This is a genomic window from Diplocloster agilis (assembly GCF_019042275.1).
Lineage (GTDB): Bacteria > Bacillota > Clostridia > Lachnospirales > Lachnospiraceae > Diplocloster > Diplocloster agilis.
Window position 1 is genome coordinate 230,687 of sequence record NZ_JAHQCW010000001.1, and the last position, 112,574, is coordinate 343,260.

Consider the following 112,574-nt stretch of genomic DNA (forward strand, 5'->3'; position numbering starts at 1 on the left):
TTCCGGCTTATCTCCCGTTACCTTAGGAGCGAAAGCGGGCAGACCCGACAGAAAACGTAAGATGCCCCCAGCAGGCATTTCAAAAAACTCCGTGCCGTTCAGACCGCATAATAACGGAACCGTTATGTCCTCACCCAGGATCCTGAAATCACCCTCTGGGCACAGCCGGTGGTATCTTTCCCCAAAGCTCTCGGAAAAGGTAAAACGGGCCGGATACCCCTCCTTCGTCTCACAGCATGGCAGCAGGAAGAGCCCGGCTCCATAGATGCTTTCGAAAAAAGACGGAATCCCTTCTGAAGGATTGATATGGATCAGATTCCAGACCGTGGGACGGACCGCGTAGTCCTCCATGGTGCCGGACATCTCTCTTCTCCGGTTTCTGATATCACAGGGATCCAGACGGACCTCAAAGGAAAGGGTTTGGTGTCCGGATCCCGCCGGCGGAAAAAGCGGGGCAAAAATACTTTTCTTCATCCCGTCGTCTGTGTACAAGTATTCCATGCCCGGTTGCATCTGGTCAATAAACTCCTTCAGTGATATATTCAGGGAAAAGGAAAACCGGCCGCAGTTATCCCCGTCCAAAGACAGGAAGCAGTCAAAAATCTGATATTCCCCAGGCCGGAAATCCGGACGGAAGGCAAACGCGGGCGGCTGTCCGCCTGCAGTCTCGAACCGTACCTTCTCTTCCTCCACTTTGATCTTTGCATCGTTGACCACCTGAAAAGCTAGGCCGCCGGTCAACTGGAACGTGCACGCTCCGAACACACGATTTCCGTGGATTGAGATCCCCAGCGCCGTAACCGTGGAATCCGATATGTAGTCGGGATCGGACATCCAGAATATAGCTCTCTGGACATTCTGCATTCTCTGCAGCAGCATTGCGACCTGCCCTTTTAACCTGGCTGCTTGTCTCTCATCCGGGAATCCAACTGAGTATGGGAAGAACACGAAGCTGGCATCCGAGCCAACAGTATTAGAGAATGCCTCCTTCATTGGCAATGAATCGGGAGCCTGTTTCCCCTCCGGTATTATCAAATACGCGTTTGACTGCTCTGCGGGCCTGCCGCCGGTATAAAGTCCGGGAAATATTTTATAAAATATCAACTGAACACCCCTTTTCTCTGTTTTAACTCACACTCCATAATTTGACAATACGCCATCCTACACCCATGCCAAGACGTATGGATGTTATAAAAAAGGGGCCATCCCGCTTGAAAAATTTCAAGCCTTCGGCCCCTTTTTTTAGTATGATATTGCATCCGCTGCCCAGATTCTCGCTCAACCTACCTGGACGCTTCATGTTTAATCTATCAGGATTCGACCGTGTCAAAATATGTGGTCGCAGCGATACCTCTTCTGGACAAATTGACGACCTCCCGTGACCAACCATCCATAAAATAAGCCGCTACATAACGATGTCCGCTGATACCAGTAAAATCATCCAGCGCCACATAATCTTTGCTCATGTCACTCTCGATCTGCACATAGCTAATCGGATTATCCTTATAGATATCAGTCGTGATATCCCAGATACCGATCCAGTTATTGTAGTGATCCGGACGGTAGTTGGGCAGGGTAGTATAATCGATGATGATAGATTTTGGCAGGATCGTACGAATACTCAAATTTACACTCAGATACTCATAAGTCACGCCCTGCCCCAACTTAGGAATAAAGGCACTGGCGCAGAAATTATTGACCGGCTTAACCTCCTGATAGGCGGAAACAGAATATCCTATGATATAGCTGCCCTGCGTCAGATCCAGATGAGTCATTGTGACGCTGGAATCCTCACTGTCCGTCTGGATCTTCTTCGTTTTCGACGGTGCGCTGTCCCAAGGGATCGCAGCCCCCTTCACAGCCTCCACGGCAGGCCAGATTCCCAGATAGTTACTGTTCGTAGCGGGGAGACACCCCTGCAGCAGATGAAATTTCACCAGGGCCAGGTCACCCGTAACTTCGCTTAATTCGATCGAAACGCTTTTGCTTTCCACATTTGCAACTTTTAATGTCATCTTTGGACCTCCTGTTCGCATATAGATTTTTAGTTTCAGGAGCTTGCGGATAAACCCCATAACTTTATTATAAAGCAACCTCCCAAAAATTCTGCCGGCAGTTTACAGCAAAAACATGCAGTTTACGGCATGGCTAAACCGTTACCAGTATCCGTTACCGGTTCTTTGCAGTGGGACGGTAGCTCATGATCCACCTTAATCTATATAGCAGTAGGATCTATCTGTCCGGACAGAATCTGCAGGTATTCCTGATATTTCTTTTTGACGCTGTCCCGCAATGATCGTCCCAGCGAAATCTGCATACCGTTTTTCAGTACTACGAAATTTGACTTCAGATTTTGGATGAACCTCAGGTTCACAATATAACTCCTCTGCACCCTCACGAACAGAATCGGATCCAGCATACTGCTCAGCTCCTTCATCCGCAGGTACACCTGATAGGTCCCTCCCTGGGTATGGATCACCGCGATGCGATCGAAACTCTCTATGTACATGATGTCTCTTTGCCAAAGCTTAAGCTGGGGTCCTCCCGCCAATTTTATATAAATAGTATGACCATAATCCTCAAGCAGATTTACACATCTGTTCATTGCTTTTGAAAATCCAGTGAAAGCGATTGGTTTTAACAGATAATGAACCGCACCTATATCGTAGCTTTCATAGGCATAATCCGTACTGTCCGACACAAAAACCAGCAGGCTCATGACTTGCTTATCCCGGATCTCTACTGCCAGCTCTATTCCGTTGAGATGGGATTCCGTGAAAAAAATATTCAAAAATATAATATCATAATAATTCTGCGGCTGAGCCAATAAAAATTCTTCCGGCCCGTTATATCCATCGATTATCACGCATAATCCATGCGCTGCTGCATACCGGGACAGATAGCTTCTTAGAATAACCTCATCTTTAGATACATCTTCGCATATAGCTATTTTCATAACATTATCCTCGAATTTGTTCCTTATTTGATACTTTTATTCTAATACTGAAATAAAGATCCGTCAATTTCATGTTTTGCTTCCTGCATTTACCAAACAAAAAAAGATCCAATGGACAGCACTATACCTGTCCACTGAACCTTTTATCTGTTTTAAAATTCGCAGTCTATCCTTCCCGCTTTATACCAGGAAAATAGATTATACTAACTCCAGTACAACCTCCATCGCTGCATCGCCTTTTCTCGGGCCGATTTTCACGATTCTGGTGTAGCCGCCGTTGCGGTTCTCATACTTCGGAGCGATCTCTTTGAATAATTTCTCAGTCAGATCCACATCCTTGGTGTTTTTCTTTCTGCCTGCAGCTTTTGCAGGTACTTCTTTTACGGGATAGAGAACCTTTAACATCTGTCTTCTGGCATGAAGTCTGGACGGAGCGTCTTTGGTTACAGTCTTCTCCACTTCGTCGAACAGCTGTACCTTCTTGCCATCCTGTACTTCTTTGATTCTCTTGCCGTCTTTATCCTTACGGGGAACCTTAGCGGTTACCGTAACGGTTTCGTAATTATCTTTTTCTTTTACTGCCATGGCGATCAAGCCTTCAGCCACTTTGCGGATTTCTTTTGCTTTCGCTTCCGTGGTGATGATCTTGCCGTTATTGATCAGGCTGGTCACCTGGTTTCTGATCAAAGCTTTTCTCTGGCTTGATGTTCTGCCAAGCTTTCTATATCCTGCCATTTTACGCCTTACCTCCTACTACTATTCTTCCGTATGGTTTAACTCTAAACCAAGTTCTTTTAATTTCGCCAGTACCTCTTCCAGGGATTTGCGTCCCAGGTTACGGACCTTCATCATATCCTCGGAAGTCCGGTTACACAGCTCTTCGACCGTATTGATACCGGCTCTCTTCAGACAATTGTAGGAACGAACGGATAATTCCAGTTCATCAATGTTCATTTCCAGTACTTTTTCTTTTTCATTGTCCTCTTTTTCAATCATTACCTCTGCTGTCTTCGCATTTTCGGACAAATCTATAAATAAACTCAGATGCTCACTCAGTACCTTAGCAGCCAGACTTACTGCCTCGTCCGGAGCTAATGTTCCGTTCGTATATACATCCAGCGTCAGTTTATCAAAGTCCGTTACCTGGCCGACACGGGTATTCTCTACCGCCATGTTCACACGCTCAACCGGAGTATAGATGGAGTCCACGGCGATCACACCGATGGGAAGCTCTTCATCTTTATTCTTGTCAGCGCTTACGTAACCTCTGCCTTTGGTTATGGTCAGCTCCATATACAGCTTGCTGTCCGCTCCGCCGTTCAAGGTCGCGATTACCAGATCAGGATTCATGATTTCAATATCCGGATCAACCTGGATATCCGCCGCTGTTACAACCCCTTCACCTTCGAACTCGATATAGGCCACTTTAGGCTCATTGGTATCACTGTTGTTCTTGATGGCCAGACTCTTGATGTTCATGATGACTTCCGTCACATCTTCCTTAACACCGGGGATCGTGCTGAATTCATGCAGAACACCTTCGATCTTCACCTGGCTTACTGCTGCGCCGGGCAGAGACGAAAGCATAATTCTTCTGAGGGAATTACCAAGAGTTGTTCCATATCCTCGCTCCAAAGGCTCTACGACAAATCTGCCATACTTTTTATCTTCTGAGATTTCCGTAATATCAATTTTGGGTTTATTAAAATCGAACACTACAAAGCCCCTCCTTTTGGGTTATCATTGTTCTGAGGGTGATTATATACCACAAGCCTTTAAGGATTATTTGGAATATAATTCGACGATAAGCATCTCATCTACCGGAACATCGATGGCTTCTCTGTTCGGGAGCTCCTTAACGGTACCTTTCAGATTCTCCTGATCCACATCCAGCCATTCGGGAACCAGTCTTCCGCCTGCCGCTTCCAAGATATCTTTATATCTTTGGTATCCTTTGCATTTTTCTTTGATTTCAATAACATCCCCGGCTTTGATTAAGTAGGAAGGAATGTTCACGCACTTTCCGTTCACGGTGATGTGCTTATGATCCACTACCTGTCTTGCCTCTCTTCTCGTTCTGGCAAATCCCATACGGTAGATTACGCTGTCCAGACGTCTCTCTAATAAGATCATCAGGTTTTCACCGGTCATGCCGCGCATTTTATCTGCTTTCGCATAGTAGTTACGGAAAGGTTTTTCCAATACTCCGTAAATAAATTTCGCTTTCTGTTTCTCACGAAGCTGCAAACCGTACTCACTCATTTTCCGGTTTGATCTTTTTAATTCTCTTCTGGATTTTTTATCATATCCTAAATAGATCGGATCCAGTCCAAGGGATCTGCATCTTTTCAGGACGGGTACTCTATTAACTGCCATGTCAACTACACCTCCTATTAGACTCTTCTACGTTTTGGCGGACGACATCCGTTATGAGGAACCGGAGTGCAATCCCTGATACTGGTTACTTCCAAACCACAGGCCTGAAGCGCGCGGATCGCTGCTTCTCTTCCTGATCCGGGACCCTTTACCATAACGTCTACAGTCTTAAGGCCGTGAACTAATGCTGCCTTCGTTGCAGTCTCTGCTGCCATCTGTGCTGCATAAGGAGTGGACTTTCTGGAACCGCGGAATCCTAATCCTCCCGCACTTGCCCAGGAAATTGCATTACCTTCCGTATCCGTCAAGGTTACAATTGTATTGTTAAAAGAAGACTGGATATGCGCTTGTCCGCGCTCAATGTTCTTCTTTACACGCTTTTTTGTCACTTTTTTGGTAACTTTTTTAGCCATTTTAAACTATTTTCCTTTCCTTAAATTTGTCTGTCTTTCAAGACATAAAGGTATACCCGAAGGGTGTTTCCTTAAATTTGTCTGCCTTTTAAGACAAATAATAGTTTTTATCAAGATCTACAGCAGAAGATTATTTCTTCTTATTTGCTACTGTTCTCTTCGGACCTTTTCTGGTTCTTGCGTTTGTCTTAGTCTTCTGACCGCGAACCGGGAGTCCTTTTCTATGACGGATACCACGATAGCAGCCGATTTCCTGTAATCTCTTGATATTCATGGCAATTTCACGTCTCAAATCACCTTCAACCATCTGGGTTGCATCGATGACGTCACGGATTCTACCAACTTCTTCATCCGTCAAATCCCGGACACGGGTGTCGGGGTTTACTTTCGCTTCTGCCAAAATACGGTTGGAACTCGTTCTTCCAATTCCGTAGATGTAAGTCAAGCCAATCTCTACACGTTTTTCTCTCGGTAAGTCTACACCAGCGATACGAGCCATGTGCGCATTACACCTCCATTAGTTAATCATTGCAATAATTTCCTTGTTCATGTCTGTCTTTTAAAGACATATAGGTATACTGTAAGTATTTCCTTGTTCATGTCTGTCTTTTAAAGACATATTACGTTTCAAAAGTCAATTCTGTTTTCCCTCGGTATTGAAAAACGGAATCTATTGAATTATTTAAACCAGTATGAACAACGCAGCCTCGTGGTTCATACTGCAGCCGCACGAATAAAATGGAACCTGACAAGACAAATCAGCCCTGTCTCTGTTTGTGTTTCGGATTTTCACAGATAACTCTGATACTTCCTTTTCTTTTAATAACTTTGCACTTTTCGCAAATAGGTTTTACAGATGATCTTACCTTCACGGAAAACCCTCCTTTCTTGCCATAAGGCGATTCCTTAAATTTGCCCATTTTTGCCGGACATCTCGGTATGCCCGCGGGCTTTTCTTATCTATTTTCAGGGCATAACTACAAAAGGGCCCCAAAAAACGTCCGTTTTATATTATAACATCAACCATATTATAATGCAAGACAAATCTTCCATAAATTCTCTGAATTTTATGGGTATATCTCACTGTTTTTGTCTGGTTATTTATCTCTCCAGATAATTCTGCCCTTGGATAAATCGTAGGGAGACAGTTCAATCGTTACCTTATCGCCCGGCAGAATACGGATAAAATTCATACGCAGCTTTCCGCTGATATGAGCCAGCACCTTGTGGCCGTTTTCCAATTCCACCTGAAACATAGCATTCGGCAGCTTCTCTACAACTGTTCCTTCGATCTCGATAACATCGGCTTTTGACATAGTTTAGACCTCCTTACTCACCATTGTCGCCTGATAGGCTTTCAATATATATTTGATTTCTTCGTCTATGATTTTACTTCCGTTTTCAAATTTCGTCTGCAGCTCACCGGATGCCCGCTTGATGATCTGGACATGTCTCCGGTTTTTCTTTTTGGGCCGGTCCAGCGTCCTTTTTTTACCGTCCGCCAGATATACATATTCCGGTTCTACTTTTATTATGACATATAACTGGTCTTTATCATGACCTGCCTTTGCCTTCGCCAGCATTCCCGCTTTCCAATCTTCCATAGCCAAACCTCTACTTCGAAAGAGTGAAAATTTCCGGATCCCCATCTGTGATCAGAACCGTATTTTCGTAATGGGCGGACAAAGAACCGTCATCTGTTACTACTGTCCAGTCATCGTCAAGCCAAGCCACATCATAACGGCCTGCATTGATCATAGGCTCAATAGCAAGTGTCATTCCGGGTTGCAGGAGTATTCCTCTTCTCTTCTGTCGGAAGTTTGGTATCTGAGGATCCTCGTGCATTTCCTTCCCTATGCCGTGGCCTACCAGATCCCGAACTACGCCGTAACCAAAGCTCTCGGCATAATCGGCGATCGCAGCGGATATCTCATGGAGATGATGTCCTGCTCTGGCATACTTGATTCCTTCAAAGAAACTCTGTTTTGTCACGTCAATGAGCTGTCTGGCCTCCTGGCTGATCTCCCCGACCGCATGCGTTCTCGCCGCGTCGGATTGATATCCTTTGTAAATGACTCCCGCGTCCAGGCTCACGATATCGCCTTCCTGGATGATGTGATGCTTATCGGGAATTCCATGCACCACCTCGTCATTTACGGAAACACAGATAGAAGCCGGATACCCGTTATATCCCAGAAAGGACGGGATACAACCAAAGCTTCGGATCAGCTCTTCGCCCAAGAGATCGATATCTTTTGTTGAGATACCCGGACGAACCGCTTTCTCCATTTCCTCGTGTACTTTTTCAAGTATCCTGCCAGCTTCTCTCATCAGCTCAATTTCTCTGGCAGATTTTATTGTCACAGCCATATTTTTACGCTCCCAAAACCTTTACGATGTCACCGAATACTACTGCCATATCCCTTGTTCCGTCTACCTCTACCAATATTTTCTTCTCAGTATAGTATTCAATCAGGGGCTGGGTCTGGTCGTGATACACATCCAGACGTTTCTTTACAGTTTCCGGCTTATCATCTTCTCTTAATACGAGTTCACTTCCGCACTTATCGCAGATGCCTTCTTCCTTTGGAGGAATTGTAACTACATGATATGTAGCTCCGCAGTTTAAGCAGGCTCTTCTGCCGGCCATACGATTGATGATATTTTCGTCTGCTACTTCTACGTTTACGGCGTAGTCGATTTTCTCACCGTTTGCAGATAACGCGGCATCCAATGCCTCTGCCTGAGGGATCGTTCTGGGAAATCCGTCCAGGATATAACCCTTTTTACAGTCGTCCTGCTGTACACGGTCCACGACCAGATCTACAACCAGTTCGTCAGGAACCAGAAGTCCCTGATCCATATAGGTCTTCGCTTTCTTTCCTAATTCCGTACCATTTTTGATATTCGCTCTGAAAATGTCTCCGGTGGAGATGTGGGGAATCTGATATTTCTCTGCAATCTTTTCCGCCTGTGTTCCTTTCCCGGCGCCGGGTGCTCCAAGCATAATTATTTTCATAGTGATTCCTCCTCCATTATGAAGTATTACCAATAATTACCATATTTATGCCATGTATTCAATGGCATACAGGTATACCCGCAGGGTATTACCATAGTTATGCCCTAAAAGGGCGAACCAATCAAAGTCCGCCCCTTGTCGGGTCAATCGCATTAGTCATTCAGGAAACCTTTGTAGGAGCGAACCAGCATCTGTGATTCGATTTGCTTTAATGTTTCCAGGATAACACCCACGATAATGATCAGTGAAGTTCCTCCAAAGGAAACATGAGCTCCGAATACGCCGCTGAAGATGATCGGGATAACCGATACAATGGTCAGGCCGACAGCTCCGATAAAGATAATATAGTTCAGAATTCTTGTTAAATACTCCGTAGTAGGTTTTCCGGGACGGATACCAGGTACGAATCCGCCCTGTTTTTTCATATTGTTCGCGATTTCCATCGGATTAAAAGTAATGGAAGTATAGAAGTATGCAAAGAATACGATTAATATAATGTATACCAGTAAGCCCACGGAGTAGGCCGGTTTTTGAGGATTACACCAATTTCCGGAGTTCAATACCGCCAAAATCGTACTATCCTGCCCTTTCCCGATGAATGTTGCGATAACAATCGGAAACTGCATCAGTGACGATGCGAAGATAACCGGAATAACTCCGGCCGTATTTACCCGCAGCGGGATATGTGTAGACTGGCCGCCTACCATTTTGCGCCCCTGCATCTTCTTGGCATACTGCACCGGTATTCTGCGCTCTCCATCCTGCAGCACGATAACAAATACTACTGTAAACAGGATAACTGCCAGGATAATGACTATCGCTAAGCCGGCTTTCGCAACACTTTTCCCCTGAACAAACCGCTGGAATAAAGTACCGATATCCTGAGGAAGCCGGGAAATAATGTTGATCAGCAATACGATAGAGATACCATTTCCAACACCGTTTTCCGTAATACGTTCACCAATCCACATAAGGAATGCACTACCTGCCGTCATCGTAACAACTGTCATTGCCACGCTTACGAAGTTGTAGTCCAGTAATAATCCCTGACGACCAAAGCCAACCGCCATTGCGATGGATTCGATCAGCGCAAGGGCAACCGTTACATAACGGGTGATGGCTACGATTTTCTTTCTGCCGTCCTCTTCCTTGTGCATCTCTTCCAGTTTTGGAATTGCGATGGTCAGCAACTGCATAATAATGGAAGATGTGATGTACGGGGTAATGCTAAGGGCGAAGATCGACATCGAAGTAAAAGATCCGCCGGTAAATGCATCAAAGAAATTGAAGGCATCTCCGGAATGCTGCTGGAACCACTGCTGGAAGTACAACCGGTTCACTCCCGGAATCGGGAGCTGTGAACCGATACGTACGACTACCAACATGGCAAATGTGAATAAGAGCTTATTTCTTATGTCTTTTATTCTAAATGCATTACGAAGTGTTTCGAGCAATTAGATCACCTCTGCTTTTCCACCAAGAGCTTCGATTTTAGCTGCAGCATTTGCACTGAAAGCATTTGCCTGTACGGTAAGCTTCTTAGTTAATTCTCCATTTCCAAGAATTTTAACACCATCTCTGGGGTTTTTGATTATACCTTTTTCTAACAAAGCCTCAACGGAAACTACTGCGTCATTGTCAAACACTTCAAGAGCGTCCAGATTTATTGCTACGATTTCTTTTGAATTTCTGCAGGTGAATCCTCTCTTCGGGATACGTCTGTACAAAGGCATCTGTCCGCCTTCGAATCCGGCTCTGGGAGCTCCGGAACGGGCTTTCTGACCCTTATGTCCTTTACCTGCAGTTTTACCGTTACCAGATGCATGGCCGCGGCCTCTTCTGAAGTTATCGCTGTGTTTGGATCCTTCTGCTGGTCTTAACGTCGATAAGTCCATCATTACACCTCCTTAACTGCTGTTTCTATTAGATTTCTTCTACTTTCACTAAGTGTCTCACCTGCTGGATCATACCACGAACCGCAGCATTATCCGGCATTTCCACAGTTTTGTTTAATTTGCGAAGGCCAAGGGCCTCAACTGTCTTTTTATGCTTCGGAACTGCTCCGATGGTGGATTTCACCAATGTGATTTTTAATTTCTCTGCCATTTTCTTACCTCCTAAGCCAGAATTTCTTCGACGGCTTTGCCGCGATTCTTAGCTACTTCTTCCGGAGTTTTCAACTGTCTCAAGCCTTCGATGGTAGCGATTACCACGTTCTGCTTGTTGTTGGAGCCCAGGGATTTCGTACGGATATTTTTGATGCCTGCAAGCTCCAGCACGCTACGGGCCGGGCCGCCTGCGATGATACCAGTACCATCAGGAGCTCTCTTTAACAGCACGGAAGCACTTCCGAATTTTCCAATGAAATCATGGGTAATACTGTTATTTTCATCCATTGCCACGGTGATCAGTTTCTTGGCAGCATCTTCTTTCCCTTTGCGGATCGCTTCCGGGATTTCAGTTGCTTTTCCAAGGCCTGCACCCACATGGCCATTGCCATCGCCTACTACTACTAAAGCTGTGAAGCGGAAGTTACGACCACCTTTAACAACCTTAGTTACACGCTTAATGGAAACTACTTTTTCGGTTAATTCTAACTGACTAGCGTCAACGATTGTACGTTTCATGTGTTCTTCTCCTTCCTGCCTAGAATTTTAATCCGGCTTCTCTGGCTGCATCAGCCAGTGCCTGGATCTTTCCTTGATATATGAAGCCGCCTCTGTCGAAGACTACCTCATCAATTCCCTTTTCCAGGGCTTTCTTTGCGATAACCGTACCAAGATATGCAGCCGCCTCAACGTCGTTGGTTTTCTTAAGCTCTGCTTTTACATCCTTCTGAAGGGTTGATGCAGAAACTAAAGTGTTTCCCACGGTATCGTCGATGATCTGCGCATACATATGATTGTTGCTCCGAAACACAGCCAGACGCGGACGAGCAGCTGTGCCACTGAAACGGTTGCGCATTCTTCTATGTTTATTCTGCCGAACTTCGGCTCTTGATTTCTTACTAACCATTTCTCTAACCCTCCTTTATTATTTCTTACCAGTCTTACCAACTTTACGTCTGATAACTTCGTCAGCATATTTGATACCTTTGCCCTTGTAAGGTTCCGGTCTTCTCTTATCTCTGATCTCAGCAGCGTATTGGCCAACTTTTTCTTTATCAATACCGGAGACAGTAATCTTGTTACCATCTACCTTGGATTCCAGTCCTTCCGGATCTTCCATCTCAACCGGATGAGAATATCCCAAAGAGAGGGTTAATTTCTTACCGGATTTTGCGGCACGGTAACCAACACCATTGATTTCCAGTACCTTTTCATATCCATTGGTTACACCAACAACCATGTTGTTGATTAACGTTCTGGTCAGACCATGCAGGGATTTCATCTTCTTCAGGTCGTTGGGTCTGGTAACAACTACCTGACCATCTTCCATCTTGATTTCCATCTCAGCCGGCAATACTCTCTCAAGAGTACCTTTCGGCCCTTTTACAGTCACTTTATTATTTTCTGCAATATCCACAGTTACGCCTGCGGGTACCGCGATTGGCATTCTTCCTATACGTGACATGCCCGTACCTCCTTACCATACAAACGCTAATACTTCACCACCAACCTGAAGTTTACGCGCTTCTTTATCAGTTACAACACCATTATTCGTGGAAATAATTGCGATTCCAAGTCCTCCTAAAACCTTCGGTAATTCATCTTTTCCTGCGTATACACGAAGTCCGGGTTTGGAAATCCTCTTAAGTCCGGTTATGATTTTCTCATTTTTATCTTTACCGTATTTCAGGGTAATACGGATCGTTTTAAAGCTGCCGTCTTCTACAAGATCATATTTTGCGATATATCCTTCGTTTACCAGGATATTAGCAATCGCGAGTTTCATCTTGGAAGCGGGTACATCTACGGTATCATGTTTTGCAGTATTTGCGTTACGGATTCTTGTAAGCATATCTGCAATCGGATCGCTCATTGTCATTTGGGTTTTACCTCCTTTTTTTGAAATCTGCGGGGCTAATTAGCGGGACTGATACTTCTTTGTGAGTCTTGGAACGGCGGTGGTCTCACTAGGACTTGGGGTGAGCGAGACTGCACGGATGGTAGGTGTGCAGCGAAGACTGTTACGCTCGACTAGCGCTCGATCGCAAAGGACGCGCTCTCGCTGAGTCTCGGTAACGGCGTTCTCACTAAGCTCTTCGTCACAAGCTCCTCATCGCTAAGTGTTCACAGCCTCACCAGCTAGCCTTTTTAACGCCCGGTATCTGACCTTTATAAGCTAATTCACGGAAACAGATTCTGCAAATTCCGTATTTTCTCAAATAAGCATGCGGACGGCCACAGATTCTGCAACGGTTATATTCTCTGGTAGAGAATTTTGCCGGACGCTGCTGCTTAATTTTCATTGATGTCTTAGCCATGAAATTTTCCCTCCTAATTATTTGGTAAACGGCATATTGAACTGTGTCAATAATTCACGGGCTTCTTCGTCGGTTTTCGCGGTTGTAACGAAAATGACATCCATGCCTCGTACTTTGTCAACCTTATCATATTCGATTTCCGGGAAAATCAACTGTTCTTTAATACCCAGCGCGTAGTTTCCTCTTCCGTCAAATGCGTTCGGGTTCACACCTCTGAAGTCACGCACACGGGGAAGTGCCAGGTTGATGAGGCGGTCTACGAAATCATACATTCTTTCGCCCCGAAGTGTTACTTTACATCCGATCGGCATTCCTTCTCTGATCTTGAAGTTAGCGATGGAATTTTTCGCTCTGGTGATCACAGCCTTCTGGCCGGTGATTGTTTCCATATCCTTGACAGCCGCTTCCAAAAGCTTTGCGTTTTCTTTGGCTTCACCAACACCCATGTTGATAACTACCTTGTCAAGTTTCGGTACTTCCATTACGTTTTTATATCCAAACTTTTTTGTCATCGCTTCCACGATTTCACTTTTGTAAATCTCTTTTAATCTACTCAACTTTCCGGACCTCCTTCCTTAGAATTAATCAATTACATCGCCGGTAGCTTTTGCTACACGAACTTTTTTGTCTCCATCCATTTTGTAACCGATTCTGGTTACTTTACCTTTGTGCAGGTACATAACGTTGGAAACATCGATCGGTCCTTCTTTATGCATAATACCGCCGTTCTGGTTTGCTGCGGAGGGCTTCGCATGTTTGGTTACCATGTTCACGCCTTCTACCAGGACTCTGCCGTTTTTCTGATCTACGGAAAGGACTTTTCCTTCTTTGTCTTTATCTTTACCGGCAATCACTTTTACCGTGTCGCCTTTTTTAATTTTGATCGCTGACATCTTCTTAGAACACCTCCTTATAATACTTCCGGAGCCAAGGATACGATCTTCATAAACTGTTTCTCACGAAGCTCTCTGGCTACCGGCCCAAAAATACGTGTTCCCCTGGGAGTCTTGTCATCTTTGATGATGACTGCTGCATTTTCATCAAATTTTATATAAGAGCCGTCTTTACGACGAGCGCCTTTTACGGTACGTACCACAACAGCTTTTACAACATCGCCTTTTTTAACAACACCGCCTGGCGTTGCATCTTTGACCGTAGCTGTAATGATGTCACCGATATTGGCATATCTTCTGGTGGAACCACCCATAACTCTGATACAAAGTAATTCTTTGGCACCGGTATTGTCGGCAACTTTAAGCCTTGTTTCTTGTTGTATCATGCCTTTAACCTCCTTAAAATTTAACCCGAAGAAATTATTTCACTTTTTCTACGACTTCCACAAGTCTCCATCTCTTATCTTTGGAAATGGGTCTTGTTTCCATAACTTTTACGGTATCGCCGATATTGCACACATTGTTCTCATCATGAGCTTTTAATTTATAAGTTCTCTTTACGATCTTTTTGTAAAGAGGATGTCTTACATGGTCTTCTACGGCAACAACGATGGTTTTATCCATTTTATTGCTGACAACTTTGCCCGTACGGGTTTTTCTCAGATTTCTTTCCATCTGTGTAGCTCCTCTCTATTACTCAGCAGCTTTCGCAGCTTCAGTCAGAACGGTCTGGATTCTGGCAATGTTTTTGCGAACTTCTTTGATTCTGCTTGTGTTATCCAACTGATTTGTTGCATTCTGGAACCTTAAGTTAAAAAGCTCTTTTTTCGCAGCTACTAACTCTTCCTTTAATTCCATAACAGATTTCGATTTTAATTCTTCTACAAATTTATTCGTTTTCACTGTTTATCACCGCCTTCTAAGTCTGCGCGAGAAACGACTTTACATTTCACAGGCAACTTATGGGTTGCAAGACGCAGTGCCTCTTTCGCCGTTTCCTCCGGTACACCTGAGATCTCGAACATTACACGGCCGGGTTTTACTACGGCTACCCAGTACTCTAAGGATCCTTTACCGGAACCCATACGTGTTTCAGCCGGTTTCGTGGTTACTGGTTTATCGGGGAATATTTTAATCCAAACCTGACCGCCACGCTTGATATAACGGGTCATAGCAACACGGGCTGCCTCGATCTGGTTCGATTTGATCCATCCGGGTTCCATGGCAATGATACCATACTCACCATTGCTGATTGTATTGCCCCTTAAAGCTTTCCCTTTCATGGAGCCACGGAACTGTTTCCGACGTTTTACTCTTTTCGGCATTAACATTATTTATCGCTCCCTTCCTTGTCAGCTTTCGTTGGAAGTATTTCGCCTTTGTAGATCCACACCTTAACTCCGACTTTGCCGTAGGTGGTATCTGCCTCAGCGAATCCATAATCAATATCAGCACGAAGTGTCTGCAGCGGAATCGTACCTTCGCTGTAGAACTCGGTACGGGCCATATCTGCACCACCCAAACGGCCGGATACGGAAGTTTTGATTCCAAGAGCGCCGGATTTTAAGCTTCTGCCCATGGAAGACTTCATCGCACGGCGGAAGGAAATACGGTTCACTAACTGCTGCGCAATATTCTCAGCCACTAACTGTGCATCTTTATCAGGTCTTTTCACTTCTTTGATATCTACCACTAATTTCTTGTCGGTAAATTTCTGAAGCTCTGCTTTTACTTTCTCGATTTCAGATCCGCCTTTACCGATTACTACGCCAGGTTTTGCGGTGTAGATCACGATTTTTACACGATCTGCAGTACGTTCGATTTCGATTTTGGAAATCCCGGCACTGAATAATTTATTTTTCAGGAATTTTCTGATTTTGTAATCTTCTACCAGATAATCAGCAAATTCATCTTCTGCATACCACTTAGAGTCCCAATCTTTGATGATACCGACTCTTAAGCCATGCGGATTAACTTTTTGTCCCATGATTGCCCTCCTTATCTTTCATCCAACACAATGGTAATATGACTGATTCTTTTCTCGATCCGGTAAGCTCTTCCCTGAGCTCTCGGTCTGATTCTCTTCATTGTAGGCCCTTTGTTTGCATAGCACTCTGCAATGTAAAGATTCTCCGGATTCATCCCATTATTGTTTTCTGCGTTTGCAATAGCGGATTTCAATAATTTTTCGATCACGCCGGAAGCATATCTGGGGTTATAAGCTAAAATACCAAGAGCCGCAGTCACGTCTTTCCCTCTGATGGCATCTAATACGAAGCATGCCTTCTGGACAGACATTCTGGCATAAGATAACTTTGCGGAAGGTCTGGTATCTTTGTTGGCATTTCTCTCTCTTTTTATCTGGCTTCTATGTCCTTTTGCCATGGTTTAGAATACCTCCTATCTTACTTTCGATTTCTTCTCATCTTTGCCATGTCCACGATAGGTTCTGGTGGCTACAAACTCACCCAGCTTGTGGCCAACCATGTCTTCCGTTACATATACCGGAACATGTTTTCTTCCATCATGAACTGCAATTGTATGTCCGACCATCTGCGGGAAAATCGTAGAACGGCGGGACCAGGTCTTGATGACCGATTTATCACCGGATGCGTTCATGGAGTCGATCTTTTTTAATAAACTCTCATCTGCGAACGGTCCTTTTTTTAATGAACGAGCCATAGGTTCTAACCTCCTTATTTCATAGCCTTTCCGTCTCTTCTTCTTACAATCAGCTTATTGGACTGTTTGTTCTTCTTTCTGGTCTTCAGACCCAGAGCAGGCTTGCCCCAAGGGGTGCAAGGACCGGGACGTCCAATACCAGTTTTACCTTCACCACCACCGTGCGGATGGTCGTTGGGGTTCATGACGGAACCACGTACGGTCGGGCGGATACCCATGTGACGTTTCCGTCCTGCCTTACCTACGTTGATCAGGTTGTGCTCGCCGTTTCCTACCACACCTACGGAAGCACGGCAGATGATGGGAACCATTCTCATTTCACCGGAGGGAAGACGTAAGGTTGCGTATTTTCCTTCTTTTGCCATCAGCTGTGCACTGGTTCCTGCGGAACGGACCATCTGGCCGCCGCGGCCGGGATACAGCTCGATGTTGTGTACCTGGGTACCTACCGGGATATCAGATAACGGCAGGCAGTTTCCGATTCTCACTTCGGCTTCCGGTCCGTTCATGATCTTCATGCCGTCCTTTAAGCCTTCCGGAGCCAGGATATATGCTTTCTCGCCGTCTGCGTAGCAAATCAATGCGATATTGGCGCTTCTGTTCGGATCGTACTCGATACCGATTACTTTTGCCGGGATTCCGTCTTTCTTTCTCTTGAAATCCACGATTCTGTATTTTCTTCTGGAACCGCCTCCGCGGTGTCTAACTGTGATCTTTCCCTGATTATTACGGCCGGAGTTTTTGCTCAGAGATACTACCAGGGATTTTTCCGGGGTAGTCTTTGTGATTTCGGAGAAATCAGAACCGGTCATATGTCTTCTGGAAGGTGTATATGGGTTATAGGTTTTAATACCCATTTTTTTCACTCCTTTCAAGCTTCTGGTTATTATTTGTTACTTTACTGTATGTTACGCTCGACTAGCGCTCGATCGCAAAGAACGCGCTCTCGCTGAGTCTCGGTAACGGCGTTCTCACTAGGCTCTTCGTCGCAAGCTCCTCATCGCCAAGTGTTCACAGCCTCACAGTCCTTCGAAAATTTCGATTTCTGCGCTGTCCTCGGTCAGCTTCACGATGGCCTTCTTGGTCTTTGCAGTTTTTCCGTAAGTCATTCCGCGTCTCTTGGTCTTGCCTTCCAGATTCATGGTATTGACACTGGCTACTTTTGTTCCGGAGAACATTTTTTCAACCGCTTCCTTGATCATCGATTTGTTTGCTTCCGGATGGACTAAGAATGTGTATTTCTTCTCGCTCATCGCGTTCATACTTTTTTCAGTGATAATCGGTTTTAAGATTACATCATAGTATTGAATGCTTGCCATTATGCATACACCTCCTCGATGGTTGCAACAGCTGCCTTCGTTGTGATGACTGTGTTGTATTTTAAGATGTCGTATACATTGATGGTGTTGGTAAGAACCGTCCGGACTTCCGGAATATTTCTTGCGGATAATACCACTTTCTCATCATTGTCATTCAGTACAACCAAAGCTTTGTTCACTTTTAAGTTGTTCAGAACTTCCTGGAACTTCTTCGTTTTGATCTCATCGAATTTCAGATCATCCAAAACGATGAATTTACTTTCATTTACTCTGGAAGTCAAAGCAGAACGAAGAGCCGCTCTCTTTTCCTTTTTATTCATCTTAAAGGAGTAGTCTCTCGGTACCGGTGCGAATACAACTCCGCCGCCCGTCCACTGAGGAGCTCTGATCGAACCCTGTCTTGCGTGACCGGTTCCTTTCTGTCTCCAGGGTTTCTTTCCGCCGCCGGATACTTCAGATCGGGTTTTCGCTTTTTGAGTTCCCTGACGTTTATTTGCAAGCTGGTTTACGACTGCCATGTGTACCAGGTGCTCGTTTACTTCCACACCGAATACGGCATCGTTTAATTCCATCGTACCAACTTCTTTGCCTTCCATATTATAAACAGATACGTTTGCCATCTGTAAGTTCCTCCTTTCTCAAAGCCTCTTATTTCGCCGTCTTCACGGTTTCTTTGATAATAACCAATGCTTTTCTGGGTCCGGGTACTGCGCCCTTAACCAGCAGCAGATTCTTCTCTGCGTCTGCGCGGACAACTTCCAGGTTCTGTACCGTAACTTTCTTCGCTCCCATGTGTCCGGGCATCTTCTTGCCTTTGAATACTTTACTGGGATCAGATGCGGAACCATTGGATCCGGCATGGCGATGATATTTGGAACCGTGGGTCATAGGTCCTCTGTGCTGGCCATGTCTCTTAATCGCGCCCTGGAATCCTTTTCCTTTGGAAATAGCAGTCACATCAACTTTCTCGCCGTTTTCAAAGACATCTGCTTTGATTTCCTGTGCCAGCTGATATTCGCTTGCATTTTCAAATTTGAATTCTTTTACGAATCTCTTGCAGGATACGCCTGCTTTGTCGAACTGGCCCTTCATAGGCTTGTTCACCAAATTCTCACGTTTGTCCATGAAACCGACCTGTACGGCGTCATATCCGTCGTTCTCAGTGGTTTTCACCTGAGTAACCACGCAGGGACCAGCCTGTAATACGGTTACCGGAACTAACGTGCCATCTTCGTTGAAGATCTGGGTCATTCCAACCTTTGTAGCTAAGATCGCTTTTTTCATTCTTTCCTTTACCTCCTAAATCTACAGCGGAACGCGGCCATGCTTATTTAACTGCGTTCATACTAGTTCGGGAAAACAAGTTTCCTTAACGACACGGGATCTCCGCATCGATTGCTGTTTATTTTTGTTTCATTTTGATGTCGATGTACACACCTGCAGGCATTTCCAGTCTGGACAATGCATCTACCGTCTTAGGGGTAGGTGTGATAATGTCGATCAGTCTTTTATGAGTTCTCTGCTCGAACTGCTCTCTGGAGTCTTTGTACTTGTGTACCGCTCTCAGAATGGTTACTACCTCTTTCTTCGTGGGCAGCGGCACCGGTCCGCTCACCTGAGCACCATTCTTCTTCACAGTTTCGATGATTTTTTTCGCAGATGCATCCACCAATTGATGATCATACGCTTTCAATGTGATTCTCATTACTTGACTTGCCATAAAAAAAGTCGCCTCCTTTTCGTACTTTTCATACCAGTACGACAAGCGGTGACTGTACACTCTTCCGTGTGTGTCGCGTTTGCTACATTCTTACACGGTGTGTTCTTCCCGGTCCGTTGACCGTTCAGATACTCGATCCTGCTGATCCGGATCTTATTCGGTACAGTGACTTGTCGCCAGTTTCCTAACTTGACATTCGCTCCACGGAAAACCTGCCACATTCGGGGCAGCAACCTCACGCTTCAACGCTATCAATGTCACAGCACGTTTAAGTATATAGGAAAGAACTCAGGATTGCAAGTATTTTTTTAAATTTTTTTGGTAAATTTTCGGAAACCTAAATTTTCGGAAAGTTTTCGGAATTAGTCGGAATATGAAGTACGGATCATTTACTTTTCTTAAAGCAGGCTATTTCCATGTTTCATTGAGATCTTCTATTTCCCCATTCTCCAATCAGATCTGCCGGAATATTCGTCATAGATGCAATCTCTTCTATAGATATACCAGTTCGGAGCATATTCAGAACCAGCTCTTGTTTTCCCTGTTCGATGCCCTGTTTTAACCCTTGTTCTATTCCTTGTTCTAACCCTTGTTCTATTCCTTGCTCCATCCCCTCCTCATAAGCATCCTTCATTTCCGCCTTCCGATCCATGATTGCCATCTCCCTGCGAAAAGCCCGGTAACGTTCCTCGTCATCCAGTGAGAAATCTTCAAACGCATCTACCGTTTCCTTCATATACTCATCTCCTTTGGCCAGCGCCTTCATCTCCTGAGTACGCCCAGCAGATATAAGCCTGCCCCAGCGATATACAACCGTTCCTTACTCGGTTTCAAATATCCAAGGTACCCTGTGCCCAATGCACAAGCAACATGGGTACCTTTTCGGAATTATCTGAGAAGTGAAGCTATTATTATTCGTTTTATTTGGTATTAGGATTGATCTGCCATTTTGTCCCATTCACGAATCAGGTCTACAGAAAGATTTGCCATAGATGCAATCTTTTCTATAGATATACCTGCTCGGAGCATATTCAGAACCAGCTCTTGTTTTCCTTGTTCTATTCCTTGTTCCATCCCATCCTCATAAGCATCCTTCATTTCCGCCTTACGATCCATGATTGCCATCTCTCTGCGAAAAGCCCGGTAACGTTCCTCGTCATCCAGCGAAAAATCTTCAAACGTATCTACCGTTTCCTTCATATACTCATCTCCTTTGGCCAGCGTCTTCATCTCCTGAATACTCCCGGCGGAAATAAGCCTGGCCCAGCGATATACATCGGTCTCCTTCTCCGTTTCCGAAGCCTGCTTTAATTTACTTAATTCTACCACATGAAACGCCAGCTTGTCACTATAGATACGTCCGGTCTTTATATTCGTAATCTTATGTATAGAGTAGAATTCCTTCTGATCCGGAAACAGGGTAAAGTCCAGTATCCCAATATGGATACAGGCCTTCGCGTTCCGGTAGTCCTCCCCTTTTCGCACACTGCTTACAAATAACTTACTATTATAGAAAAGTGACCGGTCCTCCCAATAATTTACATGATACATCTGCATCTCAATATGGAATAAATGGCGAGACGCCAGATAGATAAGACAGAGAATTCTGCCTGATGAATTTAATATAGCACAGCTTCATAGAAAGCACAAGGCGCCTCCTGATTGGAAAAACACATTACATCCGCTTGCTTTCAAAGGTAACTCAAAATATAATAGGTACATGCGGAGGTGGATAATGATTGAAATTTATTATATTGAGGATGACCGGAATATTGCGGCTGTAGTCCGGGATTATCTGGAACAGAAAGGGTTCGGCGTTTCTGTGTATGCAACGATAGCAAGTGCTAAGGAAGCGTTCCAAAAACGCGTGCCCGGACTTGTCCTGGTGGATTGGAATATGCCGGACGGCCAGGGGGATGCCTTCTGCCGTTTTATCCGTTCTCATTGGAATGATCTGCCCTTAATCTTTCTTACAGTCCGGGATGATTCCCGGGACGTTATATCCGGTTTTCAAAACGGCGCGGATGATTATGTGGTGAAACCTTTCGAACTGGATGTTTTGTATTCCCGTATCTGTGCACTGCTGCGCAGAGCGGGAAATGTATCGGAGCAGTATCTCTCCTGCGATTTAATTTCCCTGGATCAGAGCCGGATGATGGTGTTCTGTGAAGGGGAAGAAATCAGTCTGAGCCAGATGGAATATCAGCTTCTCTTACTTCTGTTAAAGAACAAGGGAAAAACCGTTACAAGGGACCGGCTGCTGCAGTCGGTCTGGGATATGAACGGCAGCTTTGTAAATGATAACACGCTGACTGTCACCATGAAACGTCTGCGTGAAAAGCTGAAATCCCCGTCCTGCCTGAAGACGGTACGCAGCTTTGGATATCGTATGGAGGAGAGCGAATGCATAAAGGAAAAGAACTGAGCTTAAATATCCGGTTCTGTATTTTGTCTGTACTGGCTGTCAGTTTGATTTCGGTAACCATTACGGCTTTGCTGCTGACCAGGTATTACGGGCAGAAACAATATCAGACAATCGGAAATATCTGTAACGGAATCATAGAGGCCCGGCCGGACTCCAGGCTCTTGTTGGCTGAAGTGTTAAAGGAACACAAGGAAGCTCCGGACATGGCGGCTGAGAATAATATTCTTCCGGCCTTCGGATACCAACCGGCTGATTTTTGGGATCCATCCTATATAAGCCTCTTTTCCGGTATCGGTTTTGCCGCCGGAGCTCTGTTGTTTATACTCGCTCTTTGGTACCGGCATAAAAAAGAGCTGTCCCGGATTAAGGCCCTGACCCATTATCTGGGAAAGGTTAATACCGGCGCCCAAGGGCTGCTCTTAGAAACGGCGGACGATGAGTATTCACGGCTGCAGGATGAAATCTATAAAACCGTAACCTCGCTTTATCAGACCCGTGATGAGGCGCTGAAAGCAAAGAACAATTTTGCGGATAACCTTTTTAATATTGCGCATCAATTAAAAACACCCATCACAGCCATTTCCCTTTCCAATCAGATGATGCTGGAGCATCCCTCCGGTATTTATCCGAAACAAATCAAACAGCAGCTGCACCGGCTGACCCGCTTTGAAGAGACGCTTCTGCTGCTGTCCCGCATAGACGCGGGCACGCTGGTCCTGGAACGAAAGGAAGTGGATCTGTTCACCGTTCTTACGCTGGCAGCCGATCATCTCCAGGAGCTTTTCAGGCAGGCAAAGGTTTCCATTGACATTCCGGAAATGGGAGCCGTATCGGTCATGGCGGATTTGGAATGGACCATGGAAGCGGTTATCAACCTGTTCAAAAACTGTATGGAACACACCCCGAAGTTAAAAACCGTACACGGTACTTATGAACAAAATCCTTTGTATGCACAGATTCTGATCTGGGATGAGGGACCGGGATTCGATAAGGAAGATATTCCGCATCTTTTTGAACGGTTTTACCGCGGCAAAAATGCGAAGGAAGGCGGAATCGGCATCGGCCTTCCGCTGGCCAAGGCTATCATAGAAATGCAAAACGGCGTGATCAGCGCCGGAAACACTGCCGAACATCACGCCTGTTTTGAGATTCGCATCTACAGTCACTGAGATGTCACTTTGCTTTGCTATAATGGTGGAACAAACCATAGGAATACAGGAGGTTCACCATGGAGATATTGAAATGTACAGATGTGGAAAAAGTATTTGGAAAAGGGGCCAATCAGGTAGCGGCCTTAAATGGCATCGACCTGTCTGTTGAAAAAGGGGAATTTGTAGCCATTGTCGGCGCATCCGGCTCGGGGAAATCAACCCTTCTTCATATTTTAGGCAGTGTGGATAAGCCCACAAAGGGCAGCGTGCTGGTAGACGGGGTAGATATCGGACAGCTAAACGCCGCTAATGCCGCTGTTTTCAGAAGACGGAAAGTCGGACTGGTCTATCAGTTTTATAATCTGATCCCCACTTTGACTGTGCGGAAAAATATACTTATGCCGATGCTTCTCGATAAGGCAAAGCCGGATAAGGATTACTTTGATCATATTATCCATATTCTGGGGCTGGAAGACAAATTGGAGGCTTTGCCGAACCAGCTCTCCGGCGGACAGCAGCAGCGGGTTGCGATTGCCCGCTCCCTGATCTACCGTCCGGCTATTCTGCTGGCAGATGAACCTACCGGTAACCTGGATCACAAAAACTCAAAGGAGATCGTCGATCTCCTGAAGCTGTCCAACCGGAACCTTAATCAGACGATTCTGCTCATCACCCATGATGAAAAGATCGCTTTGGAAACAGACCGCATTGTAACGATCGAAGACGGCCGGATCCTGAGTGATCAGATACGGGGGTGAGGGATATGTGGAAAGATTATTCCGTCAGTTATATAAAAAACAATCGTGCGTCCAGTATCTCGATCATGGTGGCGGCCTTAATCTCGGCTCTTTGTCTTTCTTTCCTGTGCAGCCTTTTCTTTAATCTCTGGGTGTCGGAAACCAACGGTATCATTCAGGATGAGGGAAATTGGCAGGGACGCATTACCGGAACGCTTTCAGATGCGGATATCACGGTCATACGAAGTTTTAGCAATGTAAAGAGCGTGGAATGGAATGAAGAATTGTCTGATGAAAATGCGGCGGTTGTGGATATTACGTTCCATCATATGAGGACAATCTTTCAGGACATGCCTTTGATTACGGCGGAATTAGGTCTGGAAGAATCCGCGGCGGAATATCATCTGCTGCTTTTGTCCAAATATTTTGTTCATGACCCGCAGGATAAGGAGCCTCCGCTATTGATGGCATTTTATCTGGCTGTTTTTCTTCTGGTATCTTTTTCCCTTATTTTGATCATTCATAACTCCTTTGCCGTATCCATGAACGCCAGAATACACCAGTTTGGTATTTTCTCCAGCATAGGCGCCACACCCGGACAAATCCGGATTTGTCTGATGCAGGAAGCTATGGTCCTCTGCGCGGCGCCCATTTTGCTTGGCACCTTATTCGGTATAGCGCTCAGTTATGTGATTATGCAGGCCGTCAATCAGATCGCAGTGAACATTCCCGGCGGCTTTGCGTCGGATTGGGTGTATCATCCGGCCGTATTTGCGATTACCGTCCTGTCTTCTGCGCTGACGGTTCTTTTCTCAGCATGGATTCCGGCCGGAAAATTGAGCCGGCTGACCCCGCTTGAAGCAATTCGTAACACCGGCACATTGAAACTGAAAAAGAAAAAACGCTCCCGTATTCTGTCATTCCTCTTTGGCATGGAGGGTGAACTGGCGGGGAATGCTCTGAAGGCGCAGAAAAAAGCGCAGCGCACATCTACGATATCCCTCTCCCTCTCATTTTTAAGCTTTACACTGATCCTGTGTTATTTCACCCTGGCCGGCCTCAGTACAAAATATACGTATTTCGACCGGTACCAGGATGTATGGGATGTAATGGTGACCGTTAAGGATACCGGAATCGGGGATTTTGACCAGACTCAGGATTTACAGAGCATGGAAGGGGTACGGGACTGTATCGTGTATCAAAAGGCGGAGGCGGTAACCCTCCTCCCAGATGAATGGCAGAGCGGGGAACTGACCGCATTGGGCGGTTTAGGCGCCCTTTCTGAAACCCCCAAAACACCGGAGGGAGATTACGAGGTTAAGGCTCCTATTATAATACTGGATGATGAAAGCTTTTTAAAATATTGTGAATCGGTCCATATCGCTCCCTCTTTAGATGGTTCTATTCTATTAAACCGGATCTGGGACAGTGTAAACAGCAATTTCCGTTACAAAGAATACATCCCCTTTGTAGTGGAAAACAAAGATACTATATTCCTTAAGAATACCGTGCAGAATGAAACCACAGAACTGCCTGTGCTGGCCTATACCCAGGACGTTCCCGTATTGAGGGAAGAATATGCCAACTACGCGCTGGTACAGTTCATTCCTGTGTCTATGTGGGAAAAAATATCCGGGATGACCGGCAGCGCGGAAGCTGATACTTATATCCGGGTTCTTGGAAATGAGGGGCTCGACCTGGCCGGCGCGGAAGCATTGGAAGACCGCATCACGAAGTCTGTGAGCAGGAATTACAAAATCGAAAGCGAGAACCGCATCGGGGAAAAGATCACCAATGACTACATGATCTCCGGTTATCTTCTGATCTTAGGCGGATTCTGCGTTCTGCTGGCTGTGATCGGCATCGCCAATGTATTCTCAAATACGCTGGGTTTTCTCACCCAGAGGAAACGGGAATTCGCCCAATATATGTCCGTGGGCATGACGCCCGCCGGCATCCGCAAGATGTTCTTTGTTGAGGCACTGGTCATCGCAGGCCGTCCCCTGCTGATCACATTGCCTTTAACCGTAGCTTTTGTGCAATTCGCGGCGGCAGCAAGCCATCTAAACCCGTCCGAGTTCTGGGCCGAAGCACCTATAATTCCCATTTTGATCTTTTGCCTGGCGATCTTTGTCTTCGTGGCGCTTGCTTACTATATCGGCGGGAAACGTCTGCTGCGCTGTAACCTAAGTGAAGCATTGCGCAATGACACGATCACCTGAGGTTATTTCCTGTCACAGGCAAGGGCGTTTGATCTGCCGACAAAATATCTGCAGATCAAACGCCCTATTCTATCCACAGGCATCCATATCAGGATGGCGCTGTTTCCTCTTCCCGGTCACCTATTCCTTGTTACCTATATCTTCTTCATTTCCGGCTGTCTCCTCTTCGCTGTTAAAGGCTTCCGTGAATCCGTCCAGAATCTCTTTAAAGGTATGAAGGTGCTCCTCCGGTATCCGGTCCGCCAGTTCAAACATTCTTTGGAACCACAGCCGATAGATATACTCGGAATATTCCTGATAGGCCTGTTTTCCTTTTGCGGTTACAGTCACAAAAACGTCCTTTTTATTATCCGGATTATAGCTTTTCTGCAAGTACCCTTTTTCTACCAGTTTCTTTACATTATTGGAAAAGGTGCCCCTTGTTATTCCCATTCTCGACGCGATTTCCGACATCTTCTGACTGCCGTCGGCCTCCAGAATATACTCCAGCGTTTGGATCTGCGCCGAGGATGTCTCCACATTCGTATGATCCAAATGAGACACCATTGTGTACCGCCTTGCATATACGTTAAAGAGCCTTATAAACTTTTCTACCAGCTCTCTATGTCTTCCCATCCAGTCCGTTTCCATCTTATCCTCCGTTTTGAAAGCCAACTCTGCCAGCCTTCATCCATTTCAAAAATTATAAGCGATAAGACTCAAAAAATCAAGGAAACCGGCCGAGGGCCGTTTAATTTTCATTTGTTTATTTTATTATAGAGGCCATAAACATCGTATTCGCGCTGGTCATGACCGAGTAGAACAGTCCAAATACCAAAGATCCGGTATAGATGTTGCCGGTCTCTTTAAAGTATTGGCGGGATATCAGCGTCGCCGCCGGTATCAATACCAGAAGCGGGAAAAGATTTACGATACGCATGGAATTAAATACCGTACTGCCGTTTGTAACGAGGGAGACATACTGGATGGCGATTAAGACAACCAAGCCTAAAATATTGCTGACACAGCTCAGCAGCAGTATTTTCCACTCCTTCCATCCCTCCACCCGGTTGTTACCGTTCACCGCAATGGAATTTACCAGATAGAAAACGGCAAAGGCCGTGAGATAGGCCAGGGCATATAATAGTTTATCCGGGCCGAATGTTTTCATGGCCAGTACCCAGAAACGGTAGTCTGTTCCGAAGAAATAATTTGTGATAAAAAGGATCCCGTACGCAGCGCCTACGGTCAGGCATGCAAGCAATAGCGCTTTGAAAAACCGGCGCGGTGAGATTTGAATTCCCCAGCTGCTAAGATCCGCCCCCTTTTTTCTGCCATAGATACGGTATACAAAGAACAGGACGGCCAGTATACACAGTCCGGCGGCCAGGGACCAGCCGGCCAGCTCGTTTGTATTTCCTTCACCGAATAGTTTGTTATATACCGCAGGTACAAAGGTTTCCTTACCGATCAGATGATACCCAACCGGCATCAGGATCAGGGCCGGCAATGCCGTATTCACCAATACGGTCAGCCAGAAAACGCTTTTTTGCCCCATCGTCCGCAGGGCCGGCGCGGCGGGAGCTGCCTTCGGCGACCGGATCTCCCCAAAGAAGTTGGTCGATAACAGTATTTTTGAAAACGGAAACAGGAACAAAAAGATGCCGATAAGACCTAACAGATTGAATAATTCTTTGTATAACCAAATCTGGCTGCCGCTTGCTATTTTTTCAAATCCGGACGGCACTCCGAATACGTCATAGAAAAAATCGATCATGGCCGCAGCGCTGTTCTTGGAAAAATGGTTCATCGGATGTATCTCCGTAACCTGATACATGACCCGTTTATAGCTTTCTCCCTCTATGGCGCCTTCATAAATCCGGCCGTTTTCTACCGTACCGGTTACCTGAGCCCCTACCTGATTTACAAAGGCTTTGGCATTTTCACTTTCCAGAAGCCGCGCCGGATTATTGTCCACGTCCGGCTGCCGGAAAAACCATTCATCATATTTGGCGGCAATGACACCGTAATCCACTGTGACCGGTACCGGCTCCTCCATGTTTTCCCTTTCATAAAAGGTGTAGGGCGGGTCACAGCCGACGCTCAGTACGGCGGATATCTTATTGGTTCCCTCTCCCTTTGCCTCCCGTTCGATGTAATACCGGGCTGTGTTATTGGCCTGGTCCGCACCCATGGAATGGCCGGTAACGGCTATTTTATCTTTATCTATGTAATTTAGGGATGCGTACAGCGTTTCCACCGTATCTACCATGCTGGTGTATTCACTCATATCCTCCGAATGGATCGAGGATTTTCCATGCCGGTAAGAATCCGGAGCGAATACCACAAATCCCCTTCTGGACAGTTCGATCAGATTCTGATCCTGCATCTCTTTATTATTGTAGCTTCCGTGACCGGTGATAATTAACGGCAGCGGATTTTCCCGGGTGGCCGCAACCGGTTTGTACAACCAGCCGCTGATACTGGCGCCGTCTGATCCGGGAATCTTAAGTTCCGTCACCTCCACATTCCCTCCATCTGTCTGCAATAGATGGGCGCCGGCTGAACTGACGATGCACAGCAGCAAAGCAATTACCAAAAACATACGCGTTTTCTTCATAGGGTTCCCTCCTCCTTTTTTGTTTTACCCCAATACATTTTTACATCTTTATTGTATCACGGCAAAACAAAATTTGCAATAAGATTTCCCTTTTTCTTATGCGCGTAAAAGGAGCCGCGCATGATAAAAATGCGGCAGCTCCTGTTCTTACCATCTTCTGTTTTCCTGTCAAATTCTGATAAATAATATTCCAAGAAACTTCAAACTTCTAAGAATTTCCTAAGGAATATTACTCGTAAATACGGATTAATGGCAGCAGAAGCTGGCGCATTCCGTCTGTTCGCAGTGACATGCGTTAGAACCGGCGATTCCGATGTGTCTCGCATCACAGATGCAATCCTTGTTGTAAATGCAGTCGGTTGCCTTGCACTCTACATTAATGGTCTGGGTAGGATGTTCGGTAGCGCTTAAAAAAGAATCCCCACGTTTTTCTTCAAAACTGCGGCAGCAGGTGTCTTCCGAACTTTTGGCTTCTCTTCCATCTACACAGATCTCACCACGACAGCAGCATTCTCTTTTATTATAGACACAGCTATCAACAGAACAATCTAATTGCGGCATTTTAATTTCCTCCTTTTAAATAGATTCCAGTGATATTATGTGCCTTTTCTCCTATTTTTATCCTGACTGCCAGGTAATCAAAATTAAATTGATAATCTTAAAATTCTGTTTAACTTTCCAGCAAGATAACCTATAACGGCTTATTCGCTTTCTTTTGCGGCAAAACTTGTTTTTCCGAACAAGGAAAATACCTCTAAAGTAACAGATTTTTATATTTTATCTGTCTGCTTTAGAGGTATCCTATCAATTACGGGCGCTCAGTTCTTAATACTATTCAAATATTTTTATGCGTTATCTAAAAATTAATTTTTTATTTCGGAACTGCCGTTTTCTTTGTGCGAACTTCCTCCTGAACGGTCTGAATAAATGCTTCCAGCGCCTGGGGGCCTTCGTCTCCATTAGCCCTGCTTCTTACCGCAACCGTCTTGCTGTCGGCCTCTTTTTCTCCGACTACCAGCATATAAGGTATTTTATGCGTCTGAGCCTCCCGGATCTTATAACCGATTTTCTCAGCCCGGGTATCCAGCTCCGCGCGTATGCCGGCATCTTTTAATTTTTGAAGAACTTCCGTTCCGTAGTCAATGAACTTATCCGATATCGGCAGAACCTTAACCTGAACAGGAGCAAGCCAGGTAGGGAACGCGCCGGCGAAATGTTCGATCAGGATTCCGATGAAACGTTCCACGGAACCAAAGGCTACCCGGTGTATCATGATCGGTCTGTGCCGTTCTCCATCCGCACCGATATATTCCAGGTCAAACCGCAGCGGCATTTGGAAATCCAGCTGAATCGTTCCGCACTGCCAGGTTCTGCCCAGAGAGTCTTCCAGATGGAAGTCGATCTTCGGACCATAGAAAGCGCCGTCCCCTTCATTGATTACATACGGGAGGTTCAACTCTTCCAGGGCTGCTTTCAGGGAATCCGTAGCCAGCGCCCAGTCCTCGGCGCTTCCCATGCTGTCCTCGGGCTGCGTCGACAGTTCCACATGATATTTAAATCCAAACAGGCTGTATACCTCGTCAATCAGCTGTACAACGCCTTTGATCTCATCTTTGATCTGTTCCGGCATCATGAAAATATGCGCGTCATCCTGATTAAAGCAGCGGACACGCATCAGGCCGTGAAGCGCGCCTGATTTTTCATGGCGGTGCACCAGGCCGATTTCTCCCATTCGGATCGGCAGGTCGCGGTAGGAATGAGGTTCTGATTTGTATACCAGAATACCGCCGGGGCAGTTCATAGGTTTAATGGCGAAGTCTTCCTCGTCAATCACTGTGGTATACATATTTTCCGCGTAGTGATCCCAGTGTCCGGACGTCTCCCAGAGTTTCCGGCTCAGCATGATCGGCGTGGAAATCTCTACATAGCCTGCTTTGGTGTGTATCTGCCGCCAATAATCCAGCAGAGTATTTTTTAAAACCATGCCCTTTGGCAGAAAGAACGGGAATCCCGGTCCTTCGTCCATCATGGTAAATAAGCCCAGTTCTTTTCCCAGTTTCCTGTGGTCACGTTTCTTCGCTTCCTCAATCCGGTCCAGATATTCCTGCAGATCAGCGCTCTTGGTAAAAGAAGTGCCATAGATTCTGGTCAGCATTTTATTCTTCTCACTGCCCCGCCAGTAAGCCCCTGCCAGGGAGGTCAGCTTAAACGCCTTCACCGGTTTTGTGCTCATCAGATGAGGGCCGGCGCACAAATCCACGAACTCTCCCTGCTGATAGAAGCTGATGGTCTCCCCCTCGGGCAGATCTTCGATCAGTTCAACTTTATAGGGTTCTTCCTTATCCTTCATAAACTGAATCGCTTCTTCCCTGGGGAGTGTGAACTGCTCGATCTTCAGATCCTCTTTCACAATCTTCTTCATTTCCGCTTCGATCTTCTCTAACTCTTCCGCTGTAAACGGCTCTTCCCGGTCCATGTCATAGTAAAATCCGTCCGCAATCGAAGGCCCGATCGCCAGCTTAGTACTGGGATACAATCTCTTCACCGCCTGGGCCATGATATGGGATGTCGTGTGATGGAATGCAGCGCGTCCGCCCTCATCGTTGAAGGTCAGGATGTTCAGGTTACAATCCTTATCGATTACTGTGCGCAGGTCCACTACTTCCCCGTTTACCTCTCCTGCACAGGCCATTCTGGCCAGTCCCTCACTGATATCTTTGGCAATATCGATGACAGACATGGCATTATCAAATTCTTTTTTTGATCCGTCTTTTAAAGTTACTATCATGTTAGTATCTCCCTTCTTTACGCTCCTGCATACGCTTAAGCGCATTAAAAAACCGCCTCTTTCCACACTGTACCAGCACGGAAAGGGACGGACATCTTCATTTATGATCCGCGGTTCCACCCTTCTTGTTTCTTGCAAAACCACTTCATTTGGACCGATAACGGGGTCACCGTGCCGTATTAAGGCCGCTCCGGGATGGTCTTCAGATATCTTTCCCATAAGGTGCTTCCAGCTGATTAACACCTCTCTCTGGATGGTTCTCATATCCTACTGTTCTCTTCTGCGCTTTGGCGATTATGTTCTGTGTATACAACTAGGATCATTATAAGCACCTGCCCGCTTTTTGTCAAGGGTTAAAGAACGCTAAAAGGGGACATGTCCATTCTAATTTGGGACATGTCCAAATCGTTAAAAAGTTAAAAGAGACATGTCCCAAACTGAAATGGACATGTCCCCTTTTGATTTTTAGATACTATTTGCGATTTACTATCTTCTTTCTTGTAAATATTGTAGCTATACCGAATAGCCCTGCTAAGCTTAACATCATCAGCAGGCCGATCGGAGTCTGATCCCCTGTCTGCGCAGCCGAAACCTGACTGTCGGAACTGCTGCTCTGGGAATCATTGTTATGTTTGGTATCCGGCACATCATGCTTTTCGATCGGGGTGTAGATAATCGCATAAGTGGAATACCGGTCGGAACTAAATCTAAGTGTGTCTCCGATCTGGGTTGTCTGCAATACCTCCGCAACTCCGTCGTGATAGCGAACCACGGCATAATCCTTGCCGCCCCGCATTCCTTCCGGAATCGTGATGGTAAATACAATCTCTCTCGGAACATTGCTGACCGGTAAGCTTTCCTGGCTTCCGTCCTGCCAGGTTACATTTTTGATCAGGCTGATATCGAAATAGGTGCCTACCGTTCTTTTGCCCGCTGCCTGCTGGATCTGCTGCTTTTCATCTGCGTCAGCCGTTTTGCTTGTTACTGTAACGACTAATTGAATGGATTTGCTGTTCTTCAGTTCGTCTGCGCTGACTACTAAGCCGATCAGGTCTTCGGGATTCTCCTGAAGGGAAACCTGGGTTCCCGCTGTTTTTATATCTAATTTTACCTCTAATGCGGAAGCCTTCCGGATCAACTGATCCAGTTTCCGAATCAGCTCATCTTCAACCTGACTTTGTTTTCCGCCCAGCGCATCGAAAAGTTCCTTTGCTTGTGCAATCTGGCTCTTAATGGCGCTGATCTGGTCCTCGTTTCCGGTGTTGGGATCGATCAGGGCACGGATTTCATCTTCCACAGCCTTTACCTGCGCATCCTTCTCTACATGCAGTTCCCCGGTCAGGTCTGTTTTACCGCCGTTTATGGTTACCTGCATACTGTGTTCCGGATATTTGGGGTGTGTTATGGTGACCGTTATGGTTCCGTCCGGCAGATTTTCTAAATGGTACCGGCCACTATCATCGGTCACGTCCTTATCCAAAGTCGTCCCTTTGTCGTCTTTCGCCGTGATCTGAGCGCCGCTGACGGGCTCCTTTTGATCATTCGTCAAGGTTCCGCTTATCTCAGCGCCAAGGTTTGTGTTAATGTCAGGATTCTCACCCTTTTGTCCGTTTACCTCAGTAACTTTCTCACCTTCTACTTTCAAATCGGAAGTATTGGCTTTTCCATCCTTTTCCACAGTCAGAGAATGCTCCCCGTCCGGAATATTGGGTATTTCGTAATGGCCGTTCTGGTTGGTTTTATCTTTTCCCAGCTCTGTGCCTTTGTCATCCTTTATGGTGACCTGGGCATCAACGATCGGTTTTCCGTCCTTGTCCGTAACGGTCCCTTCCACGCTGGCTCCGCCTGCCTGTATCTGAGCGTTCTTGTCTCCTTCTACCTTCTGGCCTCCTTCGGTGATATCCACCGAACCGGTCTCGGTCTTACCGTCTTTTTCGACGGTAATGTTATGGCTGCCATCCGGTACATTGGGGATCAGATAATCGCCGTTGGCGTCTGTCGTATCTTTGCCCAATTCTTTTCCGTCCTGATCCTTGATCACTACTTCGGCTCCCTCGACCGGCTTTCCGTTAACATCCGTAATTTTTCCGTCTACATCAGCTCCGCCTACCGGCAGCTGCACATCATCGGTCCCGGATACATTCTGGCCGTTTCCGGTAATCTCTACTTTGCCGGTCTCTGTTTTACCGTCTTTTTCAATGGTCACATCATGGGTTCCATCCGGTACATTGGGGATCGTGTAATCTCCGTTACTGTCTGTCGTATCTCGGCCTAATTCTTTTCCGGTTTCATCTTTTACCACGACCTCGGCGCCTTCTACCGGCTTACCGTTCACATCCGTGATGTTTCCATTTAAATCAGCTCCGCCTACCGGCAGCTGCACATCTCCGGTTCCGCTTACATCCTTGCCATTGTCCTTGATCTCTACCTTTCCGTTCTCGGTCTTTCCATCCTTTTCGATGGTGATATCATGACTTCCATCCGGTACATTGGGGATCGTATAGTCCCCGTTACTATCTGTCGTGTCCCGGCCCAGCTCGTTTCCTTCGCTGTCCTTGATCACAACTTCCGCTTCTTCTACCGGCTGCTTGTTCACATCTGTGATCGTTCCTGTTACATTGGCTCCGCCAAACGAGATCTGAATGTTGCCGCCACCGGTTACTGTCTGTCCATTTTGGCTGATTTCTACGGTTTCCGTTTCGGTTGTACCATCTTTAACCACAGTAATGGTATGGGTTCCGTCCGGTACATTGGGAATCGTGTAGCTTCCGTTTCCGTCTGTCATATCACGGCCAATTTCGTTGCCGGAGCCATCATTTAAGATTACCTCCGCTCCAACGACTGCGTTATTGTTCACATCTGTGATTTTCCCGCTTAATTCGGCCCCGCCGATCGGAAGCTGTACATCTTTCATACCGGTTACCGTATGACCATTTGCGCTGACCACTACTTCAAACTGATCCGATGTCCCATTGATCCCAATTGTGATCTCATAGGTCCCGTCAGGTACATTGGCAAATGTATAGGCTCCCTGGGCATTCGTCGAATCACGTCCAGCCTCGGTGCCTGGTTTCACTTTTAAAATCACTTCTGCGCCTGGCACTGCCTGGTTGTTCACATCCGCAACCTTTCCGGTTAAGTCCGCGCCTCCTACCGACAGCTGCATGTCAGTATCTCCGATCACACTCTGGCCATTTCCGCTGATCGTAACGTTTCCCATGCCGGTAATACCGTCTTTTTCAAATGTAATCCTATACGCTGCATCCGGGACATTGGTGATCGTGTAGATACCTTGATCGTCTGTCGTACTGCGTCCGATCTCATTTTCGAGCCTGTCTGTAATCACGACCAGCGCTCCTTTAACCGGCTGGGCATTCACATCCGTAACTTTTCCGGTTAATATGCCTCCGCCTAAGGGCAGCTGCACCGTTTTCATTCCGGTTACCGTCTGGCCGTTTCCGCTGATCCCTACTTCAAACTGATCCGCTGCACCGTTCTTCCCAACCGTGATCTCATAGGACCCATCGGCTATATTAGGGAATGTATAATCTCCCTGAGCATCGGTAGTAAAACGCCCAATCTCCAAGCCGGATTTAGCTTTTAAGATAACTTCCGCTCCCGGAACCGCCTGGTTGTTCACATCCACTACTTTTCCAGACAGGTCCGCGCCTCCGTACGGCAGCTGCACATTTCCAGTTCCGCTCACATTCTGGCCGTTTGCGCTGACCGTCACATCTGCGGTACCGGTTTTACCGTCTTTTTCTGCGGTAATAACATAGTCACCATCGGGCAGATTCGTAAGCGTATAACTGCCATTTTGATCCGTCGTAAAGCGGCCTGCTTCGACATCAGGCTTCATGCTGACGTCCACTGCTGCTCCTTCAACGGGCAGGTTATTGACATCCGTAACTTTTCCGGTTAAATCAGCCCCGCCCACCTGCAGCTGCACATCTTTCATACCGGCTGTCTGGCCGTTATTGCTGATTATTACTTCAAACGTATCCGTTATTCCATTTTTCGAAACGGTAATCTCATAGGTACCATCAGGGACATTTACGAATGTATATTTTCCCTGACCGTCTGTGGCAGAGCGTCCAACTTCAGTATCCGGAGCTGTTTTTAAAATAACATCCGCCTCCGGCACCGCCTGGCTGTTCACATCCGTAACCGTTCCGCTTAAGTCCGCACCGCCCACCGGCAGCTTAAAATTGCGGTCACCGTTCACATTTACCCCGTCATTGCTGATATCAATGGAGCTAGTTTTGATAATCGTATCTTTTTGTACGGTAAGTGTGTAGCTTCCATCGGGTATATTGGAGATTTTGTACTCTCCGTTTGTATCCGTTGCAGTGCTGCCGAACGTTTGATCGTTACCGTCCTTTAACGTTACCTGGACTCCATTCAGCGGCAGGCCATTGACATCCGTTACCTTACCGGTGATCTCCCCATGGTTCGGCTGAATATCCACGGATATCTGAACCGTGGCAGTCGTTCCGTTGGCATCTGCTGCCTGCACCGTCACAGTACCCGTTCCGGTTTCTGTGGGCGTACCGGTGATCTGGTTATTTTCCAGTCTAAGCCCCGCCGGCAGCGTACCTTCTGATATACTGAGTTCTGCTTTTCCGCTTCCTCCGGCCACCTGAAGCTCCACCGGGGTGATTGCTTTTTGGACTTTTCCTGATATAGTGTTCGGGGTAGCAGTCAGCTGTACCGGTATCAATTGTCCGGACGCGGTAATCGTGACCGAATTCGTAACGGAAGTGACTGATACCGCACCGCTCGTCTTATCATAGGTGTATCCGTTTCCTGCCTCCAGCTCTGTTCCCATCACCACCGTAATCGAATCCGGCAGTTCATAGCCTGCTTCCGGTGTCAATGTCGTGCTGTAAGTTTCCCCGGAATTAACATAGCAAGGGCCGTTATGCGTAATACCGGACAGATTCGCCGTTACATCCAGCACATGTTCCACTACTCCCGTTCCGTCTTTTCCGGTCAGGGTCGTATCCGGGCTGGTGTTAAGCGTACCGCCTTCCACTACGATTACCGTATCGCCTTCGGGATTCTGAATAACGATATCGCCCAGATTCAGGGTTCCGCCCGGTTTCACAACCACCACAGGTTCCCCGCTGCCCGTATCAATGATCACTTTTGAATCGTCGCCATAGACATCTGACGGTAATTCCCACGTCTGATCGTCGTCAACTATGATCGGATCCGTTACGATAATGGTTCCGTTATGATCCAGATAATCTTTGGCTTTGTCAAAGCTTTGTACCGGGTTATCTTTTGTTCCGTCTCCCGTGCTGTCGTTTCCGTTCTGGCCATCCACATATACCTGATCTTTTTTGTAATCCGGTTTATTTTGGGTGATTTTAATGGATGTGCCGTCCAGGTATGTATACCACACAGAAGTAGCCGTACCAGATGTCACTACCGGTACCGTAATTTTCTGGATCGACTGGCTGAGGATATTGTTGATGGTCGCCTCATCTGTAATCGTATCCGAAACTTTGGCGATTACTTTGCCTTCCGCATAATTTAATGGCTTGATCGTAATCGTATAATTCAAAGGGCCATCCAGATAGGCAAACTTATCCGCGGTGCCGCTATTATAATCAAGATAAATCTCTGCGTTTACCTGTGCGTTTCCTGAAATATGGAATTCCGCACTGGCCTCGTTCTGTGCACTGTGGAATACACCGCTCCCCTTTGTAGCGGTATTGGAACTTTCGATGATGCCGCCGGTCATAACAAATGTTTTCGCGTATGAGGTATTATAAATTCCACCACCCCATCCAGCCGCATGATTATCACTGACGCGCCCGCTTTCCAGATATAAACTTCCAAGATTATAAATGCCGGCTCCTGAAAAATTGTTACTTTCGTCAGTTGTACGGTTTCCTGAAACAACTCCGCCCTGCATGTGGAAAGTCCCATTTTTTTTAATGAGAATACCGGCCCCCTGGGCTGCGGATGTATTATTCACAATACTTCCGTCTTTCATAACACATGCAGCATTCCCCGTATCCGTACCATCGCCGATATATAGAGCAGAGCCGCCACTTCGGGATGACATCTGGTTCTGAATAAACGTCCCATTATCAATGGCTAAATTTCCGCCTGGAAATACCTGAATCAGGTTTAATGAAGAAGTTAGCTTCTTCCCATCAATTATTATCCCATCCAGAGTCACGTCGCCATAAATACTAATCTTGCCGCTGTCCGAGCTTCTGTAGATCGTTCCGCCGGTCAGCGTCAGATTCTTGCTGATGCTCAGCTCTGTGGAAAGAGGGATTTCCCCTTGGATCGTGATGGTATCCCCGCTATTTGCCGCTAAGATCGCATTGGTCAGTTCGCTATAGCTCGTAACCGGACCTGAAGCATTCAGCGTAGATACCCCCAGGTACTCGGAAAAATGGGTGGTCTGGAAAATATATTTTCCATCCTTGACCCGGCCTTCCATTTTGGTCAGTGTTCCATCTGCCGCCAGATGATATACGGCAAAATTTTTCTCCGCCATACCTTCGGGGATCTCCATGGACACCTCCACCTGACCTTCGGGCTGAACCTGTTCCCCGTCCATCTCAAGGGAAATATCCAGGTTCTGATAGACCATATTGTCATAGCTGATATTTTCTTCTTTTTCGGCCAGTTCCTGCAGGACCTCATCCGCCACCTGACTCTTTTCCACGTTTAAGCTGGTATCGGGGTCAACGATCTCCTCGTTATCCGCCGTTACGGTTACGCCCAGGTCCGATTCCAGAACCACCGGTCCCGCGCTTACTACCCGCACCACCGCTGTAGGGAAAAGTACACCCTCCTTCAGTGACAGGTTCTGTTCTGCCAGGACATGCTCAACAGGGCTTGCCTGAAAGACATAGTCTCCCAGCACTGTGCCGTCATAAGTATCACAGATCCACTGAACCGGAACTTTTATCGGGTTCGCCTGCGCGTTTTCTATCCCTGTCTGTCCCGCATCTGTATCTTCCGGCACGGAAGTTGCCAAAGCTTCCAAAAATTCTGGTAAACCAAGATCCGATACCGGTGTTTTAAATTTTACTTTGCAAATAGTATCCGGATTCCAATTACAAAATTCCGTAATGGTCAAATGTGCGTTCGCATCTGGGGTATCCAAAGATGGCGACGCCGACGGCTCTTGTGTATCTGTAGGAACCGGCATTTCAACAGCTTCCGGGATCTTCTCCGGAGCCGGTGATCCGGTGACTTCCGAGATCTTCTCCGGAACCGGTGATTCGGTGGCTTCCGGGGTCTTCTCAGGAGCCGGTGATCCGGTGGCTTCCGCAGAGTTCTCGGGAACCGGTGTCTCGGTGGCTTCCGGACCGTTCTCAGAAGCCGGCGTTTCATCCGCCTGCGGCTCTTCTCCCGGCTGCGCCGTTACCTGCGCATCCGGTCCGGCCGCATCGCCTGATGCCGTCTGTATACCATCCCGGGATTCCTGCGGCATTTGCTCCTGCCCGCTTATGTCTCCTCCTTCCGTCTTATTCACATTTTCTCCTGCATAGGCAACCTGCACATTTGTTAATAACGTACTGCTTATCATGGCACAGGCTACTAATACAGTAAAGGTGCGTTTGAGCAAGCATCGGCACATTTCTCTTCCATGTTTTCTAAGACATTTGGAATCCGCATCCTTCATATAAATCCTCCTTTCCCACTATTTCATAAATGTGTTTTTTGTATTTCAAAGTCATTTCATGAAATACTATGTCCATTATAGAAAAAATGGGAAAGGAATTGGGCTATTTTGAATGTTGTTGTTATTTATTGTTATTTCAGGCAAAAGAACCTTGGATCAGACTGTATGAAATTTGTAGATAGTGCTGGTCTCGTACGCCGTACCCGCTTTTACGAAACTGGCGGGAAATGCGGGCTTATTGGGCGTGTCCGGGAAATACTGCGTCTCAAAGCAGATACCGGCCCATTTTTCATACCGGCAGCCGCCTTTCCCGTTCTCCCCATTCAGATAATTACCGGTATATACCTGTACCCCCGGCAGGTCGGTATACATTTCCATGGAAATCCCGCTTTCCTCACAGGACAATATGGCAAACGGATTCTCATACCCCGGATCATTCAGCACAAAGTTCTGGTTGTAGCCGCCTCCCCACTGTAATTCCGGCTCATCACTGCCGATATCCCGTCCAATCCGCTTAGGCGTTCTAAAATCCATCGGCGTCCCCCAAACAGAGCGGATCTCCCCGGTGGGGATACAAGCCTGATCCGCCGGTGTATAGGCATCCGCATCCATCCAAAGCACCTGATCTTCCACCGTCCCTGACCCGTGGCCACGCAGATTAAAATAACTGTGATTGGTCATATTGAATATCGTATCCTGATCAGAAACCGCCCGATAAGAGATCTTTACTTCGTTTTCTTTTGTCAGTGTATAAGTGACTTGAATATCGGCCTGTCCCGGAAACCCCTGATCGCCATCGGGGCTGTGCAGCCGAAAGGAGACCGCCGGCTCCTCTTTTGTTCCCCCTGCCGCCGCCTTCCACATCCGTTCAAAGTATCTGTCGAATCCGCTGTGCAGATTGTTTTCGCCCTCATTTTTATCCAAATAAAATGTCCGGCCGTTTTGCGTAAAGGCGGCATGGCTGATTCGATTGACATTTCTGCCGATCACCGCTCCCAATCCGGGATCATTGTTCCGGTAACTGTTCAGGTCTTCATATCCCAGCACTACGTCCCGTGTTTTTCCGAACCGGTCCGGCACCGACAGACTGTATAGGACTGCCCCCAAATCACAGACCGTCAGTTCCATTTGGTTCTCATTCACCAAAGTAAACAAAGTTACCTGTGAATCCGGTAAATATGTTGCTGCAACCCCCATTTTCTTATCCCTTCCGTTTCCAATATATTCATCCTGATATTTCATTATTTTTTACAAGGCGGACCGCTCCCGCCGTCCATTCTTCCATCTTCTTCACGATCACCCGTTCTTCCTCCACGCGGAAAATATCTCTTCCATACCTGTCCGCCGGTTCAAATCCTTTCCCGATCGGAATACTGAATTCATCCTCCGTCTCCTCAAAACCGTGGCAGACGATCAGTATCTCCTGGTCATTGGCTCTGACTACCGCCTGTGTACCCTTCGGATGCCGGATATATGCGCTGCGCTTTCCGAAGATCTTTGAAACGCCGTTTTTCAGGATATGTTCCAGTCCCTGATAGAACCGGATACCGTCGGATATGGTTTCCCACTGTTCTTGCGACAGCTGTTCGATGTCTCCCGACAGACACAGTCTTCCCAGGAATCCCGCGGCCAGGCCGTACTCCAGCCGTTCCTTCGTGTGATCTTTTCGGACAACGGCCCAGATCTGATTCTGCCTTGGCAATACCAGATTCTGCAGATTCGCGGCAATGTAAGGGATTTCTCTGGCCTCATGGGCGTCTGAGAATGAAGTCATGGCCGTGACGGCCAGCATGGACGGTTCCGTCCGGTTTCCTCCCGACGCGCAGTTTTCAATGATAATATCCGGTATCTCTTTTTTTATCCGGATAAAGAAATCAAGCACCCCCTGCATCTGTCTGCGCAGACCCTCTCCCAGACTCTCGCCGCAGTCACATCCCAAGCCGATATTCCCGTTGTAATCCACCTTCAGATATCCGAAATCATATTCCTTCAGCATACCGATCACATGCTTCTGCAGATAGCCGACCACTTCCGGATTCGTAAAATCCCAGTAGGTCCGATAGGGACCGTTATGTATCACCACGCCGTTTCTCTTCAGATGCATAGAGTCGTAATCTCTTTCATACACCCGGGATCCCATCGTCGTCACTTCGAATTCCAGCCAGATACCAGGAATAAATCCGTCCGCCCGAAGCTTCCGGTTCATCTCCTTCATATCGGGAAACCGGTTGGTGTCCACCAGCCATTCCCCATTGCCCAGCTGTTCGTTACTGTCCTTACTCCATCCGGCATCTATGACCAGATAGCGAATCCCTTTCCCTTTTATGGTCCGGGCGAACTGGAGCACTTTCTCCTGGGTAGGATTCCCCCAGGAGGCGCAGTACTCATTGAAAATCACCGGAAGCCCCTCCTCCGCATAGGCATCCGCGGCAATATTCTCAAGGCGGGTCAGGCTCTGGCAGGCGTCATAGATATCCCCTTTCACGACAGTCACATAAGCCCTGGGCGCGCAAAAACGTTCCCCCGGCTGCACCGTCTTTGACCAGGCGCCCTTTTCCTCATCGGCAATGCCCCCGCTGAACGACAGCGTATCTCCGTCCCTGGAAAGTTCCATCTGCCAGGAAGCGTTATATTCAAGAGCCGCGGCCCAAAACAGATGATGATCCCGGTCTTCCACCGCAGCCGTTGGAAAATAGGTCTGGGTCGTCCAGCTTCCGACCGAGCCGAACTTCTCGCTTTTCGGAAATGGAGAACACCAGGCCTTCTGAAGTCCCAGTTCTTCGATACTCTGAGCCGTGTGCATTCCCTCCAAAGCCCAGCTTCCCCGGAATCTGTGAAGCGCCAGTTTATCCGTCTGATCCGAATCTTTCTGGCAAGGACTTAAATTCTCCAGACAAAAGCTGCTCAGCATCTCAAGAACCATAGCCCCGTCACTTTCATTCACAAATTCAGTCTCACTAAACACCGCCGTCTGCCCCTGCATCCAGGTCAGCGTATGTATCACTTTATAATTCTCCGGTGAAGCCAGAACCGTAACGATCCTGGTCTGTGACTCCTTCTTTTCTTCCCATTGTTTTTCAAACCGGAGCCGGTCGGTACTTTCTGAATACTTCATGGTAGACCCATTTCCCAGGCTCCGCTTGTGATGTCTAAGATGCAGCTGTACCAGGGAGCCCGACTTCCACTCTTTGTTATATTCGTTCGCCGCATCCGCCGCTGCCGACGCAGACTCCCAGTTAACCGCCAGCTTACCGGCCTGTCCTGCCGGAAGCATAACAAAGGAAGTCCTCCCTTCATCCGTCACCAGATACGTAATCTGTGTTTCACCCAACGTGTAATCATAAGTTTGCATAGGTACACTCCTTCTATAAAATAAATACGAATGATTCCGTCCCTAATATCAATGATCAATCTAACTATTGAAACCAATACCGGATATTCCACTTCAGGCTAAGCGCGAAATCCGTTATCCAATAAATTTTTTATCCACCACCTTTCCCTTATAAAACGGCAGTTTCTCCCCGTCACATAATGAAATCCTAAAAGATCCCCTTTCCGTCTTCAGAAATCTGTCGGATCTTCTCCAGAATCTCATTTATTTTTCTTTCTGTCAATACACTACGAATGAATTTATCTGATCAATTTACCTTAATATTTCACTAAATCCTGGCACTTTAAATTTATTTAAATTGACCAAATTATTCGGAATCCCGATTGAAGCATTACTCAAAGAAGTGGAATAAATTTCAATATTGACATTCCTGTATAATATTTCTCTGGCAGGAGTTCCCTTTTCGAGAGGGCGGGATAACCGGTCCACCGTGTTCATTTTTTTAGCAATTTCAGGAAGCTGGTCAGCAACACCTATGAGAAGACAAGTGCTAGATGCAAGCATGCGTAAGTCATGTCAGCAGCAAACTTCTTTTTGGGTATGGATAGCCTCCTGGAAATTTGATTTGTAAAAATTTTTCGTTTAAAATATAGGTATTTAATGTAAAATTAATCATAAGGATTCTCTTTCTTTTTTGTTTAATGGATTATTTTGCAGTGATTTATTTTATCATCAAAAAGGAAGAAAATTCCCTATATTTTGGGCATTTTTTAAAGTTGTTTATTATGAAGCGGATAAAATCAGGGAACTGCGGATAAAGCTGCGGAAACTCAAGGTTTGATTGTATTGTCAAAGACTTAACACTCATGGTAAAATGTTATATAATTTTCATATAGACAGAAAAACACAAGAATCTCCACATCAAAATGCGGCCGAGTCACAAAGGTAGGAAAAATATATGACGAAAATATCAAACATTTATCATAATCTGAACACACATTTCCGTGATATGCATCTATATAACAAATTTGTTGTCGTTATTGCGCCCTTGTTGCTGTTGACTGTATTTGCTATCCTGATTATTTCTGATCTTATATTTGCCAGACATAATTTAGTGCAGGAGAAGCAGAGTGTCCTTGACGAAATGCAGATCCTGCAAAACCAGATAATGCAAATCCATAATGACATGATCACCTGTTCCAATCTGGCTGCTAAGGATGTTGATGATATCTATAGCCAGTATTTCCCTCCGGACGATGATAATGTTTCCTTTATTTCCGTTCGGAATTCGCTATCTTCAGTCCTGAATTATAACCGAAATTGTTTTCCAAATATTGCTTCGGCAGTATTTATGGATATTGATGGGAATACGGTCAGCAGCGGACTTAAGAATATACCGGACGCCCGGGATTTACAAGCCACATTTACAGATTTCCTCACACTTACAGGTCCCCCGTCCAGTCTGTTTCTCCCTATCCGGTCACGCTCCGTGTTCGACAGCGTGAATCAGGAGCCGGTATTCACTTTGATCAAACGAATTATATCGAGCGAGCATGGGGATACCCTGGGATATCTGTTTCTGAATGTGGAGGAGCCATCTTTCTCCTCCCTTTTTCCAAAATCTGAGGATAAAGTCTATATGATTGCCGACATGGAGAATCAGATTGTATCATCCAATGATAAAAGTCTTCTGTTCCAATATGCAGAACAGAGCTTTCCAACTCTGGATTTTACCCAGGAGAACGCAGTTATTCAGGATGACAGCACTCTATATTTTATGAGCAGCCGTTCCTCAGCAAATATCCAATGGAAATTAATTAGCTGTGTTTCTTTAAAATACATAAAAAAAAGTATATGGTTAAATACCGGGCTTGTAATCTGTATCGGTCTGGCAGCCGTGGCAGTCGCGATTTATTTCTTATATCGCATCTCCCGGCTGGTTACGCAGCCGATCAAAAACCTAACAGACACGGTATGCCAAATCCAGACCGGTGATCTTAATGTTACCTGTCCGATTGATTCCAGATCAGAGACAGGAATTCTGGCACAGGGATTCAATCAGATGATAGGCACAGTAAAGGATCTGCTGGTACGTGTTGAGCAGGAACAGTGCCGGAAGAGGGAATACGAATTTGCGCTTATGCAGGCACAGATCAAGCCACATTTCCTTTACAATGCGCTGGACCTTATCTACGTCTTATGTTGTACCGGTGAAAATACAGAGGCAGGCATCACCACCAAAGCACTGGCAGATTATTATCGTCTGAGTCTAAGCGGCGGCGATGAAGTAATTCCATTAAAAGATGAGTTATCTCATGTAGAAAATTATCTGTTGATCCAAAAAGCACGTTACTGTGATATTCTAGATTACTATATAAATGTTCCAGACGAATTGACCTCTTTTCAGATACCAAAGATGACGCTTCAGCCTCTGGTGGAGAATGCCATCTATCATGGTTTAAAAGAAAAAGCAGACGGTGGAATGGTGTGTATCACTGGCCGTATGCAGATGGACGCCATTTTTCTTGAAGTGATGGATGATGGAATTGGCATTGAAGGCCAACGGCTTTTGAATATACTGGCGGAAGAATCCAAAGGGCATTATGGTCTTTATAATGTAAATAAACGAATCAAGCTTTATTTTGGTGAGGAATATGGTGTGGACATAAGCAGTGAACCTGGCCTTGGGACCCGGGTCTGTTTAAGACTGCCAAAGGCGCTCTCCAATTTGTTTTGAAGGAGCATAGACTATGATACAAGTTTTAATCGCTGACGACGAGCCCAGGTTCCGCAGATTCATAGAAACTCTCGTTCCATGGGAAACTTATGGATTCCGCATCGCCGGAATTGCAAAAAACGGGGTAGAGGCGCTGGATAAAATGAAAACCATTCAATCCGATATCGTATTCCTGGATATTAATATGCCTCGCATGGATGGACTTAGGCTTACAGAACACCTGAAACTGATGTATCCTGACACGATTATCGTATTAGTGACCGGATATTCAGAATTTGAGTATGCCCGACGTGCAATTCAGCTGGGTGTAGAAGAATATCTGTTAAAGCCTTTTTCTGCGGAGGAATTGACGGCTCTTCTCTTTAAACTGAAAACCAAAATTCTGCACCGGCTGGAGCATGAGCAAAAAGAAAAGTCGCATTTGGCTGTTGTTCGCTCTGAATTATGGAAACAATTTCTTGAGGGAGAGGATCCTCCCTCAGAAGATACGCTGCATCACCTTGAGGAAACCGGTATCGTACTCGACGGTCATACCTTCTGGGTAGCTATTCTGGAACTCTCTCTCGATAATCTGGGCTTTGATGAGGGGGATGCCGAGCTGTTAATATACATCGTATCCAATATCCTTGATGAAATGTCTGCACTCTACGGCAAACATTTTCTGATTCCAACTTATGGCAATCGTATGATCTCAATCGTTAACATAACAAAAACGACTTCCCCTCCTGCTGTATCTGCATTTTATGAAAAAATAGATAAAATATTCCAAAGGTATAAAAAACAGCAGCTAACCGTCGGAATCAGTCGTCCGGTAAAAAACCCTCTGGATCTTCCGCAAGCCTATCAGGAAGCAATGGTCGCTCTTCAATCCAAATTTTTGGGAAGCGACAATAGAATTATCTGTTATGATACCTTGATCTCCAACGGTGACACTGCTGGATTTTATCGGATGGAATTAAATGATCAGCTTTTGGATGCACTGCGCCGGGGAGACATGAAAAGAATCAATAATATACTGTCCGCCACCCAGCAGGAAATCGTGTCAAAGAAACTATCTGTGGATTTTGCTTATACCATGATCCTTGGAATTCTGTCTCTGTGCCTGTCATATCTGGCCGAGTTAGGAGAAGATATCACACGGGTCCTTGGCCGATCTCCTTCGCCCTATCAGATGGTCTATTCCCTATCCTCAGTTGAGGAGTGCTTTGCCTACCTTAACGATGTATTCCAAAAAACAGAGTCTGCTCGGAAAAATCAGAGTTCCCGTTCTTTTGAAATTGTGGATCAATCTTTGTGCTACATAAGAGAACATCTGTCGGATCCGAATCTGTCTGCTGAGGAAGTAGCCGGTTACCTGCATCTGGATCTAAGCTATGTCCGCAAAGTATTCAGCCGAAGAATGAATTGTTCCGTTATAAGATGCATCACCATGGAACGGATGAAAAAAGCTGTTTATCTGCTTGAACAGGGGGAATTGTCCATAGGGGAGATTGCAGAACAGATTGGATACTTCGATTCCGGATATTTCAGCAAATGTTTCAAAAAAGAATTTGGTATTTCCCCCTCGGCCTATTTAAGACAATTGATAGTTAATTAAAAGATTCCTATGGTATCAATGCCAATATATTAAGCCCCTTTAGACCTCAATCGTTCTCCGATTTATAAAAGAGCTGTTTAATCTGTGTAAGGGGTATGAGTGTTATAATATTTTTGCTCATGTGTTGGAAAAGGCGGGAAAAGAAGTAAAAGCCATCCGGACTTATACCGTTGCCTTACAAATAAATCCCTTTGAAATTTTTCCGGCAGAAGAAATAAAAAAGCCCCTCCGCCCGTAATGGAAGCTCTCATCCAAAAGAATGTTCTTCCTGTCAAAGAAGGGCGAAATGCTCCAAGAAAAGTCCGACGAACTTAGCAGTGAGCTTTCTATGAATAGCATAAAAAGACTGAAAATAGAATGCAAAATGGACCGATTTCATATTGGTCTATTAGGTCTAATAAAAACTTCCAAAATTTATAAAATCTGTTTTTGGATGTTTCGGATTTGGAATCATCCGTTGATATTTGCCTTAACTGATTGACGTTGTCTGTGGTATGGGGCCTTATTTTTCCATTTTAATGCCGGATCCTTCCATTTTATCAAAGTCCGGGTAATGTTATAATCAATGCAGTTTGGAAGATATCACAAGATCTTTCATAACTCTGATATCGATATCGGTCGGGAATTCCTTATATTTACGAACCAGCTATTTTATATTTAAAAGCCAACAGGCTCAAAATCAGGAGGAAAATCATGCGAAAAAGAAGCTTTTTATGCGTAGCCCTTACAACAGTCTTTCTGTTTTGTTTGACAGCATGCTCCGGCAGCGTTCAGAACGTGGATACAGCAAAAGTATCAGAATCTGCGCAGCCAGAAACCGCAAAGGATTCCGGGAGCGATGAATATATTGTGCTGAAACTATATACCCATTATGATTCCGGCGATACCAACAAGCGTGTGGAATATTGTACTGAAAAAGTACAAGAAAAATATCCAAATGTCAGTTTTGAAATCGATCCTTACCAGCAGGACGGCGGCCAGTCAATCAAAGCTCGTGCCGCTACCGGTGATCTACCGGACATCCTGTTTTTAAATGATGGCTCCATTCTGCCATTGGCAAAGAGTGGAAGTATCCTGACCCTGGATGACTACATAGAAAAAAATGATTATACCTCTGGACTAAGCCAGTCCGCCATTGATAACTGCCTCTATTCATCGGACGGCCATATCTACCAGTTTCCCGTAAACGGCGTACAGCCGTACCTCTGGTATTACAATAAGGATTTGTTTGATCAATATAATGTGAAAGTCCCTGAAAACTTCGATGAACTGCTGACTGCGATCCAGACGTTCCGTGATAATGATATTATCCCGATGGCTTTGTTTGCGAAAGAGCCCTGGGTTTCCGGCACTTTTTTTGATGCATTTGCCATGAAGGAAGCACCAGGCGGTCTAAAAGCTTTATCTGAGGGAACCGCAAAGGCATCCGATGAAGGTTATAAGAAAGCAATTCACAAGATGAAACAGGCAATTGATGCCGGGATCTTCCAGCAGGGAGTGACCAACGCGGATTTTGATACGGCATTCGCCCTATTCAGCAGCGGAAAAGCCGCCATGTTCCAGAATGGAGGCTGGTGTATCACCGATATCAACAAACAAATGGACGATAATGTGGATTATTTCGATAGCTACCCCACTAATGACGCAGATTACACGGACAACAACGGTTGCTTTGCCGGAGGCGGAAATGCGGAGGGATATGGAGTAGCGGCCAATACAGCAGATCCTGAACTGGCAATGGACGTGGCAGCTCTCTTCGCTAAAGCTCAGGCAGAATATGATTATGTAAAAAATGGACTGGTAAACGCGCCCTTCAATACTGAAAATCTGATTCCGGAAGTGGAACTGCCGGACATGAGTAAAAAAATGGGGAAGCAGCTTTCAGAGATGAAGTTTACCAGCAAAAATGTAGAGATGATTTCTAATCGGGAATTCGGCACAGCCTTTCCAGAAGAGCTGCAAAAATTTATTGTTGGAGAATCGGAAGAAGATTTTATAAAAGCGGTCGACGCATTGGTAGAAAAGGCAGGAGGGCAGTAAGTATTAATCCCTTTGGGGTACTGTGGACGCATTTTCCTTTATCCGGTACGTAATGCTCTTACAGTACCCTGTTATGTCTATAATCCACCAGGAGGTTAACCAGATGAATAAAATGTTAGGCAATAAAAAAGCTATTGCAGCCTTTACGCTGCCGGTGTTATTCGTATTTAGCCTGATTGTATTTTTTCCAATTATCCAGACGATTCAGAAGAGTTTTTATGACTGGGACGGATTGACGAAGCCCATTTTCAGTGGATTTAAAAACTATGCTGAGCTTCTGCGAGACCCACTTTTTTACCAGGCATCCAAAAATGGAGTTCTGTTCGCTATCGTTCTTGTTATATTCCAGATCGGTATCTCCACACTGCTGGCTTTGGCTCTAATGAATCCAGCCATCCCTTTCCGCCGTTTTTTTCGAAATGCTTACTTTATCCCGGCAGTCCTGTCCGTTACCGTTGCCTGTCAACTTTTTAGTTCCATCTATAATCCTGAATTCGGAATGATTAACAAATTATTCGAGACCTTTGGTCTTGATTGGCAACAGGATTGGCTTTCCGATACACGCTGTTCATTGCTTGCTGTGGCTTTTGTAAGTGTTTGGCATGGTATGGGCTATCAGTTTTCTATCATATTCGCAGGGCTGAAATCGGTTCCCGATCAATATCAGGAGGCTGCCATGATCGATGGTGCAAACCGTTTTCAAATCAATACAAAGGTACTTATTCCCCTGATTAAAGATACTTACCGAATATGTCTGATTATGGCTATTACTGGAGGCATTAATGCATATTCATACATGCAGATACTGACCAAGGGAGGTCCAGGTACATCCAGCCATACACTCACCTATATGACCTTTCGCTCAGCATTTACTATCGGTGAGTACGGATATGGCTGTGCGGTTGCAGCTATGCTGATCTTACAATGTCTGACCGCTACATTTCTAATTAACAAATTTATGAGATCCGAGTCTATAACTTACTAATCAGGGGGAAGCATCTGTGAAAAAACTGTTTATATTTCGAAGGAAAAAAAATTATTTTACTATTGTACTTCTCATCTTATTTAGTGTGATATCAATCTACCCACTTTTATATCTGCTCTTTTATTCACTCAAGACAAATGATGAAATATTCTATACGAATCCTTTTGGCATTCCACTTGCCCCCCAATTTGACAATTACCGTCGGGCAGTACAACTATTTGATATCGTAGGTTTTTTTAAAAACAGTATGGTTATCACCCTTTTCTCTGTAATGGCCATTCTCATTTTGGCTCTTCCCTTCTCCTACGCAATATCAAGAATGCACTGGAAACTAAAAAATACTGTTTCTTTTTACCTGTCTCTGGGATTATTTATCCCCATACAGGTTATTATCGTTCCCCTGTCTATACTGGTAAAGAATATGCACATATCCAACACGTATCTGGCACTGATCATACCATATATAGCCTTCAATCTGGCCTTTGCCTGCATGGTCTTAAGCAGTTCTTTTTCCTCATTGCCTCAAGAACTGGAAGAATCTGCTTTTATCGATGGTTCCGGTGTGTTCCGTACATTCCTGGAGATCATGATTCCGTTGGTAAAACCTGCAATCTCTACTGCTATAATCTTTGCCACTATGAGTATCTGGAATGAATATACACTGGCATCTATTCTGGCCACAGATCAGAAACTCAAAACCCTGCCCGTGGGACTTACCTCTTTTGTCGGTGAACACAGTACGGATTGGGGCGCCATGGGGGCCTGTCTGGTTATCGCAAGTATTCCCACGGTAATTCTGTATTTATGTTGCAGCGAACAAGTAGAAAAAGCTTTGACTGTAAGCGGTGCTGTTAAAGGATAAGTGCGCCTAGAAAAAGGATGGATAGCTTAACGGATGGAACACCCGCATGGCAAGGCGTAGCGAGACACCATTCGCGAGTCTTGATGTGACTTCGGCGGATTCCAAAGGCCAATCATGTTTCACTAGGGCTACCCAATCAACTAGGTAGAGCCTGTGGTATCTTGCGAGGTATGATTTTACTAAACGAAGGAGAACTGTAATGAAACAAACATTAACTGTAAATCAAAGAAATTTAGAATGGGCTATACGCCAGGCTGTACAGCCTATGCAGACATTTTTTGATCCTGCAAAGGAAATGCTCCCATTCTTCCACAATCTGATGATTGGTGAAGCAAAGATCGGCAACGGGCATCATGAAAGTTTCAGCATGTCCCATGTACCTGGACGTTGGCTAAACGCACTTCTTCACGCAGAAGATGCTGTCGGCATTCATTTGGAAGAAGATAAAATAGAAATTTTGCAAATGTGGGTTTACCGTTCAGTCAGTGATAAAAGCATCTTTCCTCTTTGTTTATCACTGGATACTATGAACCCAAAACCATACGTGGACCTGCACAATTTGCGTGAAGTCATGCATGCCCTTACCGCACTGTACCGGTTCCGTAACGACTCTAAAGCTTACCGTCTTGCCTGCCGACTCATTAACGGGGTGGACCTCTATTTTGATTTTGAACATTTTTGTTTTCTCACTGAAAAATACAAAACACAGACCGGATTTACGCCAATCTGTTGCGCCAGTACAAAAGGGGAACCTCCTTTGGCTTTTCCGTTGACCTTCGGCCGATATATTGGCCCACTGGTAAAATTCTATGAGGCAACGGGCTATCCGAAGGCCTTAGACCAGGCCATTCGACTCAAGGATGCCTGTTTAAAACATCTCTTTTGCACGAAGACAGGATATCAAAGTACCACATTTGGATGTCATACTCACTCTACCACCTCCATGTTTTCATCGTTGGCTCAACTGGCAAGGGTTACAGGAGACACAGATCTGCTTCTTATAATTCAAGATAACATGATTAACAGCCTCCCTTCAATCTCATCGGATTTTGGATGGTGTGTTGAGAATGACCGGCGTTCGGATCTGATCGGCGAAAGTAACAACACTGCGGATCTGCTGGAAATCTGCCTGATCCTTGGTCAGGCAGGATTTCCAGATTACTACCGACGGTCTGAACGGATTCTTATGAATCACCTGCTGCCCTCCCAACTCATGGATCTCTCCTTTTTAGCCCCGGAAAATAATGAGTGCTGGCGGCAAAGTGGATTATCCAAAGAAGATTACTGTGATCTGGTCACCCGAATAAAAGGAGCCTTTGGCTTTCCGCTTCCATTTGGATACCCAAATGATCATGTAGGTTTTAACTGGGATGTTGTGGGAGGTGTTACCAGCGCCCTTTGTGAGGCCTGGAGACACCGTGTGCTGAAAGAAGATCGACTCACAAGTATCCAGCTCCTATATAATTACCGAGGGGATGATTTTCAACTGGAGGATCCCTATGGGAACGGTGGAATTGCAACGATCATCTATCACAGGCCAGTTAATATCCGCCTTCTGCTTCCCGAGCATATAGACCGGTGTCAGATCCAGGTACGCGGAGCTGATTATTATATGGACAAACATTGGCTTTATATTATAGGAGACACTCTTGAGAAAGTAAACATCCACTTACCGTTCACAGAAACAATCTTGACGGAAAATTTTCACGGCACCAGGCTATCCTACAAAATGCAGGGTGATAAAGTGATCGCTGCACAAACCGGAGGCGCCAAATTAAGCTTTTTCCCTGAAAATAAGTAAATGTAATCTCATTAACCTCTGAATCATAAAATAATTAACCTGATCATCACAATGAGTTTCGATGGTACAATGTAAAAAAATCAGCTTCAACTGTTCAACTCCCCTGCCCTCAATCTAGGCAGGGGTTGTCTGCTGTCTCTTTTTCCTGCATAATTCTCTTATGCACATCCTGCAAAAGATTATCCGCTTGACTTTCTTTTTCTGGCTGCTCCAGTGTTATTCTCAGGCACTTCCACGAAATCAATAAAAGCAAAACTTCACGTCCGACGGGCAAGAGCCTCTGAATCACCAGGCTTTTCAATTCTACTTAGCGGCAGCCAAGAGCATACTATTTAATACACCAACTTCCTTCTGGATTCTGATTTTTCAATCCGAAGAATCTCAAGCGGTATGGTATGTATTTCCTCCCAGGCCTCCTCCTGGTAGCGGATATCTAACGGAAACCCCGCTTCTTCCTCCACCGTCTCCACCGTAATCGCCGGTTTGCCGATATATTCGGAATAATAATGAACCGTGTTGCCGCCGCTTAAACTGGTCAGCATCTCCTCTTCCTTTTTGCCCATGGAATACTTCGATATATGGGACAGCCGTTTCGCGATCCGGCGCTGTCTCTGGTTATACAGCCCCGACATTGCTCCCCGGTAATAATAGATGATCTTCCCCCTGGAATGAAAATCCAGGTAGCCAATCGACGGAGCCGTCTGAAATACGGTCACCAGCAAACGGCTTTCCGCCTCACTGAGCGGCATCTCGTTCGGACGCTGCTGCACGTAATAGCGGGAAGGAAAGTTCCGGTTGATATCCACTCCCCGGGCGTTATATTTCCAATCCTCATGGGGAATATTCATCATCTTTGCCGCCTGCCTGAGAATTGGATTGCGTATCTGTTCAAAACCGCGCAGCGCGATCTCATAGCCATCCGGGTTCAGCAATGGAATAAAACTGATTTCATAACCGTTCAGCAGGTCAAACACGTCGTATTCCCCGATCTTCATCCGTTTTTCATATGCTTCACAGTATTCTTCAATCATCTTAACCATCAGAACCGGGTTAATGGTCTCTCTGCCATGAACCCCGGCAGTGCAGATCAGCGTCTTCTCTCCATTGCCAAGCCGGATCATCGGAATTTTTCGTTCATCATGGCTATGTCCGATCACCTGGATCTGAATCAGCGACCGGTAATTCCTGCCCAGATCATTCAGCCGTTCCATCATTTCTTCATAAGTATAAGTTTTATTCAACTGTACCAAATAAGAACCCTCCCGAACATATCGTTTGTTTTGTAAGGCTTGGCCTTCAAAACATTATATGTGGGAGGATTCCAACTTATGCTTAAATAATTAACCTGTGTTAAAATAAAACCTTATTCCCGGATCTGTCCGTCACCGTATATAATAAACTTCGTGGTGGTCAGCGCCTGTAAGCCCATCGGCCCTCTGGCGTGCAGTTTCTGGGTGCTGATCCCGATCTCCGCTCCGTAACCGAACTCAAATCCGTCGGTAAACCGGGTAGATGCGTTGACATAGACAGCCGCCGCGTCGATCTCATTTAAAAATTTCTGGGCATTGTGGTAATCTCTCGTGATAATCGCCTCGGAATGCTTCGTATTATACTTGTTGATGTGAGCAATCGCCTCATCGATTCCGGCAACGGTCTTCACACTGATGATATAGTCCAGATATTCTGTCCCGTAGTCCTCCTCGGACGCACAGGCCAGACCAGGCTCGGCTTGGCGCGCCCTCTCATCCGCACGTATCTCCACGTTCTTTTCAGACAATTTCTTTTTTAACATCGGCATGAAAGAATCCACCACAGCCTCATGCACCACCAGAGATTCACATGCATTGCAGACACCGATCCGCTGGGTTTTCGCATTGTTAATGATATTTACCGCCATCTCAAGATCGGCAGATTCATCCACATAGATATGACAGTTTCCCGTACCGGTCTGGATCACGGGAATCGTGCTCTGCTCCACGACAGTCCGGATCAGCCCCGCGCCGCCTCTGGGGATCAGCACATCCACATACTGATTCAGTTTCATAAAGGCTGCCGCTGTCTCCCTGCTGGTGTCCCCGATCAGCTGGATCGCATCCCCCGGCACGCCTTTGTCCTCCAACGCCTCCCGGATGCAGGCAACGATGGCCGTATTGGAATGGATCGCGTCGCTACCTCCCCTCAAAATCACCACATTTCCGGTCTTAAAGCACAGACCGAACGCATCGGCGGTCACATTGGGTCTGGATTCGTAGATAATGCCGATTACCCCCAGCGGAACCCGTTTCTGCCCGATTAACAGCCCGTTGGGCCGCTGTTTCATGGAAATCACTTCTCCGATGGGGTCCTCCAGGTTCACCAGCTGCAAAAGGCCCTCCGCCATTCCCGCGATCCGGTCTTTTGTAAGCTGCAGACGATCCACAAGCCCGGCCTTCATGCCGGCCGCTTTTGCCTGTTCCACATCCGCTTCATTGGCCTCCAAAATCTTCTGCTGCTGCGCGGTCAATGCCGCCGCCACCGCCTGAAGCACCTGGTTTTTCTGATCGATCGACAGGGTGCGTAAGACCGGTTCCGCGGCTCTGGCCCTTTGCCCGATTTCCTTTAAACTCATATGGATTCCTCCTTTTTCTACATGAATGAACTGCCGCAATGTATCGACCTGGCTTCGGTGATCAGCCAATCCGGCTTCTTATCATAAGGTCCCGCCGGTATCTGTGGGACGATCTGACATTCAAAGCCGACCGCCGCCGTCAAAAGCCCGGGATGTAACGCCAGATAACGGTCATATAATCCCTTCCCATACCCGATCCGGCTGCCATAGGGATCAAAAGCCACCCCGGGCATAACCATAAACACATTTTCCACCGGAAATGCCGTATTTCCTGTCAAAGCCGCATTTTCTGCCGAAGCCCCTTTTTCTTCCGAAGCCCTATTCTCCGTCAGTACAGCCGTGCCTTCCACCGGCTCCAGGATACCCTGAAAGCCCGGCTTCAGTTCCCGGAAATCCCGTATCTCATAAAACTCCATGCGTCCATCCCCCAGAACCTTGGGCGCCGCCGTGGATTTTCCCTTCCGCCACGCATCCCGGAACAGGGGCGCCATATCCACTTCCCTGCCAAAGTTTACGTACAGCAGCAGACAGTCCGCCTGCTTATAAGGTTCTAATTCCATCACCGACTTGCAGATGCGGTCGCTGAACCGGCGCCAATCCTCCGCCGGCATCTGTTCCCTTCTCTTTAAGACCGCATGTCTAATTTCCTTTTTTTCTGCCATACTTCTCACCCAGATTCGTGATCGAGCCGTCCTTTTCCTGGATCGAAATATTATTCAGCTGCCCCCGCAGGTTACCGCGGACCGCTTCCAGATATTCCTGGCGAAGCGCCGCCTGCTCCTTTAACTCCTTCTGGGTAAGCCCTTCCGCCTTTGACTTTCGGTAAAGCTCGTTAATTCTGGTTATCTTTGCCTCATCCATATTATCATCACCTAGTAACCGGCCTCCACATAGTCCGCGATCGTAAATTCCTCTTTTCTGTGGGCTACGAACAACGTGCCGAATTGCTTTCCTTCCATAATTCTATGTATTACGTGGACATCCTTGCCGTTGGCAATCACCATATCCGCTCCGGACTCCGTCGCGATCCTGGCCGCGGTCAGCTTGGTGGCCATACCGCCGGTTCCCACATTCGTGCCGGTGGACGCCTTGCCCATCTGCATCAGCCGTTCATCCATATGATCCACCAGATCGATAAAGGTAGCCTTGCTGGTCTTATGGGGATCGTCCGTAAAGAGGCCGTCGATATCGGAAAGCAGGATTAAGAGATCCGCCTCCACCAGAGCAGCCACGATGGCTGAAAGCGTATCGTTATCGCCAAACTGCATCTCATAGGTAGAAACCGTGTCATTTTCATTGACGATCGGTATCACGCCCATGCTCAGCAATTCCTGGAACGTATTGTGGGCGTTCACCCGGGTAGCTTCCTCCAGCATCGTATTCTTTGTCATCAGGATCTGCGCGGCGATCTGATTATACTCGCCGAACAGCTTTTGATAAGTCATCATCAGCCGGCACTGCCCGATAGCCGCGCAGGCCTGCTTCTGTGCGATCCGGTCCGGCCGCTCCTTTAAGCCCGCCGCTTTCTTTCCCACCGCGATGGCTCCGGAAGAGACCAGTATAATATCCTTGCCCTGATTTCTAAGATCCACCAGTTCCCGGATCAGTTTTTCCAGTTTGATCAGATTCAGATTGCCGGTCGTGGGATGGGTTAAGGAAGAAGTCCCTATTTTAATTACGATCCGTTGTCTGTCCTTTAATTGTTCTCTGTAGTTCACCGTTATATCCCTCATATCTTTTTAGTCACTGCTGACTTTTTCTGTATTTTTCATCATAACCTTAAAAACCCGATCCTGCAAGCCCTGAGAAGATTTTTTTAACAGATGCTTAACTCCCGGAGCATTCCGATCTACGGTTATCTGCGTCCCCTATTATCCTTTTCTATAGAACCCGCTCTCAGGCGTCACCGGCATGTCCTCCTGCCAGATCCGCTCGGGCTGGATCCAGGTGGTGCCCCGGCTGACTGCCAGCAGGAATTTCTCGATATCTTCCGGCTCTCCCTGGATTTCCAGTTCCACCATTCCGTTGTCCAGGTTTTGTACATAGCCGCTCAGGTGAAAGGCGGCGGCCTGCCGCTGGGCGAAGAAACGAAACCCCACTCCCTGTACCCTTCCCATCACATATAGATGCTTTCGTATCATCGGCACGCGCCTCCTTTTTTCTTGCCGTATACTTATGATTCTTCCGGTCGCCGGTCTAACTCCAGGTAATCCCGGTCTTTTAAGGCCGCCATGTTGATGCAGAATCCTATGATTCCCGTGATCAGGAAGATAAGCGCGATACCGGAACCTTTCCCGCTGCCCACCAAAAGCGCCGTCAGAGATTGCATCGGGGAAGCAACCGCCATCCACGGTTCGAATATATAATCCGCCAGAATTCCCCCCAGCAGATAGCCTGCCGGTATCGTGAAAAACTGGAAGGTCGCCTGTGTGGAAAATATCCGGCCCTGCATGTCCACCGGTATCTGTTCCCGCATTACGCTTGACATGCCGGCGTTCAGCAAGGGCAGCGGGAAATTTCCCAAAAAGGCCGCAAACGCCCATATGGTTTGGGTTCTGCCGACCGCCCACAGCACGTCGCACGCAAAGAAGGAAAGTCCGCAGGACAAAAAGATCGTTTTTCTCCTGCTGCCCCGCAGCTTTGCAAAGGTAGCCAGAAGACCGCCGCACAGTGTACCGAAACCAAGGCAGGCCGATACGGTCCCCAGGATTTTGGTATTGTTCGAGGTTCTGGATAGGATTAAGGCCGGCATCAGGGCATTTCCTCCCATGGAAGCCAGCAGATTGACCAGGGCGAAGAACAGAATCATTTTCCAGATCCCCCGGCGCTGCCTTAAATAACGGATGCCCTCCATACTGTTCTGCCAGAATCCCTCTTTCTCTGCTTTTGCCGCCGTGCGGATCTCCGGTATGGGGATCAGGAAGGCCAGTGTTAAAAATGCCGCGGCAAATGAAATCAGATCCACCGCCAGAACCGCCCGAAGCCCGCCAAAGGCCATCACTGCCGTTGCCAAAGCCGGCTGCAGGATGGAGACGCAGGATGCGGACAGCGCCTGCATGCCGCTTACATTGGAATAGTATTTTTTCGGTGTCAGCAGTGTCACCGCTACCATGGAAGCCGGCTGCTGAAACGCATTCATGCATCCGATCAGCAGATTGATCAGATACAGATGCCACAGCTGCAGGCTGCCGGTACACAGCAGCAGGAGAATCGTGCCGCTTCCCGCGGCCGCTATGGTGTCGCAGACCAGCATGATGTTTTTTTTCTTCCATCTGTCCGCCAGCGTGCCCGCGGCGAAGCTGATCAGCACGTAGGGCAGATACGAAAAGAACGCCATGGAAGCCGTGCTCATAGCGGTTCCTTTCTGCTGGTAAGCCCACAGTACCAGCGCATAGCTGGTCATGGCGCTGCCCAGCTCCGAGATGCTCTGACTGATCCATAATATAATAAAGTTGGTTAATCCTGTTTCCTGTTTATTTGATTTTTGTCCTTTCATGGCTATTGCTCCTTAATTTTTTATAGTAACTTCATTAAGAATGCAAAGCCTGCCCGGACGTTATTTATATCGCTCCATGCAATATTGCCCGGTTAAGCCCTGCATGGAGCTTTTACAATTACCAGTTTCATCTTTTCTTTTCCCTCCTGTTTCGCATTTTTTCTGCGTTATTCCCATTATTGCGTTATTCCCATTATAGTATATAAATCAGGAACTTGCGGCTCCTTCCAGCAGCAGGATGCTTCTGGGTTCCAATAAAACGGACTGCCCGGCCACAACTGTCCTGAACGATGGTTTTTCTATAAAGTCCTCACCCGGACCCTTTGCCGTATCCGCAACCACTCTAAAGGACAGACCGTCCGGCAGCTGCGGAAGTTTTACTTCATGCGCTTCCCAGTGCATATTCATTCCCAGATACAGGATGTCATCCTTCCTATCCTGCTCATCCCGTCCGGCGAACAGGACGCCGAGCACCCGCTCCTCTTCGGAATTATTCAGATCCCAGGGGGAAGTCCCGTGAAAGCTGGTCGGCGGGAAGCCGCAGGCAGCCGGCCCGCTCTGATCTCTGAGGATCGGATGCGCCTTGCGAAAAGCGATCATATTCGAGAAATACCGGTAGATGTCCGTATGTTTCTCAAGATCTGTCCAGTCCAGCCAGGATATGGCATTGTCCTGACAGTAGGCGTTATTATTGCCCTGCTGGCTGTTGCCAAATTCATCTCCGGAGAGAAGCATCGGCGTTCCCATGCTGCACAGTAAAACCGTGGCCGCATTTTTGATGAGCTTTCTTCGAAGCGCCAGCACCGCGCTGTCATCGGTATCCCCCTCTACCCCGCAGTTCCAGCTGTTGCCGTTGTTATCCCCGTCCGTATTGTTCCAGCCGTTGGCCTCGTTGTGCTTCTGATTATAAGAATACAGATCCGCCAGCGTAAATCCATCGTGGCAGGTCAAAAAGTTCACGGATGCGTCATCGCCTCGGTAAACCGGATCGTACAGATCCGGGGAACCGATGATCCGCTGGGCCACCGCGTCCCGAAGCCCTGCGTCGCCCTTCAGGAACCGCCGCAGGTCATCCCTGTATTTTCCGTTCCATTCCGACCACCGGCCCCAGGAAGGGAAGCTGCCCACCTGATAGAGCCCGCCTGCATCCCACGCCTCCGCGATCAGCTTGACGCTCCCTAAGATCGGATCATAGGCCAGCCGCTCCAGAAGCGGCGGCTTGCTCATGGGGGAACCGTCCTCATTTCTGCCAAGGATAGACGCCAGGTCAAAGCGGAAGCCGTCGATCCGGTAAGCGGTCACCCAGTAGCGCAGGCATTGGATGATCAGGTCGTTCACGATCGGATTATTGCAGTTCAGGGTATTGCCGCAGCCGCTGAAATTATAATAATACCCTTCGGGGGTCAGAAGATAATAAATATTGTTATCCAGCCCCTTGAACGAGATATAAGGGCCGTTTTCATTGCCCTCCGCCGTATGGTTAAATACCACGTCCAGGATCACTTCTATTCCATTCTCGTGCAGCTCCCGGATCAGGGTTTTGAGCTCATCGTCCACGCCGTTATAATTCTTCGCGCAGGCATAGCTGGAGTTGGGAGCGAAATAACAGACCGTGTTATATCCCCAGTAATCCAGCAGCCTTTCTCCATTTACCATACGGTCGTCCCGGCATTCGTCAAACTCAAAGATCGGCATCAGCTCCACCGCGTTGATCCCCAGCTCCTTGAAATATCCGATCTTCTCCCGGATTCCTTCAAATGTGCCGGGATTTTTTACTCCCGACGACGGATGTTTCGTAAAACCGCGGACATGAAGCTCATAGATGACCAAATCTTTAAAATCCAGATTGGGCTGGTCATTTTCCCCCCAGTCAAAAGAATTGTGGACAATTTTCCCGCGGAAAGCCTTCCGCTGATCGTAAGGCTCCCACCTGCCCCAGATATGCTGTCCCGCCACCAGTCTGGCGTAAGGGTCCAGAATCAGCTTGGTTTTATCAAAAAGCAGCCCCTTTTCCGGCTGATACGGACCGTCCAGACGGTAGGCGTATTCCGTCTGATCCGGATCGATGCCGTAGACGATCATGGAATACACATTCCCGATCCGGAAGCATTCCGGATACGGGATAACCGCATAGGGTTCCTCTTCCTCCGGGTGAAACAAAACCAGCTCGCAGGAGACCGCCCCGCGGGAATGGATCGTAAAGCAGACGCCTCCTAAAGTAACGGTTGCTCCGTTGGTCAGATACATGCCCGGCCGCACCCGGTATCCGTTCACCATAATGGCGGATGTGTCCTCCGCCTGGCTCCGGCTCTTATTCATCAGTTCCTCCGCACACTCCATACGCTATACCTGCCTTTCTGCCTGGTATTCCCGGACCTTCCTCCAGGTGAAATCAGATCTTATGTCCAGGCCCGGCCATCATGGCCAGAAACTCCGCAACCGATCCTTTTTTTCTTCTGCAGGCCTTACCGTCCAGGTAAAGCTGCCGAATCTGCACATTTCCTATTGTATGACGGTCCAGCTCCAGAAGATTCTGGTCTGATACCAGAAAATTAGCTCTTTTCCCAACCTCCAGCGTCCCAAGATCCCGCTCTTCCCCCAGCATGGCCGCCGGGTTCTTCGTATAGGTGCAAAGCGCCTGATACATGGTTAAGGATTCCTCCGGCCGGTAAAAATCGATCATTCCCAGCATCTGATCAAAAGGATTGATCTCCTGCACCGGCGAATCGCTGGAGCCGCATACGCATACGCCGTGCTCCATCAGCGTGCGAAGCGGCACCTGCTGTTCAATCAACGCATCCGGCAGGAATTGTTCATAACTTTTTAGATAGTGCCGGTCAATCCAGGAAAATCCGGGCTGCACGGTCACCGCCAGATTATTTTCGGCGCAGATTCTCTTCACCGCCTCCGGCGTGGGGAATTCAAAATGATCGATGCGGTGCATCCGCCGCGGCTGAAACCCCGCATATCCATCCAGCACCCGGTCGATAGCCGCCTCCCCGATGGCATGGCTGCTGATCTGGTATCCTGCCTCATCCGCTTTTCGCAGCATATCATCCACCTGTTCCTGTGTATAATAACATGCTCCCTTGGTTCCTGTATCCCGGTAGGGCGAATAAAACGCCGCGCTGTGGGAACCCACGGACCCGTCCATTTCCCATACGCCGCAGCCGCCGACCCGGGGCGTGCTCTGGTATCTGCGGTATTGCTCCGCCTGGGTAAGATCCGTGAACTGCAGATACAGCCTCACGTCTATATCCATATGAGAGGCGATCTTAGCCAGCATCCTGGTCAGCTTATCCTCCGGCACATCCCCGCTGCCGTCCAGCGCGCATACGCCGCCGATCCCGTATTGGATGCAGAGATTGGTAAAGTTCGCCACCCCTCTGGCCAGCACCTTCGGCGTCACCGCTTTGCCGATCGACTCCATTACTTTTCCCTGGATAAATTCATGATCCTTACCGGTCAGTATCCCGTCGCACCCTTCCTGATAGATTCCCAGCTCTTTCATAAGCGCGGTGGACATACTGCTGCTGTGGCCGTCGATATTATAAAGTACGATCTTCCTGCCCTCCGTCCACTGATCCAGCTCCTGCCGGTTCGGCATCCTCCCCTCCCGTATTCCCGAGACAATATACTGATTCGCCACGATAATCCCTTTGCTCCGGTTGGTTTTGCACACTTCCTCTATCTTTTGGCGGACCCCGTCCAGAGTATCCGGTACGACCCTGCCGTCCCGGATCTCACAGATCACACAGCTGCCGGCCTGGAGCACCATCGTGTACAGCAGGTGCAGATGGCTGTCGATCAGCGCCGGGAACACATGCCTTTCCTCCAGGGAACATTCGTGGAAATACCCTCCCGGCCGGGTATCGCCCAGATAGCTGATCCTGCCGTCTGTCACTCCCATATAGCGGTAACACTCGTCCTCCGTATCCATCGTGTGAAAATATCCGTCTTTAAACAGGCAATGCTGCATCATAATCGTATTCATACGCTCACCACATTTCCGACCGCCATAAGAATATAGGCGATCATAATCAAAATCTGCATCCCGGTCGTGCCGAACCGTCCCAGCATGGACTCCCCTTCTTCCCCGGACGCCTTCCGGTAAGCCGGAACCACCAGGATTGCCACCAAAATAGCGATCAGGCCGCCGGCCAGCCGCATGAATTCCATAAAACCGGCGATGGGCAAGAAGGTTAACAATAGCGAGGGAACCGTCGCTGCCACCCAGCAGGCTTTTCTCCCCCACTTCATCTGTTCCTGCACGATATCTCCCAGCGCCAGGGAGATCGACCAGTAGGTCGTCAGCATGGCCAGAACCATGAAGACCGATCCAACCACCTGGGCCCAGGCCCCGATGCCTTTGCTCCAGCCGATCATAGCCATCTTAGTCACTTCCCCGGAGGAAATCAGGGAACACAGGGTAATTACGATGATCAGCACCAGATTATTCATCAGGCCGAGAAATACGGCTTTCCTGATTTTCTTCGTATCTCTGTTCAGTCCGGTTACCGCCTGGGGTATGGAAAAGAACGCGGAAAAGGCAAACATAGCCATCCCGAAATATGCCAGTCCCTGATTCCAGGTGCCGGGCGTCATCGGCAAGCCCCGCTGCGGCCGCAGCAGGGACGCTGCAGCCAGGATTCCGATCATCACAAAGATCACTGCCACCGCGGCTTTCTCGCTGACGCCTACCGCTTTTAGCCCGAACAGCACCACCACAGCCGCCGCCGCGTAGAAACACAGCCGGGATGCAGCCATCGGAATTCCTAACGCCGAATGGATGATCTCCGCCGCTCCCGCTATGTAGACCGCCAGATTTGTAAATAAAACCAGGGCCATGATTACAAAGAAGGCTATGGTCAGCGCCTTCTGGAACCGTCCCTGAAAAAGGAATCGGGAAAACACCTGGATTAACTGGGGGTTATCCCCGCTTTTGACCGCCATCTCCGCGATCATCATATGCAGGATATAGCTGGCCGCAAATGCAACGGCCAGGATCAGCAGGCTTATGGGTATCCCGTTTTTAGCCGCCAGGTAAGGCATCGCCATGACTCCGCCGCCGATTCCGTAGCCGGTGATAATGCAGGCGCTTTCCCAGGTAGTAAGCTGTTTTTTCATTATATTAGTTTCCTCCAGTGGCGCAGTTGCTGCGCTTTTATTCCATATTATAACGGTTCTCGCCCGGACAGTAAAGCCGCAATCTTTGGAAGGGGAGAATACGGCCATTTGAGAGGGGACTGGCACATTCCGTCAGAAAAATAAGCCTGCCAAGCTACAAATGGCGGAAGGGGCCTGTCCCCGGATGTCGGCTCAATTCGAGTCAACTTCCGGGGACAGGCCCCTTCCGCCATTTGTAGCTTGGCAGGCTTATTCTTCTGACGGAATGTGCCAGTCCCCTCTCAGATAGCGGTATAACATGAGAATGGAGGCGACGGCCAGGCCGGCCAGAGCGGCCATCAGCAGATAGGAGGCGCGCACTCCGAATAACTGAAGCGACCATCCCATGAGCACCGGAAACAATGCGCCTCCGGCTCCGCAGGCCGAGGCCATAAGGCCGGTAACCGCTCCGGTCCTCCCGGGGTATTCCTCCGCAGCGATTCCCATAAGGGCCGGCCACACCGGCCCATAGAAAATCCCCATCAGGAAGAACATAAGCGTTACCACAGACAGATCCGAGACAAAATATAAGCCGGCCAGAAGCATCATCGATCCGATATAACAGATCAAAAGCAACTTGCGTTTCAGCCGGTACAGGATTCCTGAAACGATTCTGGAAAGAATCATTGCCGACCAGAACGCCGCTATCACTCCGGACGCTTTCCCGGTAATCTGTAAATCCAATTCTAAAAAGGTATCGGCAAAATAGCCGGTCCCATTTTCGATTCCCACATAAATGACCATCGCAAATATGAGACAGCCCATGACCAGATCCGGCCGAAACCGGCGTTCCTTATTTTCATTTTTCCCGGCCGGTACGGCCTCACGCCGCAGAGGCCGCACCTTCGTACAAAGCAGCGGTATCAGCATACAGGCGTACAGCCCTGCCGGCATCAAAAACGTCAGTCTCCAGTCCATTCCAAACCTGCGGATGCCATAGTCCACCAGCAGCGGACCGGCTACCGCCCCCAGGCTGAAGCAGCTCTGGGTAAGGCTGATGTATCCTCCGGCCTTTTGGGCAAATTGATCCGTCAGGACCGCCGTCGCCGTACTCTCGCAGACACTGTACCCGGACCCCAGTACAAAGATGCCGGTAAGCACCGCCCCATAACCCGGAGCCGCTATAATCAGCAGGCAGCCGGCCAGGAATACCAGCATGGCTCCCAGAATGACATATTTCTTTCCCCACCGGTCCGAACATTTTCCAAAGATCAGCGGCATCAGCATAATCGCTCCGTATTGGGCGCCGATCATAAGGCCCATGGACGACGTTGATATCCGGAATTCTTTTGCCATTTGGAGTACCGACAGCTGAAATCCTCCGGTCTCCACACCCAGGCCCAGCAATAATACGCAGACCACCGGAAATAACATTTTTTCTTTGTTTTTCATTTTTCCTACAGAATCTCTATCACTTCCCTGCGGTAGTCAGAGAAGGATTCGGCGCCGTCCTTTGTGACCAGGAAGCCGTCCTCGATCCGCATACCGATCTGCCTTTCGTCATCTCCCAGGTATACGCAGGTACAAAAGGTCATTCCCTCTTCCAGCAGATAGTCGGAGTTGGACTCGATCCACGGATACTCCCCTTCCATCAGGCCGGTACCATGGCAGGGGCCATAGAGTATATGTCCGTCATAGCCCAGCTCTTTTAACGTCCGGTAGTGGGCGTCGCTCACCGCTCCCGCGTTGACGCCGGCCCTGACGGTCTCAAGGATCGCCCGCTGGGCGGCTAAGCCTGCTTCGATCAGGCCTCTTTGTACTTCATTCGCTTTCCCGATCACGACCGGACGGCCCATCGTGGAGGCGTAGCCTTCATAGCGGGTCCCGATCTGAATATGAACCAGATCGCCCGGCTCTATCACTTTATTCCGGCACCTGCTGATAGCCTGGTTGGAACCTTTGCCGGTCAGGATCCAGAACGGATAGGCCTCGCCCTCTCCGCCTTCCTCATATATTACAGACATGGCGATACCCTTCACCTGATTTTCCGTCATACCCGCATGGATCTGCTCCACTACTTTTTTCATGGCCAGCTGCGTGATCCGATAGGCTTCCCGCATGCAGGCGATCTCCGCCGGCGACTTATGCGCCCGGATCTTTGATACCATCAGGTCGGCTTTCACAAGCTCCGGATTTCCCACCTCCGGGAGAGCATCGGTCAATGCCTGATAGATCACCTGTGTAATCAGGCAGGAACCCGCTATGCCCATTTTATGTAACTGCTTGCCGCCTGCTGCTTCCCGGATCACCGATACGAAGTCGTCCAGTTTCGCTCCGGGATATTCCGGCTCGGAAGATTCCCGGAAACAGAGAAGCTTGCGGATCTTTGGTATTCTGGACACATCTCCGGCGAAAGTACCGCTCTCCGGCCCTATAATCAGCAAAGGCTCTCCCTCGGCCGCCATCAGCACGCCCGCCGATTCAAAAGACGGCCAGTAATCGGAATAATACCTCACATACTGGGGTTCCGCTTCGTTTCCATAGGCCAAGAGCAAATCCAAGCCTTCCTGTTTCATCATTTCCTGCGTTTTTCGGATTCTCTCTTGGAATTCCTGATCTTCAATTCTGATTCTCATAGTTTAGCTCCTCACTTTTTACAAAGGCCGCCGTACCTGGATCGGACGGCGGCCTTCTCTTTTTTATAAAATGTTTTTAGAAATCAAATTCATCCACATTTTCCGTCGTAATGTCCAGTAATTCCGTCATGATAATCTGGTCGTCTTTTACTTCCACCACTCCGACTTCCGGCACATCCTGTCCATCTTCGATTTTTCCGCCGTCTAACAGGGTCTTTGCCGTGTATACCGCCAGATATCCAAGCTTACCGGGATGCCAGATATTGGCTTCCTGCATGGACCCGTCCTCCAGATACGATTTTGCCGCAGACGCTTCCACCACGCCGGTTACGATGACTTCGCCGTTCTTTCCCGCTTCTCCCACTGCCTGTGCGGCTGCCGGAGGCGCAGGTGTGGTCACGCCGAGCACGCCCTTTAATTCCGGATATGCGGTCATCAGGTTCTGGGTGATCGAGTAGGCTTTGGACTGGTCATCATCACAGGGTTCGTAAGCTACCCGGTTCATGTCCGGATAATTGGCTTCCTGATACTCCGTGGCGTACTTCGCCCATGCGGAACAGTTCTGCGCGGTCAGCACGCTTGTAATGATCGCATAGTCCCCTTTGCCGCCCATATAGTTGGCGAACCGCTCCATCAGATGCTCTCCCAATACCTGTTCCGAACAGCAGTTGACATAGACTTCCCGCAGATCGGTATTATTCACATCCGAATCCCAGGTAACCACCAGAATACCGGCTTCCTTAGCCTGCTCCAGAACCGGTTCAATAGCGCTGGCATCTAACGGGGAGATCGCGATACAGTCAACCCCCTTGGTGATCATATCCTGTACGATATTCGCCTGGCTGGCCGCGTCCCCGGTCGTGGGGCCGGTATAAATCACTTCACAGCCCAGATCTTCCGCTGCTTTTTGTCCCCAGGTTCCAGACGTCTCAAAGTAGGGTATTCCCACCTGCTGGGGAATCAGCGCTATGGTATAACCGCCGGAATCTTTCGCCGCCCCGGAATCATTTCCCTGGTTTTCACTCACCTGCGCATCCGTATTTGCCGCAGCCTCATTAGACGAATCCCCTTTACCGCACCCGCTTAGCAGTCCCGCGCACATCCCCATAACCAGTAACCATACAATCCCTTTTCTCATAGTAAAGCCTCCTTCATGTTTTATATGTAGTTTGTTTCTACCTTTAGTTTTGCTGTTTCCCAGCTCTTCCTTTATGCTACAGAGTCATAAGCATCCCTGATTTTATTCGCTTGCCGCTTTTTTCCCAGCCATTTTCTTCAGATGCAGCTTGCTGTTCTCCGTGATCTTATTAAATACCACCACCAGAACCAGGATGCTTCCGGTTGCCAGCTGCTGCCAGAAGGATGAGATCCCCGCCAGATTCATGATATTGCTGATCATGGCGAAGATCAGCACGCCGACCACGGTCCCTCCGACTCCGCCGATTCCTCCGTCTATGCTGGTTCCGCCCAGAACTACGGCGGAGATGCAGGGCATCAGGAAAGAGTAGCCCATATCCGCTCTGGCCGTAGCCACCCGGGACACCTGTATATTTCCTGCGATGCAGCACAGAACGGAACAGGTAATATAGGCCAGGAACAATACTTTTACCGTACGGATACCGGAATAGGCGCTGGCTTTGATATTATTTCCGATCGCAAACAGATGCTTACCGAACACTTTTTTCTTCAGAATAACCGCCAGCACAATGGTCAGCAGGATCAGGATAACCGCCTGTAACGGCAGTCCCGCCAGTTTGTCCTGTCCCAGGAAGTAAAACTCCCTCGGTATATTGGAAATGGAATTTCCCTTACTTAAGACCAGCGCAGCTCCGTAGAAGAACATCTGGGTTCCCAGGGTGGCGATCATGGGAGGTATCCCGATCAACGCTACCAGGGAGGCATTCAGACAGCCGCAGGCCACAGCTGCCGCCAGGCTGATTAACAATGCCAGCGGAATCGGCATGCCTGAAGTCAGGCACAGGCCCGAGACTACCGCGCAAAGCCCCATGGTGGTACCCGACGCCAAATCATTGCCGCCGGTGATAATCACGATGGTCAGCCCTAACGCCATGATCCCCATTTCCGACATCTGCTGGAAGATCGACAGGATGTTTTTCATTGTCAGGAAGTTTTCATTGACCACGGTGCCGATGAGGACTATCCCCAGAAATGCCGCCGTCAACACGATCCCGTTCAGCGAAAACCTGAATTTTTTAATCTTTTCCATTTGAACTTCCTCCTAATCTATCTCTATCATCTGCTTCCTGGAATCCGCTTTTTTCTTACGCAGCACGTCTATGGTTACCGTTACGATAATAATCAGTCCGTACACCAGCTTTTGCCAGTAAGTGGGAACATGGGCGACTACCAGGCCATTTTCAATTACGCCCATCATCAGTACGCCGATCACCGTCCCGCCGATGGTCCCATAACCGCCCAGGATGTTCGTTCCGCCGATGACGGCCGCCGCGATGACATTCATCTCCCAGCCGTTGGACCCGGAGGGCTGGCAGTTGCCCAGGATGCTGTCCAGCACCAGGCCCGCCGCGCCGCACAGAACACCGGTGTACGTGTAAGTCAGGAATACTGTCTTTTTAAGATTCACACCCGCGTACCGGGCCGCCTCCCGGTTACCGCCCATGGCATAGATGGAACGGCCGAAATACGTATGTTTGAGTATGTAAGCTGAGATCAGGAAGATCAGCAGCGCGTACACTACCGGAAGCGGAATCCCAAACACCGTACTGGAAAATCCGGTGAACCACTTGGGCAGGTTCATTAACCACCGGCCGTTGGTAAAAACCAGGATAATTCCCCGGTAGATACTGTTGGTACCAAGCGTGATGATAATCGGGTGGATGTCAAATTTGGAAATCAGCGCCCCGTTAACCGCTCCGGTAACCAGCCCGATCAGAAGCGCAGCCAGAACGATGGTCACCGGGTTCCCCAAAGGCGTTTCCGCCAGCAGCGCAAGCCATGTAGCGGAAAACATCATCTGGCTCGCCACGGAGACATCGATGCCGGCCGTGATCAGCACGAAGGTCATACCGGCCGCCATGATACCCATCGCCGTATTGCTGACCAGCACATTTTTGATATTGGTATAGGATAAAAATGTAGGCGAATAAATCGTCAAACCGATACACAGAGCCACCAGGATCAGAAATACACTGGTTTCTCTTCTCTCCAACAGCTTTTTCATGCCTTCACCTCCCCGAGAATTGCCTTTTCCATCATCAGGTTCTGATCTCCGTCCCTGGTGGAATCTTCATGCACGATCCGGCCGTGTCTCATGACGATCACCCGGTCGCTGAGCGCAAACACTTCCTGCCATTCGGAAGATACCATGATAATGGCCATGCCTTGTTTCGCCAGACTTTTCAGAAGCTTGTGTATCTCCGTCTTGGACGCGATGTCCACGCCGTGGGTCGGTTCGTCGATGATCAGGATATCCGGCTTTGTCACCAGCCATTTGGCCACCGCGATCTTCTGCTGATTCCCGCCGCTGAAGTTTTTCGCCATCTTATAGATCTGGCCGGGCCTGATATTCAGGGTATTTACATATTCCCCGGATATCCCCGCCCTTTTCCGGCTGCTGATGAATCTGGATTTGCCCAGCATCTGGTTTAAGATCGACAAGGTGATGTTATCTTCCATTGACATATTCAAAATAAGCCCTTCGTGATGCCGGTCTTCCGGTATAAACGCGATCTTATGCTTCATAGCCTGAGTTACATTTTTCAATTCCGCCTTTTGTCCGTGTATCAGGATCTCACCCTGGTCCGGCGGGTTCAGCCCGAACAGGGCCTTGACCGTCTCGCTTCTTCCGGCGCCCACCAGGCCGGTAAAGGCCAGGATCTCACCTTTATGTAATGTAAAGGAGATATCTTTGAAATTCCCCTCTTTGGAAATGTTCCGGACCTCCAGGACTTTCTCCGCCGCGTAGGATTCCTGATTCAGGGCTTCATAGGTCACCGACCGGCCCACCATCATCTGCACCAGTGTGCTCTCATTAAGCTCACCGATATCCTTGCAGCCCACATATTTTCCGTCTTTTAATACCGTCACCCGGTCGGAGACTTCGAATACCTCGTCCAGCTTATGGCTGATAAAAAGAATCGCAATGTTTTCTTTTTTCAGCTTGCGTATGATCTCATAGAGCATCCGTACCTCGCTGAAGGATAAGGCCGCGGTCGGCTCATCCATGATAAGCAGGCGGGAGCTCAGCGAAATCGCCCTTGCGATAGCCACCAGCTGCTGCTTCGCCACACTTAAGTTGCCCAGCAGTTCATGAATGTCCATCTGCACTTCCAACCGCTTCAACGCCTCAACGGCGATCCGGTCACATTCCTTCCAGTCCACCTTGCCGTTCTTCGACCGCCCCAGATAAATATTCTCTGCCACGGTCAGGTTCGGGAACAGACTCAAATCCTGGTGGATCGCATTAATACCATGTTTGATGCTGGCATGGACATTGGGGAACTGTACCTCTTCCCCGTCCATCAGGATCCTGGCCCCCGGGTCCGGCTGCTGTACTCCGGATATAATCTTAATCAATGTTGATTTACCGGCACCGTTCTCTCCCATCAGCGCATGTACTTCTCCTTCCCGGATATCCAGCCGGACCTGGTCCAGGGCTTTTACGCCCGGAAATGTCATACTCACGTCCGACATTTCTAAAAAGACATGCTCACTCATTCTTTTGCCTCCCTTGATTCCTAATCACTGAATGTTAATTATGAAAATTTATTTACTCGAGTACCTTTACTTGCATTTTAGGTTACTCGAGTATATATGTCAACTCCTTTTTTGCAATTTGTATAATTTATATAAAATTTTGATTAAATTTATGTGTATTTTTCACAATTAAAAAAGAGTTTCGCTTGCGAAACTCTCCGGCTGCAATATGCCACACCGCGGCAGCTATTCAAAAGGGGACATGTCCATTCCGGTTTGGGACATGTTCATTTCAGAATGGACATGTCCCAAACCGGAATGGACATGTCCCCTTTTGATTAATTCGTGGTGTCCTCATCAAACGGATCTTCGATTTCATCCGTCTGCAGAAATACATCCTGGGGTTTTTCTCCGTTTAAATAACGGAGTAACATATAGAAAGCTTCCTTGCCGATCTTCTTCTCCGGCTGGATCGCTTTGATAAACTCCCCGTCCATCACCTCGGATCCGTTAAAATCCTCGAATCCGGCGATCGGTACCGACGGCACGTTCAGCTCTTTCAGCGCGCGCAGTACCCCGTAGATACAGAAATTGGTTCCAAGCACAATGGAATCAAACCGTATATCCGGATCCTTAAGAATCCGGCACATTATTTCATAGGATTGCATTTTATCATAAATATCATAATATATCAGCCGGTCGTCTAGCTCACAGCCTGCTTCTCTTAGCACCTGCCGGTACCCCTTCATCCTGCAGCGGATCGTATAATCGGACTCCGCCGTGTTCAACAGCAAGGGCCTGCTGCAGCCCCGGCGCAGCACCTGGCTCATTAGCTGTCTGGCGGCGGTCTCGTTATCGAACAGGGCCGCCGGGTACTTGCCGCTCTCGATCGTCCGGTCAAAACAGACGATCTTGTAGGAATATTCCTTCCGGAGCGAGCCCTCAAAGGAAACCGGAGAAATCAGAATTCCGTCCACCATGCGGCTGGTAAGCATCTGCAGCACATGGTCTTCCTTGTCCAACTTCTCTTCCGTCGTGCAGATGATCAGGCTGTAATCCTCCTTATTCGCCAGCTTCTCCACCTTCTGTATGATATGGGTATAGAACGGATTGCTCAGATGGGGCACCACGATCGCTAACGTCCTGGTAGAGCCGGTTTTTAAGGATCTGGCGATATTATTTGACACATATCCCATTTCCTTCGCCTTCATCCGCACCATCTCAATGGTCTCCGGCTTATAGGATCTGTGTTCCAATTTATTATTCAATATATCCGATACCGTACACCTTGAAAGATTCAAGGCGTTCGCAATGTCCTTCATTGATACCATAAGGATACCTCCTTGTATCTTTAGGTTACTCGAGTAATTATAATTATACCTGAGTTTTCTATGTTGTCAACCTTTTTTAAAAAGTGGATTATTTTAGCATTTTATGGATTGACTTGCCGGCGCCTTGTGTTATAATGGGGAGAAATAAGGGAGTAGTCAGCGTTTGAACGTGATAAAGTCAACATACTGGAAGAGAATTCCTGGCTTTGTATGAAATGACGAGACTTATCTGTGCACAGCAGGTGGGTCTTTTTTTATGGAAAATCTTGAGGGCCTCCTGTCGCGCCAACAACAGAACAGGAGGATTTTTTTATGGGTACTTGGGAACTTTTTATCTTGGCGGTTGGTTTGTCTATGGACGCGTTCGCGGTCTCTGTCTGTAAGGGTCTTTCGGTCCGGAAGGTTCAAGTAAAGCACGCGCTTTTGGTCGGCTTGTATTTCGGAGGCTTTCAGGCCCTGATGCCGTTGATCGGGTATTTGCTGGGACGTCAGTTCCAGGTTCTCATCACAAATGTCGATCACTGGATCGCCTTTGTTCTGCTATCCGTGATCGGTATCAACATGATCCGGGAATCCAGATCATGTCCGGAAGAGCTGAATGATTCATTCGGCTTTCGGGCGATGCTGATTCTTGCCCTTGCTACCAGTATCGATGCCCTAGCTGTGGGAGTTACCTTTGCGTTTCTGAAAGTGGCGATTCTGCCTGCGATTTCTTTTATTGGAGTGGTAACGTTCGTCATTTCGATCTGCGGATTGCTGATTGGCAATCTGTTTGGGGCCAAATTGAAATCAAAGGCGGAGATCTTCGGGGGGATTGTTCTGATTCTGATCGGCCTTAAGATCTTGCTGGAACATCTCGGTGTGATTGGCTGATGCTTTCGCCATATAACCCGGGGGCTGTCACACTCACTTAGCGTTCTTCCCGGAGGCTTCGTATGTCCGCTGCTTAGGGCTTGGAACCGCGGGCGGTTTCCGGGGACGCTTCGGGCGGCCGGGTTCTTTTGTATCTCCCTGGAGGCGTATAGGGCGGCTGTGAATACGCTTTGTGAAATCGGAAAGCCGGATTCAGGATGCACGGCGGACTTCACGTCCGACGGGCAAGAGCCTCTGAACCGGGAACACATCACGTGTTCCTGGTGAATAGGCTCGGTTCCTGAATCCGGCTTTTCGATTTTACTTAGCGTATTCCAGCGCTAGCCCTCCGCGCCCCCAGGGAGATACAAAAGAACCCGGCCGCCCGAAGCGTCCCCGGAAACCGCCCGCGGTTCCAAGCCCTAAGCAGCGGACATACGAAGCCTCCGGGAAGAACGCTAAGTGAGTGTGACAGCCCCTGTATGGATTGTTAACCGTTTACAGATCTTTTGAAAAATAATCGTCCATTTTCTTCGAGAAAGGCACGCAGCCATTTTCCGTAATGATGTAGCCGGTCTCGATCCTGGCTCCGTTCAGCTGCGGATGGCCGAAAAAGCTTACGTCTACCATAACCGCCATGCCCGGTTTCAGGATATCCTCGCTGTTGGGGCCAAAGAACGGCGCTTCCGCCTCCATCAGGCCGATGGTATGGGCGAACGGGCAGACAAGATATTTCATGATCTCTTTCTCCTCAAAATAGGCCCGGCCTTTTTCGTCGATCTCTTTCCCGGATACCCCCGGGCGCAGCATGGATTTCGTCAGCTGCAGGACATCTCTTAGCCACATCATGCCGTCTCTTTGGATCTGTGTGTATTCCCCGGATACGGGCAGCGTATCGCCGAAGGTCGCTGTGTATCCCTTATATCTGGGTGCGATTCCGAACAGCACCAGTTCGCCGGCCTCCAGCTGTTTGTCCGAAGCAGTGGGAACGACCGCATTGGAACGCTTTCCGCTTCCCACCATGGTACCGTAGGCGAAGCTGCTCGCTCCCGCATCCCGGCAGACCGCTTCCCCTGCCGCGGCGATCTGATACTCGTATACTCCGGGCGCGATCTTCGCGCGCATAGCGTCATAGGCCAGGTCGGACATATGAGTCGCCTGCTGCATACACTCAAGCTCCCAGGCGGATTTGACGATTCTCAGCGCTTCATACTCTTTTGTGAAATCCACGATCTCGATTCCGGCAAACCCCTTCGCCAGCTGATCGTATACCTGATACGGAAGGGCTTCGGTTCCCACCAGACCCAGCTTTTTAATCACCGTGCCGGAAGCTTTGAGTTCCTCGTTCAACTGTTTGAAATCAATGATGGTCGCGTTGGGGTATTCTTCCTCGGGAACCATGAAAACCGGGAAACAGTAAGTGTTTTTGATCGCACTGGACATGAGGGCAAACGGCTGGCTCTCAGGACCGCCCAAGAGGATCGGCTCCCCGTTCACCGGAACTAATACCGCCCCTTTTTCAAACTGGGGGCACCATCCGGTCAGATACCAGCCATTGGCCACATTCAGCTCGTCAAAATAGACGAATGCCGCATCCAGGCCGTTCTTCTTTAGAATCTCTTTCACCTTTGCAATTCTGTTTTCTGTTTCTGCTGCGTTAAAATACATACTTTTTTCCTCCTAATCTTTTTTATAGTTATTTGAAAGGCCCTGTGAAACCGGCCCGTCACTTCCGTCAATCCTTCTTATTCAGGCTCATGTAAACGTCGATAGCCACAATGATGATCACAACCAGCCCCCGGATCAGCTGCTGATAATAGGCGCCGATCCCCAGAAGCGTCAGCGCGTTAAACAGGACGCTGATTACCAGAAGCCCGATCAACGACCGCACCGCGCTGCCACTGCCCCCGGACAGCGAGGTTCCGCCCACCACAACCGCGGAGATCGCGGACATGGACGTATTCAAGCCTAACAGGGCGGCGCTTCCCGAAGCCATCCGGCAGGAGATCATCACTCCCGCGATTCCGGCCGCAATGCCCAGGATGACAAAGATGAGCAGTTTGCTCTTTTTCGCGTTGATACCGGCCAGCTCTGCGATCTTCCGGCTTCCGCCCACCGCATAGATCTCCCTGCCGGATTTGGTGAATCTCAAAAAGCATTCCGTGATTGCCACAAAGAGCAAAAATGTCAGAACCAGATTGGGAATGCCGAGGAAGCTTCCGTTTCCCCACTGATAGATCGCCTGGTTAGCATTGCTGACCGGCTGGCCGTCCGTATAGAACAGGGCGATGCCCCGGACATAAGTCATGCTTCCAAGGGTGGCGACGAAGGCGGGAATGTCCAGCCTGGCTACCAGAAAGCCGTTCACAAATCCCACGGCCGCGCCGATGAGAACGGTCACCAGTATGGCCGGAAATATTCCCATGGTGTCCAGATTTTTTAAGAAAAACACCGAACACAGCGCGTAGGTGGCGCCGGCGCTCAAGTCAAATTCTCCGCATATGATCGCGATGGTCATAGCCATGGTGATCGTGCCGTAGGTAGACATTTCGATAAAAATATTCGTCAGGTTGGACAGTGTCAAAAAATTACGGTTCATGACGGTCATAAACAGCATCATCAAAAGAAGCAGTATGACTACCATATTTTTGGTTAAAAAACCTCTGATTTCTTTCGTTCTGGTCATCTAATTCACCCCGCTATTCTTCAGCTTGTTGCCGGAAACATCCAGAACAACCGCGATAATGATGATGAACCCGCGGATGATCATCTGCGGATAGGTGGTAACGTTCATGACATTTAACGCATTTCCCAGCACCCCGATAATAACGACTCCCAGCACTGTCTTGAATATGCCGCCTTTCCCGCCGGTCAGTGACGTTCCTCCCACCACTACGGCCGCGATGGCATCCAGCTCATATCCCTTTCCCGATGTGGGGGATGCCGCATTTACCCGGGAACTTAAGATAACGGAAGCCGTACTGGCCATCACCCCGGCGATCACGAACAGCATCGTGGTATAGAATTTGATATTGACCCCGGACATCTTGGCCGCTTTCGTGTTCGCCCCCATAAAATAAACGGTACGTCCAAACGGCGTGTATCTCATGACCAGGAACAGGACAACTGCAAAAAACAGGAAGAAGAAAATCGGCAGATACCCTTTTCCCAGCAGGCTGTGTACTCCGCCGCCGGTACCCGACATATATTTTCCTCCGGAATAGATCAGCGCAACCGCGGCCACCGCCGTCTGCATGCCGAAGGTGATGATAAAACTGTCGCAGGTACGCCCGTTGATCACCGCGATAATCAGACCGTTCACCAGTCCCACAAGCCCGCCGGCCAGGATCGCCAGAATCATACCGGTCCAGTCCATCTTATAGTTGTTCACAAAGCTCATGACGATCACTCCGGCCAGTGATACTGTGGAACCGATGGACAGATCAATGTGTCCGGCCAGGATAACCACTGTGACCCCGATCGCCATAATCCCGATGACGGCGGACTGTCTTAAGATATTGGTCATATTGTCAACTGTCATGAATTCTTTGGAAAGCAGGGATACGATCAATATGATGAGAATCAGGACAACCAACAGCCCGTAGTCACATAGTAACGACAGCCATTTATTCTTATTCTTGTTCATTGTCATTCCTCCTCCGTATCCACTGCAAGCCGCATTACATTTTCCGCCGAAATCATGTCTTTCTCAAGTTCCCCTTTTTTATGCCCGTTGTGCATGACAATGATCCGGTCCGACATCCCGATGATTTCGTTCATCTCCGATGAGATCATCAGGATCGCCTTTCCCTGCTCGGCCAGCTTGTTGATCAGCTGGTAAATTTCGAATTTTGCCCCCACGTCGATCCCTCTGGTCGGTTCGTCCAGAATCAAAATGTCCACATCGGAGAACAGCCATTTGGCAATCACGACCTTCTGCTGGTTCCCCCCGGAGAGAAACATGGTCTTCTGGTTCATCCCCGGCGTCTTAATATTCAGCTCCTCTATGTACTCTCCGGCCGCGCGGTCTTCCTTTCCGGCATTCAGCCAGATCCCCTTCCAGGCGACCTTGGGCAGGTTGGTAATCACGATATTCTGCTTTACGGAAAAGTCCAGGGCCAGGCCGGTTTCCTTTCGCTCTTCCGTCACCATCCCGATCGAATTGTGCTTTGCCTGTCTGGTATTGGAGATTTTGGTCTTTTTGCCAAAGATCCGTATTTCCCCGGCTTCCATCTTCTCCGCGCCGATAATGGTCTCACACAGCTCGGTGCGCCCTGCGCCCACTAAGCCCGCGAGCCCCAGGACCTCCCCTCTTCGCAGTTCCAGGTCCACATGGTAAATTTTATTTTTCCTGCATATATCCGCCGCTGAAAATATAACCTCTCCGGGCTTCGATGTCCTTTGGGGGAATTCCATGGTCACACTGCGTCCCACCATCTGTTCGATCATGAGATCTTCCGTGTAATCTTTCACCCGGCGGGTTTCGATCGTCTTGCCGTCCCGGATCACTGTGGCCGCATCGCAGATCTCAAAGATTTCATCCAATTTATGGGATATATAGATGATCGTGATGCCCTGTTCCCGAAGCGTACGGATGATGGCAAATAATTTTTCCACTTCATTTTCCGACAGGGATGAGGTCGGCTCATCCATCACGATTATTTTCGCATTTCTTGAGACTGCCCTGGCAATCTCTATCATCTGTTTCTCGGCCACCGTAAGCTCCAGGACCCGGCGTTTCGGATCCAGGGTAAAGTTGATCTTTTCCAAAGCCTCTTTTACATTCCGGGTCATGGTATGCCAGTCAATCATATGAAACTTATTCTTTAGAAGCTCTCCCAGATAGAAATTTTCCACCACGGATAGGGTGGGGACCAGATTGATCTCCTGAAATACAAAACTGATTCCCAAACTCTTAGCAGTATTGATATTGCCGATTTTTACCTCCTGCCCCTCTATCCGAATGCTCCCTGAATCCGCCTGATATACGCCATTCAGGACTTTCATGAGCGTTGATTTCCCAGCGCCGTTTTCGCCGATAATCGCATGGACCTCTCCCTTTTTCACTTTCAGAGTCACGTTATCCAACGCCTTGACGCCCGGGAAATTCTTGACGATATCTATCATTTCCAGTGCATAACTCTCCATATTTACCTCCAGTGCTGCATTTACTGCAGCCTTAGTTCAGGTATGGTGTAACCATTACCTCCAGTGCTGCATTTACTGCAGCCTAAATGATTCCGATAAAGCTTTTCGCGCATGTCAGGGCAGGACGCCGGCCGAAGGGCCGGCGCCACACTCCCCGCCTGATTATTTCCTTCCATTACCAGCCGTTGAATTCATTCACGTTATCCGGAGTAATCAGCCGGCAGTCGATCTTGGTCCATTCCGGGACCTCCTCGCCCATAATCACCTTATGCATCACTTCGATGCCCGTTCTTCCTTCCACGGAAGGGTCCTGCGAGCTGGCCCCCAGCAGTACGCCCGATTCGATCTGATCCAGCACGAACTGCAGCTGGCCGTTGCAGACACATTTGATCTTATCGCTTAAGCCGGCGTCGGAAAGAGCCGCCGCGATCCCCTGGTACATGCCGTCGTCCTCGCTGTATACCAGATCGATCTCCTCCCCGAAAGTGGTGATATAGTCTTCCATAATCTTCATCGCTTTGGCCGTATCCCACTCCGCAGACTGTTTCGCAAGAACTTTGATCTTGTCATTCTGGGCAATCTTGTCTTCAAACCCTTTCAGGTATCCGATCTGGGCCTCTGTGCCCATTACGCCCTCGACTACCACCACGTTGCCCCCGTCTTTCAGATAATCTAACGCCAGATCCCCGCTGATTCCTCCGGCCATCTCATAATCCAGGCCCACATAAGCGGGAACCTTGTCCTGGACCGAGGCGTCTACCTTCGAGTTCAGCACCACATACGGCACGCCGCACTCTGCCAGATAATTCACTACCGGTATCGTCGACGCCGCGTCCGCAGGCCAGTAGATAATGCCATCCACGCCCTGGGTGACCGCGTTCTTAATCTGATCCAGCTGTTTCTGGGAATCCCCCTCCCCGTCTACCATCTGGAGGTTGATATTATTTTCTTTCGCATACTCTTCCATTGCCGTATTCATGGGCGCGGCATAAGGTACCGTCATAAAAGCGGTTGCGAAAAAGATATTCAGCTGTTCCGTATCGCCTTGTTTATCCTGCGCCTGGGCATTTCCCTCATCCGTCTTCTGGGTATCGGCCCCGCTGTTTGTCTGATCTGTCCCGCCTCCGGAACATCCGGTCATGCACAGGGATACCGCCAATGTCAAACTCATCACCAAACCTAACAACTTTTTCATACTGATTCCTTCCTTTCTTCTCTTAAATTCTCTTCCGTTACCATGATCCTGCATGAAATAATTCTTATAACAATTCTTTTGCAAACGTTATCTGACAACGTTTGCAGTTATAGCAAAATAAAAAATTCAGTTTAAATACTGAAGCCCGCCACCGGATAATATGCCATGTCCTTTCGCCGGTCAAGCCGCCCGTATACAGCCACCACCGGAACACTGCTGTTTAAGATAACCGCGAACTGCCCTTTCGGAATCAAAAACTGCTCTTCCCCTATGGGATAATCCATTCGGAAACAATGTACCCTTCTGGCCTTCACCTTGAGTTTGATGCCTTCTTTCGGCTCCTGATCCTCAAATAAAAGATCCAGTGTGATCTCGGCGTCCTCCTCTGTGTTATTCACAATCATCAGCGCCTCATGCCCCAATGGCTCCACTTCACCCTGGGGCGGTAGATCCCCGTCTGCAAATACCCAGGTTTTCTTTCCCAATTCCATTTCTTTTCCTCCTTTTTGGCTGTTTTCTATCGTTACAGATTCAATTATCTGAACTTTATCCGTGTCCTCCTGCTACCGCTTCCCCCCTTTTCGTACATAGTAAATAAAGTCCATCTGATAACGTTTGCAATACTAACGAAAAAAATATAGCGCCGAAATCAAATTGCTAAATGACATCCCACACGCTCTGTCCAATTTCCAAATACGGTTCCACCAAAATCCTCTCATTTTTCCTCCCGCAGACTTGCCCCGCCTCCATACAGGCCAGCCGCTCCAGCAAAAGTTCCCCGGTTCTGGTGCCGATCATGGCCTCCGGCTCCCTTATGGTTGTAATGCTTGGATGAACCAGGCCCGCTTTGTCATGAACATCAAAACCGACCAGGGACAGATCCTCCGGAATCCTGAGCCCATACTGCCGAATCGCCTTAATCGCTCCGAATGTCATCATTTCCGACATAATATAGACGCTGGTAAAAGACGTCTGGAAACGGTTATCGAGTAACTCCCGCATACAAAGATATCCGTCGTTTTCTTTATAATTCCCATAGCGGATCAGGTTGTCGTCCACAGGAATTCCATGGCCGGCCAGCGCCCGCTTATATCCCGCAACCCGCTCATATCCCGTCGTCTCCTGGATCGAGCCTACGATCGCCGCTATCCTGTGGTGCCCGTGGCGGATCAGATACTCCACCGCAATCTCACTGGCCTTGGCATTGTCAATGGTAACCGATTCAATCGGTACCTTAAGCTTTGGGATATTATCGATAAATACTACCGGAATTTTACTGTTCAGATACTGCAGCACTTTTCGGCCGTTCAGATCCACCGTAGCCAGGACAAGGGCATCGATCCGTTTCTGGTAGAGCAGCTCCAGATATTTTTGCTCGTTCTTCCGGCTTTCGTTTGTGTCCGCCACTATGATCGAATATCCATGGGGGGACACCACCTGGTCAATTCCCTTAATAATGGTCCCGAAAAGCGTCTCGCAAATATCCGGCACAACCACGCCGATCGTTCTGGTCGACTGTTTCTTCAGGGAGCGCGCCACCTCATTCGGCACATAGTTATATTCCTCCAGCGCTTTTAATACCCTCTCCCTCGTCTCTTCCTTCACGTATTCTTTATTATTCACCGCTCTGGAAACTGTAGAAACGGATACATTTAACTTTTGGGCTATTTCCTTTAATGTACTTGATCTTGTCATATGTTTCCCTTTATGAATCGCTTCTGTTATTTCTGCAATCGTTTGCAATTATCCTAACATCCTCTCACGGATTTGTCAATAACCCTTCTGTCATTTTGCCCTTTTCCACAAATTTTGCACAAAAATTCTGTACATATTTTTTTATGCTATGAGCACTTCCGGCTGTTTTTTATTTACAGGATACACCGGACGCTCTGCCCGATCTGAAGCTCCGGTTCCAGCAAAACTTTGTTGTCCGTTTCCAAACGGGACATATCCTCTCCCGCTTTTCCAAGCCTTTCCAGCAAAAGCTCCCCCACCTTTGTCCCGATCAGCACCTCCGGCTCACGGATCGTCGTGATGCTCGGATAGACAAGCCCCGCTTTGTCATGGACATCGAAACCGACGATGGAAATATCCTCGGGAATGCGAAGCCCATACTGGCGGATCGCTTTCATCGCGCCGAACGTCATCATTTCCGACGTCACATAGACCGCCGAAAACGCGCGCCGGCCCCGGTTATCCAGGAACTCCTGCATGCACCGGAATCCGTCGTCCTCTTTGTACATCCCGTAGCGGATCAGCTGCTCATCCACTTCGATCCCATGTTCTTTTAATGTGTCCCGGTATCCGCTGATCCGCTCATACCCGGTCGTCTCATCGGCAGAGCCGCCAATGACCGCTATGTTCCGGTGTCCGTTCCCGATCAGATATTCCACCACCATTTTACTGGCTTTGGCATTATCGATCGTCACCGACTCCACCGGTACGTCCAGGGCCGGTATATTATCGATAAATATAACCGGAATGCCGCTTTTTATATACTCCGAAGCTTTCGTCTCCCTAAGATCAACGGTTGCCAGGACCAGAGCATCCACTCTCTTCTGGTAGAGCAGGTTCAGATACTTTTCCTCATTTTTCTTATTTTCATTGGTATCCGATACGATGATCGAATATCCCTTCGGAGACACCGCCTGATCGATCCCCTTGATAATCATGCCAAACAAGGTCTCACAGATGTCCGGGACCACGATTCCGATGGTTTTCGTCGATTTCATTTTCAGAGAACGCGCGATTTCGTTCGGTACATAATTATATTCTTCCAGCGCCCTGAGCACACGTTCCCTGGTCTCCTCTTTGACATATTCTTTCTGGTTCACAGCCCTGGAAACTGTGGAAACGGACACATTCAGTTTTTCTGCTATTTCTTTCAATGTACTTGATTTCATCCGGCTAACCCCCTTGCTATATACTTTAATATAATTCCCGGGAAATTTCCATCCTTATCCGTCATTCGGTTTATTCCTTTTTCATTTCATCCCCTAACTATATTTTAGATTTCAAAAGGGCATCCATCCCTGGATGCCCTACCACACTTTTTTATCTTTGCTCCCTTGGCTGTACGCACCCATAGAACAAAAAAAGCCGACAAAGATCTCTTATCGAAACCTTGTCAACTTATCTGCATGCGGGAAAAGGGACTTGAACCCTCACGTACATTCGTACACATGAACCTGAATCATGCCCGTCTGCCAATTCCGGCATTCCCGCAACTCATGAATCATATTCTATCGTGAATTTCACAAAATGTCAATGCCGGATTTCAAATTTTTTCAATATTTTCCGATTCCTCATTTTTCAGTTATCTTGCAAATACACAAACCCAAATACACAAACCTGATAAAAAGGCTTGCAAATTCATAGGATTCCTGTAAAATAGAAATGAATTTAACACATTATCATAGAAAGAATAAGTATTTCAGAAAGAAAAATGAGGTTTTCAAATGATCAGTACAAGTAATGTCACGCTTCGGATCGGCAAAAAAGCCTTATTCGAAGACGTCAACATCAAATTCACGGAGGGGAACTGTTATGGACTGATCGGCGCCAACGGAGCCGGTAAATCCACCTTCCTCAAAATTCTGTCCGGCCAGCTGGAGCCGACCAAGGGGGATGTCATCATCACTCCCGGAGAACGTCTCTCCTTTTTGCAGCAGGATCATTTTAAATATGACGAGTATCCGGTATTGGACACCGTCATTATGGGAAATGCCCGCCTGTATGAAATTATGAAAGAAAAGGACGCGATCTACGCCAAAGAAGATTTTACCGAAGAAGACGGCCTGAAAGCCAGCGAGCTGGAAGGCGAATTCGCCACCATGAACGGCTGGGAAGCCGAATCCGACGCGGCCACCTTGTTAAATGGCCTTGGGATTGAGACGGATCTTCATTACGCCATGATGAAAGATTTAAACGGAAGCCAGAAGGTGAAGGTCTTATTAGCACAGGCACTGTTCGGGAATCCGGACATTCTGCTTCTGGATGAGCCTACCAACCATCTGGATCTGGATGCGATCTCCTGGCTGGAGGAATTCCTGATTAATTTCGAGAATACCGTCATCGTAGTTTCCCATGACCGTTATTTCCTGAATAAGGTCTGTACGCACATCGCAGATATCGATTACGCTAAGATCCAGCTTTATGCCGGCAACTATGACTTCTGGTATGAATCCAGCCAGCTGCTGATCCGCCAGATGAAGGAGGCCAACCGGAAGAAGGAAGAAAAGATCAAGGAGCTTCAGGAGTTTATCTCCCGTTTCTCCGCCAACGCTTCCAAATCCAAACAGGCGACCTCCAGAAAGCGCGCCCTGGAAAAGATACAGCTGGACGACATCAAACCTTCCAGCCGGAAATATCCCTATATCGATTTCCGGCCGAACCGCGAGATCGGCAATGAAGTGCTGAGCGTGGAGAATTTAAGCAAGACCATCGACGGCGTCAAGGTGTTGGATAATCTCTCCTTCATCGTGGGCCATGAGGATAAAATTGCCTTTGTGGGCGGTGACGAGCTGGCGAAAACTACCCTGTTCAAGATTCTGGCCGGAGAGCTGGAACCGGACGAGGGTACTTACAAATGGGGGGTAACCACCTCCCAGGCCTATTTCCCCAAAGACAACACCAAAGAGTTTGACTGCGAGGATACGATCGTTGACTGGCTGACGCAGTACAGCGAAATCAAAGACGCCACCTATGTCCGGGGATTCCTGGGCCGTATGCTCTTCGCCGGTGAGGACGGTGTCAAAAAGGTGAAGGTTCTCTCCGGTGGTGAGAAGGTCCGCTGCCTTCTCTCGAAGATGATGATCTCAGGCTCCAACTGTCTGATTCTGGATGAGCCGACCAACCACCTGGACATGGAATCCATCACCGCGCTGAACAACGGGCTGATCAAGTTCCCGGGAGTAGTGCTGTTTGCATCTCATGACCATCAGTTCGTACAGACAACGGCCAACCGGATCATGGAGATCGTAAACGGCCATCTGATCGACAAGATCACGACCTACGACGAATATCTGGAAAGTGATGAAATGGCCCGGAAACGGACGGTCTATACTATGGAAGACCAGCCGGAGGACAACTAACAAAGCAAAAGACACAGGATACATTTTTTACCTTTCAAATGGTAAATTTTCCGTACCCTGTGTCTTTTTTTGTCCTGCCGGTTCAAATACTGCGCAGGCTGTCTGTTAAAACTTAAAACCCGTTCCGCTTATTCCGCGTTCGGCGTCACTATTCCATTTTCACTGATAGATACTCCAAATGAAATCCTCTGCAGCTCTTCAAACAGCCGCTTCGGCTCTTCCATCAGAAAAGTCTGATTATTTTTCATGGTCAAAGGAACCAGCTTTAATCCGGCCGCGCCGTCCTCCTTGATGGTGATCTCCGCCATCACCGTTTCCCCCGCCCACTGGCCGAAGAGAAAATTGCCAAGGCTGTACAAAATGGGCTTCCCTTTATAATACTCAATTCCCTGGAGGACGTGGGGATGGCTTCCCACCACCAGATCCGCTCCTGCGTCTATATATTTCTGCGCCATCTGCCTTTGATACTCTTCCGGGGTATCTGCGTACTCCACGCCCCAGTGCACATATGCCACCACATAATCGCAGGTTTCCTTCGCCTCCGCTATCTTCTCCAGCATCTGGGCCGGATCATAGGTCGCGAACAGGCCCGGCCGTTCCTTTCCCGCGTACCAGCCGGTCACCGGAATCACGCGGCTCGCGCCCAGAAAACCGATCTTCCTGCCGCCCTTCTCGATCCGGATCACCCGGGCGGCCCGCTCCAGATTCTCTCCGGCGCCCACATAGGGCAGACCGGCATCCTCCAGGGTACTTAGCGTATCCAGAAGCGCCTCCGGCCCAAAATCCAGGGTATGATTATTGGCTAATGTAACGATATCCACGCCCATATCCTTAAATATCTGTACGTATCGGGGATTCGCCCGGAAGGTGTACTGTTTATCCTCCATGGCCGTCCCTTTGGTGCTGAATGGAAATTCCTGATTAATCATCAGAATATCCGCCGCCTGCATCTTCTCCAGAACCCGGGAATCATATACCGAGGCGATCCCGCCTTTGTCATATACGGCGTTCAAGCCGTCGCTTAACAGCACGTCCCCGCCAAAGGCCAGCAGAAGCTCTTTTGCATCCTTCCCGCTATCCTCCGTAGTTTGATCCGGCTGCTCCTGCGGATCTTTTATATGTCCATCACCGGTTTCCGCGCGTTCTGCGCTGTCACGGTCCGACGGTTCTTCCTTCTGCGCCTCGTTCTGCTTCCTATTATCCAGGCCCGCATTTTCCCGTTCCGTATTCTCCTGATCCGCATCCTTTTGTGCCGCATGGTTCCGGTCCTCTGACAGGCCGGCTGCATCATCAGGCTGTCCGGCGTCCGTTTTCAGGACAATGACAACAGCCAATAATAAGCATATTCCTATCAGTATATTTGCGATACTTTTCACTATCTTCATTATGTATTCCTCTTATTGCCAAAGAAATAAACAAAAAAACCTGTAAATCCATATCAGATCTACAGGCTGCTTCAGTGCGGGAAAAGGGACTTGAACCCTCACGTACATTCGTACACATGAACCTGAATCATGCCCGTCTGCCAATTCCGGCATTCCCGCAACTCACGAAACATATTCTATCGTTTCTTGAGCAAAATGTCAATGCTTTTTTATAAATTTCTCCAAAATATTTCCTAAGTCCAACAAATTCCGCCGGAAAGCAGGAATTCTTAAGGGTTGTTATTTTATGACAAACTTTCTCAATTTTCTTCTTGACTAATGCAGACGCATTTGTTAAAATATCACTTGTGGCAATCACATAACTGCTTTGTCACAGAAACTGCGGGAATGCCGGAATTGGCAGACGGGCCAGACTAAGGATCTGGTGATCGCAAGGTCGTGAGGGTTCAAGTCCCTTTTCCCGCATGAATGGAAAGCCGATTCTGTATAATCGGCTTTTTTCTTTGTGATACTACAAATGATAAACATGTTTCGTGATCAGTTGAATGTCAGGAATGAAAATGATGAAAAGTACGGATAACAGATTTATTAAACAAGCCGGAATTCTTGCCGTGGCCGGAATCCTCTGCCGGATTATCGGTATCCTTTACCGCAGTCCGCTGACGAATATTATCGGAGACGAGGGAAACGGTTACTACAGCTCCGCTTATAACATCTATACGATCATATTGCTGGTTTCTTCTTATAGTATACCTTCCGCGATTTCGAAAATCATATCCCAGCGCCTGGCCCTGAAGGAATATCGGAACGCCCACAGGATTTTCCGCTGTTCCATACTTTATGTGGTGATAGCCGGAATCATCGGCAGTCTGTTTGCCTTTTTCTGCGCGGATTTTCTGGTTGGAAGCAACGCGGTTCCCGTACTGCGTATTTTTGCGCCCACAATTTTCCTGTCGGGACTATTAGGCGTGCTGCGGGGATACTTCCAGGCCCACGGCTCCATGGTCCAGACCTCCGTGTCCCAGATCCTGGAACAGATCTTAAACGCCGTAATCAGTATCCTAGCCGCCTATTTGCTGATTCAAAGCTTTACCGGCGCGGATATGACGCAAAAAGCGATCCGGGGAGCTTCCGGAAGTGCGCTGGGTACCGGCGCCGGGGTCTTAACCGCCCTGATATTCGTCTTTGCCGTGTACATGTTCAACCGCCGTACGATCGTCCGCAGAATTGAACGGGACACCGGCCACAAGACCGAATCCTACCGGGAAATCAGCAAAATAATCCTGTTCATGGTAACCCCGGTTATCCTTAGCACTTTTATTTATAATTTCAGCACCTCTTTAAATCAGACGATCTACAGCAAAATCCTGGAGAGTACGACCGCTCTCACGAATGCGCAGATCGCCACCTCCTATGGTATCTTTTCCGGAAAGGCCATTGTAATCACCAATATTCCGATTGCCATCGCTACCGCTATGTCCTCCGCCATGATCCCTTCCATCTCCGGGACTTATGCCCTGGGGGATTCGGAGCAGACCAACGCGAAGATCAGCAGCGCGATCCGCATCACCATGCTGATCGCTATTCCCGCTGCCGTGGGGATGACGGTGCTGGCCCGCCCCATCGTTCAGCTTTTGTTTCCCCAGAAATCCTCGTTGGATCTGGCGGCCAGCCTGCTGCGCTGTCTTGGGGTCACGGTAGTCCTGTATTCCCTGTCCACGCTTACCAATGCGGTGCTGCAGGCTGTGGGAAAAGTAAATCTGCCGGTGCGCAATGCCAGTATTTCTCTTGTAATTCAAACCGTCGCTCTTGTGTTGCTGTTATATTTTACCGACGCGGGACTGTATGCTCTCGTTGCAGCCACCATCGTCTATTCCCTGTTTATGTGTATCTTTAACGGAATCTCTGTACGCAATTTTCTGGACTACCGCCAGGAGATCGGCGATACGTTTCTAAAGCCTGTCCTGATTTCCATCGTGATGGGCGGCATCGCCTGGGCTGTATATGCGGGATGCGTCCGATTCATACACAGCAACACCATCAGCCTGTTCTTGTCTATCGCTGCCGCCGCTCTGTTCTATTTTCTGATGATTCTGAAGCTGCGTCTGTTGAATGCCGCGGATCTTGGCCGCAAAGGTGATAATTAGCCTTGTTTTAGACGACATATAAGATTTTCATATCTTTTAAATACCGTCCGATCAGACTGCGCAGGTAAATTTCTCCGTCCTCCCGCAGTTCTTTTCGGTAGCAGTATTTTCCTCTTCCCCGCCCGGTCATCTGCTCTTTTTCATAGAGATTCACCGCCTTGGGAAAAGCCTCTGTGTTAATCGCGTTCTGCACGAAGCTGTAGGTCATAAAAATGATTTCTATCACCGCTTCCTTTTTTACCCGTTCCGTCAATTGATCCGCCATCTGCCGGATCAGCTGTTCATACAGCGTCTTCCATCCCTCCACCATAATGACAGGGGCTATGAGAATTCCCACCCGGTATCCCGCGCCGCACACTGCATTTAACGCCCTGATACGGGCATTTAACGGCGAGGTCCCGAATTCCACCGTCCGGATGATTTCCTGCGGATTCAGACTCATTCGGATGATCACCCGGCGCTTATGGTCCAGTTCCAGGAGGGGTTCTACCATATCAAATTTTGTGGGAAATGTCAGGATGCCGCTGGGATTTTTCACAAATTCCCGGATCGTCCACTCTAGATTTCCAGTTATGGTATTTTCCAGGATCAGATCACTGTTGCTGCCAATCTCATAGACCATCTCCCGATCCGCCCGCTGCGCATGCCGGATCAGCCTCTCCAGCATCTGCTCTCTGTTTACAAACACTCTCAGATACGAACATTTATTATAATTGCAGACCAGATAACAGTACAGACACATGGCGGTGCACCCGGAGGAGGTATAGGGTACCAGATAATCGGAAACCTTATGATTCTCCACATACCGGTGCGTCTTTCTGATCCCAACGATCAGATACTGCTTCATCTTCCCGAAATCTTTATTGGGTCTTTTACGCATTTCTTCTATATTATTATGGTTCTCAATGGGAATCCACTCCGTATGGGTATACTTCCTGCGCAGCTCTTCTCCCAGTTTATACGCAAGCGCCGCTTTTTCATAGTAAATGACTTCTGGGAACAATCCATCGCCTTCTTTCCTCTTTTGCTTAGTATGTGAGGCTGCTGCTATTCTCATACCCGGCCGACGAATTTATCATTCAGGCGCTTTTAAAAAAGTGCTTGCAAAACATTTTTAATGGAGTTAAGCTTGCATTCAAGAACGTTCTTAATTATTTTTAAGGAGAATAAAATGAATGGATAATAAAGAATTACACAGCTATATTGCAGAGCATCAGGATAACATATGCGGCATCGCCGCCATGAAAAATGGAGAAATGGCGTACAGCGACTATTGGCATGGCTTTAAGCCATCTGATACCGTACATGTTATGTCTGTAACAAAAAGCGTTGTATCTTTACTAATAGGAATTGCAATAGATCAGGGTTTGATTTCCGATGTCCGGCAGCATGTGCTTGATTTTTTCCCCGAATATAACATAAAGCGCGGAGAAAAAACAATACAACAGGTTACCCTAGAACATCTGCTCACCATGACAGCTCCATATAAATACCGGTCTGAGCCTTGGACAAAGGTCTGCTCCAGTGATGACTGGACCAAAGCCGCATTGGATTTGTTGGGCGGAAAAGCAGGTTTGACCGGCTCTTTCAAATACTCTACCCTTGGTATACATATACTGACAGGGATTCTCGCAAAAGTAAGCGGTATGAAAACCGTGGATTTCGCAAACCGGTTTCTCTTCGGACCATTGGGCATATCCCCATTTCATCAGTTTGAAGCGGAGTCTGCTCAAGAACACAAGGCGTTTACCATATCAAAAGAACCGAAGAAAAACATTTGGTTTACGGACCCCCTGGGAGTAGGAGCCGCCGGATTCGGACTTTGCCTGTCTGCGGGGGACATGGCGAAAATAGGACAGCTCTGTTTAAACAAAGGCGTCTGTAACGGAACAAGCGTTGTCTCCAGCGAGTGGATCGCAAAGAGTACAAAGCCACGTATAAAATGTGACGAACACTTTGCAAACATGCAGTATGGATATTTGTGGTGGACACCTGATCCGGACCGCTCTGCCTACGCGGCGCTGGGAAACAGCGGCAATGTGATCTATATCAATCCCCAAAACAATACCGTTATTTCCGTAAGCGCGACCTTCAAACCGTCTATTTATGACCGGGTACCATTTATTCAGGAATTTATTGAACCAATGTTAAATCAATAAAAGCCTCCAGAATGTCAAATAACACTTTTGAATTATAGAAATCATAATTGCAAAATACAAAGCCGCAGAAGCATCCTATTTATGAATGCTCCTGCGGCTTTGCGGCTTATCTTTGCGGCTTATAAATCCATAATCAGCTGATCACCAAATACAGATTTCCAATCCTCCGTGAAGTCATCCACCGCCTGCTGGATCGACGGCATGCTGAACGCCCCCTCGATAATATCAATACCCATGGTGGCCGTCTGGGCGCCTGCCATGAACGCTTCGTTTACCTGGCCCATATTCTTAAAGCTGGCTGCCAGAATCTTGGTGGAATATCCGTAGTCCCTGATCATTTTAGCGAATGAGCCTACTACATCTTTGGCGTCTATCCCCATATTCTCCATACGGTTATAATAGGGAGCGATATAATCAGCGCCCGCCTCCATGGCCAGGAAGCCCTGCATCTTGGTGTAAATAGCGGTCGCCGTTGTATTCACGCCTCTTCCATGCAGCTTGCGGATCACTTTCAACCCTTCCAGGGTGACCGGAACCTTGATATAAACCTGATCGTCCACATTTTTCAGAATCGCCTCCGCGTCCTTCATCATCCCTTCATAGTCCTGGGCGGTCACCTGGATATGTAAGGTTTTATCCAGACCGATGATAGAACGTATCTCGCGCATATGAGCAAAGAAATCAATTTTCCCCTCTTTTTTCACAATACTGGGATTCGAGGTAACTCCTGTGATCGGGATAAATTCCCCATATTTTTTGATCGCCCCGATGTTCGCTGTGTCAAATAAGTATTCCATGCTGTTCCATCCTTTCCTTTTTGCATTTCTATTTTAATTTTTATCATTACTGCCATTCACATATACGCTTTACTCCACGGTCAATACCTGTACCCCTGCCCCGGTCAGATATTCTCTGATCTCTCCAGGTATGCCGGAATCCGTTATAACCACAGAGACCTCCGACGGCTTTAAAAAAGATACCGTGCCAGCCCGGGTAAATTTCTCCGCGTCCGCTAACACGACCGTCCTATGCGCCGACTCAGCCATCGCGCGTACCGTGTCCGCCCGCACCAGATTATCGCCGGTGAAGCCGTTCGTCTCCGAAAATCCATCGGTTCCCACGAAAATCTTATCGACACAGAACTGCTGTGCGCACATCTTCGTCAACGGGCCGACCATCGCCTGGGCTCTGGGCTGATAATCGCCTCCCAAAAGCGTAACTTTTACTCCGGGAGCGTCTTTTACATAAGAAGCCAGATAGGCCGAATTCGTAATGATCGTAACCCCTCTTTTTTCGTAAGCCAGTAATTCCGCCAGCAGCATACAGGCCGATCCGGATTCGATCATCACCGTCTCCCCGTCCTGCACAAGCTTCGCGGCGCTCAAAGCGATCTTCCGCTTAATTTCATAATGAAAGGCCATCCGATAGTTGATATCGTCCTCCGCATTGAGCACCGCGTATCCCCGCTCCCGCTTCAGTATCCCTTTATCCGCAAGGACATCCAGATCCTTGCGCACGGTAACCTGAGACGTGTGCAGCAGCTCCGCCAGCTTGGATACTTCGATTTTCTTATGGATACTGACCAGTTCAATGATTCGGATATGGCGTTCTTCCATTGGGCATTACTCCTTCTTATTTTCTTATATTATATTATTCCATTACATAAATGTCAACAATAACTTTCGTACGAAAGTTTCTGTTTTACATATGCTTTACATTTATTCCTTTTGTTGGTATAATAGCACCAGATTCAGTATCGTAATGCTGCAGACAAATCATCATGCAAGGATAAGGAGGATTACTCTTGAAACAATATTTAATCGCCCACGACCTGGGAACATCCGGCAACAAAGCTTCCCTTTTTTCTACGGACGGAGAATTGATCCGAAGCTACACCCATCCCTACAACGTCCATTTCTTTTCATCCAACTGCGCGGAGCAAAATCCGGAAGATTGGTGGGAGGCCGTCTGTGTGTCCACCAGGGAAATCCTGCGGGATACAGATCCGGGACAGGTTCTGGCCATATCCTTTTCCGCTCAGATGCAATGCTGTCTGGTCGTGGATCAAAACGGAGCTCCCCTCAGACCCGCCATCATCTGGGCGGATCAAAGGGCCGGAAAGGAAGCTGATCTCTTAAGCCGCCGGGTCGGTTCCGACCGGATGTACGAGCTGACCGGCCACCGGGTCAGCGCCTCCTACAGCATCGAAAAACTCATGTGGATCAAAGATCATGAACCGGAACTCTATGAAAAAACCTACAAAATGCTCCAGGCTAAGGATTATATCATCTACCGGCTCACCGGCCGTTTTGTCACCGACTATTCCGACGCCTCCGGCACCAACGCTCTGGATCTGAAGGCTCTTGACTGGTCCGGTGAAATACTGGACGCAGCCGGGATCTCCAGGGATAAACTGCCTGAATTGAAACAGTCCATTGATATCGCCGGCCCGCTTACCCCGGATGCCGCCCGTGCCCTTTCTCTGACTCCGGACACCCTGGTCGTATGCGGCGGCGGAGACGGCCCCTGTTCCGCTTTGGGCGCAGGCTGTATCAAACCGAACCAGATGTTCCTGACCTTCGGCACGTCCGCCTGGATCGGCGGCACCACCCCGGAGATGTTCGTAGATCCGGATCAGACCCTCTTCTGTTTCGCCCACGTCATTCCCGGGCAGTACATGCCCTGCGGAACCACCCAGTCGGCCGGAAGCGTCTACTCCTACATCCGCAAGTCCCTTTGCGCTGCCGAGACCGAGGCAGCCGAGGAAGCCGGTCAGAACCCTTATGACTATCTGAACAGTCTGATCGCCTCCTCCCCGGCAGGTGCAAAGAACCTGATCTTCCTGCCCTACCTGTTAGGGGAGCGGAGTCCCCGCTGGAACCCTGACACCGCCGGAAGCTATATCGGTATCAAAATGCATCACACAAAGGCGGATTACGTCCGGGCCGCAGTAGAAGGTATTGCCATGAACCTGGAATTGATTCTGGCCGCCTACCGGCGTTCCCTGCAGGTGGATCACCTGATTCTCACAGGCGGAGGCGCCAAAGGGGACATCATCGCCCGTATCCTCTCCGATGTGCTGGATGTCTCCCTCACCCGCCCGGATCACATGGAGGAAGCCACCTCCATCTCCGCCGCCATGATTGCAGGCGTTGGAATCGGAATCTATCCGGATTTCGCAGAGGTATCCCGTTTTCTGCACACAAAAGATACCTTCACTCCCGTACCGGAAAATGTGAAGGTTTATCATCAGCTCAAGCCTTTGTTTGACCAGGGATATGACGCTCTTAAAGGACTGTTTAAAGAATTGAGTAAGATATAGGACAAAAGAAAAGGGCCAAAGCCGGTATGCAGATATACCAGAGACATCCGCAGACATCAGGCTTTGGCCCGGAAGAACAGAACAAACTATTTCTTAATCAACAACGATTTTCCCGTCATTTCCGCGGGCTGCTCCATTCCCATCATTTCGATCAGGGTAGGTGCGATATCCGCCAGACATCCGCCCTCCCGGAGCGTATAATCTTTCTCATAGTTCACCAGGATGAAGGGAACCGGATTGATGGTATGGGCGGTGAAGGGATCGCCGGTGTTATAATCCACTAATTGTTCCGCGTTTCCATGATCGGCGCAGATAAACATCTGTCCGTTTACTTCCATCAGGGCATCGTAGGCTTTTCCCACACACTCGTCTACCGCTTCCACCGCTTTGATGGCGGCAGCTTCCACACCGGTATGTCCTACCATATCCGGATTGGCGAAGTTGATGATGATGACGTCGTATTTGTCCGACTTGATCGCCTCAACCAGCTTATCGGCTACTTTATAAGCGCTCATCTCGGGCTGGAGGTCGTAGGTTGCAACCTTGGGGGATTTTACCAGGATTCGGTCTTCTCCCTTATTTGGCTCTTCTACTCCACCGTTGAAGAAGAAGGTAACATGCGCGTATTTTTCCGTCTCTGCGATTCTGGCCTGGGTCATGCCGTGGGCCGCCAGGAATTCGCCAAAGGTGTTGGTGATCTCAACTTTATGGAAAGCGACGATCTTATTCGGGATCGTAATATCGTATTCGGTAAAGCAGACGTAGGTGAGATCCAGCTTCTTTTCCCTGTCAAAACCGCTAAATTCATTATCGCAGAAAGCTCTGGTGATTTCTCTCGCTCTGTCCGGGCGGAAATTGAAGAAGATGACGGAGTCTTTGTCCTGTATCGTGGCTACCGGTTTTCCATTTTTCATCACTACGGCCGGAAGCACAAACTCGTCGTTCTTACCCTCGTCATAGGAATTCTGTACCGCTTCGGGCGCATTGTCCGCCGGCACTCCCTCGCCTTTACAGAGCGCTTTGTAGGCCAGTTCCACACGGTCCCAACGGTTGTCACGGTCCATAGCGTAGTAACGTCCCATCACCGTCGCGATCTCGCCGACGCCGATTTCTTTCATCTTCGCTTCTAACTGCTCCACATAATCTTTTCCGGATGCCGGAGGAGTGTCTCTTCCGTCCAGGAAACAGTGGACATACACCTTATTGAGGCCGTGCTGTTTCGCCAGCTTCAAAAGGCCGTACAGATGGGTATTATGGCTGTGAACCCCGCCGTCCGACAAAAGCCCGAACATGTGAAGGGCTGAGCCGTTCGCCTTGCAGTTTTCCACAGCTTTTAATAACGCCTCATTTTTAAAGAAATCTCCGTCCTGGATTTCTTTCGTAATCCTGGTCAGTTCCTGATAGACAATCCGGCCGGCTCCCATATTCAGGTGACCTACTTCTGAGTTGCCCATCTGGCCTTCCGGAAGACCGACTGCCATACCGCTGGCATTTCCTTCTACGAACGGATATTCTGACATTAACTTGTCCATAACCGGGGTGTTAGCCTCAGCAACCGCATTTCCATCTTTACGGTCATTTAATCCGTAACCATCTAAGATCATTAATACAGTTGGTTTTTTACTCATTTTGATTACTCCTTTTCTATTATCACATCGTTATCAATATAACACATAACCTATGCCAATTACAAGGAATTACGTAAAAAAAGCCCTTTCCATACCAGGTGAGGCATATTCCCATAGCAGTAACTCTGCCCGCCTGCCGTATATTAAAGGCTATAAAACAAATACAAATAAATATCCTGTCAATTGGCCGGAGAACCTCTCTTGGACCAATTGACAGGATAACTTAATTTCTTTTCTATCGTATGCTGTTTACTCCGGCGCGTATTCTTTAGAGAAAATTTCAGATCCATCGTTATTCAGATACTGAACAACAACTACCGGGTTATCTACTTTTACTTCTTTTTTCAGTTCTTCGGCTACCTGAATAAAAGCATCTTTCTGCTGATCCATTGCAGCTTCAAGGGATTCTGCCATACCCGTCGGGTCTACCTGCTGATCCAATGTGTATGCATAGATAAGTTTTTCCCCGTCTGCTTTAATATCAACGCTCATTCCTGAGCCTGCCAATGACTCTTTGACTGTCTCAAGTTCTGTCTGCATTTCATCGGAAGCGACAAACTCATCCAAATTATCGAACTTCTTTCCACATCCTACAACGGTTAATGTCATAGCAAGGATCAAAGCCATGACGATGATACGTGACACTTTCTGTTTCATTTTACTTACCTCTCTTTTTTTATTTTATGTAATTTTTGCATCTCCTGACAGGCTACAAGCCGACATTTTCTTACAAAGTCATAATAAACAAAATCTCCTGCCAATGAGTCCTTCGCATATCGCTCGTTCTCATTGACAGGATATTCTTTTCTCTTTCGTTATAAATGAATATTCGTACTTTTGCTTTATTAAATCTTCTGCTTTATTCGTACTCTTGCTCAATAATCAGCTATTCACGATGTCGAAAAGGATGCAAAGGATTACCGTTCTAAAAGGAAAGACCATTATTTATTATAATTTACAATCTTTCCAAAATCGGGTTTTAAAGAAGCTCCGCCTACCAGACCGCCGTCGATATCGTTCTGGGCAAAAAGTTCCGGAGCACTGGAAGCAGATACGCTTCCGCCGTACTGGATACGGATCGCTGCTGCGGTAGCTTCGTCATAGATCTCGCCAATGCATGCACGGATCGCTGCGCATACTTCCTGCGCCTGCTCTGTGGTAGCGACTTTACCGGTACCGATGGCCCAGATAGGTTCATAAGCGATCACAGCCGTCTTAGCCTGATCTGCGGTAACATTCAGGAAAGCGATCTTGATCTGCTGACGGATCCAGTCGATGGTGATGCCCTGCTCTCTCTGAGTCAGGGATTCGCCGCAGCAGACGATGGGGGTAAGTCCATGCTCGAATGCTTTCAGGACTTTTTTGTTCACGGTCTCATCAGTCTCTGCGAAGTATTCTCTTCTCTCGGAATGTCCGATGATGACATATTTTACACCAACGTCGGTCAGCATGTTGGGAGCGATCTCTCCTGTGTAAGCGCCGCTCTCTTCGTAATACATGTTTTCCGCACCGATCTCGATGTTGCTTCCCTTAGCTGCTTCCAGGCAGGGGATGATATCGATGGCAGGTACGCAGAATACTACGTCTACCTCTTCGTTTGCTACCAGAGGTTTTAACTCATTTACTAAGGCAACGGCCTCACTGGGTGTTTTATTCATTTTCCAGTTGCCTGCGATAATTTTTTTACGCATATTAAAATTCTCCTTTTATCTTTCAGATCTGCTATTATTTGTCGTTAGCCGCCACTACGCCGGGAAGTTCCTTGCCTTCCAGGAATTCTAAGGATGCGCCGCCGCCGGTGGAAATATGGGTCATCTTATCCCCGAAGCCCAGCTGGTTAACCGCTGCTGCGGAATCTCCGCCGCCGATGATGGTCGTTGCGTCCAGATCAGCCAGAGCTTTGGCTACCGCGATGGTTCCGGCTGCGAAGTTGGACATCTCGAATACGCCCATGGGGCCGTTCCATACCACTGTCTTAGCGTCCTTTAAAGCGTCCGCGTACAGAGCCTGCGTCTTCGGTCCGATATCCAGGCCCATCTCGTCTGCCGCCAGGCTGCCTTCTACCACACGGAAGGAAGCGTCGTTGGAGAACTCTTTTGCCGCTACGGTATCTACAGGCAGTAATAACTTCACGCCTTTTTCCTTTGCTTTGTCGATCATTTCTTTTGCGTAATCCAGGTAATCGTCCTCAACCAGGGATTTTCCGATCTCTTCGCCCTGCGCTTTCGCAAAGGTATAGCACATTCCGCCGCCGATGATCAGGGTATCGACTTTATCCAGCAGGTTGTTGATAACAGAGATCTTACTGGAGACTTTGGAGCCGCCCAGGATCGCTACGAAAGGTCTCTTCGGATTGTCCACAGCGTTGCCCAGGAAGTCGATCTCTTTCTGCATCAGATAACCTACAACCGCAGTATCCACATACTGGGTAACTCCTACGTTGGAGCAGTGCGCACGGTGAGCGGTACCGAACGCGTCATTTACGAACACGTCGCACAGGGAAGCCAGATCTTTGCTGAAGGCTTCGCCATTCTTAGTCTCTTCCGCGCGGTAACGGGTATTTTCCAATAATAAAACATCGCCGTCTTTCATGGCTTCCACGGCAGCTTTTGCGTTGGGTCCTACTACTTCAGGATCAGCGGCAAATTTTACTTCCTGACCCAGCAGCTCGGTCAGTCTCTTGGCAACCGGCGCCAAGGATAATTCCGGCTTCGGCTCACCCTTCGGTTTTCCAAGATGAGAGCAGAGGATCACTCTTCCGCCGTCGGCGATTAATTTCTTAATCGTGGGCAGAGCGGCTACCAGACGGTTCTCGTCCGTGATCTTTCCTTCCTGCAACGGTACGTTAAAATCGCAGCGGCAGAGAACTCTCTTGCCTTTTACGTTGATGTCATCTACTGATTTTTTGTTTAACATAGTATATTCCTCCTCGAATCGCAAAATTTACGTTTTAGTAGGTAATAAAACCGAAAAACGGGTCCGGCCCTTCGTTAGACCGGACCCATAATCGGATCTTATATATTGATATTCGTTTCTCCGACGGATAATTATGCTAATTCAGAGAAGTATTTGATGGTTCTAACCATCTGGCTGGTGTAGGAGTTCTCGTTATCATACCAGGATACACATTTCACTAATGTGTTGCCATCTCCCATATCCATAACGGTGGTCTGGGTAGCGTCAAACAGAGAACCATAGGTAATTCCGATGATATCGGAGGATACCAGCTCGTCCTCGGTATATCCGAAGGAATCGGAAGCTGCTGCTTTCATAGCTGCGTTGATGTCGTCTTTGGATACAACGCCTTCGCAAACTGCTACTAACTGAGTCAGGGAACCTGTGGGAACCGGAACACGCTGTGCACAGCCGTCCAATACGCCGTTTAACTCAGGAATAACAAGGCCGATTGCTTTTGCAGCGCCGGTGGAGTTGGGAACGATGTTCACAGCTGCGGCACGGGCTCTTCTTAAATCGCCTTTTCTCTGAGGTCCGTCCAGAGTCATCTGATCTCCGGTATAAGCGTGGATCGTGGTCATATAACCTTTTTTGATCTTCGCTAATTTGTTCAGAGTATCTGCCATGGGAGCCAGGCAGTTGGTGGTACAGGAAGCAGCGGAGATAACCGTATCTTCTGCTTTCAGTGTGTCTTCGTTTACGCTGTATACGATGGTAGGAAGGTCGTTTCCTGCAGGAGCAGAGATAACAACTTTTCTGGCACCAGCTTTAATATGAGCTTCGGATTTTGCTTTGGAAGTAAAGAAACCGGTACATTCCAGAACAACGTCTACACTCAGCTCGCCCCAAGGCAACTCTTCGGGATTCGCTTTTGCGTAGATTTTGATCTCATGGCCGTCAACAACGATGGAATCTTCTTTTGCTTCAACCTTGTCAGCTAACGCATATCTTCCCTGTGCGGAATCATATTTTAATAAGTGTGCCAACATTTTGGGGCTGGTTAAATCATTGATTGCAACAACTTCATAACCTTCTGCACCAAACATCTGTCTGAAAGCAAGACGACCGATACGTCCAAATCCGTTAATAGCTACTTTTACTGCCATAGTTTTAATTCCTCCTAAAGTTTATTAATTACCCTCACCGTGTGAAGCAACAGTGAATTTTTGAGTTTCCAACGATCAAAGTTGATTGTTAAAGAAATCTCAACCTATTTGATATTCTACATAATTTGTCCAGAAAATTCAAGTGCTATTTAAAAATAATTGAATACTCACCGAAGATTGGCGAATCCGCAGAATCCTTTGGCCTTTTTACCGCTTTCTCCGGTATTATTGCATAAGTGCGTTTCCCTCTTCCATCTGCCGGATTTTCTTTTCCCCGGAGTCGGTCAGGTTTTTCAGCCCGTCGATCACGTTCTTCATCTGCGGCAGCGCCTGCTGCTTATAGGCGTTGATCGCGTCAAACGCGTCGAAGGTGTCCGCAAACGCGGACCGCAGATCATCCACAGAGAGGCTGGCTTCCATAGAACGCTGCTGGATCTCGGCTCCCTGTTCCTTCAGCATCCGGGCCGTACTGGCGATCATGCTACTGGTGGTCTTATTTAACGCTTCCACCTTTTCCATCACGATCTTCTGATTATACAGGGCGGAGGCCACCGTCACCGCAACCCGAAGCGCCGACACCGTCACATTCTGCGCCCGTTCCACTGCGCGGATCAGCTCCTTGTTATTTCTGCGCAGAATCTCCATCGCTACGATTCCCTGCTGATTCACCGCCAGCAGCTGCTGGAAATCCATAATCTTCTGCCGGAGCGGGAACTGGATCTCCTCCTCGGCAAATTTGATCTTTTCCGCCTCCATATTGGCCGCCTTGGCGTTGTCGATCTCTTCCGTCAAAGCGTCGTCCATCCGGATGCCAAGCTCGATGTTCTGATTCAGCTTGATCGTCAGATCCCGCATGGCCACCTGCTCGATCTCCAGGGTGGTATTGTCCCTCTTCAGAATATTCTTTCCTTTTTCCAGGGATTCCAGGATATCGTGAATCATGTCATCCGCTTTCTGGAACCTGGCAAAATAGTTCCGGATCGGATTAAATATCTTGCCCAGCACCCCTTCTCTGGTAAAATCCAGAGCCGACGGGTCCAGCTCCTTCATCTTCTGCTGCAGTTCCACCAGTCCGGTAACCACTTCCCCGTTCTGAGACCCCATCTTGCTGAGCTCCCCGATCCGCACCTGAAGCAGTTCGTTCTTCTTTCTGGACTGGGTGACCACATCCATGCCAAAGGATTCGATGGAATCCACGTACTTTCTTCTGTCCGCCAAAGATCCCAGATCTACCGCCAGCGCTTCCTGCGCGTTCTGCTTTGCCACATCCAGGATCAGCTCTTTTTTCTCCTGCGTGGGCGCAAGTTCCTGCACCACCTCTTTCTCGATCACCTTTGTATCCGGTATTTCCATTGAAAATGCCATCCGTTCACCCTCCTACATCTGTGCGTTAAACAAGTTTTTCAGCTTATAGATTACATCCTCCGTCTCCGCGTTAATGCTGGCGGCCTCATTGATAGAGGAAATTTTCTCCAGCGCCGCGATATCCGCATTGTAGCCGATCGTATATACCGGAATCGCATAGGTCTCCAGTATATCCCGGACGTCATTCAGATTATAACCCGTGTTGGAATCTCCGTCGCTTAGCACAAACAACATGGGCTTCGCGTCCGGATGTTCTGTCAGCGCTTTCTCCAGCATATCGACGCCGACGGCGATGCCGTCAAAGGTAGCGGTGCCTCCCGTTGCGATCAGGTCGGAAATCGCCCCTTTAAAATATGCCTGCTGGTTCAGATCGAACTGTCCGACCGGCAGATTCACATACACGTCATTATTATAGGAAACCATTCCCACATAATGGTCCGACTTAATATACTGCATACTGTTGATCATGGATTCCTTCAGCATATTCAGGGGCGCCCCGTCCATACTGCCGGAGATGTCGATGACGAACACGGCCACGATCGGCGTCCCCACGTCCTTATTTTCCTTCCAGAGCTTCTGGGCCTTAATCAGCGTGTCCCCGTCAAATTCCGGCGTCTCGCTGACATACTCATCCAGATTGTTAAATCCGTACTCCGAGGCCAGCTTCTGGTTTTCATCGGTCAGGCAGAAACCCTTGAACATGTTCAGCAGCTGTTTCTTATCCTCCGATAAGGTACCCACCGCGTACAGCGGCTCATCATGGCGTACGCCAAACGGAGTGAAAATATATTCCCGCTTCAGGTCCGGCAGGTTCGCGTAGCTTTGGTATTCCAGAATAAAGCCGTCCAGCGCGCCTGACTCCGCCGCGTCCCGCATCTGCATCGTAGTGTAGGAGACAAACGGGATATTTGTCTGGAAGCTGTTAAAGCCTTCCACCGCCGCATCGCTTAAAATATTATTATTATCATATGTATAGAGGGTGTTAACCAGGAAATTCAGACCTGCGGAACTGGCGAACGGATTCGTATACCCCATAATAATCTCTGCGTCGATCGTCGCCTGGGTAATCGTCTTCATATTAATCGCGCCATACTTATCCATCAGCGCATTGTACTTGTCTTCTTTTAAGAGTACGCCGGCCACATTCCCCGCCAGCCGGTCCGTAAGCATTTCCACCGGCACTCCCTCGGCCTTGATCATCTCACCCCAAAACGTATTGGAAGGAGAAATGGCATCCGGCACATATTTTCCAGAGGAAATATATTCCACCGCGGTTCCGGAAGAAACGTTGCGGATTGCCACCGAAACCGGCTGCCCGTTTACTTCATACCCCTGCTGGTTAAACTTCTGCGCCACTTCGTTAAACCATCCGTCCGTTCCGTCTCCCGCCTTCTCCGGCGAAGACATGATCTCCACGTACAGATCCGTCGCCGGCTGTACGGTCAGCGGATAGGTCTTAATATCCGGCAGTTCATCCTGCAGGGAAGTGGTGCTTAACTCCACCGCCTCTTTTCTGGCCGGCACTTCCTTTGCCTCGATCTTCTTCACCATCTTCTCAAGCTTCTTGTCCGCGGACTCCTGGGATATGGCGGACGATGATTTTCCCAGATTCCTGGTCAGGAACAGACCGCCCAGTACTGCCGCGAATACCAGAATGCCAACCGCGGCAATGATCACAATACCCTTATTCTTCTTCATGCCTATTCTCCTCTACTTGTAATATTTTGTATGCTCAATCAAGCTGTTAATCTCCTGAATCGCCGGCAGTTCTTCCAATGTACCGCTGTCAATATCATCTAACTTCGAGATCTCCAGGATCAGCCCGTCTAACTTTAACAGTATATCTTCATTCATGTCTATCGTACTGTGCACATAATCGATATGTTCCTTGCAGATCTCCAGGATCCTAGCCGCGCTCTCCGACGCTTTCCCCGACGTTCCTCGCAGCGCGCTGCGGTAATCCTCCTCGTCAAACAGATTCATCCGGTTAATCATCTTCTTCACATTATCATAGAAGATCTCCGACGCGCCCCGGATCGCATTCTGAAACTGCTGATAAGCCATCTCCCCCTCCGTAAAATACTGAAGCAGAATGACGTTCAGCACCTCCGTCTTCTTCATCATCTTTTCAATGCACTTCTCCATATGATCCGTCTCATCCTCAAAGGTCCTCTTTTCTGAGTCCTTAAGCACATCCAGATAGTCCTCCGGCTTCGCGAATTCTTCCTTCCGGTAAATCTGTGTCTTATTCCCCTTAAATATAATCCGGTAATTCCCATAACAAAAAACGAGCAGGCTCACCACAACAATCGTAATACACAAGGCCCGCACGATCAGACTTTCGCTCTCCCACAGGTTTAACATCCCCTCTGAGAATACGACGATATTAAAAAGCACAATCCCCAAATTCAAAAACACCAGCTTAATGATCTGTTTCTGCGACAATTCAAGACCTCCCTGAAGCTTTTCTCCCGTATCCGAATACCGGACTTACTATGTTTTCAATTATAAAGCACCCCTAAAAACATTACAACCTAAATTTTTCTGGGTGGGAGTCTGTAGGGGTCCGGGAAGAGAGGGCTGCGGCGCCGGACCGGCGGGGGGAAGCTCGTGGGGCCGAATCGCTTCGGATGGGCCTAAGAACAGGTAACTCCGATGGAGGGAGAACCTCTTATTGGCAGGGCCTGGAACAAACTCGCCAGAGTACGGCTCGTACAGTGTTCCAGGCCCTGCGAGGTTCTCCCTCCATCTGCGTAACCTGTTCTAAGGCCCGTCCTCAAGCGATTTGGCCCCACGAGCTTCCCCCCGCCGGTCCGGCGCCGCAGCCCTCTCTTCCCTGCTTTGTTGCAGGCTTATTGGCAGATATATGCTTTACTTACTTTACTTATATAGTAGTGGCTAGTTCTTTGTTGAGAAAAAAGGGAAGGGAATGTATAATGGATAGAGTCATAGGCGAGGTGAATTGTGATGCAAAGGATTTTGATTGTGGAAGATGATTTGGAAATCAATGGTTTGCTGGCTGGTTTTTTAAAGGATAACGGGTATGAGGTTTTTTGTCATTATGACGGCCTTCATGTGTTAGATTGTCTGCGTGAGAATAGAATTGATTTGCTGATTTTGGATCTTATGCTTCCCTATAAGAGCGGGGATATTGTTCTCTCGGATATACGCAAGTATTTTACGATTCCTGTTATTGTTATTTCCGCCAAGGAGACGACACAGAATAAGATTGATTTATTGCGGCTGGGCGCGGATGATTATATTACAAAGCCGTTTGATATGGAAGAGGTTCTTGCCAGAATAGAGAGTAACCTGCGCAGGGTGCTTTTTCAGGATAGCTCTCAGGTTGTGTTACAATATGAGGATTTGGTATTGGATGTTGATAAGAATACGGCTTTTGTTCGGGGGATGGAATTATCCTTGACGGCGAAGGAGTTTTCTATATTGGAACTGCTGATGAAGTATCCGGATAAGGTTTTTTCAAAAGCAAATCTTTTTCAGAGTGTTTGGGGCATGGAGTATGGCACTGAGGATAACACTTTGAATGTGCATATCAGCAACTTGCGGAATAAATTAAAGAGTTTTTGCCCGGAGAAGGAATTTATTGATACTGTCTGGGGCATTGGCTATCGTTTGCATAGAGCTAAGGGGTAATCCCTTGGCTTTATGTTTTTATGTTTTCTTTATGTTTTTATGTTTTCTTTATGTTTTTTTGTTATCATTTAAGAATTTCTTTAGGGGTTTTCTTTATACTGGGGGAAGTAAAGGAGGTTTTGGTCATGGGTTCTGTTATTTTAGAGGCACAGGAGTTGACAAAGGAATATAGGCACGCCATCGCTTTAGATCATATTAACTTACAGATTGAAAAAGGTAAGATTTATGGATTTATTGGTCGGAACGGGGCGGGGAAAACCACTTTTTTGAGGTTAGTCACTGGTCTGGCGTTTCCCAGCGGCGGTACTTTGGCTTTGTGGGGAAAGACGGGGATGGCAAAGCTTCAGGAGCAACGGAAACGGATTGGGTGTATGATTGAAACGCCGGCGCTATTTCCTGCCATGACGGCATATCAGAATATGGAGGTGCAGCGTATTCAGCGAGGTATTCCCGATAAAGCAATCATTGATAAAACTTTGGAAATGGTTGGTTTAAAGGATACCGGAAGAAAAAGTGTCCGCAATTTTTCTTTGGGTATGCGGCAGCGTTTGGGTATCGCGATCGCACTTTTGAATACGCCGGAATTTTTAATCTTGGACGAACCGGTCAATGGGCTTGATCCTGCCGGTATCGTGGAGGTTAGAAATCTGCTCAAATCCTTGAATAAAGAATATGGGATGACGATTTTGATTTCCAGCCATATTTTAGAGGAATTATACCAGACTGCATCCGAGTTTCTTTTGATTGATAAGGGCAGAATCATAGAAGAAATCTCTGAACATGAGTTAAACGAAAGGTGTAAACGGCATATCGCAATTAAGACCGCAGATGTGCAAAAAGCTTTGTTGGTTTTGGAAGAAAAACTCGGTACGGATCATTTTATGCTTGTGTCAGATGATACGATTCGTTTGTATGATTATCTGAATGATGTGGAACGGGTTGCCGCCGTTTTAGCGGATGCGCATATTCTTGTTACGGGGTTATCCATATCCGGCGATACCTTGGAAGATTATTTTTTAGGGAAGATAGGAGGAATGAAATATGTCCAATCTCCTGAAAGCTGAATTTTATAAGCTTTTCCATAGCCGGTATTTTTGGGGGATAGGACTGTTCAATTTCTTGTTAAGCAGTATATTGTTGTTGGATAGTTATGGGGAAACCGCTAATCTGTTTTTGGCGTCTTTGTATAATATCCCGCTGCTTTATTTTTTGACAATCGTTTTTGCCGCGTTATTCGTTGGAAATGATTTTGAACAGAGAACCTTGTATTCCTATATAAGCGCCGGGCAGGAAAGAGGCTGTGTGTTATTTGTGAAAACTTTGGTGTATGAAATTGCCTGTTTTGTAATTTTGGCGTTTCCGCTTCTTATCCATGGGTTGGCCGGTCTTCTTTTCCTCGGCGAAGCGGTTGGCTTTACCGGTCCTGTATGTATCCGCACGATTTTGATTGTGGTTTGCGTATTGGCTATGTGCATGCTTCCGCTTCTATTTTCCTTTATCTTCCGGGACATAGGGAGAACGTTAGTGGTTCCTATGGTTATCTTTTTCCTGATGATCTTTTTGATGAACGGGGAACATGCGCGGCTGGTCACAAGCTTATTGCCAATGGGGCAGCTTCGCCTTTTGTCCTTGCAGCAGCCGCCGTTAAGCGCGGTGCGGTTTATGGTGACAGACTTTTTATGGATTTTTATTTTATATTTTTTCGCATACTTTGGATTTTGCCGTTCTGATTTAAAATAGCGGGGAGGTGTTTTGCATGGGTAATTTATTGAAAATGGAGAGATACCAATTATTACATAATTATTTTTATTGGTGTGGGATCATCGGTATCTTTCTCCTGGGATTTTTAACAGCAGATACTTATGTTCCGGAAGTTATGGGACCGGCGGGCGGGGCGGCCGCTTCCCTATCGGATATTTTTAATGGAATGGTTTATGATTCTACCTTTCTTCTCATTATCATATCGGGCATCCTGTCTCTGATTTTCGGGCAAGAATTTTCCCACCGGACGATCGGTCTGGAGGTTAGCGCCGGACATTCCAGAAAAGCGATTTTTCTAAGTAAAGTAATTGCCTATTTGTCTGCCTTTCATATCATGGCTCTGATCTATCCGCTTGCCGGGTGTATAAGAGAATTTTCAAGATTTGGAATAGAGGATGCCGGAATCGTATTTTATAATGTATTTAAGGCAGTTGTCTACTCTTGCTTATTAAACAGCGCAACATTTCTTATGGCAATCCTTATTTGCTGCTATTTACGCAGCTCGGTTAAGGCGGTTGCCGTTACCGTGATTGTCACCTTTGTGCTCAGCCTATACCTTGGATATGGTATGATGCTGAAACTGCCGGTGGATTTTTTGCCCATTTATCAAATAAGAACGGCTGTTAGTACGGGAAAATTATTCCAGTTAACGGCTATTCTAATTGCCGGGATATGGGCCAGCATTCTGATATTCCTGGCATGGACGAAGTTTCGTAAATGTGACCTTACCTAAACGCAGAGGAGGTGTCCGGCATAGAAGGATTCGCATTGATTTCGGCAGGGCTATTTTTGCTCCTGCTGTGTAAACATATCAGATTGAAAAAACAGATCCGAAGCCTTTCGGAGCAAATGAGAGAATGGACTTGCGGCCATACAGAAAAAATGGTGGACATTTCTCTTATTGATAAAGACTTGGAGCGTCTGGCCGGGGTACTGAATCTGTACAATGCGAAACAACGACTGGCAGTATCAGGCGTGCTTAAACATGAAGAACACTTGAAAGAATCGATTGCCAACATATCCCACGACTTACGCACTCCTCTGACAGTCATACTCGGACACCTGCAATTATTAAACAAAGAACATATGCCAAAGGAGCAGAAAAGACGGGTTGAAACCGTTCTAAACAAAGCGGAACGAATGAAAGAGTTAGCCGAAGCCTTTTACGATCTTTCGGTATTGGACACAGAGCAGAAAAGTCCTCAAAAAGAGAATTTTAACTTCTCCAATTTAGTGATGAACCTTGTTACCGAAAATTCCCCTGCTTTGGAACATAAGAATATTCAGCCGGAAATCGCTATGCCGGAGCATTCCGTTTTCCTATATTCGGATCGGAGCATGGTTGAGCGGATTCTGCAAAATCTGCTGACAAACGCAATACGCTACTCAAACGGTACACTAGAAATCTTTCTCAGACAATCAGCAGCAAGCAAAATCACGTTCCAAATCAAAAATACGGTGGGTAATGCGGCAGAGATAGATGTTTTGCGCTTGTTTGACCGGTTTTATACCGCTGATCAGTCAAGAAATAGCAGCACCGGTCTTGGGCTTGCCGTAGTAAAAACGCTTACGGAAAAATTAGGCGGCAGTGTTGAGGCTGAATTACAAGAGGATACGCTAATTATAATCCTAAAGCTTTAAAGCCCAAAATCCTTTTACTCCTTTTGTCTGTGGTTTAAATTTTTTAATAAGAGAGCTGATATACAACCGCATAAAACCAATATGCCCAAACTGCAGCCGCGACTTTGAATCGTTGTTTCATAGTAACCGGAAACGCCAAATATTGCGGTGATAGGATAAAATGTTTTTAATGCATTGGACATACTCATAAATAGTCCCGAAAACGAATAAACTTCGGCTAAAACCAGCGCTAACCAGTAACTCTTTTTCAGGTATGGCACAAGCGCAATAATAGGGGAAACCGCAAAGAATACGCCAATTCCTTCCAGCAGATACATTTTCAAAAAATCAGAAAATACCGCCATAGATAATGCCGAAAAATGTAACGCTGCTTCTGTCAAAAATGTAATCAGAAAGAGCAATAAATAAATTAAGATACTAAATAGCAAAGCAACCGTCATTTTTGCAACCGTTAATTTTATTTCGTTCACCGGTATAAGCTGTAAAGATTTAAGGGTATCGTCCTGTTCTTCACGGCAAATCATATAACTCCCCAAAAGGGCAATCACAGCCGGAAGTACAAACATGGTTGCCCACACCTGTGTAATTGTCATATACCAGCCAGCTGAATTTATTGCTAACTGACCGGTAATTCCACTCACTAAAACAATAACTGCTATTAAAATAGTTGCGAAAATGGTAAACATAATGATATTGGAACGGCGGAGCTTTTGAAATTCCGCCCACAGTAGTATTCTCATTTTCCCACCTTACTTTCTCTTGCTTAGTCTTAAATTAGCAAATAAAACGGAAGCAATCCCCCACACGCAAATGCTCAAAAGTTCAAGCGGCACACTGCTTTGCGGAAGCGTCATACCAGGAACCGCTCCATTTCTTGCGATAATTACCATGATACAGGAAATAGGATGCAGCCAAGTATTCACCGGTGTTATCAAAAATCCGGCAAACACATAGAGCAATGTAATACAAATAGGAAAAATATAACCCTTTTGGGAAGCAGATACCGCTAAAATAGGAAGGATCGCAATTGCGGTCAAAACAGCAATTTCAAAACATCTTTCTAATAAAAATAAGATACTGCTCCACTCAACCACTACATAGTTGGGAATTACACCGAACAACACAGTAGCAAATGCATTGATAAACATAAAACAAATGGAATACGCCAATACAACAAAGAATTTACTGAAAAAATATCCCATTTTGCTTACCGGCACAATCCAAAGCTGTTTCAGCATATCGTACCTATTTTCGTCGTGCATTAGCATAGTGCCGAACAACCCCAGAATAAAGGGCAGTATAATAAATGATGTATAGCCAAAAGCCGACCACTTATAAAATAATCTGGGGTCAATATTTGTTTGTCCCAAGTAGCCAAAATACAAAAAGGCGAAGAAGGGCATAACAAAAGCGGATACTAACATCACCCAGACCGAGTTTTTACGGCGTAACTTGCAAAATTCGATTCGAACCAGCCTAAGCAATGCCCTCACCCCCTGTAATCTTTTTAAAATAATCTTCTAAGGTATCATTACAAATTCCGGATCTGATGACGGTTATCTCTTCCATGACAAGAGCTTTGTTGACTTCCCCCATATTTAATGTCGTATCATAAATTCTCACTGTTTGTTCATCCTGAACGGAATAGTCTTTCACATGAAAACTACGTTCTAAAATCAGTATTGTTTTCGGAATATCTGAAACCTGCAATAAAATATATTTGCCGTTTCTTTTTTCTAATTCGCGCATACTGCTTTCTTCTAATAAAACACCCTGATCAATAATACCGATATCATCCGCAAGCACTGATATTTCTGAAAGAATATGAGAAGAAATTAAGATTGTTTTTCCGTGCTCTACGCTTAATGCCTTTATGAACTCGCGGACCTCTGCAATGCCGATAGGGTCAAGTCCATTGGTAGGCTCATCTAAAATCAATAGCTCCGGGTCATGCAATATCGCATTTGCTATACCCAAACGCTGTTTCATGCCAAGAGAATAGTGAGCAAAAGTCTTTTTATCTTTATATGGTAACCCTACAACTTCTAAAGCGTTTTTTACAGCATTGGGAAAAGCGGTCCCCCGCAACCTAGCAAAAATTTCTAAGTTTTCTGTTCCGGTCAAATTGGGATAAAAACCCGGAGTTTCTATAATCGCACCAATCCGAGAATATATTCTCTTTGCATTTCCGCCGATCTCTCTTCCAAAAACCTCTGCGCTGCCGGAAGTAATCGGGGTCAATCCCAGGATCATTTTCATTATCGTTGTTTTACCGGCGCCATTACGCCCCAGCAAACCATAAATACGGCCTTTCTGCACATGAAGACCGACCTTATTTACTACGGTCTGTGTTCCATATTTTTTAGTTAATCGCTTCGTCTTTATCACAGTATCATTCATATAGATATCCTCACTTTCATTTACTGTTTTGAATAATGGCAAAACTTTGGCATGTCATGACCGCCTACAATTGAGATTATAACGTCTAAACCTTGCCAAAACCTTGCCGTAATCTTGTTTTTATCTTGCTTTCCTACGGAATAAACCGGAGGGCTTTTATTCCCTAGGCGCACATTCCCATGGAATAAAAAGATAGCCCTGCGTTCTCACAGGGCTTTTGGAAATGATATCACAAATTCCGTTCCACGATCAAGGGCGCTGTTCACAGTAATGGTTCCTTTATGCGCATTGACAAGCTCCCTTGTAATTGCCAAACCTAAACCGTTTCCTTTGGCAGAACGAGAATGATCACATTGATATAATCTTTCAAATATGTGCGGTAGCTTATCGGAGGCAATCCCCTTTCCATTATCAGCTATGATGACCTTCACTCGCTGCTGCTCTTTTGCAATCCGCAATATTATTTTGCTTCCTCCACTATGAACCATGACATTTTGCAACAGATTATTGATCACGCGGGTATATGCGTTGCTATCCATTCGTACCGGATACTCTTCCTCCGGTATATCAATCTCATATTCAAAATGGCTGTTTTCCAATACCAAAATCCAGTCAGCCATGATGTTACGGGTTATCTCATTCAGATCAGAAACCTCAAAATGGAAAACCTGCTCTCCAGAATCTAACTTTACCCATTCAAACAGATGTTCCACAAAATGTTTCAGGTACTGCGCCTTTTCGTGTGCAACATGGATATACTCGTCTTTTTCTTTTCCGGTTACAAGTTGGCTTTCGACAGCCTCTAGATAACCAACTAAAGAAGCAAGCGGAGTTTTTACATCATGGGAAAGACTTGTCATTAGCCGTTTATATGCTTGCTCAGACTGTTTTTGATGAATCAGTTGTGATTGGCTATTGATCGCTATTTGGTTGATATCATAACAAATCTGTTTCGTCCTGTCATTTTCTTGTACCAGAATACGCCGATTCAGATTACCTGCTTTCATATCGGCAAGCACATCTTTAATAAAAGAAATTTGTTCATTTATATGCTTCAGTTTATAAATAAGACAAAAAATGAGGAGAAGCGCCAAAACAAGGAGAATAAGCAGACAGGTATTCATACCCAAGCCTCCTTATTAAAGCGATAGCCCACGCCCCGGACAGTCAAAATATAAAATGGATGTTCGGGGTCTGATTCAATTTTCTTTCTTAGTTTGCTGATAAATGACATAATATTGCTATCGTCAAAGGCATACTCTTCTTTCCATACTTGCGTATAAATTTGCTGTTTCGTAAATATACGCCCCCTATTAGAAGCCAGAAAAGTAAGCAGATCAAACTCCTTGCTTGTAAGTTCAACAGAAACATGGTTAACCAGAACCGTACGATTTGCTTTATCAATAACCATACCCCTCAACACCATACAATCCTCATCCTCATTAAAAGTAGGATTTAAGGTAGTATAACGACGGATAAGCGAATTCACACGAGCCATAAATTCCTTGATACCAAAAGGCTTTGTCAAATAATCATCTGCTCCTAAACGCAAGCCGGAAACCTTATCCTCCTCGCTGCTCTTTGCCGTCAGCATAAGAACAGGGATATTACTTGTTTCCCTAATTCTTTTCAGCACCTGAAACCCGTCCATACCGGGCATCATTACATCTAAAATTACAAGTGAAAATAAATTATCATATTTCTTATCATCAAAATAATGCAATCCCTCCATCCCCCCATGTGCAATCACAGCAGAAAGATCCTCTTGCTCCACACATTTTTTCATCAAAGAACAAAGTTCTTCATCATCATCTATAATCAAAACACTTTCCATATCATAACTCCTCTCTATTTATCCCACAAAATCTAGCCTTTCATCAACATCTCCCACCAAATACATCTCTCACCAAAGCCGGAGCATGCAGGGCAAGGATCGGGGATGGGATTGGCCTTCCTCCGGGCGGAACGGCTCTGCGCTTCAGGCTTAAGCTTGACGGGCGCATGTCTGCCGGGTGCTCCCCGAGCCGGGGGATTTTTGTGTCACCCTGGGAGCGCATAGGGCGGGCTGTGTATCCGCTTAGTGAAATCGAAAAGCCGGGTTCAGGATGCACGGCGGACTTCACGTCCGACGGGCAAGAGCCTCTGAACCGGGAACACATCACGTGTTCCTGGT

At 47.6% G+C, this 112,574-nt stretch carries 106 protein-coding genes and 3 tRNA genes (1 of these 109 cut by a window edge); 21 read left to right on the forward strand and 88 right to left on the reverse strand.

The window, feature by feature from the left end; all coding sequences use genetic code 11:
• The 37 genes from KTH89_RS00920 to KTH89_RS01100 form a co-directional block, all read right to left on the reverse strand.
• Positions 1-1,104: the 5' end (the start) of a hypothetical protein gene (locus KTH89_RS00920; RefSeq protein ID WP_238720291.1), read on the reverse strand. 2,274 nt of this gene lie to the left of the window's left edge; the window shows 1,104 of its 3,378 coding nt (coding positions 1-1,104); it begins with the start codon at positions 1,102-1,104; its stop codon lies beyond the left edge, outside the window.
• Positions 1,105-1,310: 206 nt separating this feature from the next.
• Positions 1,311-2,015, reverse strand: a complete 705-nt coding sequence (locus KTH89_RS00925; RefSeq protein ID WP_238720292.1) for a hypothetical protein — start codon at positions 2,013-2,015, stop codon at positions 1,311-1,313.
• A gap of 200 nt (positions 2,016-2,215) precedes the next feature.
• Entirely contained in the window at positions 2,216-2,956 is a 741-nt protein-coding gene (locus tag KTH89_RS00930) for a LytR/AlgR family response regulator transcription factor (RefSeq protein WP_238720293.1), read from the reverse strand.
• Between the two features lie 198 nt (positions 2,957-3,154).
• On the reverse strand, positions 3,155-3,691 hold the full coding sequence (locus KTH89_RS00935; protein ID WP_158343479.1) for a bL17 family ribosomal protein: 537 nt from the start codon (positions 3,689-3,691) through the stop codon (positions 3,155-3,157).
• Positions 3,692-3,712: 21 nt separating this feature from the next.
• On the reverse strand, positions 3,713-4,672 hold the full coding sequence (locus tag KTH89_RS00940) for a DNA-directed RNA polymerase subunit alpha (RefSeq protein ID WP_158343482.1): 960 nt from the start codon (positions 4,670-4,672) through the stop codon (positions 3,713-3,715).
• A gap of 66 nt (positions 4,673-4,738) precedes the next feature.
• Positions 4,739-5,332, reverse strand: a complete 594-nt coding sequence (gene rpsD, locus KTH89_RS00945; protein WP_158343484.1) for a 30S ribosomal protein S4 — start codon at positions 5,330-5,332, stop codon at positions 4,739-4,741.
• Positions 5,333-5,349: 17 nt separating this feature from the next.
• The gene (rpsK, locus tag KTH89_RS00950) at positions 5,350-5,745 is read right to left on the reverse strand and encodes a 30S ribosomal protein S11 (RefSeq protein ID WP_158343486.1); all 396 of its coding nucleotides are present in this window, start codon (positions 5,743-5,745) and stop codon (positions 5,350-5,352) included.
• A gap of 130 nt (positions 5,746-5,875) precedes the next feature.
• Positions 5,876-6,244: a 30S ribosomal protein S13 gene (gene rpsM / locus KTH89_RS00955; RefSeq protein WP_158343488.1), complete on the reverse strand. Its 369-nt coding sequence runs from the start codon at positions 6,242-6,244 to the stop codon at positions 5,876-5,878.
• A 259-nt stretch (positions 6,245-6,503) separates the two neighbouring features.
• Positions 6,504-6,617, reverse strand: a complete 114-nt coding sequence (rpmJ, locus tag KTH89_RS00960) for a 50S ribosomal protein L36 (protein WP_073992704.1) — start codon at positions 6,615-6,617, stop codon at positions 6,504-6,506.
• Between the two features lie 225 nt (positions 6,618-6,842).
• Positions 6,843-7,061, reverse strand: a complete 219-nt coding sequence (gene infA, locus KTH89_RS00965) for a translation initiation factor IF-1 (protein WP_158343490.1) — start codon at positions 7,059-7,061, stop codon at positions 6,843-6,845.
• Positions 7,062-7,064: 3 nt separating this feature from the next.
• Positions 7,065-7,349 carry a KOW domain-containing RNA-binding protein gene (locus KTH89_RS00970; protein WP_158343492.1) on the reverse strand — a complete coding sequence of 95 codons (285 nt, stop codon included), beginning with the start codon at positions 7,347-7,349 and terminating at the stop codon, positions 7,065-7,067.
• Positions 7,350-7,359: 10 nt separating this feature from the next.
• The gene (gene map / locus KTH89_RS00975; RefSeq protein ID WP_158343494.1) at positions 7,360-8,115 is read right to left on the reverse strand and encodes a type I methionyl aminopeptidase; all 756 of its coding nucleotides are present in this window, start codon (positions 8,113-8,115) and stop codon (positions 7,360-7,362) included.
• A gap of 4 nt (positions 8,116-8,119) precedes the next feature.
• Positions 8,120-8,764 (reverse strand): adenylate kinase, encoded by a 645-nt coding sequence (locus tag KTH89_RS00980; RefSeq protein ID WP_158343496.1) that lies wholly within the window; start codon positions 8,762-8,764, stop codon positions 8,120-8,122.
• Positions 8,765-8,916: 152 nt separating this feature from the next.
• Positions 8,917-10,218: a preprotein translocase subunit SecY gene (gene secY / locus KTH89_RS00985; RefSeq protein WP_158343498.1), complete on the reverse strand. Its 1,302-nt coding sequence runs from the start codon at positions 10,216-10,218 to the stop codon at positions 8,917-8,919.
• The gene (gene rplO / locus KTH89_RS00990; RefSeq protein WP_158343500.1) at positions 10,219-10,659 is read right to left on the reverse strand and encodes a 50S ribosomal protein L15; all 441 of its coding nucleotides are present in this window, start codon (positions 10,657-10,659) and stop codon (positions 10,219-10,221) included. It lies immediately after the preceding gene.
• A 28-nt stretch (positions 10,660-10,687) separates the two neighbouring features.
• Positions 10,688-10,870: a 50S ribosomal protein L30 gene (gene rpmD, locus KTH89_RS00995; RefSeq protein ID WP_158343502.1), complete on the reverse strand. Its 183-nt coding sequence runs from the start codon at positions 10,868-10,870 to the stop codon at positions 10,688-10,690.
• Between the two features lie 11 nt (positions 10,871-10,881).
• Entirely contained in the window at positions 10,882-11,391 is a 510-nt protein-coding gene (gene rpsE / locus KTH89_RS01000) for a 30S ribosomal protein S5 (RefSeq protein WP_158343504.1), read from the reverse strand.
• 19 nt (positions 11,392-11,410) lie between these two features.
• A complete protein-coding gene (gene rplR / locus KTH89_RS01005; protein WP_158343506.1) occupies positions 11,411-11,779 on the reverse strand; it encodes a 50S ribosomal protein L18 in 369 nt (122 codons plus the stop codon).
• A gap of 18 nt (positions 11,780-11,797) precedes the next feature.
• Entirely contained in the window at positions 11,798-12,337 is a 540-nt protein-coding gene (gene rplF / locus KTH89_RS01010) for a 50S ribosomal protein L6 (protein ID WP_158343508.1), read from the reverse strand.
• Between the two features lie 12 nt (positions 12,338-12,349).
• Entirely contained in the window at positions 12,350-12,751 is a 402-nt protein-coding gene (gene rpsH / locus KTH89_RS01015; RefSeq protein ID WP_158343510.1) for a 30S ribosomal protein S8, read from the reverse strand.
• A gap of 253 nt (positions 12,752-13,004) precedes the next feature.
• On the reverse strand, positions 13,005-13,190 hold the full coding sequence (locus tag KTH89_RS01020; protein WP_002566501.1) for a type Z 30S ribosomal protein S14: 186 nt from the start codon (positions 13,188-13,190) through the stop codon (positions 13,005-13,007).
• 17 nt (positions 13,191-13,207) lie between these two features.
• On the reverse strand, positions 13,208-13,747 hold the full coding sequence (gene rplE, locus KTH89_RS01025; protein WP_158343513.1) for a 50S ribosomal protein L5: 540 nt from the start codon (positions 13,745-13,747) through the stop codon (positions 13,208-13,210).
• A 24-nt stretch (positions 13,748-13,771) separates the two neighbouring features.
• Complete coding sequence (gene rplX, locus KTH89_RS01030; RefSeq protein WP_158343515.1) at positions 13,772-14,083, reverse strand: 50S ribosomal protein L24; 312 nt, start codon at positions 14,081-14,083, stop codon at positions 13,772-13,774.
• A gap of 17 nt (positions 14,084-14,100) precedes the next feature.
• Positions 14,101-14,469 carry a 50S ribosomal protein L14 gene (rplN, locus tag KTH89_RS01035; RefSeq protein WP_158343517.1) on the reverse strand — a complete coding sequence of 123 codons (369 nt, stop codon included), beginning with the start codon at positions 14,467-14,469 and terminating at the stop codon, positions 14,101-14,103.
• Positions 14,470-14,503: 34 nt separating this feature from the next.
• A complete protein-coding gene (rpsQ, locus tag KTH89_RS01040) occupies positions 14,504-14,758 on the reverse strand; it encodes a 30S ribosomal protein S17 (RefSeq protein WP_158343520.1) in 255 nt (84 codons plus the stop codon).
• Positions 14,759-14,776: 18 nt separating this feature from the next.
• The gene (rpmC, locus tag KTH89_RS01045) at positions 14,777-14,986 is read right to left on the reverse strand and encodes a 50S ribosomal protein L29 (protein ID WP_158343522.1); all 210 of its coding nucleotides are present in this window, start codon (positions 14,984-14,986) and stop codon (positions 14,777-14,779) included.
• Positions 14,983-15,414 (reverse strand): 50S ribosomal protein L16, encoded by a 432-nt coding sequence (gene rplP, locus KTH89_RS01050; protein WP_158343524.1) that lies wholly within the window; start codon positions 15,412-15,414, stop codon positions 14,983-14,985. Before rplP ends, rpmC begins: the two co-directional genes overlap by 4 nt.
• Entirely contained in the window at positions 15,414-16,070 is a 657-nt protein-coding gene (gene rpsC / locus KTH89_RS01055; protein WP_158343527.1) for a 30S ribosomal protein S3, read from the reverse strand. Before rpsC ends, rplP begins: the two co-directional genes overlap by 1 nt.
• Before the next feature lie 11 nt (positions 16,071-16,081).
• On the reverse strand, positions 16,082-16,468 hold the full coding sequence (gene rplV / locus KTH89_RS01060) for a 50S ribosomal protein L22 (RefSeq protein WP_158343529.1): 387 nt from the start codon (positions 16,466-16,468) through the stop codon (positions 16,082-16,084).
• Between the two features lie 15 nt (positions 16,469-16,483).
• Positions 16,484-16,765 (reverse strand): 30S ribosomal protein S19, encoded by a 282-nt coding sequence (gene rpsS / locus KTH89_RS01065; RefSeq protein WP_158343531.1) that lies wholly within the window; start codon positions 16,763-16,765, stop codon positions 16,484-16,486.
• 14 nt (positions 16,766-16,779) lie between these two features.
• Positions 16,780-17,622, reverse strand: a complete 843-nt coding sequence (gene rplB / locus KTH89_RS01070; RefSeq protein WP_158343534.1) for a 50S ribosomal protein L2 — start codon at positions 17,620-17,622, stop codon at positions 16,780-16,782.
• 162 nt (positions 17,623-17,784) lie between these two features.
• Positions 17,785-18,084: a 50S ribosomal protein L23 gene (rplW, locus tag KTH89_RS01075; RefSeq protein ID WP_158343536.1), complete on the reverse strand. Its 300-nt coding sequence runs from the start codon at positions 18,082-18,084 to the stop codon at positions 17,785-17,787.
• Positions 18,084-18,704: a 50S ribosomal protein L4 gene (gene rplD, locus KTH89_RS01080; protein WP_158343538.1), complete on the reverse strand. Its 621-nt coding sequence runs from the start codon at positions 18,702-18,704 to the stop codon at positions 18,084-18,086. Before rplD ends, rplW begins: the two co-directional genes overlap by 1 nt.
• Before the next feature lie 28 nt (positions 18,705-18,732).
• The gene (rplC, locus tag KTH89_RS01085; RefSeq protein WP_158343540.1) at positions 18,733-19,368 is read right to left on the reverse strand and encodes a 50S ribosomal protein L3; all 636 of its coding nucleotides are present in this window, start codon (positions 19,366-19,368) and stop codon (positions 18,733-18,735) included.
• Between the two features lie 118 nt (positions 19,369-19,486).
• Positions 19,487-19,804, reverse strand: coding sequence for a 30S ribosomal protein S10 (gene rpsJ / locus KTH89_RS01090; RefSeq protein WP_158343542.1), 318 nt, complete (start codon positions 19,802-19,804; stop codon positions 19,487-19,489).
• 421 nt (positions 19,805-20,225) lie between these two features.
• On the reverse strand, positions 20,226-20,540 hold the full coding sequence (locus KTH89_RS01095; RefSeq protein ID WP_238720294.1) for an RpnC/YadD family protein: 315 nt from the start codon (positions 20,538-20,540) through the stop codon (positions 20,226-20,228).
• Positions 20,541-20,734: 194 nt separating this feature from the next.
• Complete coding sequence (locus KTH89_RS01100) at positions 20,735-21,430, reverse strand: Rpn family recombination-promoting nuclease/putative transposase (RefSeq protein WP_330656643.1); 696 nt, start codon at positions 21,428-21,430, stop codon at positions 20,735-20,737.
• A 109-nt stretch (positions 21,431-21,539) separates the two neighbouring features.
• Between KTH89_RS01100 and KTH89_RS01105 the strand changes: the two genes are divergently transcribed.
• Genes KTH89_RS01105 through KTH89_RS01120 form a run of 4 tightly spaced genes read left to right on the forward strand, consistent with a single transcriptional unit; the run spans position 21,540 to position 26,339 of the window.
• Positions 21,540-22,229: a response regulator transcription factor gene (locus KTH89_RS01105; RefSeq protein WP_158347301.1), complete on the forward strand. Its 690-nt coding sequence runs from the start codon at positions 21,540-21,542 to the stop codon at positions 22,227-22,229.
• A complete protein-coding gene (locus tag KTH89_RS01110; protein WP_238720296.1) occupies positions 22,208-23,398 on the forward strand; it encodes a sensor histidine kinase in 1,191 nt (396 codons plus the stop codon). The genes KTH89_RS01105 and KTH89_RS01110 overlap by 22 nt, the downstream gene beginning before the upstream one ends.
• A gap of 59 nt (positions 23,399-23,457) precedes the next feature.
• Positions 23,458-24,138 carry an ABC transporter ATP-binding protein gene (locus KTH89_RS01115; protein WP_238720297.1) on the forward strand — a complete coding sequence of 227 codons (681 nt, stop codon included), beginning with the start codon at positions 23,458-23,460 and terminating at the stop codon, positions 24,136-24,138.
• A gap of 5 nt (positions 24,139-24,143) precedes the next feature.
• Positions 24,144-26,339, forward strand: coding sequence for an ABC transporter permease (locus tag KTH89_RS01120; RefSeq protein ID WP_238720298.1), 2,196 nt, complete (start codon positions 24,144-24,146; stop codon positions 26,337-26,339).
• A gap of 120 nt (positions 26,340-26,459) precedes the next feature.
• Here KTH89_RS01120 and KTH89_RS01125 read toward each other — a convergent pair whose 3' ends face one another.
• The 7 genes from KTH89_RS01125 to KTH89_RS01155 all read right to left on the reverse strand — a co-directional run bounded on the left by KTH89_RS01125 (position 26,460) and on the right by KTH89_RS01155 (position 42,735).
• On the reverse strand, positions 26,460-26,969 hold the full coding sequence (locus KTH89_RS01125; RefSeq protein ID WP_238720299.1) for a MarR family winged helix-turn-helix transcriptional regulator: 510 nt from the start codon (positions 26,967-26,969) through the stop codon (positions 26,460-26,462).
• 115 nt (positions 26,970-27,084) lie between these two features.
• On the reverse strand, positions 27,085-28,938 hold the full coding sequence (locus tag KTH89_RS01130; protein WP_238720300.1) for a dienelactone hydrolase family protein: 1,854 nt from the start codon (positions 28,936-28,938) through the stop codon (positions 27,085-27,087).
• A gap of 246 nt (positions 28,939-29,184) precedes the next feature.
• Positions 29,185-29,499: a DUF1540 domain-containing protein gene (locus KTH89_RS01135; protein ID WP_158347297.1), complete on the reverse strand. Its 315-nt coding sequence runs from the start codon at positions 29,497-29,499 to the stop codon at positions 29,185-29,187.
• Between the two features lie 310 nt (positions 29,500-29,809).
• A complete protein-coding gene (gene thrS, locus KTH89_RS01140) occupies positions 29,810-31,726 on the reverse strand; it encodes a threonine--tRNA ligase (protein ID WP_238720301.1) in 1,917 nt (638 codons plus the stop codon).
• A 472-nt stretch (positions 31,727-32,198) separates the two neighbouring features.
• A complete protein-coding gene (locus KTH89_RS01145; protein ID WP_238720302.1) occupies positions 32,199-39,383 on the reverse strand; it encodes a carboxypeptidase regulatory-like domain-containing protein in 7,185 nt (2,394 codons plus the stop codon).
• A gap of 156 nt (positions 39,384-39,539) precedes the next feature.
• Complete coding sequence (locus KTH89_RS01150) at positions 39,540-40,580, reverse strand: aldose epimerase family protein (RefSeq protein WP_238720303.1); 1,041 nt, start codon at positions 40,578-40,580, stop codon at positions 39,540-39,542.
• Between the two features lie 28 nt (positions 40,581-40,608).
• Positions 40,609-42,735 (reverse strand): glycoside hydrolase family 36 protein, encoded by a 2,127-nt coding sequence (locus tag KTH89_RS01155; protein ID WP_238720304.1) that lies wholly within the window; start codon positions 42,733-42,735, stop codon positions 40,609-40,611.
• Positions 42,736-43,672: 937 nt separating this feature from the next.
• On the opposite strand from KTH89_RS01155, the gene KTH89_RS01160 reads away from it, so the two are divergent.
• From KTH89_RS01160 to KTH89_RS01185, 6 genes are all read left to right on the forward strand, one after another.
• Entirely contained in the window at positions 43,673-45,451 is a 1,779-nt protein-coding gene (locus tag KTH89_RS01160) for a sensor histidine kinase (RefSeq protein ID WP_238720305.1), read from the forward strand.
• A 13-nt stretch (positions 45,452-45,464) separates the two neighbouring features.
• Positions 45,465-47,048, forward strand: coding sequence for a response regulator (locus tag KTH89_RS01165; RefSeq protein ID WP_238720306.1), 1,584 nt, complete (start codon positions 45,465-45,467; stop codon positions 47,046-47,048).
• Between the two features lie 693 nt (positions 47,049-47,741).
• Positions 47,742-49,088, forward strand: coding sequence for an ABC transporter substrate-binding protein (locus tag KTH89_RS01170; RefSeq protein WP_238720307.1), 1,347 nt, complete (start codon positions 47,742-47,744; stop codon positions 49,086-49,088).
• A 103-nt stretch (positions 49,089-49,191) separates the two neighbouring features.
• On the forward strand, positions 49,192-50,073 hold the full coding sequence (locus tag KTH89_RS01175; RefSeq protein WP_238720308.1) for a carbohydrate ABC transporter permease: 882 nt from the start codon (positions 49,192-49,194) through the stop codon (positions 50,071-50,073).
• Between the two features lie 16 nt (positions 50,074-50,089).
• On the forward strand, positions 50,090-50,935 hold the full coding sequence (locus tag KTH89_RS01180) for a carbohydrate ABC transporter permease (protein ID WP_238720309.1): 846 nt from the start codon (positions 50,090-50,092) through the stop codon (positions 50,933-50,935).
• 199 nt (positions 50,936-51,134) lie between these two features.
• Positions 51,135-52,736 carry a hypothetical protein gene (locus tag KTH89_RS01185; RefSeq protein WP_238720310.1) on the forward strand — a complete coding sequence of 534 codons (1,602 nt, stop codon included), beginning with the start codon at positions 51,135-51,137 and terminating at the stop codon, positions 52,734-52,736.
• A 332-nt stretch (positions 52,737-53,068) separates the two neighbouring features.
• Here KTH89_RS01185 and KTH89_RS01190 read toward each other — a convergent pair whose 3' ends face one another.
• The 17 genes from KTH89_RS01190 to KTH89_RS01270 all read right to left on the reverse strand — a co-directional run bounded on the left by KTH89_RS01190 (position 53,069) and on the right by KTH89_RS01270 (position 72,590).
• On the reverse strand, positions 53,069-53,986 hold the full coding sequence (locus tag KTH89_RS01190; protein ID WP_238720311.1) for a M14 family zinc carboxypeptidase: 918 nt from the start codon (positions 53,984-53,986) through the stop codon (positions 53,069-53,071).
• 113 nt (positions 53,987-54,099) lie between these two features.
• Positions 54,100-55,344, reverse strand: coding sequence for a glutamate-5-semialdehyde dehydrogenase (locus tag KTH89_RS01195; RefSeq protein WP_158346726.1), 1,245 nt, complete (start codon positions 55,342-55,344; stop codon positions 54,100-54,102).
• A gap of 17 nt (positions 55,345-55,361) precedes the next feature.
• The gene (locus tag KTH89_RS01200; RefSeq protein WP_238720312.1) at positions 55,362-56,006 is read right to left on the reverse strand and encodes a 5-formyltetrahydrofolate cyclo-ligase; all 645 of its coding nucleotides are present in this window, start codon (positions 56,004-56,006) and stop codon (positions 55,362-55,364) included.
• A complete protein-coding gene (locus KTH89_RS01205) occupies positions 55,984-56,205 on the reverse strand; it encodes a DUF896 domain-containing protein (RefSeq protein ID WP_158346730.1) in 222 nt (73 codons plus the stop codon). The genes KTH89_RS01200 and KTH89_RS01205 overlap by 23 nt, the downstream gene beginning before the upstream one ends.
• Before the next feature lie 11 nt (positions 56,206-56,216).
• Complete coding sequence (proB, locus tag KTH89_RS01210; protein ID WP_158346813.1) at positions 56,217-57,062, reverse strand: glutamate 5-kinase; 846 nt, start codon at positions 57,060-57,062, stop codon at positions 56,217-56,219.
• A gap of 153 nt (positions 57,063-57,215) precedes the next feature.
• Positions 57,216-57,485, reverse strand: coding sequence for an acylphosphatase (locus KTH89_RS01215; protein WP_158346732.1), 270 nt, complete (start codon positions 57,483-57,485; stop codon positions 57,216-57,218).
• A 32-nt stretch (positions 57,486-57,517) separates the two neighbouring features.
• Complete coding sequence (locus tag KTH89_RS01220) at positions 57,518-58,840, reverse strand: MFS transporter (RefSeq protein WP_238720313.1); 1,323 nt, start codon at positions 58,838-58,840, stop codon at positions 57,518-57,520.
• Positions 58,841-59,047: 207 nt separating this feature from the next.
• A complete protein-coding gene (gene glgX, locus KTH89_RS01225; protein ID WP_238720314.1) occupies positions 59,048-61,159 on the reverse strand; it encodes a glycogen debranching protein GlgX in 2,112 nt (703 codons plus the stop codon).
• 73 nt (positions 61,160-61,232) lie between these two features.
• Positions 61,233-62,834: an amidohydrolase gene (locus KTH89_RS01230; RefSeq protein ID WP_238720315.1), complete on the reverse strand. Its 1,602-nt coding sequence runs from the start codon at positions 62,832-62,834 to the stop codon at positions 61,233-61,235.
• Complete coding sequence (locus KTH89_RS01235) at positions 62,831-63,967, reverse strand: aromatic amino acid transport family protein (protein WP_238720316.1); 1,137 nt, start codon at positions 63,965-63,967, stop codon at positions 62,831-62,833. Before KTH89_RS01235 ends, KTH89_RS01230 begins: the two co-directional genes overlap by 4 nt.
• A gap of 249 nt (positions 63,968-64,216) precedes the next feature.
• Positions 64,217-65,398, reverse strand: a complete 1,182-nt coding sequence (locus tag KTH89_RS01240; RefSeq protein WP_238720317.1) for an MFS transporter — start codon at positions 65,396-65,398, stop codon at positions 64,217-64,219.
• Positions 65,399-65,403: 5 nt separating this feature from the next.
• Positions 65,404-66,582 carry a M24 family metallopeptidase gene (locus tag KTH89_RS01245; protein WP_238720318.1) on the reverse strand — a complete coding sequence of 393 codons (1,179 nt, stop codon included), beginning with the start codon at positions 66,580-66,582 and terminating at the stop codon, positions 65,404-65,406.
• A gap of 76 nt (positions 66,583-66,658) precedes the next feature.
• Positions 66,659-67,720, reverse strand: a complete 1,062-nt coding sequence (locus KTH89_RS01250) for an autoinducer 2 ABC transporter substrate-binding protein (protein ID WP_238720319.1) — start codon at positions 67,718-67,720, stop codon at positions 66,659-66,661.
• 102 nt (positions 67,721-67,822) lie between these two features.
• Positions 67,823-68,809, reverse strand: coding sequence for an ABC transporter permease (locus KTH89_RS01255; protein WP_158346748.1), 987 nt, complete (start codon positions 68,807-68,809; stop codon positions 67,823-67,825).
• Between the two features lie 12 nt (positions 68,810-68,821).
• On the reverse strand, positions 68,822-69,784 hold the full coding sequence (locus KTH89_RS01260) for an ABC transporter permease (protein WP_158346750.1): 963 nt from the start codon (positions 69,782-69,784) through the stop codon (positions 68,822-68,824).
• Entirely contained in the window at positions 69,781-71,280 is a 1,500-nt protein-coding gene (locus KTH89_RS01265; protein ID WP_158346753.1) for a sugar ABC transporter ATP-binding protein, read from the reverse strand. Before KTH89_RS01265 ends, KTH89_RS01260 begins: the two co-directional genes overlap by 4 nt.
• A 317-nt stretch (positions 71,281-71,597) precedes the next feature.
• Entirely contained in the window at positions 71,598-72,590 is a 993-nt protein-coding gene (locus KTH89_RS01270; RefSeq protein ID WP_238720320.1) for a LacI family DNA-binding transcriptional regulator, read from the reverse strand.
• Positions 72,591-72,902: 312 nt separating this feature from the next.
• Here KTH89_RS01270 and KTH89_RS01275 point away from each other — a divergent pair, with 312 nt between their 5' ends.
• The gene (locus tag KTH89_RS01275; protein WP_238720321.1) at positions 72,903-73,463 is read left to right on the forward strand and encodes a manganese efflux pump MntP; all 561 of its coding nucleotides are present in this window, start codon (positions 72,903-72,905) and stop codon (positions 73,461-73,463) included.
• A gap of 477 nt (positions 73,464-73,940) precedes the next feature.
• Here KTH89_RS01275 and KTH89_RS01280 read toward each other — a convergent pair whose 3' ends face one another.
• The 9 genes from KTH89_RS01280 to KTH89_RS01320 all read right to left on the reverse strand — a co-directional run bounded on the left by KTH89_RS01280 (position 73,941) and on the right by KTH89_RS01320 (position 83,010).
• Positions 73,941-75,110: a M24 family metallopeptidase gene (locus KTH89_RS01280; RefSeq protein ID WP_238720322.1), complete on the reverse strand. Its 1,170-nt coding sequence runs from the start codon at positions 75,108-75,110 to the stop codon at positions 73,941-73,943.
• Between the two features lie 67 nt (positions 75,111-75,177).
• Positions 75,178-76,128 carry an ABC transporter permease gene (locus tag KTH89_RS01285; protein ID WP_158346759.1) on the reverse strand — a complete coding sequence of 317 codons (951 nt, stop codon included), beginning with the start codon at positions 76,126-76,128 and terminating at the stop codon, positions 75,178-75,180.
• The gene (locus KTH89_RS01290; RefSeq protein ID WP_238720323.1) at positions 76,129-77,088 is read right to left on the reverse strand and encodes an ABC transporter permease; all 960 of its coding nucleotides are present in this window, start codon (positions 77,086-77,088) and stop codon (positions 76,129-76,131) included. It lies immediately after the preceding gene.
• Between the two features lie 2 nt (positions 77,089-77,090).
• Entirely contained in the window at positions 77,091-78,590 is a 1,500-nt protein-coding gene (locus tag KTH89_RS01295) for a sugar ABC transporter ATP-binding protein (protein ID WP_238720324.1), read from the reverse strand.
• 175 nt (positions 78,591-78,765) lie between these two features.
• Positions 78,766-79,785 (reverse strand): sugar ABC transporter substrate-binding protein, encoded by a 1,020-nt coding sequence (locus KTH89_RS01300; protein WP_238720325.1) that lies wholly within the window; start codon positions 79,783-79,785, stop codon positions 78,766-78,768.
• A gap of 131 nt (positions 79,786-79,916) precedes the next feature.
• Complete coding sequence (locus KTH89_RS01305; RefSeq protein ID WP_238720326.1) at positions 79,917-80,276, reverse strand: sensory rhodopsin transducer; 360 nt, start codon at positions 80,274-80,276, stop codon at positions 79,917-79,919.
• 166 nt (positions 80,277-80,442) lie between these two features.
• Positions 80,443-81,528: a LacI family DNA-binding transcriptional regulator gene (locus KTH89_RS01310; RefSeq protein ID WP_267287879.1), complete on the reverse strand. Its 1,086-nt coding sequence runs from the start codon at positions 81,526-81,528 to the stop codon at positions 80,443-80,445.
• A gap of 125 nt (positions 81,529-81,653) precedes the next feature.
• Positions 81,654-82,718 (reverse strand): LacI family DNA-binding transcriptional regulator, encoded by a 1,065-nt coding sequence (locus KTH89_RS01315; protein ID WP_330654987.1) that lies wholly within the window; start codon positions 82,716-82,718, stop codon positions 81,654-81,656.
• 208 nt (positions 82,719-82,926) lie between these two features.
• Positions 82,927-83,010, reverse strand: a tRNA-Leu gene (locus KTH89_RS01320).
• Between the two features lie 233 nt (positions 83,011-83,243).
• Here KTH89_RS01320 and KTH89_RS01325 point away from each other — a divergent pair.
• Positions 83,244-84,878: an ABC-F family ATP-binding cassette domain-containing protein gene (locus tag KTH89_RS01325; RefSeq protein WP_158346770.1), complete on the forward strand. Its 1,635-nt coding sequence runs from the start codon at positions 83,244-83,246 to the stop codon at positions 84,876-84,878.
• A 128-nt stretch (positions 84,879-85,006) separates the two neighbouring features.
• Here the strand turns inward: KTH89_RS01325 and KTH89_RS01330 are convergent, their stop codons facing one another.
• A complete protein-coding gene (locus tag KTH89_RS01330; RefSeq protein ID WP_238720328.1) occupies positions 85,007-86,263 on the reverse strand; it encodes a CapA family protein in 1,257 nt (418 codons plus the stop codon).
• 75 nt (positions 86,264-86,338) lie between these two features.
• Positions 86,339-86,422 (reverse strand) — tRNA-Leu (locus tag KTH89_RS01335).
• Between the two features lie 222 nt (positions 86,423-86,644).
• Here KTH89_RS01335 and KTH89_RS01340 point away from each other — a divergent pair.
• Together KTH89_RS01340 and KTH89_RS01345 are read left to right on the forward strand one after the other, a co-directional pair.
• Positions 86,645-86,728: transfer RNA gene (locus KTH89_RS01340), tRNA-Leu, on the forward strand.
• A gap of 95 nt (positions 86,729-86,823) precedes the next feature.
• Positions 86,824-88,410, forward strand: coding sequence for a putative polysaccharide biosynthesis protein (locus tag KTH89_RS01345; protein WP_238720329.1), 1,587 nt, complete (start codon positions 86,824-86,826; stop codon positions 88,408-88,410).
• Positions 88,411-88,417: 7 nt separating this feature from the next.
• Here the strand turns inward: KTH89_RS01345 and KTH89_RS01350 are convergent, their stop codons facing one another.
• Positions 88,418-89,413 carry an SPL family radical SAM protein gene (locus KTH89_RS01350; RefSeq protein WP_238720330.1) on the reverse strand — a complete coding sequence of 332 codons (996 nt, stop codon included), beginning with the start codon at positions 89,411-89,413 and terminating at the stop codon, positions 88,418-88,420.
• A 172-nt stretch (positions 89,414-89,585) separates the two neighbouring features.
• Between KTH89_RS01350 and KTH89_RS01355 the strand changes: the two genes are divergently transcribed.
• Positions 89,586-90,569, forward strand: a complete 984-nt coding sequence (locus KTH89_RS01355) for a serine hydrolase domain-containing protein (RefSeq protein WP_238720331.1) — start codon at positions 89,586-89,588, stop codon at positions 90,567-90,569.
• Positions 90,570-90,688: 119 nt separating this feature from the next.
• Here the strand turns inward: KTH89_RS01355 and KTH89_RS01360 are convergent, their stop codons facing one another.
• Together KTH89_RS01360 and KTH89_RS01365 are read right to left on the reverse strand one after the other, a co-directional pair.
• Complete coding sequence (locus KTH89_RS01360) at positions 90,689-91,366, reverse strand: fructose-6-phosphate aldolase (protein WP_158346774.1); 678 nt, start codon at positions 91,364-91,366, stop codon at positions 90,689-90,691.
• 69 nt (positions 91,367-91,435) lie between these two features.
• Entirely contained in the window at positions 91,436-92,185 is a 750-nt protein-coding gene (locus KTH89_RS01365; protein ID WP_238720332.1) for a DeoR/GlpR family DNA-binding transcription regulator, read from the reverse strand.
• Positions 92,186-92,373: 188 nt separating this feature from the next.
• On the opposite strand from KTH89_RS01365, the gene KTH89_RS01370 reads away from it, so the two are divergent.
• The gene (locus KTH89_RS01370) at positions 92,374-93,891 is read left to right on the forward strand and encodes a xylulokinase (protein ID WP_238720333.1); all 1,518 of its coding nucleotides are present in this window, start codon (positions 92,374-92,376) and stop codon (positions 93,889-93,891) included.
• 86 nt (positions 93,892-93,977) lie between these two features.
• Here KTH89_RS01370 and gpmI read toward each other — a convergent pair whose 3' ends face one another.
• The 8 genes from gpmI to KTH89_RS01410 all read right to left on the reverse strand — a co-directional run bounded on the left by gpmI (position 93,978) and on the right by KTH89_RS01410 (position 103,390).
• Positions 93,978-95,519, reverse strand: coding sequence for a 2,3-bisphosphoglycerate-independent phosphoglycerate mutase (gpmI, locus tag KTH89_RS01375; protein WP_238720334.1), 1,542 nt, complete (start codon positions 95,517-95,519; stop codon positions 93,978-93,980).
• 249 nt (positions 95,520-95,768) lie between these two features.
• Entirely contained in the window at positions 95,769-96,176 is a 408-nt protein-coding gene (locus KTH89_RS01380) for a DUF4854 domain-containing protein (RefSeq protein ID WP_158346778.1), read from the reverse strand.
• Positions 96,177-96,460: 284 nt separating this feature from the next.
• Complete coding sequence (gene tpiA / locus KTH89_RS01385; protein ID WP_158346780.1) at positions 96,461-97,210, reverse strand: triose-phosphate isomerase; 750 nt, start codon at positions 97,208-97,210, stop codon at positions 96,461-96,463.
• Between the two features lie 34 nt (positions 97,211-97,244).
• The gene (locus tag KTH89_RS01390; protein WP_238720335.1) at positions 97,245-98,435 is read right to left on the reverse strand and encodes a phosphoglycerate kinase; all 1,191 of its coding nucleotides are present in this window, start codon (positions 98,433-98,435) and stop codon (positions 97,245-97,247) included.
• Between the two features lie 131 nt (positions 98,436-98,566).
• On the reverse strand, positions 98,567-99,580 hold the full coding sequence (gap, locus tag KTH89_RS01395; RefSeq protein ID WP_158346784.1) for a type I glyceraldehyde-3-phosphate dehydrogenase: 1,014 nt from the start codon (positions 99,578-99,580) through the stop codon (positions 98,567-98,569).
• A 225-nt stretch (positions 99,581-99,805) separates the two neighbouring features.
• Positions 99,806-100,945, reverse strand: coding sequence for a toxic anion resistance protein (locus tag KTH89_RS01400; RefSeq protein ID WP_158346786.1), 1,140 nt, complete (start codon positions 100,943-100,945; stop codon positions 99,806-99,808).
• 12 nt (positions 100,946-100,957) lie between these two features.
• Positions 100,958-102,643 (reverse strand): vWA domain-containing protein, encoded by a 1,686-nt coding sequence (locus KTH89_RS01405; protein ID WP_238720336.1) that lies wholly within the window; start codon positions 102,641-102,643, stop codon positions 100,958-100,960.
• A 12-nt stretch (positions 102,644-102,655) separates the two neighbouring features.
• On the reverse strand, positions 102,656-103,390 hold the full coding sequence (locus tag KTH89_RS01410; RefSeq protein WP_238720337.1) for a hypothetical protein: 735 nt from the start codon (positions 103,388-103,390) through the stop codon (positions 102,656-102,658).
• 522 nt (positions 103,391-103,912) lie between these two features.
• On the opposite strand from KTH89_RS01410, the gene KTH89_RS01415 reads away from it, so the two are divergent.
• The 5 genes from KTH89_RS01415 to KTH89_RS01435 all read left to right on the forward strand — a co-directional run bounded on the left by KTH89_RS01415 (position 103,913) and on the right by KTH89_RS01435 (position 108,001).
• The gene (locus KTH89_RS01415; RefSeq protein WP_238720338.1) at positions 103,913-104,599 is read left to right on the forward strand and encodes a response regulator transcription factor; all 687 of its coding nucleotides are present in this window, start codon (positions 103,913-103,915) and stop codon (positions 104,597-104,599) included.
• Between the two features lie 125 nt (positions 104,600-104,724).
• Positions 104,725-105,663, forward strand: a complete 939-nt coding sequence (locus KTH89_RS01420; RefSeq protein ID WP_238720339.1) for an ATP-binding cassette domain-containing protein — start codon at positions 104,725-104,727, stop codon at positions 105,661-105,663.
• Positions 105,641-106,339 carry an ABC transporter permease gene (locus KTH89_RS01425; protein ID WP_238720340.1) on the forward strand — a complete coding sequence of 233 codons (699 nt, stop codon included), beginning with the start codon at positions 105,641-105,643 and terminating at the stop codon, positions 106,337-106,339. The genes KTH89_RS01420 and KTH89_RS01425 overlap by 23 nt, the downstream gene beginning before the upstream one ends.
• Positions 106,340-106,355: 16 nt before the next feature.
• The gene (locus KTH89_RS01430; RefSeq protein WP_238720341.1) at positions 106,356-107,093 is read left to right on the forward strand and encodes an ABC transporter permease; all 738 of its coding nucleotides are present in this window, start codon (positions 106,356-106,358) and stop codon (positions 107,091-107,093) included.
• A gap of 116 nt (positions 107,094-107,209) precedes the next feature.
• Positions 107,210-108,001 carry a sensor histidine kinase gene (locus KTH89_RS01435; RefSeq protein ID WP_238720342.1) on the forward strand — a complete coding sequence of 264 codons (792 nt, stop codon included), beginning with the start codon at positions 107,210-107,212 and terminating at the stop codon, positions 107,999-108,001.
• Between the two features lie 14 nt (positions 108,002-108,015).
• Here the strand turns inward: KTH89_RS01435 and KTH89_RS01440 are convergent, their stop codons facing one another.
• The 5 genes from KTH89_RS01440 to KTH89_RS01460 all read right to left on the reverse strand — a co-directional run bounded on the left by KTH89_RS01440 (position 108,016) and on the right by KTH89_RS01460 (position 112,235).
• A complete protein-coding gene (locus KTH89_RS01440; protein ID WP_238720343.1) occupies positions 108,016-108,741 on the reverse strand; it encodes an ABC transporter permease in 726 nt (241 codons plus the stop codon).
• 9 nt (positions 108,742-108,750) lie between these two features.
• The gene (locus tag KTH89_RS01445; protein ID WP_238720344.1) at positions 108,751-109,485 is read right to left on the reverse strand and encodes an ABC transporter permease; all 735 of its coding nucleotides are present in this window, start codon (positions 109,483-109,485) and stop codon (positions 108,751-108,753) included.
• Positions 109,478-110,401, reverse strand: coding sequence for an ABC transporter ATP-binding protein (locus tag KTH89_RS01450; protein ID WP_238720345.1), 924 nt, complete (start codon positions 110,399-110,401; stop codon positions 109,478-109,480). The genes KTH89_RS01445 and KTH89_RS01450 overlap by 8 nt, the downstream gene beginning before the upstream one ends.
• Positions 110,402-110,607: 206 nt before the next feature.
• Positions 110,608-111,525, reverse strand: a complete 918-nt coding sequence (locus KTH89_RS01455; RefSeq protein ID WP_238720346.1) for a sensor histidine kinase — start codon at positions 111,523-111,525, stop codon at positions 110,608-110,610.
• Positions 111,522-112,235: a response regulator transcription factor gene (locus tag KTH89_RS01460; RefSeq protein ID WP_238720347.1), complete on the reverse strand. Its 714-nt coding sequence runs from the start codon at positions 112,233-112,235 to the stop codon at positions 111,522-111,524. The genes KTH89_RS01455 and KTH89_RS01460 overlap by 4 nt, the downstream gene beginning before the upstream one ends.
• Positions 112,236-112,574: the final 339 nt, after the last annotated feature.

Coding starts and splice junctions, on each gene's coding strand:
- KTH89_RS00925 (WP_238720292.1), bottom strand. CDS start 2,015: ATGACATTAAAAGTTGCAAATGTGGAAAGCAAAAGCGTTTCGATCGAA.
- KTH89_RS01415 (WP_238720338.1), top strand. CDS start 103,913: ATGCAAAGGATTTTGATTGTGGAAGATGATTTGGAAATCAATGGTTTG.
- KTH89_RS01205 (WP_158346730.1), bottom strand. CDS start 56,205: ATGGATGAGGCAAAGATAACCAGAATTAACGAGCTTTACCGAAAGTCA.
- KTH89_RS00970 (WP_158343492.1), bottom strand. CDS start 7,349: ATGGAAGATTGGAAAGCGGGAATGCTGGCGAAGGCAAAGGCAGGTCAT.
- rplD (WP_158343538.1), bottom strand. CDS start 18,704: ATGGCAAACGTATCTGTTTATAATATGGAAGGCAAAGAAGTTGGTACG.
- KTH89_RS01170 (WP_238720307.1), top strand. CDS start 47,742: ATGCGAAAAAGAAGCTTTTTATGCGTAGCCCTTACAACAGTCTTTCTG.
- KTH89_RS01280 (WP_238720322.1), bottom strand. CDS start 75,110: ATGTATTTTAACGCAGCAGAAACAGAAAACAGAATTGCAAAGGTGAAA.
- KTH89_RS01130 (WP_238720300.1), bottom strand. CDS start 28,938: ATGAAGAAAACGCGTATGTTTTTGGTAATTGCTTTGCTGCTGTGCATC.
- KTH89_RS01105 (WP_158347301.1), top strand. CDS start 21,540: ATGATTGAAATTTATTATATTGAGGATGACCGGAATATTGCGGCTGTA.
- rplC (WP_158343540.1), bottom strand. CDS start 19,368: ATGAAAAAAGCGATCTTAGCTACAAAGGTTGGAATGACCCAGATCTTC.
- KTH89_RS01450 (WP_238720345.1), bottom strand. CDS start 110,401: ATGAATGATACTGTGATAAAGACGAAGCGATTAACTAAAAAATATGGA.
- KTH89_RS01455 (WP_238720346.1), bottom strand. CDS start 111,525: ATGAATACCTGTCTGCTTATTCTCCTTGTTTTGGCGCTTCTCCTCATT.
- thrS (WP_238720301.1), bottom strand. CDS start 31,726: ATGATAGTAACTTTAAAAGACGGATCAAAAAAAGAATTTGATAATGCC.
- map (WP_158343494.1), bottom strand. CDS start 8,115: ATGGCTGTGACAATAAAATCTGCCAGAGAAATTGAGCTGATGAGAGAA.
- KTH89_RS01290 (WP_238720323.1), bottom strand. CDS start 77,088: ATGAACAAGAATAAGAATAAATGGCTGTCGTTACTATGTGACTACGGG.
- KTH89_RS01265 (WP_158346753.1), bottom strand. CDS start 71,280: ATGAGTGAGCATGTCTTTTTAGAAATGTCGGACGTGAGTATGACATTT.
- KTH89_RS01405 (WP_238720336.1), bottom strand. CDS start 102,643: ATGAAGAAGAATAAGGGTATTGTGATCATTGCCGCGGTTGGCATTCTG.
- KTH89_RS01185 (WP_238720310.1), top strand. CDS start 51,135: ATGAAACAAACATTAACTGTAAATCAAAGAAATTTAGAATGGGCTATA.
- KTH89_RS01295 (WP_238720324.1), bottom strand. CDS start 78,590: ATGGAGAGTTATGCACTGGAAATGATAGATATCGTCAAGAATTTCCCG.
- KTH89_RS01250 (WP_238720319.1), bottom strand. CDS start 67,720: ATGAGAAAAGGGATTGTATGGTTACTGGTTATGGGGATGTGCGCGGGA.
- KTH89_RS01120 (WP_238720298.1), top strand. CDS start 24,144: ATGTGGAAAGATTATTCCGTCAGTTATATAAAAAACAATCGTGCGTCC.
- KTH89_RS00935 (WP_158343479.1), bottom strand. CDS start 3,691: ATGGCAGGATATAGAAAGCTTGGCAGAACATCAAGCCAGAGAAAAGCT.
- KTH89_RS01345 (WP_238720329.1), top strand. CDS start 86,824: ATGATGAAAAGTACGGATAACAGATTTATTAAACAAGCCGGAATTCTT.
- KTH89_RS01150 (WP_238720303.1), bottom strand. CDS start 40,580: ATGGGGGTTGCAGCAACATATTTACCGGATTCACAGGTAACTTTGTTT.
- KTH89_RS01230 (WP_238720315.1), bottom strand. CDS start 62,834: ATGAATACGATTATGATGCAGCATTGCCTGTTTAAAGACGGATATTTT.
- KTH89_RS01220 (WP_238720313.1), bottom strand. CDS start 58,840: ATGAAAGGACAAAAATCAAATAAACAGGAAACAGGATTAACCAACTTT.
- KTH89_RS01400 (WP_158346786.1), bottom strand. CDS start 100,945: ATGGCATTTTCAATGGAAATACCGGATACAAAGGTGATCGAGAAAGAG.
- KTH89_RS01235 (WP_238720316.1), bottom strand. CDS start 63,967: ATGAAAAAACAGCTTACTACCTGGGAAAGCGCCTGCATTATCACCGGC.
- KTH89_RS01125 (WP_238720299.1), bottom strand. CDS start 26,969: ATGGAAACGGACTGGATGGGAAGACATAGAGAGCTGGTAGAAAAGTTT.
- tpiA (WP_158346780.1), bottom strand. CDS start 97,210: ATGCGTAAAAAAATTATCGCAGGCAACTGGAAAATGAATAAAACACCC.
- KTH89_RS01325 (WP_158346770.1), top strand. CDS start 83,244: ATGATCAGTACAAGTAATGTCACGCTTCGGATCGGCAAAAAAGCCTTA.
- KTH89_RS01300 (WP_238720325.1), bottom strand. CDS start 79,785: ATGAAAAAGTTGTTAGGTTTGGTGATGAGTTTGACATTGGCGGTATCC.
- KTH89_RS00930 (WP_238720293.1), bottom strand. CDS start 2,956: ATGAAAATAGCTATATGCGAAGATGTATCTAAAGATGAGGTTATTCTA.
- KTH89_RS01430 (WP_238720341.1), top strand. CDS start 106,356: ATGGGTAATTTATTGAAAATGGAGAGATACCAATTATTACATAATTAT.
- rpsD (WP_158343484.1), bottom strand. CDS start 5,332: ATGGCAGTTAATAGAGTACCCGTCCTGAAAAGATGCAGATCCCTTGGA.
- KTH89_RS01460 (WP_238720347.1), bottom strand. CDS start 112,235: ATGGAAAGTGTTTTGATTATAGATGATGATGAAGAACTTTGTTCTTTG.
- KTH89_RS01305 (WP_238720326.1), bottom strand. CDS start 80,276: ATGGAATTGGGAAAGAAAACCTGGGTATTTGCAGACGGGGATCTACCG.
- KTH89_RS01365 (WP_238720332.1), bottom strand. CDS start 92,185: ATGGAAGAACGCCATATCCGAATCATTGAACTGGTCAGTATCCATAAG.
- KTH89_RS01155 (WP_238720304.1), bottom strand. CDS start 42,735: ATGCAAACTTATGATTACACGTTGGGTGAAACACAGATTACGTATCTG.
- KTH89_RS01285 (WP_158346759.1), bottom strand. CDS start 76,128: ATGACCAGAACGAAAGAAATCAGAGGTTTTTTAACCAAAAATATGGTA.
- KTH89_RS01020 (WP_002566501.1), bottom strand. CDS start 13,190: ATGGCTAAGACATCAATGAAAATTAAGCAGCAGCGTCCGGCAAAATTC.
- rpsK (WP_158343486.1), bottom strand. CDS start 5,745: ATGGCTAAAAAAGTTACCAAAAAAGTGACAAAAAAGCGTGTAAAGAAG.
- KTH89_RS01330 (WP_238720328.1), bottom strand. CDS start 86,263: ATGAAGATAGTGAAAAGTATCGCAAATATACTGATAGGAATATGCTTA.
- KTH89_RS01110 (WP_238720296.1), top strand. CDS start 22,208: ATGCATAAAGGAAAAGAACTGAGCTTAAATATCCGGTTCTGTATTTTG.
- KTH89_RS01425 (WP_238720340.1), top strand. CDS start 105,641: ATGTCCAATCTCCTGAAAGCTGAATTTTATAAGCTTTTCCATAGCCGG.
- KTH89_RS01145 (WP_238720302.1), bottom strand. CDS start 39,383: ATGAAGGATGCGGATTCCAAATGTCTTAGAAAACATGGAAGAGAAATG.
- KTH89_RS01195 (WP_158346726.1), bottom strand. CDS start 55,344: ATGAGTTTAAAGGAAATCGGGCAAAGGGCCAGAGCCGCGGAACCGGTC.
- rplV (WP_158343529.1), bottom strand. CDS start 16,468: ATGGCAAAAGGACATAGAAGCCAGATAAAAAGAGAGAGAAATGCCAAC.
- rpsJ (WP_158343542.1), bottom strand. CDS start 19,804: ATGGCAAGTCAAGTAATGAGAATCACATTGAAAGCGTATGATCATCAA.
- KTH89_RS01275 (WP_238720321.1), top strand. CDS start 72,903: ATGGGTACTTGGGAACTTTTTATCTTGGCGGTTGGTTTGTCTATGGAC.
- KTH89_RS01175 (WP_238720308.1), top strand. CDS start 49,192: ATGAATAAAATGTTAGGCAATAAAAAAGCTATTGCAGCCTTTACGCTG.
- rplF (WP_158343508.1), bottom strand. CDS start 12,337: ATGTCACGTATAGGAAGAATGCCAATCGCGGTACCCGCAGGCGTAACT.
- rplR (WP_158343506.1), bottom strand. CDS start 11,779: ATGGTTAGTAAGAAATCAAGAGCCGAAGTTCGGCAGAATAAACATAGA.
- infA (WP_158343490.1), bottom strand. CDS start 7,061: ATGTCAAAAGCCGATGTTATCGAGATCGAAGGAACAGTTGTAGAGAAG.
- rpsQ (WP_158343520.1), bottom strand. CDS start 14,758: ATGGAAAGAAATCTGAGAAAAACCCGTACGGGCAAAGTTGTCAGCAAT.
- KTH89_RS01435 (WP_238720342.1), top strand. CDS start 107,210: ATGAGAGAATGGACTTGCGGCCATACAGAAAAAATGGTGGACATTTCT.
- KTH89_RS01245 (WP_238720318.1), bottom strand. CDS start 66,582: ATGAGAATCAGAATTGAAGATCAGGAATTCCAAGAGAGAATCCGAAAA.
- gap (WP_158346784.1), bottom strand. CDS start 99,580: ATGGCAGTAAAAGTAGCTATTAACGGATTTGGACGTATCGGTCGTCTT.
- rpsS (WP_158343531.1), bottom strand. CDS start 16,765: ATGGCTCGTTCATTAAAAAAAGGACCGTTCGCAGATGAGAGTTTATTA.
- KTH89_RS01135 (WP_158347297.1), bottom strand. CDS start 29,499: ATGCCGCAATTAGATTGTTCTGTTGATAGCTGTGTCTATAATAAAAGA.
- rpsE (WP_158343504.1), bottom strand. CDS start 11,391: ATGAAACGTACAATCGTTGACGCTAGTCAGTTAGAATTAACCGAAAAA.
- rplX (WP_158343515.1), bottom strand. CDS start 14,083: ATGTCAGCGATCAAAATTAAAAAAGGCGACACGGTAAAAGTGATTGCC.
- KTH89_RS01165 (WP_238720306.1), top strand. CDS start 45,465: ATGATACAAGTTTTAATCGCTGACGACGAGCCCAGGTTCCGCAGATTC.
- KTH89_RS01360 (WP_158346774.1), bottom strand. CDS start 91,366: ATGGAATACTTATTTGACACAGCGAACATCGGGGCGATCAAAAAATAT.
- KTH89_RS01255 (WP_158346748.1), bottom strand. CDS start 68,809: ATGGAAAAGATTAAAAAATTCAGGTTTTCGCTGAACGGGATCGTGTTG.
- KTH89_RS01420 (WP_238720339.1), top strand. CDS start 104,725: ATGGGTTCTGTTATTTTAGAGGCACAGGAGTTGACAAAGGAATATAGG.
- KTH89_RS01380 (WP_158346778.1), bottom strand. CDS start 96,176: ATGAAACAGAAAGTGTCACGTATCATCGTCATGGCTTTGATCCTTGCT.
- KTH89_RS01390 (WP_238720335.1), bottom strand. CDS start 98,435: ATGTTAAACAAAAAATCAGTAGATGACATCAACGTAAAAGGCAAGAGA.
- KTH89_RS01440 (WP_238720343.1), bottom strand. CDS start 108,741: ATGAGAATACTACTGTGGGCGGAATTTCAAAAGCTCCGCCGTTCCAAT.
- rplO (WP_158343500.1), bottom strand. CDS start 10,659: ATGGACTTATCGACGTTAAGACCAGCAGAAGGATCCAAACACAGCGAT.
- KTH89_RS01115 (WP_238720297.1), top strand. CDS start 23,458: ATGGAGATATTGAAATGTACAGATGTGGAAAAAGTATTTGGAAAAGGG.
- KTH89_RS01160 (WP_238720305.1), top strand. CDS start 43,673: ATGACGAAAATATCAAACATTTATCATAATCTGAACACACATTTCCGT.
- KTH89_RS01095 (WP_238720294.1), bottom strand. CDS start 20,540: ATGAAGGAAACGGTAGATGCGTTTGAAGATTTCTCACTGGATGACGAG.
- KTH89_RS01270 (WP_238720320.1), bottom strand. CDS start 72,590: ATGGTATCAATGAAGGACATTGCGAACGCCTTGAATCTTTCAAGGTGT.
- rplW (WP_158343536.1), bottom strand. CDS start 18,084: ATGGCAAGCATTCAATACTATGATGTAATCTTAAAACCGATTATCACT.
- KTH89_RS01355 (WP_238720331.1), top strand. CDS start 89,586: ATGGATAATAAAGAATTACACAGCTATATTGCAGAGCATCAGGATAAC.
- rpmD (WP_158343502.1), bottom strand. CDS start 10,870: ATGGCAGAGAAATTAAAAATCACATTGGTGAAATCCACCATCGGAGCA.
- rplP (WP_158343524.1), bottom strand. CDS start 15,414: ATGTTAATGCCGAAAAGAGTAAAACGTCGGAAACAGTTCCGTGGCTCC.
- rpsH (WP_158343510.1), bottom strand. CDS start 12,751: ATGACAATGAGCGATCCGATTGCAGATATGCTTACAAGAATCCGTAAC.
- KTH89_RS01260 (WP_158346750.1), bottom strand. CDS start 69,784: ATGAAAAAGCTGTTGGAGAGAAGAGAAACCAGTGTATTTCTGATCCTG.
- rpsC (WP_158343527.1), bottom strand. CDS start 16,070: ATGGGACAAAAAGTTAATCCGCATGGCTTAAGAGTCGGTATCATCAAA.
- glgX (WP_238720314.1), bottom strand. CDS start 61,159: ATGAATAAGAGCCGGAGCCAGGCGGAGGACACATCCGCCATTATGGTG.
- rplN (WP_158343517.1), bottom strand. CDS start 14,469: ATGATACAACAAGAAACAAGGCTTAAAGTTGCCGACAATACCGGTGCC.
- KTH89_RS00980 (WP_158343496.1), bottom strand. CDS start 8,764: ATGAAAATAATTATGCTTGGAGCACCCGGCGCCGGGAAAGGAACACAG.
- gpmI (WP_238720334.1), bottom strand. CDS start 95,519: ATGAGTAAAAAACCAACTGTATTAATGATCTTAGATGGTTACGGATTA.
- KTH89_RS01215 (WP_158346732.1), bottom strand. CDS start 57,485: ATGATACGAAAGCATCTATATGTGATGGGAAGGGTACAGGGAGTGGGG.
- KTH89_RS01200 (WP_238720312.1), bottom strand. CDS start 56,006: ATGGCAGAAAAAAAGGAAATTAGACATGCGGTCTTAAAGAGAAGGGAA.
- rpsM (WP_158343488.1), bottom strand. CDS start 6,244: ATGGCTCGTATCGCTGGTGTAGACTTACCGAGAGAAAAACGTGTAGAG.
- rplB (WP_158343534.1), bottom strand. CDS start 17,622: ATGGGTATTAAAACCTATAACCCATATACACCTTCCAGAAGACATATG.
- KTH89_RS01240 (WP_238720317.1), bottom strand. CDS start 65,398: ATGAAAAACAAAGAAAAAATGTTATTTCCGGTGGTCTGCGTATTATTG.